At 69.2% G+C, this 113,440-nt stretch carries 110 protein-coding genes and 3 pseudogenes (1 of these 113 cut by a window edge); 54 read left to right on the top strand and 59 right to left on the bottom strand.

The features are described from left to right. The 6 genes from dacB to AC1MEY_RS10705 all read right to left on the bottom strand — a co-directional run. On the bottom strand, positions 1-1,042 hold the 5' portion of the coding sequence (gene dacB, locus AC1MEY_RS10730) for a D-alanyl-D-alanine carboxypeptidase/D-alanyl-D-alanine endopeptidase (RefSeq protein WP_480231412.1). The gene continues 308 nt to the left of window position 1, outside the view; 1,042 of the gene's 1,350 nt are visible here — the first part of the coding sequence; the start codon lies at positions 1,040-1,042; its stop codon lies off the left edge, out of view. A gap of 63 nt (positions 1,043-1,105) precedes the next feature. After that, the gene (gene upp, locus AC1MEY_RS10725) at positions 1,106-1,729 is read right to left on the bottom strand and encodes a uracil phosphoribosyltransferase (RefSeq protein WP_480230616.1); all 624 of its coding nucleotides are present in this window, start codon (positions 1,727-1,729) and stop codon (positions 1,106-1,108) included. 4 nt (positions 1,730-1,733) lie between these two features. Continuing rightward, positions 1,734-2,942, bottom strand: coding sequence for a URC4/urg3 family protein (locus AC1MEY_RS10720; RefSeq protein ID WP_480230615.1), 1,209 nt, complete (start codon positions 2,940-2,942; stop codon positions 1,734-1,736). Then, positions 2,939-4,204, bottom strand: a complete 1,266-nt coding sequence (locus AC1MEY_RS10715; protein ID WP_480230614.1) for a GTP cyclohydrolase II — start codon at positions 4,202-4,204, stop codon at positions 2,939-2,941. Before AC1MEY_RS10715 ends, AC1MEY_RS10720 begins: the two co-directional genes overlap by 4 nt. A gap of 78 nt (positions 4,205-4,282) precedes the next feature. Continuing rightward, positions 4,283-4,528, bottom strand: coding sequence for a hypothetical protein (locus tag AC1MEY_RS10710; protein WP_480230613.1), 246 nt, complete (start codon positions 4,526-4,528; stop codon positions 4,283-4,285). A gap of 85 nt (positions 4,529-4,613) precedes the next feature. Next, on the bottom strand, positions 4,614-6,014 hold the full coding sequence (locus tag AC1MEY_RS10705; protein WP_480231411.1) for an MFS transporter: 1,401 nt from the start codon (positions 6,012-6,014) through the stop codon (positions 4,614-4,616). Positions 6,015-6,310: 296 nt separating this feature from the next. On the opposite strand from AC1MEY_RS10705, the gene AC1MEY_RS10700 reads away from it, so the two are divergent. Continuing rightward, a complete protein-coding gene (locus AC1MEY_RS10700) occupies positions 6,311-7,048 on the top strand; it encodes a YoaK family protein (protein WP_480230612.1) in 738 nt (245 codons plus the stop codon). 138 nt (positions 7,049-7,186) lie between these two features. Here the strand turns inward: AC1MEY_RS10700 and AC1MEY_RS10695 are convergent, their stop codons facing one another. Together AC1MEY_RS10695 and AC1MEY_RS10690 are read right to left on the bottom strand one after the other, a co-directional pair. Continuing rightward, positions 7,187-8,884: an HNH endonuclease signature motif containing protein gene (locus tag AC1MEY_RS10695; RefSeq protein ID WP_480230611.1), complete on the bottom strand. Its 1,698-nt coding sequence runs from the start codon at positions 8,882-8,884 to the stop codon at positions 7,187-7,189. Between the two features lie 158 nt (positions 8,885-9,042). Then, positions 9,043-9,711: a response regulator transcription factor gene (locus tag AC1MEY_RS10690; RefSeq protein WP_480230610.1), complete on the bottom strand. Its 669-nt coding sequence runs from the start codon at positions 9,709-9,711 to the stop codon at positions 9,043-9,045. A 133-nt stretch (positions 9,712-9,844) separates the two neighbouring features. On the opposite strand from AC1MEY_RS10690, the gene AC1MEY_RS10685 reads away from it, so the two are divergent. Then, on the top strand, positions 9,845-10,126 hold the full coding sequence (locus AC1MEY_RS10685; protein ID WP_480230609.1) for a GlsB/YeaQ/YmgE family stress response membrane protein: 282 nt from the start codon (positions 9,845-9,847) through the stop codon (positions 10,124-10,126). Between the two features lie 64 nt (positions 10,127-10,190). On the opposite strand, the gene AC1MEY_RS10680 is transcribed toward AC1MEY_RS10685, so the two are convergent. Continuing rightward, positions 10,191-12,167, bottom strand: a complete 1,977-nt coding sequence (locus AC1MEY_RS10680; protein ID WP_480230608.1) for a heavy metal translocating P-type ATPase — start codon at positions 12,165-12,167, stop codon at positions 10,191-10,193. An 87-nt stretch (positions 12,168-12,254) separates the two neighbouring features. Here AC1MEY_RS10680 and AC1MEY_RS10675 point away from each other — a divergent pair, with 87 nt between their 5' ends. Continuing rightward, positions 12,255-12,593: an ArsR/SmtB family transcription factor gene (locus AC1MEY_RS10675; RefSeq protein WP_480230607.1), complete on the top strand. Its 339-nt coding sequence runs from the start codon at positions 12,255-12,257 to the stop codon at positions 12,591-12,593. Positions 12,594-12,611: 18 nt separating this feature from the next. Here AC1MEY_RS10675 and AC1MEY_RS10670 read toward each other — a convergent pair whose 3' ends face one another. From AC1MEY_RS10670 to allB, 3 genes are all read right to left on the bottom strand, one after another. Further along, entirely contained in the window at positions 12,612-13,967 is a 1,356-nt protein-coding gene (locus AC1MEY_RS10670) for an MFS transporter (protein ID WP_480230606.1), read from the bottom strand. Between the two features lies 1 nt (position 13,968). Beyond that, on the bottom strand, positions 13,969-14,379 hold the full coding sequence (locus AC1MEY_RS10665) for an ArsR/SmtB family transcription factor (protein ID WP_480230605.1): 411 nt from the start codon (positions 14,377-14,379) through the stop codon (positions 13,969-13,971). A gap of 66 nt (positions 14,380-14,445) precedes the next feature. Further along, entirely contained in the window at positions 14,446-15,804 is a 1,359-nt protein-coding gene (gene allB, locus AC1MEY_RS10660) for an allantoinase AllB (protein ID WP_480230604.1), read from the bottom strand. 221 nt (positions 15,805-16,025) lie between these two features. Between allB and AC1MEY_RS10655 the strand changes: the two genes are divergently transcribed. Next, on the top strand, positions 16,026-17,531 hold the full coding sequence (locus AC1MEY_RS10655; protein WP_480230603.1) for an NCS1 family nucleobase:cation symporter-1: 1,506 nt from the start codon (positions 16,026-16,028) through the stop codon (positions 17,529-17,531). A gap of 11 nt (positions 17,532-17,542) precedes the next feature. Next, entirely contained in the window at positions 17,543-18,265 is a 723-nt protein-coding gene (locus AC1MEY_RS10650) for an aspartate/glutamate racemase family protein (RefSeq protein WP_480230602.1), read from the top strand. 9 nt (positions 18,266-18,274) lie between these two features. On the opposite strand, the gene AC1MEY_RS10645 is transcribed toward AC1MEY_RS10650, so the two are convergent. Together AC1MEY_RS10645 and AC1MEY_RS10640 are read right to left on the bottom strand one after the other, a co-directional pair. Next, entirely contained in the window at positions 18,275-19,090 is an 816-nt protein-coding gene (locus tag AC1MEY_RS10645; protein WP_480230601.1) for a bifunctional allantoicase/(S)-ureidoglycine aminohydrolase, read from the bottom strand. Next, positions 19,087-20,364, bottom strand: a complete 1,278-nt coding sequence (locus AC1MEY_RS10640) for a DUF6986 family protein (protein ID WP_480230600.1) — start codon at positions 20,362-20,364, stop codon at positions 19,087-19,089. Before AC1MEY_RS10640 ends, AC1MEY_RS10645 begins: the two co-directional genes overlap by 4 nt. Before the next feature lie 163 nt (positions 20,365-20,527). On the opposite strand from AC1MEY_RS10640, the gene AC1MEY_RS10635 reads away from it, so the two are divergent. Further along, complete coding sequence (locus AC1MEY_RS10635; protein WP_480230599.1) at positions 20,528-21,289, top strand: IclR family transcriptional regulator; 762 nt, start codon at positions 20,528-20,530, stop codon at positions 21,287-21,289. An 18-nt stretch (positions 21,290-21,307) separates the two neighbouring features. Here the strand turns inward: AC1MEY_RS10635 and AC1MEY_RS10630 are convergent, their stop codons facing one another. From AC1MEY_RS10630 to AC1MEY_RS10615, 4 genes and pseudogenes are all read right to left on the bottom strand, one after another. Beyond that, a complete protein-coding gene (locus AC1MEY_RS10630) occupies positions 21,308-23,278 on the bottom strand; it encodes a thiamine pyrophosphate-dependent enzyme (RefSeq protein ID WP_480230598.1) in 1,971 nt (656 codons plus the stop codon). 50 nt (positions 23,279-23,328) lie between these two features. Next, positions 23,329-24,981 carry a glutamate synthase-related protein gene (locus tag AC1MEY_RS10625; protein ID WP_480230597.1) on the bottom strand — a complete coding sequence of 551 codons (1,653 nt, stop codon included), beginning with the start codon at positions 24,979-24,981 and terminating at the stop codon, positions 23,329-23,331. Continuing rightward, positions 24,978-25,922, bottom strand: a complete 945-nt coding sequence (locus tag AC1MEY_RS10620) for a DUF5996 family protein (RefSeq protein WP_480230596.1) — start codon at positions 25,920-25,922, stop codon at positions 24,978-24,980. The genes AC1MEY_RS10625 and AC1MEY_RS10620 overlap by 4 nt, the downstream gene beginning before the upstream one ends. Positions 25,923-26,009: 87 nt before the next feature. Continuing rightward, a pseudogene (locus tag AC1MEY_RS10615) lies at positions 26,010-26,977 on the bottom strand (pirin family protein). A gap of 391 nt (positions 26,978-27,368) precedes the next feature. Between AC1MEY_RS10615 and AC1MEY_RS10610 the strand changes: the two are divergent. Then, entirely contained in the window at positions 27,369-28,205 is an 837-nt protein-coding gene (locus AC1MEY_RS10610; protein WP_480230595.1) for a GlxA family transcriptional regulator, read from the top strand. 97 nt (positions 28,206-28,302) lie between these two features. Here the strand turns inward: AC1MEY_RS10610 and AC1MEY_RS10605 are convergent, their stop codons facing one another. Then, on the bottom strand, positions 28,303-28,569 hold the full coding sequence (locus tag AC1MEY_RS10605; RefSeq protein WP_480230594.1) for a hypothetical protein: 267 nt from the start codon (positions 28,567-28,569) through the stop codon (positions 28,303-28,305). Positions 28,570-29,836: 1,267 nt separating this feature from the next. On the opposite strand from AC1MEY_RS10605, the pseudogene AC1MEY_RS10600 reads away from it, so the two are divergent. The 5 genes and pseudogenes from AC1MEY_RS10600 to AC1MEY_RS10580 all read left to right on the top strand — a co-directional run. Further along, positions 29,837-30,010: pseudogene (locus AC1MEY_RS10600) on the top strand (site-specific integrase); the annotation flags it as partial. Next, positions 30,008-30,088, top strand: a pseudogene (locus AC1MEY_RS10595) (helix-turn-helix domain-containing protein); the annotation flags it as partial. The pseudogenes AC1MEY_RS10600 and AC1MEY_RS10595, both read left to right, overlap by 3 nt. Before the next feature lie 170 nt (positions 30,089-30,258). Further along, positions 30,259-30,834 (top strand): TetR/AcrR family transcriptional regulator, encoded by a 576-nt coding sequence (locus AC1MEY_RS10590; RefSeq protein WP_480230593.1) that lies wholly within the window; start codon positions 30,259-30,261, stop codon positions 30,832-30,834. A gap of 115 nt (positions 30,835-30,949) precedes the next feature. Then, positions 30,950-31,960 (top strand): alcohol dehydrogenase, encoded by a 1,011-nt coding sequence (locus tag AC1MEY_RS10585; RefSeq protein ID WP_480230592.1) that lies wholly within the window; start codon positions 30,950-30,952, stop codon positions 31,958-31,960. 89 nt (positions 31,961-32,049) lie between these two features. Then, a complete protein-coding gene (locus AC1MEY_RS10580; RefSeq protein ID WP_480230591.1) occupies positions 32,050-33,072 on the top strand; it encodes a zinc-dependent alcohol dehydrogenase family protein in 1,023 nt (340 codons plus the stop codon). A 584-nt stretch (positions 33,073-33,656) separates the two neighbouring features. Here AC1MEY_RS10580 and AC1MEY_RS10575 read toward each other — a convergent pair. Next, on the bottom strand, positions 33,657-34,076 hold the full coding sequence (locus tag AC1MEY_RS10575; RefSeq protein WP_480230590.1) for a hypothetical protein: 420 nt from the start codon (positions 34,074-34,076) through the stop codon (positions 33,657-33,659). 89 nt (positions 34,077-34,165) lie between these two features. Between AC1MEY_RS10575 and AC1MEY_RS10570 the strand changes: the two genes are divergently transcribed. After that, the gene (locus tag AC1MEY_RS10570; RefSeq protein ID WP_480230589.1) at positions 34,166-35,017 is read left to right on the top strand and encodes a helix-turn-helix domain-containing protein; all 852 of its coding nucleotides are present in this window, start codon (positions 34,166-34,168) and stop codon (positions 35,015-35,017) included. A 57-nt stretch (positions 35,018-35,074) separates the two neighbouring features. Here AC1MEY_RS10570 and AC1MEY_RS10565 read toward each other — a convergent pair whose 3' ends face one another. The 7 genes from AC1MEY_RS10565 to AC1MEY_RS10535 all read right to left on the bottom strand — a co-directional run bounded on the left by AC1MEY_RS10565 (position 35,075) and on the right by AC1MEY_RS10535 (position 40,614). Then, positions 35,075-35,899 (bottom strand): aldo/keto reductase, encoded by an 825-nt coding sequence (locus tag AC1MEY_RS10565; RefSeq protein WP_480231410.1) that lies wholly within the window; start codon positions 35,897-35,899, stop codon positions 35,075-35,077. Between the two features lie 229 nt (positions 35,900-36,128). Further along, complete coding sequence (locus tag AC1MEY_RS10560) at positions 36,129-37,037, bottom strand: alpha/beta fold hydrolase (protein WP_480230588.1); 909 nt, start codon at positions 37,035-37,037, stop codon at positions 36,129-36,131. Between the two features lie 195 nt (positions 37,038-37,232). Further along, positions 37,233-37,481: a DUF3297 family protein gene (locus AC1MEY_RS10555; protein ID WP_480230587.1), complete on the bottom strand. Its 249-nt coding sequence runs from the start codon at positions 37,479-37,481 to the stop codon at positions 37,233-37,235. Positions 37,482-37,584: 103 nt separating this feature from the next. Further along, complete coding sequence (locus AC1MEY_RS10550; RefSeq protein ID WP_480230586.1) at positions 37,585-38,184, bottom strand: LGFP repeat-containing protein; 600 nt, start codon at positions 38,182-38,184, stop codon at positions 37,585-37,587. Between the two features lie 32 nt (positions 38,185-38,216). Beyond that, the gene (locus AC1MEY_RS10545; protein ID WP_480230585.1) at positions 38,217-39,104 is read right to left on the bottom strand and encodes a helix-turn-helix domain-containing protein; all 888 of its coding nucleotides are present in this window, start codon (positions 39,102-39,104) and stop codon (positions 38,217-38,219) included. A 97-nt stretch (positions 39,105-39,201) separates the two neighbouring features. Further along, complete coding sequence (locus AC1MEY_RS10540) at positions 39,202-39,993, bottom strand: SDR family oxidoreductase (protein WP_480231409.1); 792 nt, start codon at positions 39,991-39,993, stop codon at positions 39,202-39,204. A gap of 198 nt (positions 39,994-40,191) precedes the next feature. Further along, positions 40,192-40,614, bottom strand: coding sequence for a nuclear transport factor 2 family protein (locus tag AC1MEY_RS10535; protein ID WP_480230584.1), 423 nt, complete (start codon positions 40,612-40,614; stop codon positions 40,192-40,194). Between the two features lie 121 nt (positions 40,615-40,735). On the opposite strand from AC1MEY_RS10535, the gene AC1MEY_RS10530 reads away from it, so the two are divergent. Together AC1MEY_RS10530 and AC1MEY_RS10525 are read left to right on the top strand one after the other, a co-directional pair. Continuing rightward, the gene (locus AC1MEY_RS10530; RefSeq protein ID WP_480230583.1) at positions 40,736-42,451 is read left to right on the top strand and encodes a GMC family oxidoreductase; all 1,716 of its coding nucleotides are present in this window, start codon (positions 40,736-40,738) and stop codon (positions 42,449-42,451) included. Between the two features lie 84 nt (positions 42,452-42,535). Next, positions 42,536-43,345, top strand: a complete 810-nt coding sequence (locus AC1MEY_RS10525; RefSeq protein ID WP_480230582.1) for an LLM class F420-dependent oxidoreductase — start codon at positions 42,536-42,538, stop codon at positions 43,343-43,345. A gap of 14 nt (positions 43,346-43,359) precedes the next feature. Here the strand turns inward: AC1MEY_RS10525 and AC1MEY_RS10520 are convergent, their stop codons facing one another. After that, the gene (locus tag AC1MEY_RS10520) at positions 43,360-43,611 is read right to left on the bottom strand and encodes an anti-sigma factor family protein (protein WP_480230581.1); all 252 of its coding nucleotides are present in this window, start codon (positions 43,609-43,611) and stop codon (positions 43,360-43,362) included. After that, entirely contained in the window at positions 43,608-44,234 is a 627-nt protein-coding gene (locus AC1MEY_RS10515; RefSeq protein ID WP_480230580.1) for an RNA polymerase sigma factor, read from the bottom strand. The genes AC1MEY_RS10520 and AC1MEY_RS10515 overlap by 4 nt, the downstream gene beginning before the upstream one ends. 276 nt (positions 44,235-44,510) lie before the next feature. Between AC1MEY_RS10515 and AC1MEY_RS10510 the strand changes: the two genes are divergently transcribed. The 3 genes from AC1MEY_RS10510 (at position 44,511) to AC1MEY_RS10500 (ending at position 47,624) form a co-directional block, all read left to right on the top strand. After that, positions 44,511-45,011 carry a YkgB family protein gene (locus tag AC1MEY_RS10510; RefSeq protein ID WP_480230579.1) on the top strand — a complete coding sequence of 167 codons (501 nt, stop codon included), beginning with the start codon at positions 44,511-44,513 and terminating at the stop codon, positions 45,009-45,011. A gap of 1 nt (position 45,012) precedes the next feature. Continuing rightward, positions 45,013-46,464, top strand: coding sequence for a dihydrolipoyl dehydrogenase family protein (locus AC1MEY_RS10505; RefSeq protein ID WP_480230578.1), 1,452 nt, complete (start codon positions 45,013-45,015; stop codon positions 46,462-46,464). Positions 46,465-46,616: 152 nt separating this feature from the next. Continuing rightward, complete coding sequence (locus AC1MEY_RS10500; RefSeq protein WP_480230577.1) at positions 46,617-47,624, top strand: zinc-dependent alcohol dehydrogenase family protein; 1,008 nt, start codon at positions 46,617-46,619, stop codon at positions 47,622-47,624. A 4-nt stretch (positions 47,625-47,628) separates the two neighbouring features. Here AC1MEY_RS10500 and AC1MEY_RS10495 read toward each other — a convergent pair whose 3' ends face one another. Continuing rightward, positions 47,629-48,576: a GlxA family transcriptional regulator gene (locus AC1MEY_RS10495; protein ID WP_480230576.1), complete on the bottom strand. Its 948-nt coding sequence runs from the start codon at positions 48,574-48,576 to the stop codon at positions 47,629-47,631. Between the two features lie 110 nt (positions 48,577-48,686). Next, a complete protein-coding gene (locus AC1MEY_RS10490; RefSeq protein ID WP_480230575.1) occupies positions 48,687-49,238 on the bottom strand; it encodes a YceI family protein in 552 nt (183 codons plus the stop codon). A 119-nt stretch (positions 49,239-49,357) separates the two neighbouring features. On the opposite strand from AC1MEY_RS10490, the gene AC1MEY_RS10485 reads away from it, so the two are divergent. The 5 genes from AC1MEY_RS10485 (at position 49,358) to AC1MEY_RS10465 (ending at position 52,373) form a co-directional block, all read left to right on the top strand. Continuing rightward, on the top strand, positions 49,358-49,507 hold the full coding sequence (locus tag AC1MEY_RS10485) for a hypothetical protein (protein ID WP_480230574.1): 150 nt from the start codon (positions 49,358-49,360) through the stop codon (positions 49,505-49,507). Between the two features lie 67 nt (positions 49,508-49,574). After that, positions 49,575-49,976, top strand: coding sequence for a type II toxin-antitoxin system VapC family toxin (locus AC1MEY_RS10480; protein ID WP_480230573.1), 402 nt, complete (start codon positions 49,575-49,577; stop codon positions 49,974-49,976). Positions 49,977-50,116: 140 nt separating this feature from the next. Beyond that, a complete protein-coding gene (locus AC1MEY_RS10475) occupies positions 50,117-50,674 on the top strand; it encodes a hypothetical protein (protein ID WP_480230572.1) in 558 nt (185 codons plus the stop codon). Positions 50,675-50,702: 28 nt separating this feature from the next. After that, positions 50,703-51,713, top strand: a complete 1,011-nt coding sequence (locus tag AC1MEY_RS10470; protein ID WP_480230571.1) for an NAD(P)H-quinone oxidoreductase — start codon at positions 50,703-50,705, stop codon at positions 51,711-51,713. Between the two features lie 66 nt (positions 51,714-51,779). Then, positions 51,780-52,373, top strand: a complete 594-nt coding sequence (locus tag AC1MEY_RS10465; RefSeq protein ID WP_480230570.1) for a TetR/AcrR family transcriptional regulator — start codon at positions 51,780-51,782, stop codon at positions 52,371-52,373. 46 nt (positions 52,374-52,419) lie between these two features. Here the strand turns inward: AC1MEY_RS10465 and AC1MEY_RS10460 are convergent, their stop codons facing one another. The 9 genes from AC1MEY_RS10460 to AC1MEY_RS10420 all read right to left on the bottom strand — a co-directional run bounded on the left by AC1MEY_RS10460 (position 52,420) and on the right by AC1MEY_RS10420 (position 61,540). Then, positions 52,420-53,358, bottom strand: a complete 939-nt coding sequence (locus AC1MEY_RS10460) for an NmrA family NAD(P)-binding protein (RefSeq protein WP_480230569.1) — start codon at positions 53,356-53,358, stop codon at positions 52,420-52,422. After that, positions 53,355-54,179 carry an alpha/beta hydrolase gene (locus AC1MEY_RS10455; protein WP_480231408.1) on the bottom strand — a complete coding sequence of 275 codons (825 nt, stop codon included), beginning with the start codon at positions 54,177-54,179 and terminating at the stop codon, positions 53,355-53,357. The genes AC1MEY_RS10460 and AC1MEY_RS10455 overlap by 4 nt, the downstream gene beginning before the upstream one ends. A 134-nt stretch (positions 54,180-54,313) precedes the next feature. After that, positions 54,314-55,000 (bottom strand): class I SAM-dependent methyltransferase, encoded by a 687-nt coding sequence (locus AC1MEY_RS10450; RefSeq protein WP_480230568.1) that lies wholly within the window; start codon positions 54,998-55,000, stop codon positions 54,314-54,316. Between the two features lie 162 nt (positions 55,001-55,162). Then, positions 55,163-55,999, bottom strand: coding sequence for an alpha/beta fold hydrolase (locus AC1MEY_RS10445; protein WP_480230567.1), 837 nt, complete (start codon positions 55,997-55,999; stop codon positions 55,163-55,165). A 64-nt stretch (positions 56,000-56,063) separates the two neighbouring features. Further along, the gene (locus AC1MEY_RS10440; RefSeq protein ID WP_480230566.1) at positions 56,064-56,831 is read right to left on the bottom strand and encodes an SDR family NAD(P)-dependent oxidoreductase; all 768 of its coding nucleotides are present in this window, start codon (positions 56,829-56,831) and stop codon (positions 56,064-56,066) included. 36 nt (positions 56,832-56,867) lie between these two features. Beyond that, positions 56,868-57,950, bottom strand: coding sequence for an ABC transporter permease (locus tag AC1MEY_RS10435; RefSeq protein WP_480230565.1), 1,083 nt, complete (start codon positions 57,948-57,950; stop codon positions 56,868-56,870). Beyond that, entirely contained in the window at positions 57,947-58,957 is a 1,011-nt protein-coding gene (locus tag AC1MEY_RS10430) for an ABC transporter permease (protein ID WP_480230564.1), read from the bottom strand. Before AC1MEY_RS10430 ends, AC1MEY_RS10435 begins: the two co-directional genes overlap by 4 nt. Continuing rightward, positions 58,954-60,462 carry a sugar ABC transporter ATP-binding protein gene (locus tag AC1MEY_RS10425; RefSeq protein WP_480230563.1) on the bottom strand — a complete coding sequence of 503 codons (1,509 nt, stop codon included), beginning with the start codon at positions 60,460-60,462 and terminating at the stop codon, positions 58,954-58,956. Before AC1MEY_RS10425 ends, AC1MEY_RS10430 begins: the two co-directional genes overlap by 4 nt. A gap of 31 nt (positions 60,463-60,493) precedes the next feature. Then, the gene (locus AC1MEY_RS10420) at positions 60,494-61,540 is read right to left on the bottom strand and encodes an autoinducer 2 ABC transporter substrate-binding protein (protein ID WP_480230562.1); all 1,047 of its coding nucleotides are present in this window, start codon (positions 61,538-61,540) and stop codon (positions 60,494-60,496) included. A 305-nt stretch (positions 61,541-61,845) separates the two neighbouring features. Here AC1MEY_RS10420 and AC1MEY_RS10415 point away from each other — a divergent pair, with 305 nt between their 5' ends. Beyond that, positions 61,846-62,970 (top strand): substrate-binding domain-containing protein, encoded by a 1,125-nt coding sequence (locus tag AC1MEY_RS10415; RefSeq protein WP_480230561.1) that lies wholly within the window; start codon positions 61,846-61,848, stop codon positions 62,968-62,970. Positions 62,971-63,005: 35 nt separating this feature from the next. Continuing rightward, positions 63,006-63,653 (top strand): helix-turn-helix domain-containing protein, encoded by a 648-nt coding sequence (locus tag AC1MEY_RS10410; protein WP_480230560.1) that lies wholly within the window; start codon positions 63,006-63,008, stop codon positions 63,651-63,653. Here AC1MEY_RS10410 and AC1MEY_RS10405 read toward each other — a convergent pair. Beyond that, on the bottom strand, positions 63,647-64,822 hold the full coding sequence (locus tag AC1MEY_RS10405) for an AI-2E family transporter (RefSeq protein ID WP_480230559.1): 1,176 nt from the start codon (positions 64,820-64,822) through the stop codon (positions 63,647-63,649). The two genes, AC1MEY_RS10410 and AC1MEY_RS10405, sit on opposite strands and share 7 nt — an antisense overlap. A gap of 62 nt (positions 64,823-64,884) precedes the next feature. Between AC1MEY_RS10405 and AC1MEY_RS10400 the strand changes: the two genes are divergently transcribed. Beyond that, positions 64,885-65,628 carry a hypothetical protein gene (locus AC1MEY_RS10400; RefSeq protein WP_480230558.1) on the top strand — a complete coding sequence of 248 codons (744 nt, stop codon included), beginning with the start codon at positions 64,885-64,887 and terminating at the stop codon, positions 65,626-65,628. A 9-nt stretch (positions 65,629-65,637) separates the two neighbouring features. Here AC1MEY_RS10400 and arr read toward each other — a convergent pair whose 3' ends face one another. Beyond that, on the bottom strand, positions 65,638-66,057 hold the full coding sequence (arr, locus tag AC1MEY_RS10395) for an NAD(+)--rifampin ADP-ribosyltransferase (RefSeq protein WP_480230557.1): 420 nt from the start codon (positions 66,055-66,057) through the stop codon (positions 65,638-65,640). Positions 66,058-66,319: 262 nt separating this feature from the next. Here arr and AC1MEY_RS10390 point away from each other — a divergent pair, with 262 nt between their 5' ends. Further along, a complete protein-coding gene (locus AC1MEY_RS10390) occupies positions 66,320-66,919 on the top strand; it encodes an FKBP-type peptidyl-prolyl cis-trans isomerase (protein ID WP_480231407.1) in 600 nt (199 codons plus the stop codon). On the opposite strand, the gene AC1MEY_RS10385 is transcribed toward AC1MEY_RS10390, so the two are convergent. Both AC1MEY_RS10385 and AC1MEY_RS10380 read right to left on the bottom strand, forming a co-directional pair. After that, positions 66,894-69,200 carry a putative bifunctional diguanylate cyclase/phosphodiesterase gene (locus tag AC1MEY_RS10385; protein WP_480230556.1) on the bottom strand — a complete coding sequence of 769 codons (2,307 nt, stop codon included), beginning with the start codon at positions 69,198-69,200 and terminating at the stop codon, positions 66,894-66,896. The genes AC1MEY_RS10390 and AC1MEY_RS10385 overlap by 26 nt on opposite strands. A 91-nt stretch (positions 69,201-69,291) precedes the next feature. After that, positions 69,292-69,426 (bottom strand): DUF2256 domain-containing protein, encoded by a 135-nt coding sequence (locus AC1MEY_RS10380; RefSeq protein WP_480230555.1) that lies wholly within the window; start codon positions 69,424-69,426, stop codon positions 69,292-69,294. Positions 69,427-69,537: 111 nt separating this feature from the next. Between AC1MEY_RS10380 and AC1MEY_RS10375 the strand changes: the two genes are divergently transcribed. The 4 genes from AC1MEY_RS10375 (at position 69,538) to AC1MEY_RS10360 (ending at position 71,325) form a co-directional block, all read left to right on the top strand. Next, on the top strand, positions 69,538-69,927 hold the full coding sequence (locus AC1MEY_RS10375) for a TA system antitoxin ParD family protein (protein WP_480230554.1): 390 nt from the start codon (positions 69,538-69,540) through the stop codon (positions 69,925-69,927). 31 nt (positions 69,928-69,958) lie between these two features. Continuing rightward, positions 69,959-70,537, top strand: a complete 579-nt coding sequence (locus AC1MEY_RS10370; RefSeq protein WP_480230553.1) for an ATPase — start codon at positions 69,959-69,961, stop codon at positions 70,535-70,537. A gap of 197 nt (positions 70,538-70,734) precedes the next feature. Continuing rightward, complete coding sequence (locus AC1MEY_RS10365) at positions 70,735-71,016, top strand: hypothetical protein (protein WP_480230552.1); 282 nt, start codon at positions 70,735-70,737, stop codon at positions 71,014-71,016. A 36-nt stretch (positions 71,017-71,052) separates the two neighbouring features. Next, the gene (locus AC1MEY_RS10360) at positions 71,053-71,325 is read left to right on the top strand and encodes a YdeI/OmpD-associated family protein (RefSeq protein ID WP_480230551.1); all 273 of its coding nucleotides are present in this window, start codon (positions 71,053-71,055) and stop codon (positions 71,323-71,325) included. A 6-nt stretch (positions 71,326-71,331) separates the two neighbouring features. On the opposite strand, the gene AC1MEY_RS10355 is transcribed toward AC1MEY_RS10360, so the two are convergent. Next, complete coding sequence (locus AC1MEY_RS10355; RefSeq protein ID WP_480231406.1) at positions 71,332-71,622, bottom strand: putative quinol monooxygenase; 291 nt, start codon at positions 71,620-71,622, stop codon at positions 71,332-71,334. A gap of 120 nt (positions 71,623-71,742) precedes the next feature. Between AC1MEY_RS10355 and AC1MEY_RS10350 the strand changes: the two genes are divergently transcribed. From AC1MEY_RS10350 to aceA, 10 genes are all read left to right on the top strand, one after another. Next, positions 71,743-72,561, top strand: coding sequence for a DNA-formamidopyrimidine glycosylase family protein (locus AC1MEY_RS10350; protein ID WP_480230550.1), 819 nt, complete (start codon positions 71,743-71,745; stop codon positions 72,559-72,561). 8 nt (positions 72,562-72,569) lie between these two features. Beyond that, positions 72,570-72,935: an RNA-binding S4 domain-containing protein gene (locus AC1MEY_RS10345; RefSeq protein ID WP_480230549.1), complete on the top strand. Its 366-nt coding sequence runs from the start codon at positions 72,570-72,572 to the stop codon at positions 72,933-72,935. Between the two features lie 133 nt (positions 72,936-73,068). After that, a complete protein-coding gene (locus AC1MEY_RS10340; protein ID WP_480230548.1) occupies positions 73,069-74,544 on the top strand; it encodes a DUF3375 domain-containing protein in 1,476 nt (491 codons plus the stop codon). After that, positions 74,541-75,281: a DUF4194 domain-containing protein gene (locus tag AC1MEY_RS10335; RefSeq protein WP_480230547.1), complete on the top strand. Its 741-nt coding sequence runs from the start codon at positions 74,541-74,543 to the stop codon at positions 75,279-75,281. The genes AC1MEY_RS10340 and AC1MEY_RS10335 overlap by 4 nt, the downstream gene beginning before the upstream one ends. Next, complete coding sequence (locus AC1MEY_RS10330; protein WP_480230546.1) at positions 75,274-78,636, top strand: ATP-binding protein; 3,363 nt, start codon at positions 75,274-75,276, stop codon at positions 78,634-78,636. Before AC1MEY_RS10335 ends, AC1MEY_RS10330 begins: the two co-directional genes overlap by 8 nt. Before the next feature lie 23 nt (positions 78,637-78,659). Further along, complete coding sequence (locus AC1MEY_RS10325; protein ID WP_480230545.1) at positions 78,660-78,968, top strand: hypothetical protein; 309 nt, start codon at positions 78,660-78,662, stop codon at positions 78,966-78,968. After that, the gene (locus tag AC1MEY_RS10320) at positions 78,965-79,750 is read left to right on the top strand and encodes a DUF6498-containing protein (RefSeq protein ID WP_480230544.1); all 786 of its coding nucleotides are present in this window, start codon (positions 78,965-78,967) and stop codon (positions 79,748-79,750) included. Before AC1MEY_RS10325 ends, AC1MEY_RS10320 begins: the two co-directional genes overlap by 4 nt. Positions 79,751-79,817: 67 nt before the next feature. Continuing rightward, positions 79,818-80,045, top strand: a complete 228-nt coding sequence (locus AC1MEY_RS10315) for a hypothetical protein (RefSeq protein WP_480230543.1) — start codon at positions 79,818-79,820, stop codon at positions 80,043-80,045. A gap of 23 nt (positions 80,046-80,068) precedes the next feature. Beyond that, the gene (locus AC1MEY_RS10310; RefSeq protein ID WP_480230542.1) at positions 80,069-80,821 is read left to right on the top strand and encodes an alpha/beta hydrolase family protein; all 753 of its coding nucleotides are present in this window, start codon (positions 80,069-80,071) and stop codon (positions 80,819-80,821) included. Between the two features lie 127 nt (positions 80,822-80,948). Then, a complete protein-coding gene (gene aceA / locus AC1MEY_RS10305) occupies positions 80,949-83,246 on the top strand; it encodes an isocitrate lyase ICL2 (protein WP_480230541.1) in 2,298 nt (765 codons plus the stop codon). Here the strand turns inward: aceA and AC1MEY_RS10300 are convergent, their stop codons facing one another. Further along, positions 83,247-83,378 carry a hypothetical protein gene (locus AC1MEY_RS10300; protein ID WP_480230540.1) on the bottom strand — a complete coding sequence of 44 codons (132 nt, stop codon included), beginning with the start codon at positions 83,376-83,378 and terminating at the stop codon, positions 83,247-83,249. A 117-nt stretch (positions 83,379-83,495) separates the two neighbouring features. On the opposite strand from AC1MEY_RS10300, the gene AC1MEY_RS10295 reads away from it, so the two are divergent. Continuing rightward, complete coding sequence (locus AC1MEY_RS10295) at positions 83,496-84,176, top strand: alpha/beta hydrolase (protein WP_480230539.1); 681 nt, start codon at positions 83,496-83,498, stop codon at positions 84,174-84,176. An 11-nt stretch (positions 84,177-84,187) separates the two neighbouring features. Here AC1MEY_RS10295 and AC1MEY_RS10290 read toward each other — a convergent pair whose 3' ends face one another. Then, on the bottom strand, positions 84,188-85,525 hold the full coding sequence (locus AC1MEY_RS10290; protein WP_480230538.1) for an APC family permease: 1,338 nt from the start codon (positions 85,523-85,525) through the stop codon (positions 84,188-84,190). 113 nt (positions 85,526-85,638) lie between these two features. Between AC1MEY_RS10290 and AC1MEY_RS10285 the strand changes: the two genes are divergently transcribed. The 3 genes from AC1MEY_RS10285 to AC1MEY_RS10275 are packed head-to-tail and all read left to right on the top strand — an operon-like array spanning position 85,639 to position 87,849. Beyond that, a complete protein-coding gene (locus AC1MEY_RS10285) occupies positions 85,639-86,025 on the top strand; it encodes a nuclear transport factor 2 family protein (protein WP_480230537.1) in 387 nt (128 codons plus the stop codon). A 38-nt stretch (positions 86,026-86,063) separates the two neighbouring features. Further along, complete coding sequence (locus tag AC1MEY_RS10280; RefSeq protein ID WP_480230536.1) at positions 86,064-86,489, top strand: PPOX class F420-dependent oxidoreductase; 426 nt, start codon at positions 86,064-86,066, stop codon at positions 86,487-86,489. 1 nt (position 86,490) lies between these two features. Continuing rightward, positions 86,491-87,849, top strand: coding sequence for an NAD(P)/FAD-dependent oxidoreductase (locus AC1MEY_RS10275; protein ID WP_480230535.1), 1,359 nt, complete (start codon positions 86,491-86,493; stop codon positions 87,847-87,849). Positions 87,850-87,905: 56 nt separating this feature from the next. On the opposite strand, the gene AC1MEY_RS10270 is transcribed toward AC1MEY_RS10275, so the two are convergent. Beyond that, the gene (locus AC1MEY_RS10270) at positions 87,906-88,304 is read right to left on the bottom strand and encodes a GlcG/HbpS family heme-binding protein (RefSeq protein WP_480230534.1); all 399 of its coding nucleotides are present in this window, start codon (positions 88,302-88,304) and stop codon (positions 87,906-87,908) included. A 124-nt stretch (positions 88,305-88,428) separates the two neighbouring features. Between AC1MEY_RS10270 and AC1MEY_RS10265 the strand changes: the two genes are divergently transcribed. Together AC1MEY_RS10265 and AC1MEY_RS10260 are read left to right on the top strand one after the other, a co-directional pair. Continuing rightward, positions 88,429-88,716 (top strand): hypothetical protein, encoded by a 288-nt coding sequence (locus AC1MEY_RS10265; RefSeq protein WP_480230533.1) that lies wholly within the window; start codon positions 88,429-88,431, stop codon positions 88,714-88,716. Between the two features lie 232 nt (positions 88,717-88,948). Beyond that, the gene (locus AC1MEY_RS10260; protein ID WP_480230532.1) at positions 88,949-89,239 is read left to right on the top strand and encodes a hypothetical protein; all 291 of its coding nucleotides are present in this window, start codon (positions 88,949-88,951) and stop codon (positions 89,237-89,239) included. A 12-nt stretch (positions 89,240-89,251) separates the two neighbouring features. Here AC1MEY_RS10260 and AC1MEY_RS10255 read toward each other — a convergent pair whose 3' ends face one another. After that, positions 89,252-89,626, bottom strand: coding sequence for an NYN domain-containing protein (locus AC1MEY_RS10255; RefSeq protein ID WP_480230531.1), 375 nt, complete (start codon positions 89,624-89,626; stop codon positions 89,252-89,254). Between the two features lie 55 nt (positions 89,627-89,681). On the opposite strand from AC1MEY_RS10255, the gene AC1MEY_RS10250 reads away from it, so the two are divergent. Next, on the top strand, positions 89,682-92,054 hold the full coding sequence (locus AC1MEY_RS10250) for an ATP-binding cassette domain-containing protein (RefSeq protein WP_480230530.1): 2,373 nt from the start codon (positions 89,682-89,684) through the stop codon (positions 92,052-92,054). Here the strand turns inward: AC1MEY_RS10250 and AC1MEY_RS10245 are convergent. Continuing rightward, entirely contained in the window at positions 92,039-93,145 is a 1,107-nt protein-coding gene (locus tag AC1MEY_RS10245; RefSeq protein ID WP_480231405.1) for an ankyrin repeat domain-containing protein, read from the bottom strand. The two genes, AC1MEY_RS10250 and AC1MEY_RS10245, sit on opposite strands and share 16 nt — an antisense overlap. Before the next feature lie 44 nt (positions 93,146-93,189). Next, positions 93,190-94,212, bottom strand: a complete 1,023-nt coding sequence (locus AC1MEY_RS10240) for an NADP-dependent oxidoreductase (RefSeq protein ID WP_480230529.1) — start codon at positions 94,210-94,212, stop codon at positions 93,190-93,192. A 48-nt stretch (positions 94,213-94,260) separates the two neighbouring features. Here AC1MEY_RS10240 and AC1MEY_RS10235 point away from each other — a divergent pair, with 48 nt between their 5' ends. Both AC1MEY_RS10235 and AC1MEY_RS10230 read left to right on the top strand, forming a co-directional pair. Continuing rightward, a complete protein-coding gene (locus AC1MEY_RS10235; RefSeq protein ID WP_480230528.1) occupies positions 94,261-95,805 on the top strand; it encodes a class I adenylate-forming enzyme family protein in 1,545 nt (514 codons plus the stop codon). Next, positions 95,802-96,338: a class I SAM-dependent methyltransferase gene (locus AC1MEY_RS10230; RefSeq protein WP_480230527.1), complete on the top strand. Its 537-nt coding sequence runs from the start codon at positions 95,802-95,804 to the stop codon at positions 96,336-96,338. Before AC1MEY_RS10235 ends, AC1MEY_RS10230 begins: the two co-directional genes overlap by 4 nt. A gap of 6 nt (positions 96,339-96,344) precedes the next feature. Here AC1MEY_RS10230 and AC1MEY_RS10225 read toward each other — a convergent pair whose 3' ends face one another. Next, positions 96,345-96,659, bottom strand: coding sequence for an STAS domain-containing protein (locus AC1MEY_RS10225; protein ID WP_480230526.1), 315 nt, complete (start codon positions 96,657-96,659; stop codon positions 96,345-96,347). Further along, positions 96,656-100,825, bottom strand: a complete 4,170-nt coding sequence (locus AC1MEY_RS10220) for a SpoIIE family protein phosphatase (protein WP_480230525.1) — start codon at positions 100,823-100,825, stop codon at positions 96,656-96,658. Before AC1MEY_RS10220 ends, AC1MEY_RS10225 begins: the two co-directional genes overlap by 4 nt. A gap of 196 nt (positions 100,826-101,021) precedes the next feature. On the opposite strand from AC1MEY_RS10220, the gene AC1MEY_RS10215 reads away from it, so the two are divergent. The 3 genes from AC1MEY_RS10215 to AC1MEY_RS10205 are packed head-to-tail and all read left to right on the top strand — an operon-like array spanning position 101,022 to position 104,863. Then, positions 101,022-102,473 (top strand): LLM class flavin-dependent oxidoreductase, encoded by a 1,452-nt coding sequence (locus AC1MEY_RS10215; RefSeq protein ID WP_480230524.1) that lies wholly within the window; start codon positions 101,022-101,024, stop codon positions 102,471-102,473. A gap of 9 nt (positions 102,474-102,482) precedes the next feature. Beyond that, entirely contained in the window at positions 102,483-103,652 is a 1,170-nt protein-coding gene (locus tag AC1MEY_RS10210) for an LLM class flavin-dependent oxidoreductase (protein WP_480230523.1), read from the top strand. A 14-nt stretch (positions 103,653-103,666) separates the two neighbouring features. Next, on the top strand, positions 103,667-104,863 hold the full coding sequence (locus AC1MEY_RS10205) for an SfnB family sulfur acquisition oxidoreductase (protein ID WP_480230522.1): 1,197 nt from the start codon (positions 103,667-103,669) through the stop codon (positions 104,861-104,863). Here AC1MEY_RS10205 and AC1MEY_RS10200 read toward each other — a convergent pair. Next, the gene (locus AC1MEY_RS10200; protein WP_480230521.1) at positions 104,854-106,050 is read right to left on the bottom strand and encodes an acyl-CoA dehydrogenase family protein; all 1,197 of its coding nucleotides are present in this window, start codon (positions 106,048-106,050) and stop codon (positions 104,854-104,856) included. The genes AC1MEY_RS10205 and AC1MEY_RS10200 overlap by 10 nt on opposite strands. 151 nt (positions 106,051-106,201) lie before the next feature. Here AC1MEY_RS10200 and AC1MEY_RS10195 point away from each other — a divergent pair, with 151 nt between their 5' ends. Continuing rightward, positions 106,202-107,434: an acyl-CoA dehydrogenase family protein gene (locus AC1MEY_RS10195; RefSeq protein WP_480230520.1), complete on the top strand. Its 1,233-nt coding sequence runs from the start codon at positions 106,202-106,204 to the stop codon at positions 107,432-107,434. A 4-nt stretch (positions 107,435-107,438) separates the two neighbouring features. On the opposite strand, the gene AC1MEY_RS10190 is transcribed toward AC1MEY_RS10195, so the two are convergent. Genes AC1MEY_RS10190 through AC1MEY_RS10170 form a run of 5 tightly spaced genes read right to left on the bottom strand, consistent with a single transcriptional unit; the run spans position 107,439 to position 113,419 of the window. After that, the gene (locus AC1MEY_RS10190) at positions 107,439-108,503 is read right to left on the bottom strand and encodes an ABC transporter ATP-binding protein (RefSeq protein WP_480230519.1); all 1,065 of its coding nucleotides are present in this window, start codon (positions 108,501-108,503) and stop codon (positions 107,439-107,441) included. Beyond that, entirely contained in the window at positions 108,500-109,312 is an 813-nt protein-coding gene (locus AC1MEY_RS10185) for a carbohydrate ABC transporter permease (RefSeq protein ID WP_480230518.1), read from the bottom strand. The genes AC1MEY_RS10190 and AC1MEY_RS10185 overlap by 4 nt, the downstream gene beginning before the upstream one ends. Further along, the gene (locus AC1MEY_RS10180; protein WP_480230517.1) at positions 109,309-110,181 is read right to left on the bottom strand and encodes a carbohydrate ABC transporter permease; all 873 of its coding nucleotides are present in this window, start codon (positions 110,179-110,181) and stop codon (positions 109,309-109,311) included. The genes AC1MEY_RS10185 and AC1MEY_RS10180 overlap by 4 nt, the downstream gene beginning before the upstream one ends. Then, positions 110,178-111,530 (bottom strand): ABC transporter substrate-binding protein, encoded by a 1,353-nt coding sequence (locus AC1MEY_RS10175; RefSeq protein WP_480230516.1) that lies wholly within the window; start codon positions 111,528-111,530, stop codon positions 110,178-110,180. The genes AC1MEY_RS10180 and AC1MEY_RS10175 overlap by 4 nt, the downstream gene beginning before the upstream one ends. Positions 111,531-111,577: 47 nt before the next feature. Then, on the bottom strand, positions 111,578-113,419 hold the full coding sequence (locus tag AC1MEY_RS10170) for a fatty acyl-AMP ligase (RefSeq protein WP_480230515.1): 1,842 nt from the start codon (positions 113,417-113,419) through the stop codon (positions 111,578-111,580). Between the last annotated feature and the right edge of the window lie 21 nt (positions 113,420-113,440).

Raw genomic sequence — 113,440 nt, 5'->3', positions numbered from 1 at the left:
CGTCGAGCAGCCGGGCGGGGACGCGGTCCTCGGTCGACAGTCCGTTGAGATCCTGGACGGACAGGCCCGTCAGGTCGAAGCCGGCTTCGGTGAGCACCTCGGACACCGCGGCCACCGAGCCGTCGAAGGTGGCCGGCTCGCCGCGGGCGAGCGCCACCTCGAATCCGATGGTCTCGGCGGTCACGTCGTCGGAGGCGACCATCATCTGGTGCAGCCGCATGCTCAGCGGAGCCGACCACACCGTGGCAACGGGCTCCGCGGTCGGAGGCGCGGCGCCCGTCGTGACGGCGGCGGGATCGACCCCGAGTCGCTGGGCCAGTGCGCGCCCGGTGTCGAGTGCGGGGGTGGCCGACCGCGGCGAGTAGTCCATCAGCGGCGGCAGGCGACCGCCGTCGAGCATGACCGGTTCGATCGGGGCGATGCTGCCGCCGGCGATGTCGATCGGGTTCCACCCGACGGCCATGGTGGGTCCGGGGTAGAGGGACCCGTCGACGACGACGCTCGCGACGGGGACGCCCGATGCGCGGACCTGGTCGGCGAGATCGTCGAGCCGGGGCGCGTCGGTGTAGTACCCGGGTGTGCCGTCGGGTTGGGCGGTGAGGGTCGCGTCACCGCCGCCGACGAGCACGACCTCGCCGGGGACGGCGCCGGGCACCACGGTGGTCCGGACCCGGTGCTCCGGTGACAGGCTGAGCAGCGCGGCCGCGGCGGTGAGCACCTTGGTGACGGAGCCCGGCGTCTGGGGGAGGTCGGCGCCCTGGGACCACAGCTCGGCGCCGGTGATCGCGTCGGTGACCTTGCCGGTGAGCAGTCCGAGATCGGGGTTCGCGAGTGCGGGGCCGAGTGCGGCCGCGACGCCCCCGGCGGTGGGCACCGGTGCGTCGGGGGAGAGCGGGGCGAACGGCGCCGCGGTGAGCGCGACGGGTCGGGGACCCGCCTGAAGCTGGGCCTCGGACGGACGGGCGGTGACGCGGAGGTAGGTGTAGACCCCTGCGGCGCCGACGAGGAGCGCGACGACCACGACTGCCGCGACGATTCCCATCCGGCGTGACGTCACGCCCGATTGTCGGTTACGGCCCGTGCATCCGGCAAACCCGGGTCGCGACTACTTGGTCCCGAAGATCCGATCGCCGGCGTCGCCGAGCCCCGGCACGATGTAGCCGTGCTCGTCGAGTTGGCGATCGATCGCTGCGGTGTAGATGGGCACGTCGGGGTGGGCGTGCTCCATCGCGGCGATCCCCTCGGGGCACGTGAGCAGGCAGACGAACTTGATCGACTTGGGTCGCGCCTCCTTGAGCCGCTCGACGGCGGCCACTGCCGAATTACCGGTGGCGAGCATCGGGTCGACCACGACCACGTCCCGTTCGTGGAGGTCGCCGGGCAGCTTGAAGTAGTACTCGACGGCCACCAGTGTCTTCGGGTCGCGGTAGAGCCCGATGTGTCCCACCCGAGCGCCGGGCACCACGGCGAGCATCCCGTCGAGGATTCCGGTGCCGGCCCTCAAGACGGAGACGAATACCAGCTTCTTGCCGTCGATGACCGTGCCCGTGGTGTGCTCGAGAGGGGTTTCGATCTCGATCTCCTGGGTGGGGATGTCGCGCAGCACCTCGTACGCCATCAGCATCGACACCTCGTGCAGCAGCTGACGAAAGGTCCTCGTGGAGGCGTCCTTTCGTCGCATCAGGGTCAGCTTGTGCTGCACCAGCGGATGTTCGATCAGATGAACCATGGCGTCAGAACACCGTCCCGTCACTGTCGATCGTCAGGGGTGGGAGCCCACCCCGGAGTCGTTGCGCGGCCGCGCGACCCGCGGCCCACGTCCCGCCTTCGAGGACGCAGGCCAACGGCACGTCGACGCCCAGGTCGCCGCGTACGAGTTCGGCCAGCTCGTCGAGCAGTGCGACGGTCAGCGCCCGCCACTCCACGACGAGTTCGTCGGCGGGTGACCAGGTCCGCGCCGCCCACGCGTCGTCGCGCAGCGCCAGGACGCCGCCGTCGAGCAGGAGCCCGCCGTTGCGGTACTCGGGCAGTCCGGTGAGCGCGTCGATCCCGTCGACCGTCACCCCGGACCACTCGAGGGGTTCGAGCAGTGAGTAGGAGAGCCACTGCGACAGCTTGTGGAACGGCATCCAGCCGTCGGTCCCGTCTGGCCCTCGCACGGCGGCGTGGCGCCAGCAGTCACCCAGGGGGACGCCGTCGATGGCGTTGTCCGACGGCCAGATCGGCGACAGCGAGTCCAGCAGCAGGCCGAGGATCGCGTGCGCGGTGACGCGGCGCTCGGGGCCGACCAGGGCGTCGACGAGGCCGCCGGGGCGCGCGGGGGAGCCGAACACGTCGGGCCGGGAGTCGAGTGTGTCGCCGAGTCGGCGGAGCACCTCGACCCGGCCGGACAGCCCGACCAGCGGGTTCGACGGGCTCACCTGGAACGCCCGGCCCAGGGCGTCGACGTCGAGGCCGCGCAGTCCGGCGGCGTCGGCGCGCAGGGGCCGGGCGGGGTCGCTCGAGAAGAGTCCGGCGGTGAAGGCGTGGAAGCTGGCCACCCCAAGGCCTTCCGAGCGGCTGACGTCCGCACCGCCGTCCGCCTCGCGGTAGCGCCACCGCGGCCCGGCGCCGGCGTCGAGCAGCACGCTGACGACGGTGAGGTCGATCAGTGCCCGCGCTCGGTCACCGTCGTCGGCGTCGTCGAGCAGGCGTTCGAGGTGACCTCGACGGTCGACGCCGCCGACCTCGAAGTGCCGCCACCGACTGTGATACGGCACGGCCAGGTCGGGATGACGGGTGCGCGTGAGGTCGGCGACCTCCATTGCGACGGTGGGCAATCGGTGGTCGTGGACGGTGAACCAGGGGGAGTCGCCCGCGCGCGCCCGCTCGAGGAGCAGGCCCGCGCGTTCGCGGATGGTGGTCGTGGACCTTAGCGCCGCCACCGCCTCCGCGGCCTTCACGCGTCCAGTCCGCGGCCCTTGGCCTTCTTGAGTTCCTCGGCGTCCGGGATCGGGCCGGGCGTGAAGTAGCCGGCCGCGGTCTTCGCGTCGATTTCGACGCGCGCATCCGCCGGGATGAGGTCGTCGGGCAGGTTGACCCGCGTGCCGACCTCGATGCCGGACCCGGTGATCGCGTCGTACTTCATGTTGCTCATCGAGACGAGCCGGTGGATCTTGCGGATGCCCAGCCAGTGCAGGACGTCGGGCATGAGTTCCTGGAAGCGCATGTCCTGCACCCCCGCAACGCATTCCGTGCGGGCGAAGTACCGGTCGGCGGTGTCGCCGCCCACCTGCCGCTTGCGGGCGTTGTAGACCAGGAACTTGGTCACCTCGCCGAGCGCGCGTCCCTCCTTGCGCGAGTAGGACACCAGGCCGACGCCGCCGCGCTGGGCGCCGAGGATGCACTCCTCAATCGCGTGGGTGAGATACGGCCGGCAGGTGCAGATGTCGGATCCGAAGACGTCGGACCCGTTGCACTCGTCGTGCACCCGGGCGGTGAGTTCCACGCCGGGATCGGCCAGATCGTTGGGATCGCCGAAGACGTAGAGCGTCTGGCCGCCGATCGGCGGAAGGAACACCTCGAGGTCCGAGCGCGTGACGAGTTCGGGGTACATGCCGCCCGTCTCCTCGAACAGCGCACGGCGCAGGTCGGTTTCGGAACAGCCGAATCGCCGGGCCACGCCCGGTAGGTACCACACGGGCTCGATCGCGACCTTGGTCACCAGCGCGGCGCCACCGTCGAGCAGGAAGCGGCCGTCGGGAGTCAGACGGCCGCGGGCGATCGCGTCGGCGATCTCGGGGAGGATGACGTGGGCCCTGGTGACCGCGATGGAGGGGCGGATGTCGTAGCCCGCGGCGATCTCGCCTGCGAAGACGTCGGCCACCGCGGCGCCCCACGGGTCGAGGCTGACGATGGCGTCCGGGTCGCTCCACTGCGGGTGCGGTCCGATGAGGTTGGTCGGGGCGGTGTTCGTCAGGTCGGCGCGGTGCTCGCGGGACAGCGAGCCGGCGGCGACGGCGAGCGCGCGGTACACGCCGTAGGAGCCGCTGTGCGTGCCGATGACGTTGCGGTGCAGGCGCGTCGTCGTGGTGCCGACGATCGGTCCCCGGCCTGCGGGGGTGTCCGCGCCCCAGGTGATCGGCAGCGCACCGAACCCGCCGCCGTGCGACGTCAGCCGGATGTGGCCGACCGACCGCGGCGCAGGTGTCACGTCAGACGACATCGTGCCTCCCGGTGAGAAGGCGTCAGCTTAGCGACCCGACGGCGTCGCTGCCGAGTGTCGCGGATGTGCGGCGGCCGCCTAGCCGGGTTCGACGGTGGTGGCGGTGACGGGTGGCGTCGCGACCGTGGGTGAGTCGGGGCCCTCGGTGGCGCCGCCGTCGACCGACGGTTCGGCGATGGTCATCTCCGGGGTCGTGACGGGTCCGGGCGGGGCCGGTTCGGGTTCTGCCTGGCTCGCGCCACTCAACGTGACGGCGACGGTCGCCGCGACGACGGCGGTGGCTCCAGTGAGCGCCATCAGCGTCCTGGTCCGGGTGGGTTCCATGACGGTCCTCCTCGTGTCCTGGCGACCACGGTGTCGCCGCCCGGGGACCTACCCGTATGACGGTCGACTATTCGGCGACGGAGGGTCAGCCCCACTCGTGGTTCATCGCGCGGGAGTCGACGTCGGCCTCGGCGGAGCGGGTGCCCGTCTGGCCGGCGCGGGACACCGCGATGAGGATCAGGGCCAGCGCGGCGGTGACGGCGCCGCCGGCGAAGATCAGCACGAAGGCGTGCTCCTCGGGGAGGCCCGTGCCACTGGTGATCGCGGACCGGCCGAGCAGGACGGCGACCGCCGCGGCGGCGATGGAGCTGCCGACCGTGCGAGCGATCGCGTTGACCCCGGTCGCGACGCCGGTCTCGCCGCTGCGGACCTCGCTGACGACGAGCGCGGGCAGCGCGCCGTAGCCCAGGCTGATGTAGGCGTTGACCCAGACGCCGGCGACGATCACCTGCCACGACTGGTCGTGCGAGATCGCCAGCCAGAGGAACCCGACGACACCGGTGACGGCGCCGCTCACCAGGACCAATCGTGCGCCGAACCGTTCGATGAACCGGCCGCTCAGCGTCGCGGTCACGAACCCCGCGATGGCGCCGGGGAGCAGGAACACCAGGCTGGCCTGCAGGACGGTGGCGCTGAAACCGTAACCGGCGGTATCGCGGTCGATCTGGACGAATTGGGTGAGGCCCAGGAAGCCGAAGTAGAGGCCCATGCCGACGAAGATGGTCGCCAGGTTGGTCAGCAGGACCGCGCGGCGCGACAGCATCGTGATCGACACCAGGGGATGCTGCTGCCTGCGTTCCCACGCCCACCAGGCCACCAGGACGGCAATGCCGAGTGCGGTGACGCCGAGGGTGGCGGGTGAGCCCCAGCCCCAGGAGTTGCCCTGGGTGATCGCGAGCAGCAGGGCCGACAATCCGACGGCGAGACCGGCGGCGCCCAGCCAGTCGACGGTGCCCTCACCGCGTGTCGACACTGCGGGGACGACGGCGATCGCGATTATGATGACGGCGACGGTGAAGCCCGTGGTGAGCCAGAAGACCCGGTGGTAGCCGGCGTCGCCGTTCATCAGCAGGCCGGTGACGACCAGTCCCACGCCGCCGCCGAAGCCGAGTGTTCCGGACAGCACGGCGAGTGCGCTCACGACGGCGCCCTCGGGCAGCGCGTCGCGCAGCAGGGCGACGCAGATCGGATACAACGAGAACGAGACGCCCTGCAGCACCCGCGCGACGATCAGCAGCGCCAGCGACGTCGTCATCGCCGCGAGGAGCGAGCCGGCCAGGACGGCGGCGAGCACGCAGAGCAGGACGTACTTCTTGTTGTAGAGGTCGGCGAGGCGGCCGATCAGGGGAGTCGACGCGGCGGCCGCCAGCAGGTTGGCCGTCACGGCCCAGCTGACCGCCACCGTCGAGGCGTTCAGCTGCTCGGCGATGATGCCCAGGACCGGGACGACGGCGGTCTGCAGCACCGCGACCGTCAGCGCGACCATGCTGAGTGCGGCGATCAGCAGGCGCGGCCGAGGGTGGATGGTGCTGTCCACGTGCCAACTCCTTCGCCTAGGTAATCAATCAGCCTAGGCAGGTGCCGGGTGACCAGGCGCGTCGAGGGTGGCTGATGACCACTTCGTGACACGGCGGAGGCGTCGGTTTCCTCGTTGGATCGGCCTGGGAACACAGCGCCGTCGAACCTGATGTGCCGCGTGCACCTCGATGACGACCTGACCTCTCGGGTCGGACCGCAACGAGGCGGAGTGCCCACTCACCACGGATCACATGAAGGATCACGATGCCCGACAAGGGTTTCCCCGCTGACGCCAAGGTAAGGAACCGATTCGCCGTCGCGTTGGCGATGGTCGCCGGGATCGCCGACGCCATCGGGTTCATCCAGTACTCGCAGTTGTTCATGTCGTTCATGAGCGGCAATACGACCCGATTCGGTGAGGCCGCCAGCACGGCCGACTGGATTCAGGTGACCCGCTTCGGCGGCGTCATCGTGCTGTTCTGCTTCGGCGCCTTTGCGGGCACGTTGATCGCGGCGTGGGCGAAGCGGTGGCGGCTGTCCACGCTGCTCATAATCCAGGCCTGCCTGCTGGCGCTGGGCAACGTCATGCCGCAGGGGTCGGAAGCCGTTCCGTTGCATGCCTATCCGGTGGTGCTGGCGCTGGGGTTGCAGAATGCGACGCTGCAGGACGAGGCGGGACGCAGCCTGGCGCTCACCTACGTCACCGGGTCTGTCGTCCGCTTCGGCGCGGGTCTGGCCAACATGGTGCTGCACAAGCCGGCGCCGTCGTTCTGGATTCAGGGGCCGCTGTGGGCGGGGCTGACGGCTGGTGCGGTGTTCGGTGGTCTGCTGGCGAATCGCTACGGTGAGGCGGCGTTCCTGGCGCCGGCGGCGCTGTCGGCGGTCCTTGCCATCATCGCGCTGGTGATGACCATCCGGGATCCCGAGAGTGACGCCGTCGCCAGCGATTACGCGCCGCAACCCGATGCGCACCCTTCTGCGAAGCCCACCGTGGCGCTGTGAGTGGGGTTTGACGGAGGTCGGGCCGGTGTGGCACGCCATGGGGCCGTGGCGGGCCGGCGCGGTGGTGCGCGGTGGGGCCGCCGCTCCGGTGCGGCGGTGATCCGGCGGTTGGCGCGGCGCCGGTGGTGGGGTGCGGCGTCAGGCCGCGGCGGTGTCGGGTGGTCCGCGTTCGCCGGTGTCGGCGGCGATGCCGGAGCGGGTCTGTTCCGCATCGGTGAGGCCGGCGTCGGGGAGGGTGCCGGTGGTATCGGTGTTGCTGTCCGGGGTGGGCGGTGGTGGGGTCGCTGCGAGTCGGCGGGCCGCGGCGGACGCATGCTCGTTGACGGTGAATCCCGTTGCAGGCGGCGTGGTCTCAAGGTCGGCAACGGTTTCGGGCTCGGCGACTTCCTGCTCGGCGCCCGCGTCCGCCTCGACGTCTGGTGGTGCCGGTCGCAGGTCGGCGGTCGAGGGCTGTGGTGGTGGGTCGTCGGGTGGGCGTAGGAGGAGGTCGGGGCGGTGGTGGAAGTTGAGGCGGGTCTGGCCGTGGTCGAGGTCGGGTGGGGGCTGCCATTCCACGTCGCCGCGGGCGGTGATGGTGGTGGTGTAGCCGCCGTCGCCGACCAAACGGTTGTCGGCTCCGCACGCCAACGCCATCTCGTCGACGTTGGTGTTCCCCCCGCGGGCCCAGTCGGTCACGGCGTGGTGGACTTGGCAGCCGTACGCCCCGACGGTGCAGCCCGGTTTGGTGCAGCCCCCGTCGCGGGCGATCAGCATGATCCGCTGCGCCGGCGACGCCGTCCGTCGGGCCCTGAACAGTTCCAACGCCGACCCGGTGGCCTTGTCGAACACCGCCAGGTAGTGATGCGCGTGCGCCCCCAACCGGATCACGTCCTTGATGGGCAGCTTGGTGCCGCCGCCGGTGACCCCGACCCCGGCGCCGGACTCCAACTCTTGGAGGGTGGTGCGCACGATGATCGACACCGGCAGCCCGTTGAGCTGGCCGGCGTCGCCGCTCATCAACGCCAACCGCCCGATCACCACCAACGCGTCGTGGCGGCGTTGGGACGCGGTGCGGTGATCGTTGTCGATCTGGGCTTGAGTGGGGGTGCCCGAGATACAGGGTTCGGGGTCGGCGGGGTTGCACATCCCCGGCGCGGCGTACTTGCCGAACAACGGTTCGAGCACCGCGACCAACTCGGGGGTGAACCGGCCGTCGAAATCGGTGATCCCGTCACGGCCCTGCGGGCTCAGGTCGGCGCCGCGGGACCGGTCAGGTTCGGTGTCGTCGGGTTCGGGGCCGTCCTGGTCAATGAGGACCAGCCGGAACTCCGCGGCGTCCTTGAGGTCCTTGGGGCCCACGGTGGCCGCGATGCGAACCAGGTCGACCTCCACCTGCCCGCGGGTCACCACGTCCACCCACGCGGGGAGCTTGGCCATCGCGTCCCGCAAGACCTTCACGTGCTCGGCGCTGATCACTCCGGCGGCCTGGGCGGCGGCAACCGCCGGCAACACCGGTTCCAGGGGTTCGCCGGTCAGCCCCCGGCGGGGCCCGAGGTCCCCGGCCTCGGCCAGGCGGCGGCTCGCCTCACTCGAGGACATCCGCCAGCGGATCCGCAGGACTTCATTCCAGGACTTCGCGCCCATCTCCCGTGGAGTGGTCTCGCCCTGTAGGCGGGCCAGCAGCCGGTGGCGCTGAGTGGGCAGCAGATTGGTCAGCAGTTCCATCGCGTCCAAAACGGCGACGACCTGGCGGTGGGTCAGCAGATCCACCGGCAGCGCGGCGAGCGCCTCGTAGTCCGCGAGCAGCCGTTCGGCTGCCTCCTGGACCTCATCCGCCTGCATGATTCGAACATACATTCGACCACCGACAAGTGTCGTGGGGCCAGTGGACTCCGGCTCGCGAAGAGCTTGGGTCCTCGATCAGCGGCCACTCGGGTGGGGTGGCGCCGCACCAGAACTGTCACCGATGTCCTGACGCAGAACTGTCACCCATGTCCTGAGACATCACAGCCGGTCTACGGACCGCCCTTCCAGTGCTCGATGCGATTGTGGTCCGGCGTGAAGCCGTGCTTGACGCCCCACAGCACCGCCTGCGTGCGGCTCAGGACGTCGATCTTGCGGTAGATGGTGCGGATGTAGGACTTGATGGTGTTGGGGCTGAGGTAGGTCAGTGCGGCGACCTCGGCGTTGCTCTTGCCCTGCGTGATGAGGGCGAGGATCTCCGATTCCCGGTCGCTGAGCCCTTCGCCCCGGCCCGGCCAGTCGAGTCCCACGGCGCTACGGGCACGCGGTGGGACGTCGCTGACTATCGTCTCGCCGGCGTGCACGGCTTCCAGCGCGGCCACCAGTTCGCGCGCGGGCAGCGTCTTCGACAGGTAGCCGTGGGCGCCCTTCTCCTGGGCGTTGGCAATCAGGTCGGGATGAAAGTTCCACGTGTACACCACCACTCGTCGCGCACGGGGGTTGGCGACCAGTGCGGCGATCTCGTCGTGGTCGGCTTCGGGCTGGGCGAACGAGTCGTACAGCACGATGTCGACCGAGTCGTCGAGGCTCATGTTGGAATCGATCTCGGCGACCACCACCCGATCTCGGTACCGGTCGAACATGTTGGCCACGCCCATCAGCACGACGTCGTAGTCGTCGACGAGGGCAACGGTGATGGGTTCGTTCGACGGCGGGGCCATGAAGCCAGATTACCTACTTAGGGGTGTACCGACACCCCCCTTAGGGGTGTTGAACTGATCCCAGTGTCGAGCACCCGCCCGACCCACTCGATCACAGCGCGAGGTCTGCGCTGCTTTAGAAAGGCTCACAGCCATGATCGGACTCATCGTCACCATCATCGTCGTCGGACTCATCGCCGGTGCCGTTGCGCGCCTGCTGGTTCCGGGCAAGCAGAACCTGTCGATCGCCATGACGATCGTCCTGGGCATCGTCGGCTCGTTCGTCGGCGGGTTCCTCGGGTACCTGCTCTTCGGCAAGGACAGCGCACAGGGCCTCCTGCAGCCGTCGGGGATCATCGGCTCCATCATCGGCGCCGTCTTGGTCCTGGTGATCTGGCTGGCCGTCAACCGACGTAGCTCGGTGCGCACCCGCTAGTCGAGGCGCCAACACGACGGAGATCCACCCCGCGGTGGGTCTCCGTCGTCGTGTCGTCCGACGCCTAGCCGACGCGAGAGCCGTTGCCGGGCCAGGCCTTGTCGCGCAGCAGTCGGAGACCGTTGAGCACGACGAGGATCGTGGACCCCTCGTGGAAGGCCACGCCCAGCGGGAGTGGCAGGTGGCCGACCAGGTCCCACGTGACCAGGACCGCGATGAACGTCGCCGAGATCACCAGGTTCGCGGCGACGACGCGGCGGGCGCGGCGGGCCAGCGCCAGGACTGACGGCAGGGCGGCCAGATCGTCGCGGGTGATCACGGCGTCGGATGTCTCCAGCGCGAGATCGGACCCGGATCGTCCCATCGCGACGGCCACGTGAGCGGCGGCCATCGCCGGCGCGTCGTTCACCCCGTCGCCGACCAGCAGGACCCGCGCCCCGCCGGCCTCCATCTCGCGTACGGCGTCGACCTTGCCCTCGGGCAGCAGTTCCGCGTGGACCTCCGAGATCCCGACGTCGGCCGCGAGCCGGGCGGCGGCTCGAGGACTGTCACCGGTGAGCAACACCGGCGTGGTGCCGACGATGTGGGTCGCCCTGCCAACGCATTCGGCGGCCTCGACCCGGGCGCCGTCGACGAGTTCCAGGACGCCAATCGGCACGGCATCGACGACGACGACCACTGCCGTCTGGCCCGCGCCCTCCACCTCTGCGACGACGGTCCGTGTGTCACCGTCGTCCTCGGTCAGCAGCGCCGGGCTGCCGACCTCGACGATCATCCCGTCGACGCGTGCGCGAGCGCCACGGCCCGGGGTAGATGCGAACTCGGTGGCGGGTCGCAGTGCCAGGCCGGCCTCGCGGGCCGCGACGACGATGGCGCGGGCCACCGGGTGCTCGGACTGCCGTTCGGCCGCCGCGGCAAGGGCGAGGATCGATGCCTCCGTGTGTGGACCGCTGCCGACGCAACGGATCTGGGCCACCCGCGGCCGTCCGGCCGTGAGCGTGCCGGTCTTGTCGAATGCGACGTGGGTTGCCGTGGCGAGCTTCTCGAGCACGACGGCCGACTTGACCAGTACGCCGTGGCGACCCGCGGTGGCGATGGCGGCCAATAGCGGTGGCATCGTGGACAGCACCAGGGCGCACGGCGAGGCGACGATCATGAACGTCATCGCCCGCAGCAGTGCGGATCGCAGATCCGACCCCATCAGCAGCGGGACGCAGAACAACGCGAGCGTGGCACCGACCATCACGACCGAGTACCGCTGCTCCACCTTCTCGATGAACAGCTGCGTTCGGGCCTTGCTCGCACTCGCCTCGGTGACCATCGCGACGATGCGCGCGATGACGGTCTCCGCTGCCGGCCGGCTGACGCGCACGACCAGGGAACCGGTGCCGTTCACCGTTCCCGCGAACACCTCGTCACCGCAGCGCTTCTCGACGGGCAGCGGCTCACCGGTGATCGTGGCCTGGTCGACCTCGCTGACCCCGTCGGTGACGACGCCGTCGCCGCCGATCCGTTCACCCGGCCGAACCATCAACACGTCGCCGGTAGTCAGACGCTCGGTCTCGACGGTCTCCTCGACGCCGCCGTCGCGCAGGCGGGTGGCGGTATCCGGTGCGGTGTCCAGCAATCCGCGCACCGAGTCCTCGGTCCGCTTCGTCGCGACGGCCTCCAACGCGCCCGACGTGGCGAAGATGACGATGAGCAGGGCGCCGTCGAGTACCTGGCCGATGGCGACTGCGCCCGCCGCTGCGACGACCATCAGGAGATCGACGTCGAGGGATCGCCGGCGTAGTGCCTGCAGTCCGGCAAGACCGGGTTGCCACCCCCCGGCGGCGATGCACGTCAGGTACAGCGTCCAGAACGACCACGCCGGCGCACCGGCGACCTGTGCGACGAGCGCCGCCACGAACAGGCCCGTCGCCAGGGCGGCCCAGCGCACCTCGACGAGCGTCCAGGCGCTGACGATCAGGCGCGACCGTCGGGCCGTGCTCCGGTGGTCGGACGTCACATCCCGGGCGGCGAGATCGGTGTCGGAGGACATGGCCCGAGGCTACCTGCATGATCGCGCATATTCGCAATCAGCCGTACAGGTGCATTCGCATGCGGCACCCGGCGGTATGCTCACGGGGTGCACAGCTCGATTTCGGGGTTCACCATGCCCACCGCTGAGCAGGTGGCCCGTGCGTCCGAGACGTTCCGGATGGTGAGCGATCCCACCAGGATCAAGGTGCTGTGGGCGCTCCTGCAGGGCGAGACCTCGGTGGCATGCCTGGCCGACCTGGCCGACGCATCGCCGACGGTGGTCAGCCAGCACCTCGCCAAGCTGCGGCTGGCGGGCCTGGTGAAGAGCCGGCGCGAAGGCACATTCGTCTACTACTCGCCGGCCGACGCCGACGTCCTCCGGGTGCTCAGCCAGGCGCTGTTCGGCCAGGACACCATCAGCGACGACGCGGACGCGCACGCCTAGAACGATCGACCTCGACGATCAGTGTCGCCGGGCCCGTACCCGCTGACGCCTGTTGCGGTGCCGCCGCGACGTCCGGCTCCATGCGGGACCGCGCGCGGACCGTCGCGATCGGCGGATGCCACGGGAAATCGGTGGGGCAGTGGTGCACGTAGAGCTTCCGAGGGACGACGTCGTGGGCCAGGTGCGCGCGGCGACGACCAACCCAGTCAGCGCCACGACTGCGAGAACCATGGCAGCCGCGCCGTGTCCCAGGTCGGCGCCGAGCCATCCGGCCACCGGATAGGTGAGGAAGAAACACGCGTGCGAGAGCGAGAACTGAGCCGCGAACACCGAGGTGCGCGCGGCGGGATCCGAATGCGCGCGCACGAGCCGGGCCGACGGCGTGTTGATCAGTGAGGTTCCGGCGCCGAGCACCGTCCACAGCCCGGCCAGCAGGATCCACGCCGTCGGCGCAGGGGGAGCGGCGAAGAACGTTGCAGCGCTGCACGACAGGCCGGCGACGACGATGGATGCGCCGGCGAGCATCACTCGGCGATCGGTGACGACGACGAGTAGCCGCGGCACGCCCAGGGCGACGACCATGGACCCGGCCCCGTAGCAGGCGGGCAGGACTGCCACGGCTGCATCCGTGTCGGAGCCCAGGACGTCGCGGACCAGCACGACGGTGTCGACCACGACCAGCGCGGTCGCAGCGGCCACCGTCACGTTGAGCGCCAGCAGCGACCGCAGTACCGGTTGCCCGAGCATGATCCGCGAGCCGAACGTGGTGCGCTGCCACAGGGTTTCACCCGAAGAGTCTGCGGCGATCACGGGCAGGCGGCTGCTGAGCACGAGGATCGCGGATCCGACGAAGCCGACCGCGGTGCCGACGAAGAGGTGGTCGTACGTCATCACCGTCAGCAGCGCTGCCGCGACGACGGGACTCACCAGGGACTCGAGGTCGTAGGCCATGCGGGACAACGACAGCCCGCGGGTGTACTCCTCCTCGTCGACCAGCACCGAGGGGATGACGGATTGGAACACGGGCGTGAAGGTCGCCGAGGCCGCCTGCAGCACGAAGATCAACACGTAGACGTGCCACACCTGATCGACGAACGGCAGGAGCAGGGCAATGCTCGCGCGGAACGCGTCCGATCCGATCATCAACGCACGTCGCGGGATCCGATGGGTCAGCGCGGCGACGACCGGAGCGACGCCCACGTAGGCCGCCATCTTGATCGCCAGCGCAGTACCGAGGACGACGCCGGCCCTGCTGCCGGCCATGTCGTATGCCAGCAGGCCCAGGGCCACCGTCAACAGTCCGGTTCCGATCAGGGCGACGACCTGAGCGGCGAAGAGCCGGGCGAAGACTCGGTTGGCCAGGGGGCGCAGCACGTCAGCCGCCTCGGCGCGTCGGCGACTTCTGCCGCCCACCGTCGGCAACCGCTCGGAGTCGGCCGTCGTCCTGATGGTGGGCGGGCAACCCGGGGCCGGTGTGTTCGGCGTTGTGCACGGCGTCGGTGACGAGTTGGCGGACGTGTTCGTTCTCGAGGCTGTAGAAGATGGTGGTCCCGGCGCGCCGGGTGCGGACCAGCCGCGCCATCCGGAGCTTCGCGAGATGTTGTGACACCGACGGGGCCGGCTTGCCTATCCGCGCCGCCAGTTCGTTGACCGAGAGTTCGGCGCCGACCAGTGCCCACAGCACCTGGATGCGGGTGGCGTCGGCCAGCATCCGGAACACCTCGACGATGAGGGCCGCCTGCTCGTCGCCGAGACGCTCCGACGATATGCCGCTATCTACGTTCATGCGTAGATAGTAGACCACTCGGCCCCGTGCGAGCAGCTCGCCGCCGAGCGGCAGGGGAGTGGCGGCTTACACGCCGCCGCGACGCAGCATCCGGCCCTGCGGGGTCGTGAAGTCGATCCTCTTGCCCCGCAACCACGTACTCGTCACGACACCGGCGAGTGCGCGCCCGTCGTACGGGCTGACCGGGTTCTTGTGGTGCAGCTTGTGCACGTCGACGACGTGCGCGGACTCGGGCTCGAAGATCGCGAAGTCGGCGTCGTAACCGAGGGCGATCTTGCCCTTGGTGTTCAGCCCGGCGAGTGCGGCGGGCCTGGCCGCCATCCAGTCGACCACCTGGGTGAGGTCGATGCCACGACGCTTGGCCTCGGTCCAGATCAACGACAGGCCGAGCTGCAGCGACGCAACGCCGCCCCACGCCACGCCGAAGTCGCCGTTTTCGACGTCCTTGAGGTCGACCGTCGACGGTGAGTGGTCGGAGACGATGCAGTCGATCGTGCCGTCGAGCAGGCCCTGCCACAGCAGTTCTCGGTTCGACGCCTCACGGATCGGCGGACAGCACTTGAATGCCGTCGCGCCGTTGGGGATCTCCTCGGCCAGCAGGGTCAGGTAGTGCGGGCAGGTCTCGACGGTGATCTTGACGCCGTCGCGCTTGGCGGTGGCGAGCATGGGCAGCGCGTCCGACGACGACAGATGCAGGATGTGCGCCCGGACACCGGTCCACCGAGCGCGTTCGATCACCTCGGCGATCGCCACGTTCTCGGCGCCGCGCGGCCGCGACGCGAGGAAGCGCTCGTACTTGTTGCCCTCGGCCGAAGGGGCACGGTCGATGGCGCGGGAGTCCTCGGCATGCACGATCATCATGGAGTCGAAGCCGGCGAGGACGGCCATGTCCTTCTCCATCTCGTCGGCGTCGAGATGAGGGAACTCGTCGACGCCGGAGTGCAGCAGGAAGCACTTGAAGCCGAAGACGCCGTCGTCGTGCAGGCCGCGCAGGTCGCCGGTGTTGCCGGGGATGGCGCCGCCCCAGAAGCCGACGTCGATGTGCGTCTTGCCCGATGCCGCCGCGCGCTTGGCGTTCAGTGCGTCGACGTTGACCGTCGGCGGAATCGAGTTGAGCGGCATGTCGATCAGCGTGGTGACCCCGCCCGCGGCCGCCGCACGGGTGGCGGAGTCGAACCCCTCCCACTCGGTGCGTCCCGGCTCGTTGACGTGCACGTGCGTGTCGACCAGGCCGGGGATCATCACCTGCTGGTCGGTGAGTTCGACGATCTCCGTGCCGGTGAGGCCGCTTCCGAGCGGTTCGATCGCGACGACGCGGCCGTCGCGGATGCCGATCTCCCGGGCGACGATTCCCGCCGTCGTCAGCGTGCGTTCGCCGCGGACCACCAGGTCGAAACCGGAGTGGTCGGGATTGTCGGCGGTCATCGGCAGCTCTCCGTTGCTACGAGAAGATTCCTCATGGTGGAATTCGAACTCCATTCTCGACTGACTCTAGGTGTGAGCCGTGGCACAGTCAATCGCGGTGGACCCTTGACAGGCGAGGTTCCAATGGGACTTACTGATCGAACCCACGGAATGCTAGTTCCGCACAGTGGAATCTTTGCGACGACGCGAGCGTCGGCGCTCCGACCATGACAGGCGTATCCATGAGCACAGAGTCCACCAGGCTCATCGGCGACTCCAGTCGTGACGATGAACGCCCGATCGCCGACGTGAGCCCGTCCCTGTACAACGCCGAACTGGCGCCGACGAAGCGCGACGGTCGACGGTGGAGCGCATACAACATCTTCACCCTGTGGGCGAACGACGTGCACAGCCTGGGCAACTACTCGTTCGCCATCGGACTGTTCGCGCTCGGCCTCGGTGGGTGGCAGATCCTGTTGGCGCTCGGACTCGGCGGCGTCTTCCTGTTCCTGCTGCTCAACCTGTCCGGGTTCATGGGGGAGAAGACCGGCGTCCCGTTCCCGGTGATGAGCCGCATCGCGTTCGGCACCCTCGGTGCGCAGATCCCCGCCCTCATCCGCGGCGCCGTCGCGATCGCCTGGTTCGGCATCCAGACCTACCTGGCGTCCGTCGTCCTGCGCATCATGATCATCGCGCTCGTGCCGTCCGTCGAGACCCTCGACTCGAACAGCTTCCTCGGACTGTCGACGCTCGGTTGGATCGCGTTCGTCGTGCTGTGGGTGATCCAGGTGATCATCGTCAGCTACGGCATGGAGATGATCCGCAGGTACGAGGCATTCGCCGGCCCGGTCATCCTGTTCACCATGATCGCGCTCGCGATCTGGATGCTCAGCAACGCCGACTGGACCATCGCGTGGACGACTCCCGACTCGCTGACCGGGGTCGACATGTGGCTGCAGATCATCGGCGGCGCCAGCCTGTGGGTCGCGATCTACGGCACGTTCGTCCTCAACTTCTGCGACTTCACCCGCAACGCGACGTCGAAGCGGGCGATCGTGAAGGGCAACTTCTGGGGAATCCCGCTCAACATGCTGGTGTTCGGCGCCATCGTCATCACCCTGGCCGGCGCCCAGTTCCGCATCGACGGGCGCATCATCGAAGCGCCCGCCGACATCGTCCAGGAGGTGCCGAACACCCTGCTGCTGGTGCTCGCCGCACTCGCGCTGCTGATCCTGACCGTCGCCGTGAACCTGATGGCGAACTTCGTCGCCCCGATCTACGCACTCAACAACCTGTTCCCGAAGCAGCTGAACTTCCGTCGCGCAGCATTCATCTCGGCGGTCATCGGCCTGGTGATCCTGCCGTGGAACCTGTACAACTCGCCCGCCGTCATCAACTACTTCCTCGGCGGACTCGGCGCCATCCTCGGACCCTTGTTCGGCATCATCATGGCCGACTACTGGTTGGTGCGTCGGTCCAAGATCAACGTTCTGGCCCTCTTCACGGCCGACGAACGCGGCGAGTACCACTACACGAAGGGCGTCAACGTGCGTGCGGTCGTGGCCCTCGTCATCACCGCGGTGGCGGCACTGCTGATGGCGTTCGTCCCGGCGTTCAAGATCGTCTCGGAGTTCTCCTGGTTCATCGGTGCGGGACTCGGTGCGATCGTGTACCTGGTGGTCGCGGACCGCCGGGGACCGTTCAACGACGTGTCCGGCGAGCCCATCGCCGTGGCCAGCACACACTAGTGGGGACAACCATGAGAATCCTCGTCGCCAACGTCAACACGACGGCCTCGATGACCGATGCGATCGCCGAGTCGGCGCGCGGTGTCGCGTCGCCGGGCACCGAAATCATCGGCATCACGCCGCGTTTCGGTGCGGACTCCTGCGAGGGAAACTTCGAGAGCTATCTCGCGGCCATCGCCGTGATGGATGCGGTCACGTCGTATTCCGAACCGTTCGACGCCGTCATCCAGGCGGGCTACGGCGAGCACGGTCGAGAAGGCCTGCAGGAGCTGCTCGACGTCCCGGTGGTCGACATCACCGAGGCGGCGGCGTCGACGGCGATGTACCTGGGACACAAGTACTCGGTCGTCACCACGCTCGACCGCACCGTGCCGCTGATCGAGGACCGTCTCAAGCTAGCGGGACTCGACGCGCGCTGCGCATCGGTACGGGCGTCGGGTCTCGGTGTGCTCGAACTGGAGTCGGATCCCGATCGGGCGGTCGAGGCGATCGTCCGTCAGGCGCGAGAGGCCGTCGAGAACGATCACGCCGAGGTGATCTGCCTCGGCTGTGGCGGTATGGCCGAACTCGAGGAGAAGGTGACGGCCGCGACCGGCGTGCCGATCGTCGACGGCGTGCGCGCGGCGGTCACCATCGCCGAGGGACTGGTCCGGATGGGTCTGTCCACGTCGAAGGTCCGTACCTACGCGACCCCGCGGAGGAAGACCGTCACCGGCTGGCCGATCCGGTTGTAGGACAACGGGTCAGAGCATGATCTGACGGTTGACGTCCTTGTACAGCAGGTAGCGGAAGTTCGATGGCCCACCCGCGTAGCAGGCCTGCGGGCAGAAGGCGCGCAGCGAGAGGAAGTCGCCTTCCTGGACCTCCACCCAGTCTCCGTTGAGGTGGTAGACGGCCTTGCCCTCGAGCATGAGCAGGCCGTGTTCCATCACGTGGGTCTCGGCGAACGGAATGGTCGCGCCGGGCTCGAACGTCACGACGTTGACGTGCATGTCGTACCCGAGATCCTGCGGGTCGAGCATGCGCGTGGTGCGCCACTTGCCCTCGGTTCCGGGCATCGCCGACGGTTCGATGTGCTGCTCGTTGCCGAACTTCACCGACACCGGATGGCCCTCGACCGCCTCGTAGCGCTTCCGGATCCAGACGAATGTCGCATCGGCGTCGCCGTGGTTGTGGGCCGACCAGTCGGTGCCCGCCGGCAGGTAGGCGAAGCCACCCTCGGTGAGGGTCTGGGACTTGCCGGCCGCGTCGACGGTGAGCGCGCCGGACGTGACGAACAGGAAGCTCTGCACCTCGGGCTGCGGCTCCGGGCGCTGCGCCCCGCCACCGGGCTTGACCTCGACGATCGCCTGGAAGTACGTCGTCGCGCCACCGGCGACGGGCCGGTTGATGATCCATGCGCGCGTGTCGGTCCACTCCGGGAACACGGAGGTGACGATGTCCGACAGGACGCCGCGCGGGATGACCGTGTAGGCCTCGGTGACGATGGCGCGGTCGGTCAGCAGGGCGGTCTGCGGGGGCAGGCCGCCGCGGGGCGTGTAGTACGACGCAGTGGTCACGAAGTGCTCCTGGTTGGGCGGCCGAGCGCGATGTCGCGCGCGGTGGACATGGGCAGATCGGTGGCTGCTTCGATCTCGTCGACGGTGAGGGCGCCACACACGCTGCCACGGTGGATCACGCCGGCGAGTGCGCGGGCGGTGGCCGGCTCGTCCATGACGGTCGAGTCGAGCTGGTGGACGTAATTGCGCAGGCGGCTGGCGGCGGGCGCGAAGGCGCCACGGTAGAACGCGTACGTCGCCAGGTAGCGGGTGACCAGTTGGGCGGGGTGCATGTCCCATCCCTGGTAGATGCCGCGTTCGAGGTGGCGCCGGACCAGGCGCGCGTGCAACGTCCACGCCATCGCGACGTTGTCGGGGTCGCCGACGGGAAGGATGTTGGTCGAGCCGTCGGACATGTGCACGCCCGTGCCTGCGACGGCGAGTTGCATGACGTTCTTGGCGTGGTCGGCGGCCGGATGCTCCATCGACTGGTAGGCGGCGGCGATGCCGAGGGACGCCGAGTAGTCGTAGGTCCCATAGTGCAGCGAGCTGACGCGGCCCTGGCCGGCGTGGATGAACTGGGCGACGGGTGCGCTGCCATCGGCGCCGAGAATCGCCTGCGGTGTCTCCACCTGCACCTCGAAGCCAATCCGGTTGGCCGGCAGCCCGTTCGCGGCCTCGAGGGCGCTCGCGACGGCGACCATCGCCTCGACCTGGTCGACGGACGTCACCTTCGGCAGGGTGAGGGTGAGGCCGTCGGGAAGGCCGCCGGAGTCGACGAGTCCGCTGACGAACATGTCGAGCGTGCGCAGTCCGCGGGCTCGGGTACCTGCCTCGAAACACTTGAAGCGGGTGCCCACGAACGGTGTCGAGGCGCCCGACTCCAGCGCGGTCCGGAGTTCGGCGATCGCCCGTGCGACGTCGGCGTCCTCGGTCGCGTCGTCGACGGTGCCGTAGCCGTCCTCGAAGTCGATGCGCAGGTCCTCGATCGGCTCGGTGGTCAGCTTGTTCTCGACGAGGCTCGCGAGAGTCTCCGGCTCGCAGTCGGATCCACCGGTCGCGCCGACGAGTGCGGCCACGGCATCCAGGCCGCCCGCGTCCGCTGCGGCCGCCAGGGCGGCGGACCCCCAGTCGGCGGGCAACGTCGCCGAATACCGGTTGCCGGGGACGTAGACGGTGTGGACGGGCTGCCGCCGGCCGTCGTCACCGGGGTACCGGGTCACCAGTCGGTCGTCGGCGGCCGAGAGGTGGCGGTCGACGTCGGCCAGCACCGCATCGTCGAGGCGTCGTGTCATCGGCGTCCCTTCTTCGGCCGAGTGAATTCCACAATGTGGAGTTTAGCGTGGGCGCCGATGCACGCGTGGTGGGTATCGTCCGATTGCCGTCGAAATTCCGTATTGCGGAATGAAACGTGGGCATGTTGGATGGAATGACAATCGTCGGCTGAAAGTGGATCGCATGGCGGAGAAGTCGGGCGGCGTGCAGTCGGTGGAGCGGGCGTTCGAATTGATGGAGTTGATCGGACGCGCGGGAGGGGAGTGCTCGCTGACGGAGTTGTCGTCGGAGTCTCCGTTGCCCCCGCCGACGATCCACCGTCTGCTGCGGACGCTCGTCGGCGTCGGCTACGTGCGACAGCTCCCGAACCGCCGTTATGCGTTGGGGCCAAGGCTGATTCGTCTCGGTGAGGTTGCGAATCGTCAGTTGGGCGCGGTCGCCGGACCGGTGCTGCAGTCGCTGGTCGACGAGCTGTCGGAGACGGCGAGTCTCGCTGTACTCGACGGCGACATGGTCATCTACACCGGGCAGGTCCCGTCTCCGAACCACGGTCGGACGAACCACGAGGTCGGCAAGCGCGTCGGGCTGCACACGTCCGGTGTGGGCAAGGCCGTCCTGGCCGAGTTGGACGACGCCCGCATCCTGAAACTGGTGACGCAGTCGGGACTTCCGGCACCGACCGGCAACAGTGCGTCGACCCTGTCGGCCGTGTTCGCGAACGTCGAGCGCGTGCGCGCCGACGGCTATGCGATCGACGACGAGGAGTTCGAGAGCGGTGTCCGCTCGGTGGCGATGGCGGTGCCGGGTGCTCCGACTCCCATGGCGATCGGCATTTCCGGCCCGTCGGCTCGTCTCCGCAAGGACTTCATCGCTCGCGCGCTTCCCGCACTCGAGAATGCAACCAGCGTGATCTCCGAGGCTCTGATCGGTGCCAAGGAGCAGTGAGGATTGCGTCGCTTGGTGCTAGTGCGATCCGGGGTCGGTCATGATCTCGACCATGGCGGGTCCGGGGTAGTCGAGTGCTTCTCTGATGACGGATGCGACGTCGGACCGATCTGTGACGCGCTTGCCGTAGGCGCCGCAGTCCCGGGCCAATGCTGAGAAGTCGGGGTTGAGCAGGGATGTCTGCCAGACCGCGTACTGGGCGCTGCGCTGTTCCTCGCTGATCTTCGCGAGTTCGCCGTTGTTGAGCAGGATGTGGGTGATGTTCATGTCGTACTTCACGGCCGTGGTGAATTCGGCGAGGTACTGACCGAACCCACCGTCACCGGTGACGGCGACGATGGGACGGTCCGGCGCCGCCGCCCAAGCTCCCAGGGCGGCGGGAAAGCCGAAGCCGATCGAACCGAGATATCCCGACATGAGCACCGTTTGCGACGTGGGTTCGAAGTATCGCCCGAACGAGTAGGCGTGATTGCCCACGTCCACTGTGATGACGGCGTTCTCAGGTGCCAGCCCGTTCAGCTCGTAGAAGACCGCCGCGGCAGACACCCGCCCGTTGTGCGGTGCCACGTTCGCACGTCGTGCCTTTTCCGCGCGCCATACTGCCCAGCGTTCGGCGATCTCCGGTCGTTGGTCGACGATCGCCGGGTGGACGCGCAGACCCTCGGTCAACGCGTGGGCGGCGACACCCACGTCCCCGAGTACCGGCACCGTGACGGGCTGGAACCGGCCGAGCATCAGAGGATCGGTGTCCACCTGAACCGTCGGTTTGAAGGGCGAGATCCCGCTGTGGTTCGAGAACGATGCCCCGAGGACCAGCAGCAGGTCGGCCTTGTTCATCATCCATGACGCGACGGGCGTTCCGGAACGTCCCAGTACGCCGCAGGCCAGTGGGTGTTCGTCGGAGATCTGCCCCTTGGCCTTGAACGTCGTGAGGACAGGGGCGTTCAGCTGTTCGGCGAGCGAAATGACCTGATTCATATGCGCTTTGGCGCCGGCACCCACCACCACGACCGGACGGCTGGCGGCCGCGATGCGGTCGAGAGCGTCCCTGAGCGCAGATTCGGGCGGGCCCACGCGAAGGTCGGGCATCCGCCCAGTGGGGCCCGAGGCGGGTTGTTGCGGCGCTGCTTGCACCTGCACCTCGTCGGGCAGCACGAGGTGTCCGACCCCGCGGCCGAGAACCGCGTGCTTGAGCGCCATCGTCATCAGTTCGGCGTGGTCGGATCCCGAGCGCACCATGGCCGAATACGTGGAGACGTCGGCGAACGCGGCGAGTAGGTCGATGTCCTGGAAGGCGCCCTTACCGGCGACAGACGAATCCACGTTGCCCGACAGGGCTAGTACCGGTGCGCGGTCTGCCTTCGCGTCGTACAGACCGGTCAGCAGGTTCGTAGAACCCGGTCCCGCGATGCCGAAGCACGCGGCAGGCCTTCCGGTAAGCTTTCCGTAGGCCGATGCCGCGAAGGCCGCCGCCCCCTCGTGGCGAATGCCGAAATAGCGGAGCTTGCCTTCGGTCTCGGCGCGGTGCATCGCCTCCGCCATGCCGAGGTTCGAGTGCCCGACCATCCCGAATACGGTGTCGATTCCCCAGTTGGTCATCGTCTCGACCAGCACGTCGCTCACTGTGCGGACGTGTGGTGTGGGTGCCGGTGTGCCGACGTAGATCCCGTCCGCGCGGACCTGGACGGGGTAGGTCGGGACGTTGAACTCTGGTCCGCCGGCGGCTTCACCGGTGAACGGGTCGAAATCGAAGCCATGCCAGGGGCACCGGATCTTGCCGTTTTCCACGGTGCCCTGGCCCAGCGGCCCGCCTTGGTGCGGGCAGCGGTTGTCGATGGCGCCGTAGCCGCCGTGCAGTTTGGTCAGCGCCACGGACTTCAGGCCTACCGCGCACACCGTCACCTCGCCCTCGTCCAGCGATTCGGAGTCGATCGCCCTATGCCACTCCGTGTCTCGATCGGAGCGCAGTCGGTCGAAGCTCTGGCGCAACAGTCCCCCCGCGGTCGTGGCAGGTGATGCTGCTTGGGGGTCATCGGAACTCACAGCGGCACCACTCCTGCGTAGGGGACTCCACTGAGATGAGCGAAGTCGCGGTCGAATGTGACGAGATCGTCGAGTTCGAAGTCGGCGAGGCGTCGGTGACCACATGCCCGGGCCAGAACCGTCATCAACTCGACGGTGGATCTCAGAAAGCGGTCCAGCCGCTGCGCCGCCAGTTGAACGGGTAGCCGGTCGCGGAGGTGGGGCTGCTGCGTGGCGATCCCCACGGGGCAGGCGTTGCTGTTGCAGGCGCGCATGCCGACGCACCCGATGGCCTGCAGGGTTGAATTGGACAATCCGATGGCGTCGGCGCCCAACGCGAGTGCCTTGACTATGTCCGCCGCGGTGCGTATCCCGCCGGTGACGGCCAGGGTGACGTGGTCGGCCGCGGACGCGGTCAGGTGTCGCCGCGCCCTGGCGAGTGCGGGGATGGTAGGTACGGAGATGTTGTCGCGGAACAACGTCGGGGCTGCACCGGTGCCGCCGCCACGCCCATCGAGGATGATGTAGTCGACACCGATCGCCAGGGCGGCGTCGATGTCGCGTTCGATCTGCTGCGCGCTCATCTTGTAGCCGACGGGAATTCCCCCGGACACCTCTCGGACTTCCGCGGCGAACTCGCGGAACTGATCGAGCGAGGTCCAGTCGGGAAACCGGGCGGGGGAGATCGCAGCAGTGCCCTCCGGCAGGCCACGCACCTCGGCGATCTTGCCGGTCACCTTGCTCCCGGGCAGATGTCCGCCGGTCCCGGTCTTGGCGCCCTGGCCACCCTTGAAGTGGAACGCCTGCACCTTCTTCAGGTGCTCGGAACTCCACCCGAAACGGGCCGAGGCGAGTTCGTAGAGGTATCGCGAGTTGTGCTGCTGCTCTTCGGGAAGCATGCCGCCTTCACCGGAACAGATTCCGGTGCCAGCCATCTGGGCCCCGGTGGACAAGGCGACCTTGGCCTCTTCCGAGAGCGCTCCGAAGCTCATGTCGCTGACGAACAGCGGAATGTCGAGGATCAGGGGTCGCTTGGCCGCAGGACCGATCACGGTTTCGGTTGCGACCGGCTCGTTCTCCAGCAGTGGCATTCGAGCAAGTTGGGCGGTCACCAGTTGGATCGAGTCCCACTTCGGCAGCTGATCCCTGGGCACGCCCATGGCGGCCATGGGTCCGTGGTGGCCGACCCTGTCCAGACCGTGCGCGGCGAGTTCGTGGATGTGCGTGACGAACGGCTCGTCGGCGGAGTCGGCTGGCGTGATCCAGCGGCTCTGGTAGCCGTCATCCTCGTAGGTCGCCGGATGGGCGCGTGTGAACTCCGCCACCGACCGCGCGTCCAGGTATACGCCGCCGTCCGACACCCAGGCGGGAAACTTGGTGAGCGCCACTGCCGGGTTCACGGGTGACACGCCAGTCTCGGAGTCGAAGCGCCAGCCGTGCACCCCGCACACGACCAGGTCGCCCTCGACGCGTCCGTCACCCAGGAGTGCACCCCGGTGGGGGCACCGTCCGTGCAGCGCGGACACGCTCGGGCCTCGACGGATGAGGACGACGTCCACACCGTCAACCGTGACGGGACGCGGGTGGTCGGACGTCAGGTCGTCGAATGACGCCACTCGCACTGCGTTCGCCGTACCGGTCTTCACGACACTCGCGATCCGGTTGGTCATCGCGACGAGTCCTCGTGCGTCCAGCGGTTGGGGTTGCTCTCCAGAGCGCTGCGGTCCCATCCCATCGCGTCGGCGGCCGCGCCGTAGGTGACCTCGAGGAAGTCCAGCACCGCCTGGTCCGGGTCCTTCGCCTCGCGGGCGACCTCGTAGGGCAACAGGTACTGCCGCAGCCCGTTGTCGTAGAAGGCGCCGTCGGGAAGGCCGGTGGCGTCGGCGAATCCGGCAGGCTCGGGATAGGCGTAGGAGTAGAACGCGCCTTCGGCCCCACCGCCGGGCCAGAACCCACAACTACTCAACTCGTGGGAGTACCCCTCCTCCATCACCCAGTGGCCACAGTTCGGCGCGCCTCCGGGATGTCGCGGGGCGAGGCCACCGGAGAACCGGGTGCATGCCAGGTCGAAGGAACCCCAGAAGAAGTGCACGGGGCTGACCTTGCCGACGAAGTGCGCACGGAACTGGTTGATCACCCGGTCGGCCTGCACCAGTTGGCGCCAGAACGCGTTGGCCGCGTCGGGGTCGTAGCCGACGTGGGTGTCTTCGGCGAACGGGATGGCGGGGTCCACTTCGTTGGGACCATTGGAGATGCGCGCCTCGACGCCCAGACTGGCGAGCGTGTCGAGCACTGCTCGATGAAAGCCCGCCACGGAGTTGTCCCGCAGATCGATGGTGGCGGCACCGCCGTCGCTCACCCGCACCTTGAGTACGTGTTCGACGAGGTCGAACTCCATGTCGAAGGATTCGGTGCCCATGGGGATTGCCGACGTCGTCAACCCTCGCGGCGACACGTAGAGCGCCACCTGCCACCAGTGGTTGAGCAACGGCGCGTGGGCAAGTCGGACCTTGCCCACGATCTGAGTCCACATGTGCAGGGACCGTCGCGTCGGCTCCCAGTCATCGACCCGTAGCGCCGGCCAGCCCTGGCCCGCTAGGACATTGGTCATTCGATCCTCCTTTTCGTCTAGAACCGAGTCGCCGCCGCTTACGGTGGCGTCGGTTGAACTGTCCTTCATGTCTTCACGAGACGGCGACTACTCGGGGTGGGGTGCGCGTTCGGTGGGGATGACGCCGAATCGGCCCGCCTGATAGTCCTCGAAGGCTTGGACGATCTCCTGTCGGGTGTTCATCACGAAGGGGCCCGACTGAACCACGGGTTCTCGGATCGGCCTGCCGCCGAGCAGCATGACCTCCAAGTTCGGCTCCGCAGCGGGTTGGCTCTGCGTGGCAGCCATGGTCAGTGCGTCTCCGGCACCGAAGACGGCCAATTGGCCCTTGCGGAAGGGTCGAGCTTCGGTACCGACGGTGCCGTTGCCGGCGAGCACGTAGGCCAGCGAGTTGAAGTCGGCCTGCCACGGCAGTTCGAGGCGCGCGCCGGGGCTGATGGTCGCGTGCACGACGGTGATCGGTGTGTAGGTCGTCCCGGCCCGGAGTAACCGGCGACGTCTCCGTCGATGACGCGCAAGAGCGCGCCGCCGTCGGCCGAGGACAGCAGTCGGGCTTTCTTGGCGCGGATGTCCTGGTAGCGCGGTGTCACGAACTTGCTCTCGCGCGGCAGATTCACCCACAGCTGCACGCCGTGGAACATCCCGCCGGAGACCACCAGGTGCTCCGGCGGCTTCTCGATGTGCAGGATTCCGCTGCCTGCGGTCATCCATTGGGTATCGCCATTGGTGATCGTGCCGCCGCCGCCGTGGGAGTCAGTGTGCTCGAACGTGCCGTCGATGATGTAGGTGACGGTTTCGAACCCCCGATGGGGATGCCACGGTGTCCCCATGGGTTCGCCTGGCGCCCAATCGACCTCGCCCATCTGATCCATGTGGATGAACGGGTCCAGGTCGGTGTGCGACACCCCGGCGAATCCGCGTCGGACGGGGAAGCCGTCACCCTCGAATCCGACCGGCGCGGTGGTGACCGATCGCACGGGCCGTTGCCTGCCGGTGGCGTGGTTCGGGACCGGGACACGCGGCAGAGTGAGCGTGTCTGCAGTGATGGCTGGCACGAGTGTTCCTCTCGAGAGTGGGTGTTGGACCGAAACGCAATTACGTCGACGGCGCTGCGGTGAGGCGGAGAGTCGGGACGGTATTCGTCACCCGATGTGATTCATCAGCGCGTTCGTGTCGACCAGATCCCATCCCTCGGGCGTCCGACCCTCGGTGCTGCCATGACGACCTCCGATGCAGCACGACCAGATGTGTTATCAAGTCTGGAAGCCGCGCGATCCGATTGCCAGATCGGGTTGTGCCGATTTCGGCAAGGATCGTGCCAGGAGGTGGTCGGGGTGCCCCGGGTCATACGCAAGGTGGCGCTGGTGGTCTTACCGCGCGTGATCGCCTTGGATTTCAGCATCGCCGCCAACGTGCTGGGCGGTCATCCGGGCTTCGAGCTGCTGGGTGACCGGGCATGCGGGGCATGCGGGTCCGGAGGACGGCGTCACGATCGTGCCGTCGCATCCGCTTGCCGTGGTCGACGATGCCGACGTGGTGGTGGTCCCGGGCTTCGGCGATCCGCACCTGCCGCCGCCGGATGTCTACCTGGACGCGATTGCCCGCGCCGCGCGGCGGGGCGCCACCATGGTCGGTATCTGCACCGGGTCCTTCGCGCTGGCGGCCAGCGGTGTGACGGACGGCCGCAAGGTGACGACGCATTGGCGGTACACCGAGCAGCTGAGGAAGCTGTATCCGGATACGACGGTGGTCGACGATGTGCTGTACATCGAGGACGGCAACCTGCTGACGTCAGCGGGGGCTGGTGCGGGGATCGATGTGGGCCTGCACCTGATCCGTAACACGTTTGGGGTCGGGTCCGAACTCGCGATGGGCAGGGAGCTGATCGCGCAGCCGACTCGTCCCGGGCAGCAGCCGCAGTACGTCGACGTGCTCTGTCCGCCCAGCGCCGACCTGGCCGAGACGCGGAACTGGGCGCTGCAGCGCCTGGAGCAGTCGCTCACCGTGGATCAGCTGGCCCGCCACGCGTCGATGTCGCGGCGCACGTTCATCCGCAGGTTCGGCGAGGAGACCGGCATGCCGCCCGTGCGGTGGCTCACGCTGCAGCGGGTGCTGGTCGCCCGGCGGCTCCTGGAGACCTCGGACTGGTCCGTCGAACGGATCGCGGCGGCCTCCGGCCTTGGCACTGCCGCCAACCTCCGCATCAGCTTTCGCCGGGAAACCGGCTTGCTGCCCAGCGAATACCGCCGGCGGTACCGCCGGGAGGCCGACGCCACGGGCTGAACGAATGGGTTCGCTTCTGGCCCGACGTCGCCATGCCGTCGATGGCGGACATTGCGGAATCGGACTCGGAGGTGCCGACGTCGCTGGGCGAGAAAGCTCACCGGCGACGACTCGTCCGCCAGCCGGACCACACGGCGAGGACGGTCAGCGCCGCGAGCACCGCGTAGATGACGAGCAGGTCGATGCGAATGTTGGCGTCCGCCCGGTCCTCGGACACCGTGATCTCCCACCCGGCATAGGCGATCCACAGGACCGCGGCGACCAGGGCGATGCGCGAACCGGTCGATTTCCAGACGAGTGCGAGGACGGTTGCACCGAGCAGCGCAAGCCACGGGTAATCGATGAAGAGCGTGGTCCACCGCATGGTGTCAGCAGCGTACCGATGGGGGAGCGAGGGGGCCGCGGTCCGTCACGCGGTGCGCAGCTGACGCCACGGTTCGCTCACAGTGGCGATTACGAAAAGGGTTGTGTCGCACAATCGAAGGCGCGCTCCGCGATGAGTGTGCCCAGTGCGCGCCAACTGCGCGCGTTCTACAAGGGGCGAGTGTGTGCGTTCACGCTGCCCAGGAGCTGGTGCGGCCAAATCCTGAAAAGCAATGCGCTGGAGACACTTTCATAGCAGAAGCGTCACAGTGACGAATCTGGACCTTATCAGCCTCGGCCTATCGGCTCGTTCAGTTGTCAAGTGACACCGCTCAGCTATCGTGAACAAGACCATGTTCAGCGCAAACGAAGGGGTGGCTAATGCCTATGTTGACGAGGGGTCAGCGCAGACGGATTGGAGTGGCGGCTGCCGTCGCTGGATCGTTCGGGATCGTGGCGCTGGCCGGAACCGTACCCGCGAGCGCCGACACGGACGACCCGGGATGCGACGCATTCGGTTGGCGGCATCCCATGTGTGCCGGCGGGGCCTGGGCCAACGACGAGACGGCGTCCGAGGAGTGGGGCCCTGCGAACATTCCGAACCCCGTGACGCCGGGCGGCGACATGTCCATGACATTCCCGGGTTCGCCCAATACGCCCTAGGTTCGACGGTAGTGGTGCCCACGGTAAACGTGTATGTGACTGCAGGGCAGCGCCTTCGAAGCATCCGCCATGAGGCGTCAAAACGTCACTGTGACGTATTGATGGACGAGGCTCTAGTCGACTGTGGGGCGTCGCGGAGCGAACGGTGGGCGTGGGAGGCATCGGTCGTCGGTCGCGTTCGGCGTCTCTGAGCACCCGTCGAGGATGCCTCTGCAGCGCCGGCCGGCCGGCGACCGATGGATGGCGTTCGGTGCGGAATGTAGACGGGTGACGCCGGCGTCGGCCGACGACGGCACGCTTGACGCAGCGCCTACGTCCAGCGACGGGGATGCTGACTGCCCATCGCGTGCAGCGAGGCGCACTTCGCGACCTCCGAGCCTTTCGACCACATCGCGCACGTCAGGTTTGTGCCGATAAGCCACATTATGTCAACTAATGTCGCCGTCTTCATCAAATGAACCACGGACGTTCCCAGTGACCCTCGCCTGGGCCCACCGGGTGGATTCGGCCAAAGCGCCTTGACGCCCACCTCGTCGAAGACGGCTGGTTCCCAGTGACCCTCGCCTGGGCCCACCGGGTGGATTCGGCCAAAGCGCCTTGACGCCCACCTCGTCGAAGACGGCTGGGACGCCAAGTTCGTCCAAGGCCAGGCCGGCCATGAATACGCCAGCGCCACAGCGCTCTACACCGGCGTCTCGAGCGACTTCCGAACCCGCACTCTGCGCCGAATCCTGGACCGGACCATCAAGGATGCCTTCTCCTTTGGCGAGGAGACGAACAGCACCGATCTCATCCCCCGCCTCGCTGAACGTGGAATACAGCTGTCGCGGCCACAGGTCTACCGCATCGTGCACCAAGGCTCTGGTCGTTTCGTGTAAACACCGCATCATTGCAGGAGTTTCAGCACCCCGAGTTGCCATCTAAGACGACTAGTCATATTGTGAGCATAGCCGTCCAGCGAAGTGTTGGCCGGCGTCCACTGAGTGGAGCAAGGTTTGATCCCTTTGAGGCGTTAGGAGCAGTGGCCATGCCCAAGCCGAACGTGCGCGAGAAGATCATCGGCGGAGCTTCGGATGTGTTCCACCGAAAAGGGTTCAATGCCAGCACCGTCGACAATATTGTGGACACCGCGGGTGTTCCGAAGGGCTCGTTCTACAACCACTTCAAGAGCAAAGAGGACCTGGCGCTGGAGGTGATCGACCGCTATCGCGCCGCGTTCGAGCATGGATCCCTGATCGACTATGAGCGTTCGCCCGTCGAACGGCTCGCGGTGTACTTCGAGTACCTCGCCGACCGTTTCGAGCGTGATGGTTTCGACAAGGGTTGCCTGCTGGGCAATTTCGCCAATGAGATGGCTGACCACAGCCCTGCTATTCGGGCACGGTTGACAGCCGTGTTCGACGAATGGACCGACGCCCTCGCGGCGGTGATCCGGGAAGGCCAGCAACGGGGGGAGATCGGCTCGCCCCAACCGGCGGCGCGCTTGGCAGGCTTCCTGCTGAACGCCAGTGAAGGTGCCATCGTGCGGACCCGGTGCAGCAAGGACCGGGCTGCGATGGAGGATTTTCGCGCGCTGGCCTTCTCGGTTCTCGACATCCGCTGAATGCCGATCGTCGATGCGACGACGCATCCCTGCATGCCCACGGCAAGATGACTAGTCATATTACATACCCGAACGGCTGCGACCCGCGGCTCACCGGCGCAGAAAGGCGGCGAACATGTCCGACACATACAGAGTTCTGCAAGTGACCGCGCCCGGGGTTCTCGATCTCGTCCACCGCCCTTTGATCGCGCCCGTCGCCGGCCAGGTCCGCATCCGCGTCGCGGCCTGTGGAGTATGTCATTCCGATTCGTTGGCGGTGGAAGGAATCCTTGCCGTCGACTACCCCCGGGTGCCCGGCCACGAAGTCGTGGGCACGATCGATGCGATCGGTGAGGGCGTGCAGGGTTGGACGGTCGGCCAGCGGGTGGGCGTCGGCTATCAAGGGGGCACCTGTGGCTGTTGCGATAGCTGCAGGCGAGGTCAGTTCATGACCTGCGAGAACCAGCTCAGTACCGGTCTTGACTATGACGGCGGTTATGCCGAAGTGATGATCGCCCAGGCGAACGGCCTTGCCGCGATACCCGACGGTCTATCAGCCGCCGAGGCTGCTCCGATACTGTGCGCGGGCGTCACCGTCTTTAACGGACTGCGCAACTCGGTGGCCCGGGCCGGCGATCTGGTGGCCATCCAGGGAGTGGGCGGCCTCGGTCATCTCGGTATCCAGTATGCGCGAAAGATGGGTTTCCGCGTTGCCGCCATCGCGCGCGGCCGGGAAAAGGAAACGCTTGCAAAAGGTTTCGGTGCCCACCACTACATCGACAGCGAAGGCGGCGATCCGGTGGCTGCCCTACGGGATCTCGGTGGCGCGAAGGTGATCCTGGCCACTGCTGCCGACAGCAAGTCGGCGGGGTTGTTGGTTGGAGCGCTCGCACCGCAAGGCCAACTGGTGGTCGCGGGCGCTTCGTTCGAACCGATGGAGGTCGACGCGGTCAAAATGCTGTTCAGCGAGCAGTCGATCATCGGCACACTCACAGGGTCGCCAATCGAGCGGGAGGACACGCTGAGTTTCACTGCGTTACAGAATATTCGAGCAATGACCGAAGCGGTGCCGCTCGCGCAGGCGGCTGAAGCCTACGGCCGCATGATGCGCAACGAGGCGCGCTTCCGCATGGTGCTCACCCCGTGAGCTGAGCCGCCACCGTCACCTAGCGCCATCGCCCGTCGAACCGGCAGCCGTCGGTACTCGACACCTCACACCCACACTGAAGGACTCCCGTGAAATCAATCCAGTTCAGCAAATACAACTCTCCACGCTCAATCAGCCTCGTACACGTCGAATCTGCGCCGGTAGGTGCCGGCCAGGTGCGCGTCGCACTCGAGGTCGCGCCGCTGAATCCATCGGACTTCATGCTGCTGGATGGGCAATATCCGTTCCAGCCGGCGCTGCCGTCACCCGCAGGTTCCGAGGGCGTCGGCTACGTCACCGAGATCGGTTCAGGTGTCGTCTCCGTCGCGACCGGGGATCGAGTCCTGGTCCTGCCGTCACCTCAGCCAGGCACCTGGCAGGAGGAGAAAGTCATCGACGAGCGCTACGTCGTCCGAGTGGCCCGTGCTGCCGATCCCGTCCAGCTGGCAACGGCCGGGATCAACGCGGCAACGGCATATCTGGTGCTGCAGTACGGGAGCTACCTCGAACCCGGGTCCTGGGTGGCGCAGACCTCCGCCAACTCCGGTGTCGGCGCCTTCGTCATGGCCCTGGCCCGGCGTGCCGGCCTGCGCACGCTGAACGTGGTCCGTCGCGCGAACGCAGTTCAACCGCTGCTGGCAGCGGGCGCCGACGCGGTAGTGGTAAGTGACGAGACCATGCCCGCGGCACTCGCCGACATCCTGCAAGGTGACGAGATCGGACTGTTGATCGACGGAGTCGGCGGCCCCGTCATTGACGGGCTCGTTCCACACCTTGCCCGTGGCGCGAACATCGTGAGTTACGCCGTGCCCACCGGGCTGCCCATCGTCGTGAATCCAATGCAACTCAACTTCCACGGACTCCACGTGCACGGTTTCTGGGTGCACAATTGGCTGGATTCGGCCCCGCGCGAAGAGATCGAGCAGGTGTACTCCCACCTCATAGAGTTGATAGCCGACGGCACACTGCGCACACCTGTGGAGGCCGTCTACCACTTAGATGACTACCCCAAAGCAATCGCGCACGCCCGATCCAACAGACGGGGCGGGAAGATAATGTTCGGCGCGGAAACCGTGAGGGCATTCAGCCCCATCCTCGATGGCTTGGCGTAGTCGCCGCAGAGCACAATCGGTGGCCAACTGAAGAGTTCTCAAACGCGAGATAGTGATCGGCAGTGCAGATTCCAGCGTTGAGTGGGCGGCGCGAGAAACAGCCGCCGAGTCGCCTCAAGTGGTTGGAACTCAGTCCTACGAACGTGTACTCATCGAAGCCGTTGACTAACAACGGAATAACCACATTCGCTAGTTGCACGTGGCGTTCGTTCCCATGCACCGCAGTCGTGCCGAAGTCGGACTAGTCGTTCGGCCGTCCTCGCCGCAGCCAAGCCGAACACAGAACATCGATCGAACGGACTCTTTCGATGTCAGAACAATCGAAGGCATACGACTTCATCATCGTGGGTGCGGCGGCTACATCGGTGGCAACGGCGGCAGCAGCACCGGTGGCAACGCCCATGCGGGCGGCCAAGGCGGCTCGGGAACCGGCGGCGCCGGCGGCGCGGGCACCGCCCAGCCCGGTGCAGGAGGCATCGGAACGGGCGGCTCACCCAACGGAACCGGAACCAATGGCGCACCTGGCGCGTGATCCGAACCGATAGCGGCCGCCCGCTACGACACTGGAGTGTCCGCCGAGTCGCTCACGCGGGAACGAAGGTGAACCGGGTCTCGCCCACCGGGCCATCGTTACCGCAGGGATTGGGGCCGCTGAGCGTATACAGCCCGTTGGTGCCGTCGAGGTCGAACGTGGAGCGGGCCACCACGTCGACCGCACGCCCGTCGGGACAGAACGCGCCACCGGGAACGAACTGGTCGAGCACGTACTGGTTGCCTTGGACGTGCGCCTGACCCTGGTCGGTGTTCGACGTGAGGTTGACGAGCGAGACGCAGCCGGGGCCGCAGTTCGTCACTCGCATCAGGCTGTCGGTGACGATCCCGTTGGCCATGACGCTGCGGTAGTGGTAGTCGCCTGGCCCGAGATCCGCGTGGGCGGATGCCGCCAGGCCGAGGCTGGCGAGGGCGCAACCCGTCGCAATGGAGCCGATGGTCATCTTCTTCATGGCGTCGAGTCAATACCGTCGACGCGCCTACCGATCCCAAGTTCGCACACCCCAACTCTCGACCAGGGTCTGGCCTTGCAGCCCCAGCGATGTGCGTCGATCATTGGGCCATGGCACATCGATCGGCGGAGCTGAGTTCGTTCTTGCGAGCGAGGCGTGAAGCGGTCACGCCCCAGGACGTCGGCCTCGTACCAGGCGCCGGTCGACGGGTTCAGGGACTACGTCGAGAAGAACTGGCACTCCTCGCCGGATTGAGCACCGACTACTACCGACGGCTCGAACAGGGTCGCGAGCAACGGCCGTCGCTGCAAGTGCTTCGTGCGCTCGCAGGCGCGCTGCGACTCGATGCGCACGCGACTGCCTACCTGATCTCGCTCGTCCATCCCCTCCCCCTGGCGATGCCGGCTCGCGCGACCACGGTCTCGGCGGGAGTCCGACTTCTCCTCGACTCCGGCCTGCGCGTACCGGCATTCGTCGTCGACCTCGGCCTCAACATCCTCGGGATCAACGCGGCCGGTCGTGCGATGTACAGCGGCTTCGGCGACACCGACAACCTTGCCCGCATGGTGTTCCTCGAGCCTGCCGCGAAGGATTTCTACCCCGACTGGCAGCACGTGGCCACCCAGGTCGTCGGCAACCTTCGATCAGGGCTGACCCGATTCCCGAATGACGACCGCGTCGCCGAGGTGGTCGACGAGATCTCCTCTCGCAGTGTAATTTTCGCCGGACTCTGGGCGACCCACGACGTACGTCCGCGCGCCAGCGAGGACAAGGTGTTCCATCATCCGCAAGTCGGCGAGCTACACCTCCACTTCGAGGCGCTCGAGGTGGCGGATGCGCCCGACCAGCGGCTCTTCGTCTACTGTGCGCTCGAGAACGGGTCCTCCCCCGATGCCGTCGCTCTACTGGAATCGCTGGCGCCGGTGACCGTGTCGGCGTAGTCGCACGCCGGATGGCGGCACACGGCGTTCACCGCCACCGCGTGCCGCCGTGGTCGATCAACCGGCAGCCGAGCTGAGTTCATCGATCTGTTCCGGTGTCAACCGAACGTCGGCGGCCGCCATGTTCTCTTCGAGATGCGTGCGTTGCGACGTGCCCGGGATCGGAAGCATCACCGGGGAGAGGTGCAACAGCCAGGCGATCGCCACCTGGCCCACGGTGCACTGGTGCGCCCGGGCGACGTCGACGAGCGCCTGGTGCGCCGCGTCGAGACCACCCTGCGCCACCGGCGCCCACGGAATGAACGCGAGCCCGTCGCGCTCGCACACCTCCAACACGTCGACGGCGCTCCGGTCGATGACGTTGAACCGGCTTTGGACACTCACGATGTCGGCGATCTGCCGTGCCTCGTCGAGCTGAGCCACCGTGCATTGCGACATGCCGATCTCGCGGATCTTGCCCTCGTCCTGAAGGGCCTTGAGTTCACCGATCTGTTCTGCCAACGGCACTTTGGGATCCACCCGGTGCAACTGCAGGAGGTCGATCTGATCGACCCCCAAGCGGCGCATGCTCATCAGTACCTGCTGCCGCAGGTATTCGGGTCTACCGACCGGTGGCCACGCCGCCGGTCCCAGGCGTGTCGGTCCGGAGTCGGTGTCGATGACGTCGGGCCCGTTACGGGTCAAGCCCGCCTTCGTCGCGATGACGACGTCATCGGGGTACGGATGCAGCGCCTCGCGCAGAATCTCTTCGGCGACATGCGGGCCGTAGGAGTCGGCGGTGTCGATGAACTGCACGCCGAGATCGACCGCCCGACGTGCGACGGCGATGCATTCGTCCCGGTCCTGGGGCTCCCCCCAGATCCCGCGGCCGGTGAATCTCATCGAGCCGAAACCCAGACGCGACACCGTCTTTCCAGCGATGGTGATCGTCTGCGGATTCACGTTTCCCATTGCCATTACCTCCACTTCAGTCCGTTCTCAATGTGTGTGGCGGCGTCGTGCTGCCGGGCCGACCAGCGCCACCGCGACCACGTTAGGTGCCATCCGGCGACCCTTCGGGGGCGCGATACACCCCCCCCAGTGAGCCGGCGGCGTCACCTGGTCGGCAGCGCTATCCCGTCAGGCCCCGAGCGGCAGCGTCGAACTCACGGAACATCCTGGTGAAGTACGCAGGCTGCTCCTCGGCCACCCAGTGGCCGCAGTCCGGGACGAGCTGCTCGGTCACCGACTCGGCGACCTCTTCGCACATCGCCCGGAAGTGCTTCGCGAGTGGCCCGGAGGCACCTCCGGACGCCAACACCGGGACGGTGAGCTTGCCGTCTCGTTGCAGGGCGGCACGATTGTCGACGGCGTCGCGGTCGAGTTCCCGATAGACCTCACACATCGCGCGCATGGCTCCTGGGGCTTCGAACGCGCGGGCGTACACGTCGAGGTCGTCATGGGAGATCGCATCCGGCTGGTAGGTCAGGTCGTCGAAGAACCGGTTGACGTACCACCGTTCGCGTCCGTGCACGAGGTACACCGCGATGTCCGGGTTGGCATGAAAGGAGAACTGCCACGCCGACTTCTGAGCAACGCGCCACTCGTAGTAGGCAGTGCCCGGCAGCGGTGCCTCCATGAAGGCAACGCTCGCGACGTCATCGCGGTACCGCAGCGCGTAACTCAGGGCGAGTGTCGATCCGAGGTCGTGGCCGACGAGCGAGACGGGGTCCGTCACGTTCAGGGTGTTGCGCACCAAGGTGTGGATGTCACCGGCCATGGTCCACTTGTCGTACCCGTCACGGGGTTTGTCCGACGCGCCAGCGCCCCGATAGTCGGGCATGACCACCCGGTAGCCGGCGGCGGCAAGCGGCATCATGACCTTGCGCCACTCGTATCGCGTTTGCGGGGCGCCGTGGAGGAGCACGACCGTCCTGCTGGGCTCGGGTGGAGTGACGACCGTGTAGCCGATTCGAACCGTCTCATCCGGGTCGACCCAGGCACGACCGTGCTGGACGTCGACATTGCGCGCTGTGGTCATGTGCTGTCGCCTTTCCGTGGGCAAGCCCATCGGCGACCAGTGTCGTCCCGACGTCCCGGCCGAAGGGGGGCACGTGTCGGCCCCCCCGCACGCCCGAATGACGGCTAGGGCCAACCACCGATCCGACGGCGCCACCGTGACATGACGCGGAGCGACCCGGTTTCGGTCAGAGCTGCCGGACGTCCGTCGTCGCGCTCAGCGGAAGAACGGCTCGACCTCGCCATTGAGCTTGACGACCATCGGATTCCCCCGGCGATCCTTCGCGGTGGGGACTTCGACACGCACCCAACCCTCGGTCACGTCGTACTCGTGAACATTGGTCTTCTCGACACCGTTGAAGAGGATGCCCACACCGCGTACGAGCGCCTCTTCGCTGTAGAAGGCACTGCGCGGATCGATGGAGAGGTGATTCGGTGGGACGTCTGTCGTCTGCTCGTCGGACATGTCGGCCTTTGGTGAGTGCTGCGTTGAATGCTCGGATCGTTGACCAAGAATCTACGCGACCCTGCCTGGGCCGATCCGAACGAGTGAAGCCGCGCGGTGAACGTCAGAGTCCGGAGGGAACGATCTTGCCGTTGACCGTCACCTCGACCTGGTCCGTCTTCGGGTCGTACTCGACCTTGCCGTGATCGAAGGTGGTGACGAGGAGATCCCCTACGGGGTTCTCGTCGCTGGTCGGCGCGCCCAGCGGGCCCACCGAGCCGTTCTCGCCAGTGACCGCAGGCAAGCCCTCCGGGTCGCGCTGGACGTTCCAGGCCTCCCGGATCCTGCCCCAGGTGATGTACCCCGGAGTGCTCGCGTCGGCGTTCTTCGCCGTGATCACGCCGCCTTGGAACTGCTGGAAAACCACGCCACTCTCCCGCGCTCCCGCATTGCGGTCGCCGGTCAACGGCTTCCCGAGAGCCTGCCGCTGACTCTCGGTCGCCGAGGCGTACTTGGCCGCGATCGCACCGGTCAGCGTCACCTCGACGTCCCGCTCCCCGATGAGCTTCACTTCGGTGGGCGGAGCTTGCGTCTCGGAGGTGCCGATCAGTCCGACGTGCGGCGACGCCGAGGGGTCGACGTTCTCACCGTTGCTGCAGCCCACGGTGATCAACGTGACGGCCAGGCCGACGGCTGCGGTCGTGCGGTATGCGCTCGTCCTCATGGACTCACTCTCGCGCCCTCCGTCGGTGCGGGTCAAATTGTGGCTGCACCACTCGCCGCCGTGTCCTGCGTGGCCCACGACGCCAGGAGGGCCAGCGCGTGCGCGGTCGGCCCGCCCGGGCTCGCGGTGTAGAGGTTCAGCTGCAGGCCGGGCTCGGTGGGCAGATCCAGGGACTCGAAGTTCAGGTCGAGCGGGCCCACCACTGGATGGTTCACGCGTTTGCTCCCGTGTCCGTGCACGCAAACGTCTCGCGATGCCCACTGCTGCCGGAATGACGGACTCCGCGTGGACAACTCGCGCACCAGGGCGACGAGTTCCGCGTCCTGCGGATTGCGACCCGCCTCCATGCGCAACATCGCCGCCACGTTGCGTGCCGCATGCTCGTAGTCGACGAAGAAGTCCTGTGCTTCCGCGGGATGCAGGTACACGAACCGCGCCGTGTTGGCGGGCCGTCGTGCCTCGGCCAGCACCGGTGAATACAGCGCGCGACCGAGGTGGTTCATGGCGAGCAGGTCGTGGCGACCGTTGCGGATCACCGCCGGCGCACCGGTGATGGCGTCGAGCATGTCCTGTAGGCCGGCACGCACCGTCGTGGAGGGTGTGTCGTGCCGTCGGCCGAGGGGCGCGCCGGACTGGCGTGCGAGATGTAGGAGGTGATCGCGCTCCGCGTCGTCGAGCTGCAGGGCTGTGGCGAGCGCGTCGAGTATGCCGTCTGACGTACCGGCGAGGTTGCCGCGCTCGATGCGCACGTAGTACTCGACCGATACGCCCGCGAGCAGCGCCACCTCTTCTCGGCGGAGGCCCTGAACGCGGCGTCGGCCACCGTAGTTGGGCAGGCCGGCCCGTTCGGGCGTGATGCGGGCGCGACGCGACCTCAAGAACTCGCGGATTTCGGTGCGCAGATCGAGCGTGGCGTCCATCCACTCCACCGTAGGCCCGCTCCGTTGGTGGAGGGAGGTACCGCCAATACCCCGAACGCGACGTCCGGCGGACCGGTCACCGACACGTCGGGACGAGTCACGCGGTCGTGGCGATCCCTCCGTCGACGGGGATGACGGTGCCGGTCAGGTAGGCGCCGGCGCGGCTGGCGAGGAAGACCGCGACGCCCGCCATGTCGTCGTCGCGGCCGATCCGTCGCAGGGGGGCCGACGCCGCGATGACGTCGCCGAACTGGTCGAGGGTGTCTGCCATCATCGCCGACGGGAATGGCCCCGGCGCCACTGCGTTCACCGTGATGCGCTGCGGACCCAGCTCTTTGGCGAGCACCCTGGTGAGCTGATGTAGTGCCGCCTTGCTGCTCGAGTACGAGTAGTTGGGCCGCTGCGGGATGTGTATGGCGGCGATGCTGCCGATGTTGATGATCCGCGCGGGGGCGTCGGCGGTCCCGGCGGTGCGAAGTGCCGGCAGCAGCGCCTGTACCAGCCAGAACGGCGACTTCAGATTGAGGTCGAGCACCGTGTCCCACGCTTCGTCCGGGAACGTCTCCAACGGCTCGTCCCACATCGCGCCCGCGTTGTTCACGAGGATGTCGAGGCTCGCGGAATCGGCCGTGACGAGATGCGCGAGGCGCTCACATTCGTCGTGCCGGGACAGGTCGGCCGGGATGGCCCAGACGTCGCCATACGCGGACAGCCGTTCCCGTGCTCGCGCGCACGCTTCGGCATCGCGCGAGCTGATGACGACACGGGCGCCCGCCTGGAGGAGTCCGCGCGCGATCATCATCCCGATGCCCCTGGTGCCGCCGGTGACGAGCGCATTCCTGCCGGTCAAATCGAAAAGCTCTGCCTGCGTTGCACATTGGTCGTTCATCACGTGCTGCCTTCCTCGATGGGCGGACGGAACGCAGCGAGCTCCGCTGCCATCCCCCGTTCGGTCCTCTTCCTCGAACACGAAGTTAGGCGGCACTTCGGGAGCCATGGAGAGTCCCGCAGTAGGGGTACTGCCAGACTCCCCCTCGTCCGGCAGGCGTCGTGACGAGGCCCCGGGCGCCGTCGTGGACAGTCGGCGTCAGGAGAGCTTGGGATTCAGGTACACGTAGATGGCCGAGATTCGCCCGTCCTCGGTGATGATGACGTCGAGTCCGGTGTAATCGGGCGCCTCGCCCCTCGGTCCAGAACCCCAGGCCAAGATCCCTCCGTTGTGGAGGACCTGCGGATCTCCGTGCGGCGTATAGACGAAATCGGGATGGGTCAGGCGCAGGTCTCCGGCGAATCGGTCGATGGCGCCTCGACCCTCGAACACGCCGTCGGGCACGTACAGGACGCAATCCTCCGTGTACATCTCGTCCAGTGCTGCTTTCCGACGTCGACCGTCGTTCTCGCCGAACACTTCCTGAAGGTTTCGGCTCAGCAACTCGGCAATCGGACCGGACGTCGAAGTTCCCGTCGACGAAGTGGTGTCTGCCGGCTCGGTCAATAGGTGACGTGTCACGTATCAATCGTGCGGCCGTGGCCGAACTCTGTCAACCGATACGTCCGCGCCACGACGTTCGACGACGAAGTCAGCGCTTCGTGTGCGATCGTCGGATGCCGCACCGACGCCATGGAGGAAGATGCACCCCGCCGCCGAGTTCGACGCCGCCGAGTTCGACGCCGCCGAGTTCGATTACGTCATCGTGGGAGCAGGCAGTGCGGGCTGCCTGCTCGCCAACCGGCTCAGCGCCAACCCCGATCACCGGGTGCTCCTGGTCGAGGCCGGCGGCAAGGACGACTGGTTCTGGATCAAGGTGCCGGTGGGCTACCTTTACACGATCGCGAACCCGCGCACCGATTGGTGCTTCGCCACCGAGGCCGATCCGGGACTGGCGGGCCGCAGCATCCACTACGCGCGCGGCCGGGTCATCGGCGGCAGCTCGTCGATCAACGCGATGATCCACATGCGCGGGCAGGCGTCGGACTACGAACTGTGGGCCCGGGCCACAGGTGACGATCGCTGGCTGTGGGGTGGAACGGACCAGCCCGGCGAGACCCTGACGATCTACAAGGAACTCGAGGACTACTTCGGCGGCGCCGACGACTGGCACGGTGCGGGCGGTGAGATCGCCGTCGACCGGCCGCGCGTGCGGTGGAAGATCTTGGATGCCTGGCAGGCCGCCGCTGCCGAGGCGGGTATCGATCCGATCGACGAGTTCAACCGCGGAAGCAACGACGGCAGTGCGTACTTCCACGTCAACCAGCGGCGTGGGCGTCGCTGGTCGATGGCCGATTCCTTCCTGCACCCCGTCGCGCGACGACCCAATCTCACCGTCTACACGCACGCCCAGGCTCTGCACCTGCTGATGGACGATCAGGTGCGCGACGGTCAGCGGCGTGGCGCCTGGACCACGGCTCGGCACCGCGCCACCGGTGTGCGGCTGCGCAAGGACGGCCAGATCGTCGACGTCCTGGCCCGCCGGGAGGTGATCCTGAGCGCCGGGGCGATCGGGTCTCCCCAGCTGATGCAGGCCTCTGGTCTGGGACCGGCGGGGCTGCTCACCCAGCATCAGGTGCCGGTGGCCGTCGACCTGCCAGGGGTGGGTGAGAACCTCCAGGACCACTTGCAGTTGCGAACGGTCTACCGGGTGACCGGCGCCCGGACCGTCAACACGCTGTACCGGAACCTGATCACGCGTGCCGGCATGGGATTGCAGTACCTCCTGTTCCGCTCGGGACCCCTCACGATGCCGCCGTCCACGCTGGGGGCGTTCGCCAGGAGCGATGCCGCCTTGCCCAGTCCCGACCTGGAGTGGCACGTGCAGCCGTTGTCGTTGGCCAAGTTCGGCGAACCCCTGCATTCCTTCGGCGCGATAACGCCGTCGGTGTGCAATCTGCGCCCCACCTCGCGTGGTCACGTGCGGATCGCGAGTGCGGATCCGCTGACCTCGCCGAAGATCTCCTGCAACTATCTGTCGACCGACGCCGACCGTCGAATTGCGGTGCGGGGGCTGAGGATGACCCGGCAGATCATGGCAGCGCAACCCCTGGCCCGCTACTCTCCGGAAGAGGTGCTTCCCGGCCCACGACTGACGAGCGACGAGGACCTGGAGCAGGCGGCCAGCGAGTTGGGGACGACCATCTTCCATCCGGTGGGTACCTGCGCGATGGGAGCGTTCGACACCGGCGGACGGCCGCGGTCGGCAGCCACGGTGCTCGACACCGATTGCCGCGTGTACCGCGTCGCGGGCCTGCGCGTGGTCGATGCGTCGGCGATGCCCACCATCACGTCGGGTAACACCAATGCGCCCGTCATGCTGATCGCGGAACGCGCAGCGCGGGCAATCCTGGAATGAGTGCCCGCGTCGCCGATCCGGAATAAACCCGTACCCGGTTGAACTTGGCTCAAGGGTCGTCACTCCCCCGACTCAGGAGCATCCATGACCCGTCCCGTCCGCGTCGCCGTGCAGATCCAGCCGGGCGGCACGCCCGACTACCGCACCTGGCGCGATGCCGTGGTGGCCGCCGACGACCTCGGCGCCGACGTGATCTTCGGCTACGACCACTTCCACTACCCGGCGATGAAGGGCATCGTCGACGGAAAGCCGGTCATGTTCGACGAGCAACCCGACGTCGCCAACTTCGAGGGGTGGACCGCGCTCGCGTCGTGGGGCGAGATCACCTCGCACGCCGAGATCGGCCTCCTCGTCACCGGCGTCGGCTATCGCAACGCCGACCTGCTCGCCGACATGGCGCGCACCGTCGACCACATCAGCGGCGGACGGCTCATTCTCGGCCTCGGCGCGGGATGGTACGAAAAGGACTACACCACCTACGGTTACGACTTCGGCACCTTCGGCTCGCGCTTCGACCTGTTCGACGAGAGTCTGGTCCGCATCGAGAACCGGCTCGCCGCTCTGATCCCGCCGCCCGTGCGCAAGCTCCCGATTCTCATCGGCGGCACCGGTCCCAAGCGCTCGCTGCCCGCCGTTGCCCGGCACGCCGACATCTGGCACGCGTTCACCGACCTCGACGCCTTCCGCAGGTCCAGTGCCCGCGTTGACGAGTTGGCAGCGACTTTCGGCCGCAACGGATCTGACATCGAGCGGTCGACGCTGTGGGAGAACGCCGACAGCGCCGACGCCTTCCGAGGGGCAGGAGTGACGTTGTTCCAGACCGAACTCACCGCCGCCAACGGTTACGACCTCTCAAGCCTCAAGGACGTCATCGCCTGGCGGGACAACGGGTAGCGACCCGCCAGGCGCTACTCCTCGTTCGTCGTCCATCCACGGAACGTGTCGACGAGGCGCGCCCGGAACCGCTCGTCGAGCTGATCGGATTGGACCCGCCCCAGGGTGCCGATCGTCGACCGGAACTGTTCGACGTAGCTCACGCAGCCGTCGCACTCCAGCAGATGCTCGTTGAACCTGGCGGCCACGTCGGGGTCTAGCGCGCCGTCGAGGTAGTCGGTCACCAATTCGACGAGTTGCTCGCAGGCGATGTCGTCCTCGTTCACGAGGTGGTCCCCAGGTAGTCTTCGAGTTCCTGACGAACCACGGCTCTGCCGCGATGCAGCAGCACGCGCTGATTGGCCGCGCTGATGTCCAACATTCGACATACCTCCTCGGAACTGAACCCCTGTACATCACGCAAGGTGACCACCACTCGCTGGCGCTCCGGCAACCGCTGCAGCCCCGCCGCGGCAACCCGTCTGAGTTCACCGCTGAGCAGTGACCCCTCGGGTGTGTCCGGGAACGGGGCGGGCGGTTGCCTCCAGTGACCGGGATAGGACTCCCCCGCGTCGCGAAAACGATCGGGATCAACGGTGCCGCCCGTCGCGACGCGTAGGGCCGTGTCGCCGTGGCGCCGTTCGGCCATGCCGTGCTTCTTGGCGACGTTGATCAAGATGGTGAAGATCCACGTTCGCAGCGACGCTCGGCCCTCGAACCGGTCGATTCCCTTGAAGATCGCGATCCATGTTTCCTGAACGACGTCTTCGGCCTGTTCGCGGCTGGACACGTATCCGTGCGCCACTCGGAGCATCGACGACCCGTACAGGTCGAGTAGCTTGCTGAAGGCCTCGGGGTCGCCGTTGCGCAGTTGGTCGGCCAGCAGTGCGGTGTCCGCCGGTTCCAACATGTCGGGTCTCTCCCCTCGGTGGTGCGCGACAACGCTGCCCGGCCGCCGGCCGGTGACGCCGCAGTGCCGCTGGACGGCACAGTAGTCGGACGGTCGTACCCGAGCACGAGAACTCAGACGTAGGTGAGTGTCGAGATGGGCAGCATCCGTTACATCGGAGGCTCAACACGCCCCCAGTGAACCGGAGGTCGACCGGTCGACTCCGTCGTGTAACGCCACGCCTCTTCGGCGACACTCCCGTCTCGATACGGTTCATCCATCGATTGAGGAACGGCAATGTCATTGCAAAGTAGTGCAACTCGTCTGTACGGCTCACCCATCGTCGCCCGGGTCGCCCCTGCAGGGGACCTCGCGGTGCGGTATTCCCTGGTGCTCGTCGTCGCCTGGATCGGCGCTCTGAAGTTCACCTCGTACGAAGCCAATGCCATCCAGCCGCTCGTCGCGAGCAGCCCGCTCATGGGTTGGGTGTATGACGTCTTCTCGGTCACGGCCTTCTCGGCCCTGCTCGGTGTCGTCGAACTGGCGGTCGCCGGGTTGATCGCCGCGAAGCCCTGGGCGCCGAGAGTGTCCATCGTGGGCAGTGTGATGGGCATCGGGATGTTCGTCACGACGCTCAGCTTCATGGCCACCACTCCCGGTGTGATGGCACCCGAGGCCGGTGGCTTCCCGGTGTTGTCTCTGGTCGGCAGCTTCTTGGTCAAGGACGTCGTCCTTCTTGCCGTGGCGCTGTGGACGCTGGGCGATGCCGTGCGGACGCTGCGGTCGGACAGAGGCTGACATGACACGAGTTTCCGAGTTCGACGTAGTCGTCATCGGCGGTGGCCCCGGCGGAGCATCGGCGGCGGAATACCTGATCGCCGAGGGGCTCGAGGTGGCGCTGGTGGAGGAACGCCTCATCGGCGGCGAATGCCACTACTGGGCGTGCAATCCGACGAAGGCGCTACTGCGCCCGGTCGAGGTGCTGGCCTTGGCGAAGGCCGTTCCCGGTGTCCGGGAGGCGGTCGGGCGGGGTCGACTCGACGTCGCCGCGGTGTTCGCCAAACGGGATGCCATCGTCGACCATCTCCGCGACGAGGGCGTCACCGCCGAGCTGCAACGGAGTGGTCTGACGGTGATCCACGCCCATGGCCGGCTCGTCGGCGCCCGCGAGGTCACCGTCACCCACCCCGACGGTCGCGAGGAAACCGTCCGAGCGCGGCAGGCGGTCGTGCTGGCCACCGGCACCCGACCCTCGATTCCCGACGTACCAGGACTTGCCGAGGCGCGTCCCTGGACCAACCGCGACCTCGCGACGATGACGCGGGTGCCACCACGAACCTTGATCGTCGGCGGCGGCGTCGTCGGCGTCGAATTCGCCACCATTCTGGCCGGCCTGGGATCGAGGGTCACGCTGCTCGCGCGCGGCGGTTCCCTACTGCGCAACTCCGAGACCGTCGCGGGCGAGATGGTCGCGGAGTCGCTGCGGCGCAACGGGGTTGACCTTCGATTCCACGCTCGGCTGGCTGAGGCGACCCGCGCGAGCGCGGGCGGTGCAGTCAGCGCCACCATCGACGACGAGATCGTCGAGTTCGACGAAGTCGTCGTGGCCGCGGGACGCATCGTCAACACCGACTCGCTCGGCTTGGAGACCGTGGGGCTGAAGGGTGGCGAGTTCGTGGCCGTCGACGACCACTTGCACGCACTCGGGGTCGACGGCACGTGGCTGTACGCGATCGGCGACACCACCGGACGCGCGCTTCTGTCCCACCTGTCGCAGTATCACGCCGTCGTGGTCTCCGACGTGATCGCCGCCCGCGCACGGGGCCGCCGGCTGGGCGCCGCGGAACTCATCGCCCGCGATCCGCACAACCTGCCTCAGGTCGTGTACACCGACCCCCAGGTCGTCGAAGTGGGACGAACCGAAGGTCGAGCTCGCGCCGACGGGTTCTCGGTCGAGACGACGACCGCGCGTTACCCGGACGCCGTACCCGACCTCGCCATCTTCCGCGACGGCTTCGACGCCTGGGCGAAACTCGTCATCGACGCCTACACTGACACGCTGCTGGGTGCCACCTTCGTCGGACCCGAGTTCGCCGAAATCGCCCAGGCGGCAACGCTCGCCGTCGTCGCCAAGGTGCCGATCGAGACACTCCGTCACGTGGTCGCGCCGCACCCGTCGATCAACCAGATATGGAACCCGCTCCTTGCCCGACGCAGGGGATCCTCGGGTGGTCCGACGAGCGGGGAATGAGCCGATGTCGGGCCTGACGCCGCGTGAAACACGTGGCATCATCCTTGCGGATATTGGCATTCGCGCCACTGGAGTCCGAGGTTTGCGCGGGAGAGACTGGAGAGGTCCCGCCCGGCGCGTCGCGCACTCAGAGCACGATGAGGATCACCGACATGACTGACTCCATGAAAGCCGTTGTACTCACCCGATTCGGAGGCCCAGATGCCTTCGAGGTGCGCGACGTCCCCGTACCGCAGGTCGATCCCCGCCAGGTGCGGGTGCGCGTCCATGCCACCGCCATCAACCCGCTCGACTACCAGATCCGTCGCGGCGACTACGCGGATCTCGTGCCGCTGCCGGCGATCATCGGACACGACATCTCCGGCGTGATCGAGGAGGTGGGATCCAACGTGACCGAGTTCCGCGTCGGCGACGAGGTGTACTACACGCCCCAGATCTTCGGCGGCCCCGGCTCCTACGCCGAGCAACACGTCGCCGACGTAGAACTCGTCGGAAGGAAGCCGGAGAACATCAGCCACCTCGAGGCGGCGAGCCTGACCCTCGTCGGCGGCACGGTCTGGGAGTCCCTGGTGACGCGAGCCCAGCTCAGCGTGGAGGAGTCGATCCTCATTCATGGCGGCGCAGGCGGTGTCGGCACGATCGCGATTCAGATCGCAAAGGCCATCGGCGCTCGCGTGATCACCACCGCCAAAGCTGCCGATCACGACTTCGTGCGTTCCCTCGGAGCGGACGAAGCGATCGACTTCACCTCGGCGGACTACGTCGACGGCGTGACCGAGATGACGCACGGCAAGGGCGTCGACGTCGTCTTCGACACGATCGGTGGCGACGCGCTCACGCGAAGTCCGCTGACGCTGGCCGACTTCGGACGCGTCGTCAGCATCGTCGACATCGCGCAACCGCAGAACCTGATCGAGGCGTGGGGCAAGAACGCCGCCTACCACTTCGTCTTCACGCGGCAGAACCGGGGAAAGCTCGACGCGCTCACCACGCTGGTCGAGCGCGGTCTGGTGAAGCCCGTCATCGGCGCGACCCTTCCCCTCGCCAGGACGGGTGAGGCCCACGAGATCCTGGAGGACAGGCGGTCGTACGTGCTTCACGGCAAGGTCGCGATCGACGTGGCCGGCGACACCGTGGCGCTCCCGCGTCGCGTCGCGTAGTCGATCAACCCCGCCCGGAGAAGGTGGCGCGGTACTCCGTGGGCGAGACGTCCAGGAGACGGCGGAAGTGCAGGCGGAGGTTCGATCCGGTCCCCAGGCCGACCTGCTCGGCGATGCGGTCGACCGACAGTCTCGTGCTCTCCAGGAGTTCGCGGGCAGTATCGACCCGTGCCCGCAGGATCCACTGCAGCGGAGTGCTCCCGGTCTCTTCGCCGAAGCGGCGCAGGAACGTTCGGGGCGACATCCGCGCGTGTGCGGCGAGTTCGGCGATCGTGAGCTGGTGATCGAGCCGCGTCATGGCCCATTCGCGTGTGGCGCTGAGGCTGTCGCCATGGGCTGCCGAACTGGTCTTCGGCAGGTACTGCGCCTGACCCCCGGTTCGATAGGGCGCGGTGACGAGTCCGCGTGCGATCTCACCGGCCGCGCTGATGCCGAGGTCGCACCGGACGATGTGCAGGCACAGGTCGAGACCGGCGGCGGCGCCCGCCGAGGTGAGGACCGACCCCTCGTCGACGAAGAGCACGTTGGGTTCGACCGTGACCTTCGGATACCGCGCCGCGAATCTCTCCGCCGCATCCCAGTGGGTCGTCGCGCGCAGGCCGTCGAGCAGACCGGCCTCTGCGAGCGCGAACGCGCCGTAGCAGATCGACGCGATGCGTACCCCGCGCGACGCGGCGCTCCGGAGCGCTTCGCCCACCTGGTCCGGGATGGGTCGACCTGCCGGGGCGTACCCCGGGACGACGATCGTGTCTGCGTCGGCCAGTGCGTCCAGGCCTCGCGGCACCGCGTAGCCGAAGTTCCCGTGGGACGGCACCGTTCCGGCGGTGACGCCGCAGGCCGACACCTCGTAACCGAATCCCGTCTCCGGATGGAACACCTCAGAGGGGATTCCCACGTCCAGCGGGAGCGCTCCGTCGAGGACGAGGACCACCACCCGATGCGATCGCTGCACCGCCGCACTCCGATCCGGTCGACGCGTATCGACCGCGTCACCATCCTCGCACGTGCATGCATTCCCACCAGTCGCGATGATTCCCTGCCGTGCGGGTCACGCCGAGTGCGTCAGTCCTTCGGCCGGCTCGCGGTGAACGACACCGTCACGTCGTCGGCGACCTTCAGCGCCCCCAGCATCAACGAGTACGGCGTGACGCCGAACGTGGACTGACGGACGACGGATTCACACGTGATGCGCCAGCTGTCGCCGAGATCGGTCACCTGGACCTCGATCGTGCGTGGGTGGGTGGTGCCGTGGATGGTGAGCGATCCCTCGAGGCGGTATCCGCCGTCCCCGGTCGCCGCGATGTCGTCGCTGCGGTAGTCGATCGTGGGATGCCGCTTCGCGTCCAGCGACTTCAGGGCATTCGATCGCACGATGGCCTTCTCCGGACCCGACAGCGACTTAACGCCCCCGTCGCCGCGCAGGACGGACAGCGAGGCGGTCTGGATCGTCACCTGCACCGCCGTGGGACGTCCGTCGACCCAGGACAGTTCGGCCATCCAGTCCGTCATCTCGATCGTCAAGTCGTGGCCCAGTCGCGCCGCCGGGCCCGCGGACTCGGTGCCTACCAGCATCTCGCCCATCGACGGATCGAGCGTCCACGCCGAGGGGTCCATGCCCCGACTGTACGGATACGACCGATTTCTCCGGTTCGGCCCGGCTCGGACGGGGCACTCCCTCACCGACCCACACGTCGACGGGACCAGCCCGCCGGGAACATCAGGGAGCACTGCACATGACGATGCCGAGTGACGCCGCGGACGCGGTCGAGTCCAAGGGAACCAACGAAGGCCCCCGCGACCACGACGGTGTGGACACCGAGCATGCGGCGTACGTCGACGACGACAACGTGCCTCATCCCGGTGACGCCAACGAGGCCGGCTGACTCTCGCTCCATCAGCACACCCGGGTAATCGGGTGACGAGCGTCGGCGCTCATGCCAAGGTGGCCCCATGACCACCTTCGTCGTCGACGCGCCTCTGGCGGTGGACCTCGCGACACGCGGCGTCGCCATCCCGCCGACGCATGACTTGGCGGCGCCCACGCTGTTGCGGTCGCAGGTACTGTCGCTCGTCTACGCGTCGGTGCGCCGTGGTGACATTGACGAGCCGACCGGGCGCCGGACACTCGACGACGTCCGCGGTTTGCGGATCCGTCTGCTCGGTGACCGGTCTCTGCAGGCCCGGGCGTGGCGGATCGCCGCCGAGCTGGACTGGCCGGACACCTATCGGGCCGAGTACATCGCGCTCGTGCAACTGCAGGCGGACGCACTGGCCACCGCGGATGACGAGTTGGCCGCCGCCGCGCGCAGTTTCGTCGACGTCGTCGATCCCGCTGCGGTCCTGCGGCCCTAGCGCTTACCGCTAGCACTACCCGCCCAAGTGCCGCCAGCGTCATTGTCGCCACTCCCCCGTCCCGAGATGCTGGATCGGTCGGACCACCCGGGAGCGCACCGCTCCGGCCCGACTCCGCATCTCTCGAACAGGAGTCATCAATGAGCACCGTTGTCCGCGACGACCTTGTCCTCTCGCACGCCGCCGTCACCGCCGACGTCGAGACCTCGTTCCACGACGTCGACATCGCGCAGTGGCTGAAGACGCTGCCCACGCACGAATACCAGCGCTGTGCGCCGGGTGACCACAAGGCCGCGGGGTACACGGTCGACGACGACGGCACGCCGATGTCCATCAACGTCGAGATGATCGGTTCGGGACTGGTGATCCAGCAGTACCGCTTCGACATCGCGGAGGCGCATTACTGCCGAATGGTGTCCATCTCCGACGTGATGACGCCCCGGGGATGGACGACGACGCAGGTCATCTGGGAACTCTGCATGGAGCAGCTCGACGGGGACTGGTGCCGCTACACCAACACGGTGACCTCCCATCCCACCGAGGACTTCCTGACGTTCATCGCCGAGCAGGGGCAGACCTTCGCCGAGGCGGCAGCAGCCCGGCAGGAGGCGTCCGGACGGCACTGCGAGGTCGAGACGCCGCTCTACGCGCAGAGCATCGCGCGATGGGCCGCCGTCCACTCCACGATCAACGCGTAACTCCCGAAGACCTCCGAGGAGAAGTCCCGTGACATCCGCAATCGTCTTCGACCATCCTGGAGCGCCCGACGTACTCCACTGGAAGGCAGTGGAACCCGTGCACCCGCGTCCGCACGAGGTGGTCATCGCGGTGGCAGCCGCGGGTGTGAACAACGCCGATCTACTCCAACGTCGCGGCCACTACCCCGTACCGGAGTGGGCGCCGGCCATCCTGGGACTGGAGTGCTCCGGGACCGTCACCTCGGTCGGAGCCGACGTCACCGCGTGGGCTCCCGGTGATCAGGTGTGCGCACTGCTCGACGGCGGCGGGTACGCCGATCAGGTGGCGGTTCCCGAGACCCAGGTCATGCGGATACCCGCCGGCCTCTCGATGATCGAGGCGGCGGCCATCCCCGAAGTCGCGGCCACCGTCTACTCGAACCTCGCCATGATCGGGGGGCTGACCAAGGGTCACACGGTGCTGATCCACGGCGCCGGAGGCGGTATCGGGACCTTCGCCATCCAGTGGGCATCGGCCATCGGGGCGCACGTGATCACCACCGCGGGCAGCGATGAGAAGACCCGCGCGGGAATGGATCTGGGCGCTCAGACGGCGATCAACTACCGCACCGAGGACTTCGTCGCCGAGACGCTGCGGGCGACCGACGGTCGCGGTGTTGATGCCATCCTGGACGTCGTCGGCTCCGACTATCTCGCACGCAACGTGGAGTGCCTCGCGGCGGACGGCGTGCTCATCGTCATCGGCGGCAGCACCGACCCGGTGCTGCTCGATCTCGGGCTGTTGATGTCCAAGCGCGCGAGCGTCACGGCGACGATGCTCCGGGCACGTCCGATCGAGCAGAAGGCCGACATCATCGCGGGCGTCGTGCGCGACGTCCTGCCCCTGTTCGACGATGGCTCGCTTCGCGTCGTGGTCGACACGGTGGTCCCCATGGCGGAGGCGGGACGCGCGCACGAACTGGTGGAGTCCAAGCGCACCGTGGGCAAGGTCATCCTGGACAACGAAGGGTCGCGCTCGCTGCAGTCGAAGCCGGCCTGACGCAGGCCGCGGGCTCGTGAACAGTAATTGACCGAACGGTCCATATCGGTTGGTATCCTCGATGTCATGGCCCGGCCACGCACGTTCGACGAAGCTGCCGTCGTCTCCGCTGCCCAGACGACGTTCTGGTCCCGTGGGTATGCCGCAACGTCGGTGGACGAACTCAGCGCGGCGACCGGGCTCGGAAAGGGTTCTCTCTACGGGGCATTCGGTGACAAACACGGTCTGTATCTGGTAGCCCTGGCCGGTTACTGCACCGACATGGTCACCACGTTCCGCGCGGAATTGGCCGACACCGACGCGACAGGTTATGAACGCTTGGTCCGCCACATCCGTTCGCAGGCAGAACTCTTCGCCGACGATCTCGGGCGAAGGGGATGCATGATGGCCAAGGGTGCCGCGGAGTTGGCCGGGACCGACGAGCAGGTGGCCGGGATCGTCGGACGATCGATGGATGACTGGCGAGGCGCGCTCGTCGACTGCATCGCCGCGGCGCGCGACGACGGGACGGTCGACTCGGCCACCGATCCGGAAGCGCTGGCAACGGCCGTGCTCGCGTTCGTGCGCGGGCTGGAGGCGCTGGACAAGGGTGGGGTCGCTCCTGCTCGGATCAGGGCCGCCGCAGAGTCGTTCGTCGGCATGCTGCCGCGCGCCCGGTGACGACGGATGCGCCGACCCGCGGTCGCGGGTCGGCGCACCCCTGTGGTCACCGAGTTCGGCGGTCGCGCAGCTGCTTCCAGGACGGCTCCTGACCGGGACCGTCGAACGCCGCGCGGTTCGCGGTGACGAATCCTTCGACCGTCGTCGCCGGGGTGCCGGTGATGACCTCGACGAGATTGTCGGCGCCCGAGAAGACGCCCTCCCGGTAATCGCGAGCCACGTTGCTCAAGTGCTGAATGAGGAACGGGGTGTGACCCTGGATCGCCAGGACGTCGGCGAATGCGTCGATCTCCACCGGTTCGTAGCGGACTGGGAAGCCCACTGCCGCAGCCATCTTCGCAGCGATCTGGTGATGGTCGAGTTCAACGGGTCCGGACAGCGGATAGACCTGCCGATCGTGTGGTTCGGGATTGGTGAGGATCGCCGCAATGACGCGCGCCTGGTCGGCGCCGGCTATGGGCGCGTGCCGGCCCTCGGCGAACGGCAGGCGCAGGACACCCTGGTCCTGCTCTCGGGACCACTGCCAGATCAGCCATTCGGCGAAGAACGTCGGCCGCAAGTGCGTGGTGATGAAGGCAGAACGGTCCAACAGCCTCTCCCCCAACCAATGATTCTGAGCGGCATGGCTCTTCGCATCTCGCCGAGCCGAGATCTGCGACATGTTGACCACCGCCCGGACACCCGCTTCGGTGGCCGACTGAGCGAAGATGGTCGTGGCGTCCAACAGCCCACCGGGGTCGATGGGATAGCAGAAGTACGCGGCGGTCACACCCGCCATCGCCGAGCTGACCGCAGCGAGATCGAGGAGGTCGCCGGTGACGACCTCGGCGCCGAGGTCGGCCAGGCGGGCCGAACGGTCGTCCACGGAGTGCACCAGTGCCCGTACCCGAGCCCCCCGTTGACGGAGCAGTTCGACGGTAGCCGCCCCGGTCTTTCCGGTGGCACCCGTGATGAGGTAGAGCCCGTCGTGGTCGTTCGTGGTCATGACCGTGCCTCCGGGAGGGACGTGAGGTTTGGTGACTGGTGGGCGTTCACCCAGCCGATGGTGAGATCGGCGACCTCGTGCCATCGGGAGTCGATGACGAGGGAATGCCCGCGATCAGGAAACACGTGGTAATCGGTGGTGGCGCGAGATGCCGCATGGAGTTCGGCGGCCTGACGGCTGACCGATTCGGCGACGATGTGATCTCTGCCCCCGCCGATGATGAGCAGCGGACCGCGCGCGTGGTTGGCGAGGTCGACCGCGGTCGGCGAATCGGCATCCTTCTTCGCGCCCACCACCTCGAAGAGCGGCTTGCCAGGAGCGGGAATCGAGAAGCGCTCATACAGCTCATCTGCCTCCTCGCGGGGTATCGCGTTGGCCATGGCGTAGCGAAACTGCCGCTTGGACAGGCTGACCGCGCCGTCCCGGTTCTTCCTGCTGCGCAACACCGGAAGCGTCGAGCGGATCTGCGACAGCGGCAACTTGGTGACGCCCTTGATCGGAGCGGGGTCGATGGCGACCGCTGCCGTGGCGATGCCTGCGTCGAGAAGTCGCTGAGCGATGAGACCACCGAAGGAGTGCCCGATCACCACCGGGCGCGCTGCCATGCCGTCGATGAGATCTGCGTAGTGGGCGACGACGTCCGCCACCCCGTAACCCCCTACCCGGCCGTCTCGTCGGGTCGCCTCGGCGGTGGGACCGTCGCCGGGCCAGCCGGCCACGACGGGTTCATACCCCTCCCTGCGATAGAGGTCGGCCCATGGTTCCCAAGACGATGAGTGAAGCCACAGGCCGTGGATGAACAGGATTGGCTGTGCTGACATGTCGTGATCCGTTCTGCGAGAGTTGGAAGGTGGTCGACCTCCGCGTCGCACAGCACGTGTTATGGACTGCATATTCCATAATTGCCTAGGTGTGACCGGTGCCACACAGCCATCCGCTTCCGTCCGGCGACCGACTACGCGTACCCCACCCACCCCCGGAACGAGAACGACGAGAAGAATTCGGTGACGGCGGTGAAGCCGGACTCCTCGAGAATCGCGCGGTCCTGCTCGGGCGTCAGGACGGGCACCTCGAGTTCGATTGCGGCGCGGGCCTTCTCCAGGTCGGTGGCATCGATGCCCGAGGCGGCGAGGTAGGCCATGTGCCGGTCCATCCAGACCCGCCGCTCGGCGTCGTCGCCGGGGATGCTCAGGTGCATGGCGACGAACGGGGCTCCCGGCGCCAGGCGGCGACGCACCTCGGACACCGTCCGCACCCGTTCGTCACGCGGTACGAAGTGCAGCGTCAGCAGACTGGTCGCGGCGTCGAAGGGGCCGGGCGGCGCGACGTCGACGTAGCCGCAATGCATCCGGACCCGTGCCGCATCGGGTCCGAGGGTCTCGACCGCGAGATCGAGCATGGCCTTCGACGGATCGACCGCGTCGAACGTCCAGCGCGGATGGGTGGTCGCGAGTGCCCTCGTTTCCAGGCCTCCCCCGGCGCCCAACACCAGCACCCTCGCCTCCGGCGGCACCCGCTCGGCGATGAGGACGCCCACCATCCGGTGGATGTCGCCGAGGGCGGGCACCATCTGCGCGGCGCGCTCGGCGTACATCGCCACGTGCCCGGGATCGTCGAACGGGTTCTTCGGAGAAGTGGTCACCACCTCATGGTGGCGACGGTGAATCGAATACGGCAACGATCGTTGCCGATCTGGCAAGAGTGGTCCGCCGCGTCGGGAACCCCTGGGGGGCTGGCACCGGCTTCGTGACGATCCTGACCACCCGAAGTCGGACCGGCCGGTGCCGGACGGTGGCGCGGGACGTCAGAACAACTCCGGTGCCGGTGGTGGCGCGTCGTCGAGGAAGGCGGTCACCATCGGCACCAGGACGTCCGACGCGCCCGAGATGCCGATGTGGGAGGTTGCGGGGAGGACGACCAGCCGTGCGGCCGGCACCGCGGACAGCACCCCGGACGCGGCGGCATCGACGTCGACTCCCCCGCGCAGCGCGAACATCTGCAGCGCGTGTTCGAGTCGCACGCCGTCGGCGTCGCCGACGATCACCATGGTCGGCGACGTGATCGACCGCATCTCCTCGTCGGTGATGTCCTGGTCGTCGGCGTTCAGGATTCTCATCTTCCGAACCCAGGCGTCGAACGCCGAAGATTCCGGCGTGTGTGCCAGGAACGCCGTCTCCACGGGCGTTCCGGCGAACATCTCGGCGGTGAGGCCGCCGATGGCCTCGATCACCGATCGATGCCAGCCGTCCCTGTGGAAGGTGGCGGACATCGACACCAGGTGGTCGACCAGGTCGGGATGACGGATCGCCAGTTGCAGTGCGACGCCGCCACCTTGGGAGTACCCCATCACGTCGGCACGGTCGACGCCCAGGGTGCGCAGCAGGGCCGCCGCATCGTCGGCGAACTGCTCGTAGCTGAGCGGTCGAGCCGTGTCCGGCGTGCGGCCGTGCCCCTGCTGGTCGAAGACGATGACCGCGCAGTCCCGGGCGAACGCGCCCGTCCACGCCGCCATCGCGTCGCTGCCCATGAAGGCACCCGGGATGAGCAGCAGTGGCGACCTGGCCGCATCGAGGTCACCGTGCACCTCGTAGTACAGCTCCAGTCCGTTGACGGGCAGGTGCCCGGCGCGGTCCACGGTCACGGCGTCTCCTCGGTGGTCGTTCCGTCGAAGAGACTCCCGGGAGCGACGGAACTCATCGCCCCGGTCAGTAGACGGTGTATCCCCCGTCGATGACGACCACCGATCCGGTCATGAACGCCGACGCGTCCGAGGCCATGTAGACGACGGTCGGTGCGATCTCCGCGGGCAGCGCGTACCGCTGCATGGGCGCGTCCTCGATCCAGTGCCGGCGGAACCGCGGCTCGTCGACGGGCGCCATCTCGGTCTTGACGTAACCGGGGGCGATGGCGTTGACGCGGATGCCGTACGGCGCCCACTCCGCGGCGAGGGACTTGGTCAGCTGGTGCACCGCCGCCTTCGACGCGTTGTAGGACGGCTGCCACTGCGGGCGGTTGACGATCAGCGAGCTGATCGAGCCGACGTTGAGGATGTTGCCGCCGCCGTGTTCCTTCATGTGGGCACCGGCCCGCTGGCTGAGCCGCCAGAGTGACCGGGTGTTCACGTCGAACACCAGATCCCACTCCTGGTCGGTGATCTCGAGTGCGGGCTTGTGGATGGCCAGGCCGGCGTTGTTGAGCAGCAGGTCGAGGCCGCCGAGTCGCTCGACGGCACCCGTGATCGCCAGGTCCGGACCGTCGGGCGCGGTGACGTCGACCTCGAAGGCCTGGACCCGCAGCCCGTCCTGGGCCAGCGAATCGACGGCGGCCGCGTTGCGTTCGGCGTCGCGCGAGACGAAGACGACGTCGGCACCGGCTTCGGCCAGTCCCCGCACGAAGGCGAGCCCGAGGCCGCGGTTGCCACCGGTCACCAGGGCACGCTTACCGGTCAGCGAGAAGGCGTCGAGCACTGTCATGGGATGTCCTTCGTTACGGGGGTGCAGAGCGCCGAATCAGTCGCTGCCGCTGAATCTTCGGGTGGTGACGCCGTTGAGCAGCGCCGAGAGGACGAGCACGACGCCCAGGGCGAGCAACTGGAACTGCGTGCCGGTGTTGCCCTCGAAGTACAGGATGATGCCGGCGTTCAACCACACGATCAGCAAGGTGGCGAGCAGGACGCCGGCCAGCCGACCGACACCGCCGGTGATGGCGACCCCGCCGAGCACGGCGATCGTGATGGCGGGCAGGGCCAGACCGTTGCCCGCGGTGCCGGCATCGGGCCGGGCAGAGGCGAACTCCGCGGTGACGTACACCGCCACCAGCCCCGACAGCACCCCGGAGATGACGTAGGCCCGCATCCGCGTGCCGGGGACGTCGACGCCGGCCCACCGCGCGGCGACGTCGTTGGTGCCGACGGCGTACAGCCTGCGACCGAACGTGCCGCGGTCCAAGGCCAGCCACAGGATCAGCAGCACCGGCACGAAGAACGTGAACACACCCAGCGGGACGTCGGGGATGTAGTCGCCGATGATGGGGACGCGTACCGACCCCGTCAGCGAGTACAGGTCCTGGATCTCGGGGCTGTTGATCGGCTTCTGGTCGTTGATCACCAGCGCGATCGACCGGTACGCGTAGTAGGTGGCCAGCGTCGCGATGAGCGCCGGAAAGCCGATGCGCGCCACCAGGAACCCGTTGACGGCCCCCAGCAGACCGCCGACGACGACGGCCAGCACGACGGCGGCCGGCAGCGGCCACCCCCACGACCCGTAGGCGAAGCCGAAGATCATGCCCACCAGCGACACCATGGCCCCGACGGACAGGTCGATGCCCCCGCGGCCGGACACGATGACGACGAGTTGGGCGAAGGCCAGCAGCGCCAGCGGCACCGCGTCGATCAGCGTGGCCGACATGTAGTCGAAGTCGTAGTCGCCGTTGAGGTAGCCGTTCGCGCTGAGGAACATCAGCCAGCCGACGACGACGACGATCAACACGGCGAGCAGCACGATCCGCTGCGTCAGCACCGCCTCGACGACGCGGTCCACGCGGCGGCGGGCGGCCGTCCGCTCGACGGCGGGCGCGGGACTCTCGACGCTCACGGTGTCCTCCTGGCTCGACGTCGCAGGAGGTCGGTGCCCACGGCCACGACGATGAAGATCCCGACGAACAGGTCGGACAGCTGCGACGGCCACCCCAGTTGCGTGACACCGGACTTCACTGTCTGGACGAGCAGCGCCCCGAGCACCGTGCCGAGCACCGATCCGCGGCCACCCATGATCGACGTCCCGCCGATGACCACCGCGGCGATGACCGCCAGTTCCTGGCCGGACCCCACGGACTGGTCGAGGCTGGACGTGCCCTTGGCGAGGGTGAACACCGACGCCAGCCCCACCAGCAGGCCGGTGATCACGTAGGCGATCAGGATGCGTCGCTGCACCCGGATCCCCGCGAGCCGCGCCGCGACCGGATCACCGCCCACGGCGAAGAAGTGGCGGCCGCCCGCCGTGTGCCGCAGATACCACCATGCGACGGCGGCGAGGATCACCATGATCGCGAAGCTGTGCGGTATCGACAGCGTGCGGCCGTCGACGCCACGGCCGAACCACGCCAACGTGTTCGGCATCCCGCTGATCGGTTGGGAGTCGAAGATCTGCAGGCCCACGAAGAGGAAGACGTTCCACGTGCCGAACGTGATGATGATCGCGTGCACCCGCCCGTAGGCGATCAGGGTGCCGTTGACGAGCCCGAGCACCGCGCCGGTGCCGAGCGCCACGGCGAGACAGGCCCAGGCGGGGAGCGCCTGGTCGCGCATCAGCTTAGCGGTGATCACCGAGCACACCATGATGGCGCCGCCGACCGAGACGTCGATCCCACCCGTCACGATGACGAACGTCATGCCGATGCCGATCAGCGCCACCGGCGCGACCTCAACCAGCAGCGGGATGATCGAGCCCGCGCTGAGGAACGCCGGTGTGGCCGCCGCGAGTCCGATCCAGAGCACGACGAGCACCGCGACGAGCACGATCTCGGCGGGGGTGACCGGCGATGGCAGGACCCGTTGCCGCGTGCGCACCGGCGTCGCGCCGGTGTCGGTGGACACGCTCACGATGCGGCCGACCCCTCGTGGTCGCCCGCCGCGGCGGCCAGGATGTCGGCCTGTCGGGCGTCGGGGCCGAATTCCGCGGTGATCGTGCCCGCGCGGACGACGAGCAGCCGGTCGGTGATGCGCTGCGCCTCCTGCAGGTCGGACGTGGCGACCAGCACGGCGGTGCCGTTGTCGGCGAGGTCGGTGATGATGCGGTGGATCTCCTCCTTGGCGCCGATGTCCACGCCCTGGGTGGGTTCGGCCAGCAGCAGCAGCGTGGGCCGTTCGACGAGTTGCCGTGCGAGCATGACCTTCTGCGCGTTGCCGCCCGAGAGGTTGCCGACGTGTTGGTTCTCGTCGGTGGCGCGGACGGCCAGCCGCTTCATCAGGTCCCTGACGACGGTGCGCTCCCGGCGGCGGTCGACGAACGCCCGGCCACGGGACAGCCGGGCCAGGTGGCCGATCGAGACGTTGAACGCGATGGACTGGAAGGAGAACATGCCCTCGGTCTTGCGGTTGGCCGGCAGCAGGGCGATGCCCGCGTCGGCGGCCTCGCGCGGTGTACGCGGCGCGACCGCACGGCCCTCGACGACGATCTCACCGCCGCTGGTCTTGGCCAATCCGTGGATGCACTCGGCGATCTCGGCCACGCCCGACCCGACGAGGCCGTAGAGCCCGAGGATCTCGCCCGACCGCAACCGGAGGCTGACGTCGTGGAACGACCCCGTCCGCGCCAGCGACTTCAATTCCAGCACCACGTCCCCCGGCGGCGTCGAGCGTGGCCCGGAGTGCTCCGACAGCGCCTCCCCCACCATGAGTTCGGCCATGCGCCGGACCGTCATGTCCTCCATCGGATAGGTGCCGATGGTGCTGCCGTCGCGCATCACGGTCACCTCGTCGGCGATCTTCACCACCTCGTCGAGCCGGTGGGAGATATAGACGATCGCGACGCCGTCCTCGGCGAGCCGGCGGATGATCCCGAACAGCACGTCGATCTCCGCGTCGGTCAGGATGGCCGAGGGCTCGTCGAGGATCAGCACGCCGGCATTGCCCGCCAACGCCTTTGCGATCGACACCTGCTGCTGGGTGGCAACCGAGAGATCGCCGACCGTCGCGGTCGTGAGCTTGGCGGGCAGGTCCAGCGCGGCCAGCAGGTCGGTGACCCGGGCGTTCTGCGTCGCCCAGTCCACCCGTCCGCCCTTGACCACCTCGCGGCCCATGAACACGTTCTCGGCGACGGTGAGTTCGGCGAACAGTTGCGGCTCCTGGTACACCGTCGCGATGCCGAGTCCGATCGCGTCGACGGTGGACGAGATCGTCACGGGCGCACCGTCGTAGGTGACGGACCCGGCATCGGGCATCGTGGCGCCGGAGATGATCTTGATCAGCGTGGACTTCCCCGCGCCGTTCTCGCCCACCAGCGCGTGGACGCGGCCGGCCTGGATCTCGAAGTCGGCGTGCCGGATGGCCTTGACCGCGCCATAGCTCTTGACCACTCCGCGCAGCGTCAGCCTGGGCTGCGACATGGCGCCTTCACCGGTGACGGGACTCTCCCGATCAGTAGTTGAACTGGTCGACGTTCTCGGTGGTGATCAGGAGCGGATCACCGAGCACGAGGGTCTTGCTGGCCTCGTCCCACTTCACGTCGGGCATCTCGTCGCTGACCTCGTTGGTGGCCTCGAACGGCTTGCCCTGCGCCACTTGCTGTCCGGCCCACGCCGTCAGGTAACCGAGGTTCTGCACGTTCCACAGGATCGAGCCCGACGAGGAGCCGTCCTCGAGGTAGGGCTTCATCGACTTCGGCGTGCCGATGCCGACGGAGAACACCTGGCCGATCTTGCCTGCGTCCTTGACGGCCTGGGCGACGCCCACCGCGGAGGTGGTGCACTGTCCGAGCAGCCCGGTCAGGTCGGGGTGCGCGCTCATCAGGTCGGTCGCCATCTGCGTACCCCTGGCCTGGTCCTCGCCGGAGTACACGACGTCGACCAGCTCGGCCTCCGGGTACTTGGCCGACACGTAGGCCTTCTCGGCGGCGATCCAGGAGTTCAGGTTCTCGGCCGTCTCGCCGCAGGACACGATGGCCCACTTGCCCTTTCCGCCCATCGCCGTCATCAGCGTCTCGGCGGTGGTGTTGCCGATGCCCTCGGCGGTGGCCTGGTTGATGAAGGCCTCGCGGACGGAGTTCGGCGCGTCGGTGTCGGCCGTCATCACCTTGATGCCCGCGTCCTGCGCCTGCTTCATCAGCGGCGCCATCGAGTCGGGATCGTTGGGCGCGACGACGAGGACGTCGACCTTCTGCTGGATGAAGGAGCGCACGATCTGCGCCTGCGCGGCGGCGTCGGCCGACGTGGGGCCCTGGTAGAGCCACTCGACGTCGCCGAGGTCGCCCGCCGCCTGCTTGGCGCCGGTGTCCATGGCCTCGAAGTAGGGCGAGCCCTGCAGCTTCGGCACGAAGGCGACCTTGACGGGACCGTCGGAGCCCTGCGCGGCGCTGCTGTCACCGGACGACGCCGGTGCGGCCGAGTCCTTCTTGGTGCATCCGCCGGTGACCATGGCGAGGGCCAGGACAACGCTGATCGCACCGACGACACGCTGGGAAGTCACCACGGTTACTCCTTCGACGACATGGGCTGGGCACCGCGCATCAGCACCATGTCGACGCCGACCACGCACACCGGCCCGAGACTCCCGGGCAAGTGGACATCCGGCTGGTCCGTTTCATATGTCGAACCAGCCGTCGAGTGATGAAACACACACTAAGCAGCCCGCTGTGACTCTGTCAACAACCCGTGCCGTGCCGTGCCGTGCCGTGTCGTCCAACCGCCGGTGCTCAAAGTGTCAGCCGCCGAACCGGATTCGGCAGCCCGATCCGCGCAGCCGACGTTTGCCCGTCGATTAGGGTGGCTCGCATGACCGACCCGGCGGTGGCGGCCGACACCTCCCCCGCGCCCGTACCTCGCGGCCGTGTTCCCGCGGTGTCGCGTGCCGCGACCGTGCTGCAGAGCGTCTGCGATGCCGGCCGACCGATGGCGCTCGCCGAACTCGCGGAGGTCACCGCGATCCCCAAGAGCAGCGTGATGGGGATTTGCCACGCCCTGACCCACGAGGGCCTCCTGTCCCGCGGCGTCGACGGCACGTATGCGGTGGGTCCGCGGGTGTACGAGGTGGCATCCACCGCCAGGGCGCAGTACCGGCCGGTGCACGACATCGGGTTCACCTACCCGCTCGACGAGACCTTCTTTCTCGCCGAGATCGCCGCCCTGCGTGACGAGGCCGCCCGTCTCGGTGCGCGACTGCACGCCCACACCGCCGGCGAGGACACCCGTGAGCAGTCCCGCCGCATCGACGAGTTCGTCGACCGCGCAATGGATCTGATCATCGTCGAGCCCGTCGCCACCGATGGACTCCAAGCGGCATGTGCCCGCGCCCGTGCCGCCCGCATCCCGGTGGTCGCGCTCGGTTCGGCCGTCAGCGGTGCCGACGCCGTGGTGGCGACGGACAACACGAAGGCGGGGTCGCTCGCGGGAGGCGCGCTGATGCGGGCACTCGGCGGTCGCGGTCGGGTGGCCGTCGTCGGCGGCATCCCCATCACGGCCAACGCGGACCGCATCGCCGGTTGCCTGGCCGCGGTCTCCCGACATCCCGGGGTCGAGGTGGTCGCCACCAGCCACGGCGAACTGGACGCGCCGTCCGGTCAGCGTGCGGCCGAGGAGGTCCTGGATGGACATCCCGAGGTCGACGGCTTCTTCGCGAGCAACGACCAGATCGCGATCGGCATCTCGCGCGTGCTGCGCGGTCGCGGACTCTCGGTGCCCATCGTGGGGGTCGACGGGGCACGGGGCGCGGTCGAGGAGATCCGCGACGGCGGACCGATCGTGGCCACGGCCACGCAGGACCCACGTGCCCTGGCCCTCGAGGCCCTCGACGTCGGTACCGCCCTGCACCGCGGTACCCGCATCACGCGGTCGTCGGTCTACCTGTCGCCACGTCTGATCGATGCCCGCAACGCCACGGAGTACGTGCCATGGGGATAGACGCACCACGCAGCCCCGCCGTACACCGGGGTGCCATGGTCCTCGACGCGATCACCTCCGGCGCCGCGACCACCCCGGCCGAACTGAGCGCGCGGGTGGGACTATCGAAGAGTTCGGTCGCCGACCTGCTCGACACCCTCGAGGACGTCGGGTTCGTCGACCGGGGGGCGAGCGGCCTTCGCGCCGGGACGCGATGGTTCGCCCTGTCGGATCCCGACGCGGTGGTGCACCGGGTGTTCCGTGCCTGCGCCACACCGGAACTCGACGGGCACACCGTGTCGGTGGTCCGGCTGTTCGGCGATCAGGTGGTGTTCGTGGACGTGCATCCCGGTAGGCAGCCGCTGCCGCTCACCCCGCGCCCCGGTCAGCGGGCGAGCGCGGTGGATAGTGCCGGTGCCGCCGCCATCCTGTCGTCGATGTCGCTGACCGAGGCGTCGGCCGCCGTGCGATCCGCCGCCGCGCACCTCGGTCTCGACGACGACCGGGTGCTGGCGACCCTGGCGCTCCGGCGGTCCAGGCGGCGCAAGGTGTACGAGTCGCAGTCGCCCGCCGTGGGGCGGCAGTTCGCGTGCGCGATCGCGGGCACCGGGCTCGCGCTGACCCTGCACGTGCCCGAGCAGCTCGACGAGTCCGCCGCCCGCAAGGCCGCCGCCGCGCTGCACGCCGCCGCCGTGGACTACTGACCTGCGGGCCGCTCGGCGCGCTGATCGTCCGTCGGGGCGTCCGCGTCGTCTCCCGAGTCGTCCTTCGCGTCGTCGTCGTCCTCGTCGGGCGGTGGTTCCTCGCCCGCCCGGCGTCCCACCTGCTCGCCGTAGTACCGGATGATCACCGCCGCGGCGGCGGCGACCGGGACGGCCAGGAACGCCCCGATCACGCCGAACGTCGAGGCCCCAAGTGTGACTGCGAGCAGGACGATCACCGCATGCAGCTTCATCGACTTGGACTGCAGCCAGGGCTGCAGCACGTTGCCCTCCAGCTGCTGCACCGCGAGGATGATGCCCAGGACGATCAATGCGTTCACCGGCCCGTTCGCGACGAGTGCGACGAGGACGGCGAGGCCACCAGCGACGAACGCGCCGACGATCGGCACGAAGCCACCGATGAAGGTCAGGATCGCGAGCGCGTACGCCAGCGGCACGCCGAGCACCACCAGACCGATCCCGATCAGCACCGCGTCGACGAGGCTGACGAGCGCCTGCGTGCGGATGAACCCGCCGAGCGTCGACCAGACGCGCTGCAGGATCTCGGCCAGGTGCGGCGCGGCGGGCATGCCGACCGTGCGGCGCAGCCACGGGACGAACCGGGGCCCGTCCTTGAGGAGGAAGAACGTCACGACCACCGAGGTGAAGAGGGTGATCAGTGCGGACGTCGCGGCGCCCACGCCGGTGAACAGGCCCGACGCGATCTGGGCGCCGCTCGAGTTCAGCTGGTCGTTGATGGCCGTCACCGCTGAGTTCAGTTGCGCGTCATTGATGTTCAGCGGCGGGCCGCCGAGCCAGTCCTTGACCTGCACGACGCCGGCGGTCGCCTGCTCCGCGAGTTCGGTCGACTGCTCGACGATGGCCGGCGCGACCGCCACGAACAGGCCGGCGACCACCGCCAGGGCGAAGACGAGGACCAGCAGGACGGCCGCCGCGGGCGGCACTCCCTTGCGCAGCAGCCAACCGACCGGCGGCCACAGCACCGTGCAGATGATGATCGCCAGCACCACCGGCAGGACGATCACCCACGCCTTGCCCACCACCCACGCGAGGACCCAGAGCCCTGCCGCCACGGCGACGAGTTGTAGTGCGACGGTCGAACTCGATCGCAGGTGTGCCTGATAGATCGAGCCGCGAGTGGGGACGGTCATGACCCAATACTCCACGACGAGGTCCGTCGTCTGCGTGGCCGTCGGTGCTAGCGTCAGCGCGCATGGACCCGTGGCAGCAGCAGCCGGACGCGAACGGCGGTCATCCGCATCCCGGCGGACCACCACGGCCCCACCCCCAGCAACCACCTGCTGCGCAGCCCTACTTGCCGCAGCAGCAGCCGTACCCCTACCCCGAGCAGCCCTACCCCCAACAGCAGTACCCCGCACCGCCTTTCGGGCCGCCGCAGCAGTACCAGCCCCCGCAGTACCAGCCCCCGCAGTACCAGCCCCAGCAGTACCCTCCGCAGCAATACCCCGGGCAGCCCTACCCAGGCCAGCCGTATCCGGGATACCCGCCGTATCCGCCGCAGCCCGTCTCGTCGGGTGCGGCGATCACCTCGATCGCACTGAGCCTGCTCATCGCGCTGCTGCAGGCCTTCGCCTTCATCGGGTATCTCGCCGTCGCCTCGGATCTGTCGTCCGAGGGCAACGCGATCCGCGGGTGGGTGCCGACGTTCCTCGTCGTCATGGGCATCGCGCGGCTGCTGGTCGCCCTCGGTCTCGTCGTGGGCGCGGTGCTCCTGATCCGCCGGTCGCCGCTGGGCCGGACGGTCACCGCCGGCACGGCCGTGGCGGTGGTGATTCTCCAGTTCGTCGAGTACGGCGTGCGCTCGAGTGCCCTGCCGACGTCCGGTGCGAATCCCTTCAGCACCCTCATCAGCGTCGTCCTGCCGATCGCGTTGACCATCTTCGTGCTGACCAGCGCCACCCGACGGTGGGTCGACGCCGGACCGCAGCGTCGATGACGCGGCCGATCAGTCGTAGATGACGGCGAGCCCGCGGCGCCGCAGGTCAGCCAGCAGGGCGTGCATGGTCGACACCTCCTCGGGTGAGTGGCCCTCCCAGTCCTCGATCTCGCCGACGATCCGTACCGGCTGCCTGCTGCGGTACGAGCGCGTCGGATTCCCGGGCATCTTCTTGTCGGTGACGTTCGGATCGTCCTCGAGGTCACCGAGCGGTTCCACGACGTAGATCCGGCCCCGGCCGTCGCCCGCGGCCAGCTCGGCGCCCCACGCCGCCGCGTCGAGGGTCTGGGTCACGTAGACGTGATTCATGACGCGCCCCTCCTCGAAGTTCGACGGTCGTCCCGCCACCAGAAGATCGCCCACCGACAGATCGGCCCTGGTCCCGTGGAAGTAGGCGCCGGACTCGTGCACCTCGAACGGTGTCGGCATGTCGAGATCCCTCCCCTGGTCGTCGATCGGACGATTGTGCAGGGCGACAAGGGCCTTGCCGCAAGCCCCCATTGCCGTCGTAAAGTGGGAATGGGACCACGGATCGAGAGCGTTCGACGGCGCGTCCCGGCCCGACCATCGATCCGATTAAATTGCGCCGCAACGCCATTCGCGCGACCCGTCAGGGCTGTGTCCGTGAACCAGGCACTCCGGCTGTAGCGTGGCGACCGTGATCTCAACCCGTGTGTCCTCCCCCGTTGCCATGATCGCGTGCGCCGCGTCGCTCGTCCTGACGGTCGCCGCGTGCGGCTCCGACGAGCAGCCGGCGGCGTCGAGCAGTTCCTCGCCCGTCTCCGACGTGTTCACGCCGCCCAACCTCACGGAGACCGCGACCGAGGCCGCCGGATGCCCCACGGCAGCACCCGCGGCCGGCGGCACGCCCGAGTGGACGGTGTCCGGCGACACCGGCTCCGTCGCGGTCACCGGGTCCACCGAGGAGGCAGCCCCGTCGATCGAGGTCCAGGGCCCGTTCAGCGTGGCGGAGACCCAGGTGCACACGCTCAAGGCCGGCGACGGCCCGGTCGTCTCCGACACGGCCACCGTGCAGGTCTGCTACATGGGCGTCAACGGACGCGACGGCTCGGTGTTCGACAGCAGCTACGAGCGCGGCGCACCGGCCGAGTTCCCGCTGACCGGCGTCGTCCCCGGCTTCCAGAAGGCCATCGCCGGACAGAAGATCGGGTCCACCGTCGCGGTCGCGATGACCGCCGCCGACGGCTACCCCGAGGGTCAGCCCGCCGCGGGCATCCAGAAGGGCGACAGCCTGGTGTTCGCGATCAAGGTCTTGAACGCCACGAGCTGACCACCGCGGGCTCCACCGGACGGGGTGGCAGCGAGCGGGCCACCTCCTCCAGCGACGTCGCGCGGCCGAACAGATAGCCCTGCGCGTACCGGCACCCCGCGGCGAACACGGTGTCGGCCTGTCCGCGGTGCTCGATGCCCTCGGCGATGACGTCGAAGCCCAGCGTGCCGCACAGTCCGATCACCGACCGGTACAGCGCCAGGTCGCGCTCGGGATCTGCGCCGACCGCCAGGCTGCGGTCCAGCTTGACGATCTGCACCGGCAGCGTGTGCAGGTACGTGAGCGAGTTGAACCCGGCGCCGAAGTCGTCGAGTGCGACCTTGACGCCCATGGCGCTGAGGCGTCGTACGGCGGCAGCACCCGCGGGCAGGTCGACGATGGGCACGGTCTCGGTGACTTCGAGCACCACACGGCCCGGCTCGATGTCGTGCCGGGCCAGCGTGCGCTCCACCTGCTCCTCGAAGGGCTCGTTGCCCAGCCGGGCGGCGCCGATGTTGACGTGCAGGTCCACGTCCAGCCCGGACGCCTTGATCTCCCGGCAGGCCAGATCGAGGACCACCAGGTCGAGCGCGGCGCCGTGACCTGCGCCCTCGGCGACGGCCACGAAGGTCTCCGGTGGGATCTGCATGCCGTTGGGGGCGGTCCAGCGCGCCAGCGCCTCGACTGCGACCGGGACGCCGTCGGGCAGACTCACGACCGGTTGGTACGCGAGCCGGAAGCCGTCCGGCACGCCGCCGTTGGCGTGCCGGAGTGCGCTCGGGAAGTCCACCGACACACCCGACGACGGCCGGTACACGACGGCGGTGTCCTTGCCGAGGCGCTTGCCCGCGTACATCGAGCTGTCCGCCTGCCGGAGCAGGTCGTCCGACGTGGGTGCGGGTTCGCCGCGGGAGGGCCGCACCAGGCCCATGCTCGCCCGGACCCGCACCGAGGACCCGTGGATGGCGAACGGATCGCGCAGCGCGACGCGGAGCCGGTCCGCGACGATCTCGGGGACGTCGTACTCACCCATGATCAGCACGGCGAACTCGTCGCCGCCGATGCGTGCGAGCGTGTCGGACGCGCCGACGCAGGACTGCAGCCGGGCACCCACGGCGCACAGCAGGTCGTCGCCGGCGGCGTGTCCGAACTGGTCGTTGACCTCCTTGAAGTCGTCGATGTCGACGAAGATCAGCACGAACTCGCGGCGCCCGAGGGCCTCGTCGAGGCGGCGCGCGAACAGCAGTCGGTTGGGCAGCCCGGTGAGCGGGTCGTGGTGCACCTGGTGGGCGAGGCTGCGCTGGGCGTCGTACAACCGGCGCGTCAGCACGTTCTGCGCGCGCATTGCCACCACGTGCCGGGTGGTCACCAGGACGATCAGCGCGACCGCCATGTAGATGACCGTGGAGGTCAGACGCAGCCCGCTGAGGAGGTGGAAGGCCAGCAGTCCGATGATCGCCAGGAATCCCAGGTACGGCACCGCCGACTGCACCCAGTCCAGCGGATCGGAGGCGCCGTCGCCGGCCGGCTCCGGGCGGCGCTCGAAGAGAGCGAACAGGATCATCAGCGGCCCGACGATCAGGCCGATGCCGCCCCACAGGTCGGCACCTTCGACGCCCGCCGTCCGGAGGTATGCCATCAGCCGGTCGGAGCCCGCGATCAGGACGATGCCGCCCGACAGCAGCAGGTAGTTCGTCCGGTAGGGCCGACCACGCCGGTACGCCACGGCCATCAGCACCGCCAGCACGACGACCACCAACTCGAGTGCCGAGTAGGCGACGACGACGGTCGTGTTCTCCGATCTCGGCAGCGCCGCACCCGTCGTCGCCCCCAGCCCCGCGATGAGCACCAGGATCGAGAACGCCAGGGCGGCGACGGCCCCGTCGAGCCCGGCGACGAACCGGACGTACGGCAGCTGGGACGCGCTGCGCCCGTTCACGCCGCCGGATCGCGCCAGGATCACCATCGCGATCAGGGACAGCACCGGAGGCAGGAAGTAGGCGGCGACCGCGAGGGGCGGTGCCGCGCCGGCTCCCCTCCCGGCGGTCCACCAGAGCACCTCGCCGACCAGCCAACTGCTCATGGCCCCGACCACGAGCAGCCGCCACCAGCGGGCGGGACCCGTCACGCACCGCGCGATGACCACCGCGCACAGCAGCGCCGAGAGGCCGATGACGGCCTGCAGCACGTACGCGGTGGATTCGGCGGTGTGCACCCCGAACGGCGCGAACGCGTTGATCAGAACGAGGACGACGACCGCGAGGAAGAGGCCGGCCCCCGATCTGCTGCCGTTGACGGTCACGGGCCCCCGTCCGTCGTCGCCGATGTCTTGATCAACGACAGCATCGTCGCACGGCTGACCCGGGCTCACGGCGTGATGGACGCCCCGCCCACTACTTCGCGGTGTTGCGGCAGCGGGTCGAGCAGTAGATGACTTGGTCCCACTGGCCTCGCGAGCGCCACTTCTTCCGGTTGGCGAACGGACGCCCACACGTGACGCACGTCTTGACCTCGGCGTCCTTGGCCATCGTCCCTCCGCGTCCCGGTGCGGGTGTGCTGCACCGTCCCCGCCATCATGCCGCAGGAGGGGCGTAGCGTTGTGCTACGAGGTGTAGCAGAATGCTACGAGGAGGTGGAGCATGCCGAACACGACAGACCGCGTGACCCGGGTCGCGGCCGACCTGGTGGAGAGCGCCACCGTCGAAGGCGCCCGACAGAGCAGATCGGCCAAGCAGCAGCTCGACCACTGGGCGCGGGTGGGACGCGCGGTGTCCAGCCATCAGACGGCGTCGCGCCGCCGGATCGAGGCCGCGCTGGCGGGAAACCTCGACGTGACGGCCCTGACCGACGACGAGGGCGTCGTGTTCGACGCCGAGATCACCGCCGCGATCGAGGAGCGGCTCGCCGCCACCGACTACGGCGACGTGCTCGCCGCCCGCGGCATCACGATGGTCGCCCTCGACGACGACGGCCAGATCGTCGAGTACTGGCCGGACGGCAGCTCGTCGGTGGTCACCGCCGGCAGGTGACGTCCGAGACCGCACCGGGCGGGGTTCCGCGGTGAAGCGGCTCGACCTGGTGGTCGGCCCGAACGGCGCCGGCAAGTCGACATTCGTCGCGCTGACGCTCGCGCCGCTCCTGCCGCGCAGCGTGTTCGTCAACGCCGACGAGATCGCAAAGCAGCGCTGGCCCGACGATCCGATGGCCCACGCCTACGACGCCGCGCGCGTCGCCGCGGCCACCCGGGCGAAGCTCATCGAGCTGGGCACGCCGTTCATCGCCGAGACGGTCTTCTCGCACCCGTCGAAACTCGACCTGATCCGGTCCGCCCGGGACGCGGGCTTTAGCGTGGCACTCCACGTCGTCCTGATCCCCGAGGACCTCGCCGTCGAACGCGTGCGCCGCCGCGTCCTGCACGGCGGGCACGACGTCCCGGAGGACAAGGTCCGGGAGCGGCACCGCAGGCTCTCCACCCTGGTGGCCACCGCGATGGCCATGACCGACACCGCGACCGCCTACGACAACTCCCGACGGAAGGGCCCGCGCATCGTCGCGCGACTCACCGCGGGCACGGTCATCGGCTCGCCGGAGTGGCCGGACTGGACGCCGGCACCGCTGCGCGAGCGCTGGCCCGCCTGACGGGTCCTGGATCTTCGTCTACGTCCGCATGCCGGACCTGACGGGGCGCAGCCTCGAGGAGATCGAGGGCAAGCTCGCGGACGGGAAGTTCAAGCCGGCCGACTTCGCCCGCTGGCCGGCACCCCCGGCGACCCGTCACGTAAGGTGTTTATGCCTGCTAAGTATCCCCCATTCACTCCCCACGCTGGAGTTCGTTCATGACGTCGATCAAGACCACCCTCGTGTCCGCCGCCGCCGCGGGCATGTTCGCCGCAGCGGCGCTCGGCCTCGGCGCCGCGCCGGCCATCGCCGAACCGCCCCCACCCCCGCCCGCTCCGATGCAGGGCGAGGTGCCGCCGGACTGGGCACCACCGAAGCCCAACGAATTCTTCGACGGCTACCCCGTCGTCTGGTACTCCGGCTGGGGCGGTCGCTGGGGCGTGTGGATCAACGGCAGCTTCCTGACCCTGTCGTCCAACCCCGTCACCAACGGCGGATAACCCGCCTCGCGGGCCGGCCGGCGTTATCCTCGCGCGGTGAGCACCCAGCGCGTAGCCGGCGGCGTTGTCCACGACCTACCCGACGACCTGCGAAGGGCATTGCAGGGCAACGACGTTGCGCTCGCGGCATGGCAGGACATCACTCCCCTGGCCCGCAACGAGTTCATCTGCTGGGTGGAGGACGCCAAGCAGGAGAAGACCCGTGCGCGCCGCATCCGGCGCACCCAGGAGGAACTCGAGGAGGGCAAGCGCAGGCCGTGCTGCTGGCCCGGGTGCAAACACCGTGCGCGGACCGGCGCCCCGCGCTGATCACACCTACCCGAACAGTTGCCGCTCGTCGGTGACGTCGTACTCGGCCACCGAGCCCGACACCACAGCCGCACCCTGCTCGTCGCTGGGCCCGCCGCCGCGAAAGGCCGCCACCGCCTCCTGGGACTCCCACCGTTCGAAGACGTTCACCCGACCGGGGTCGAGCAGGTCGCCGCCGATCGCGAAGTCCAGACACCCCGCGGCGCTGCGCGCCGCCGCGATCACGTCGGCGCACCCCGCGAGGTAGGCGGCGCGTTCGGTCGGTTCGACCATCAGATGCCCCGCGACGATGACCATGCAGTACTCCCGACGTTGAGCGACGACGTTCTCCCCCATGCCGACTCCGGTGCCTGCCGGAACTCATCGGTGCGGCCATCTCGGTACGGCCATGTCCGACGAGCATGGACCATGGAGGGCGTGCCCGAGGGTGACACCGTGTTCGCGTTGGCCCGCCGCCTGGAGGGCGCGCTCGACGGGCGCGTCCTGACCCGCGGCGAACTCCGCGTGCCCGCCCACGCGACGGCCGACCTCGCCGGACGCACGGTGCTGGCCCACGTGACCCACGGCAAGCACCTGCTCACCCGGCTCTCGGGCGACCTGACCCTGCACACGCACCTCAAGATGTCGGGCTCGTGGACCGTCTCCGCCACCGGGCGGTGGCTGCCACCGGCGGTCATGCCCGACGTGCGGGTGGTCCTGCGCACCGACGGGCCTGCGGCCTACGGCGTGAACCTGCCGCTCGTCGAACTCCTCGAGACGCGTGACGAGGCCGACGCCGTGGGCCACCTGGGCCCGGACCCGCTGCGCGACGACTGGGACGCCGACGACGGGGCCCGACGCATCGTCGCCGATCCCGGCCGTCCGCTGGTCGCCACCCTGCTCGACCAGCGGTGCGTGGCGGGCTTCGGCAATCTCTGGGCCAACGAACTGTGTTACCTACGCGGCCACAGCCCGTGGACGCCGGTGCGCGAGGTCGACGTGCCCGCCCTGCTGACCCTCGGCGCCCGGGCGCTGCGCCACTCCGCCACCGTTCCCGGCGCGATGCAGGTGACGACGGGCGTGCGGCGCAAGGGCGAACAGCACTGGGTGGCCGGCCGCGCCGGTCGGCCGTGCCTGCGGTGCGGGACGACCGTCCGCGTCGTCGCCGAGATCCCGGGCGACCCGGAGCGGCGACGCACCTGGTGGTGTCCGCACTGCCAACCGGGTCCCCAGGAGCCACCGCCCCGGGGACCATGATGGACGCCATGGAGTCGACCCGCGTCGATAGATGGTTGTGGGCCGTGCGGCTGGCGAAGACCCGTCCCGATGCCGCGGCGGCGTGTCGTGGTGGCCACGTCCGGATCAACGACCGCCCGGCCAAGCCGGCGGCCACGGTGGTGCCGGGCGACGAGGTGCGCGCCGTCATCGGCGACCGGCTCCGCATCGTGGAGGTCACGCGGGTCATCCAGAAGCGGGTGGGCGCCGCCGACGCGGTCACGTGCTACCTCGACCGCACCCCCGCGCTGCCCCCCACCGTCGCCGTCCCGGTGGCCGTGCGGGACCGCGGGGCGGGCAGGCCCACCAAGCGCGACCGGCGCGTCCTCGACCGGTGGCGTGCAGGTCAGGGCTGATTTCCGGCGTCGTCGCGGTACTGCACTCCCGTCACATTCGACACAGTGGTACCGGCCCAGGGTGTCGGCACGGGCGATGTCGGCGCCCTGATTAGGGTGGGCGGTCCGACGTTCTACGAATGGCAGGAGGCACGTGGCTGACGACGACGCGACGATGTCGGCCGCCCGGTTGCTCGAGGCGAACCGGGAGCTGCAGGCCTCGCCGGCGGTCCGGCTGCTGTCGACGCTGAACCTGGGGCTGTTCGCCACTCTGATGGACCGCCACCTCAGCGAGGGCGTCGCCGCCGAGACCGACCTCGTGGTGAAGCTCGAACGCGACCTCGCCGACCTCGGGCACCCCGACGGCCAGACCGGTCTCGCGCTGATCAAGTCGTGGGCCAGCCAGGGCTGGCTGCACCGCGTGGCCGACTCCCGCACCGGCGTCGAACGCAACCTCTGCTACCTGACGCAGGACGCCCGCCGCGCGCTGGACTTCCTGCGCGGGATGCGCAGGCAGGACACGATCGCCACCGGCGGTTCCATCACCGGGATCGCGGCGCGGCTCAAGCAGATCGCCCTCCGCGTCGGCGACGACCCCGTCCGGATCAGGGCCGGCATCGAGGCCGAGATCGAGGCGCTGCGCGCCGAACTGGACGCCCTCGACGCGGGATCGCGCCGGCCCGAGACCGACGTCACCGACGTCTACGACGAGGCGCGGGCGATCGCGCTGCAGATGGAACGGTTGATCACCGACATCGGGCAGTACGGCACGATGATCGAGCAGGCCACCGCGGCGCTCGACGAGCCCATCGACACCAACGTCGAGTACCGCGACCGGCAGCGCCGGATGTACGCCGACTACGAGGCGGCGTGGGACTCGCAGGGCCGCGACTCGCACCGGGCCTTCCTGCGGATGATCAACGACCCCGACCAGCGGGCCGAGTTCGAGGCCGACGTCGCCGCGGTCGCCGAGGCGCTGCCCGCGCTCGATCCCGCGCTGCGCAAGGTGATGGCGGGGTTCTTCGAGCTGGTGGGTCACCAGATCGACGAGGTCGAGCGGATCCAGCAGCGCTGCGCCCAGCGCGTCAAGCGGTTCACCGCGTTCGGCACGCTCGAGCAGAGCCGCGGCGTCGCCCGCCAGCTCAACGATGCGATCGGCGCGGCCCGGGCGCTGCTCAAGACGTCCTTCGTGGACTCGCGCCTCGACATCGAACTGCCGCTCGCCCGGCACGCCATCAGCTCCGTCGGCGCGCTCGGCTTCCGGATCGGCGACCTGTCGAACCCGCGGCCCGCCACCGCCGTACACGACGAGGTGGACCTGACCAGCTTCGCGGCGCTGGCCACGCAGGTGGATGCGCCGGCGATGTCGGACATGATCAACGCCGCGATCGTGGACGGTCCGCTGTCGCTGCCCGACGCGGTGACGCTGCTCGCCGCCGACGGACGGGGGGCCTACCTCGGGCACGTCATCGTGCTGTGGTCCTGGGCGCTCAAGCAACCGCACGCGGAGCGGGTGTCCGGATCGGCCACCGTCCGCTTCCAGTCACTCGACGGCCGCGACCGCGCCATGGAGGTCCCCCGACTCGTGTTCACCGAACCCATCTCCACGCTGCTGGGAGCCGCACCATGACACCGCCACTCGACGCGACGGGCTCCGACGCCGCCGTCTCCGCCGACGACATCTCGGCCTTCTCGGCACTGCCGCAGGTCGATCAGACCGCCCGGGCACCGCAGCAGCGGCGGCCCCGCTTCGACGGCGACGTCAGCGAGCTGCCCGACCGCGCGTGCTGGGCGCTGCAGCACCTGCTCACCCGCCGCTACGTCAGCGCCGAGGCCGACCGGGACCTGTTCAGCTGGGTGCGGGAGTACCGCGTGCCGCTCAGCGTCCGGCTGTCCGAACTCGACCTGCAGCTGCGCATCGTCGAAGGCGTGGACGTCGCGTTCGTCGAGCAGGCGCGGTACGAATCCGCCCGCGGCGTGAAGCTGCTGCGTCGGGAGCCGCTGGGAACCTATGACTCGATCCTGGCGCTGCACCTGGCGCAGATGATGCGGGCGTCGGGCGACCAGACGGTACTGATCAGCCGGGACGAGGTCCACGGGCTGTTCTCCGGCGTGCTCAACGACGTCGACAGGGACGCCGTCACGTTCACCGCCCGCATCGACGGCGCGATCGCCCGCCTCGCCGGGTTGGACATCCTGAAGCGCAGCAGCGACGACGAGGACAGCTACACCGTCAGCCCCGTCATCACCGCCGTGATGACGGCATCGGTGATCGCCGAACTCCAACAGCAGTTCGAGGCGCTGATGGGTGGCGCGGGGGCCGCGCCCGCCGCGTCCGCCGAGCAGGACGGGGACCTCGATGCCTGAGCAGTTCCACCTGTCGCGGCTCCAGGTCGTCAACTGGGGCGTGTTCGACGGCTACCACTCGATCCCCTTCGACCGGGGCGGCGCCCTGATCGCCGGCGCCTCCGGCAGCGGCAAGTCGTCTCTGCTGGACGCCATCTCGCTGGGCTTCCTGCCGTTCAACCGGCGCAACTTCAACGCCTCCGGCGACAACACCGCCGCCGGATCCAGTGCGGGCCGACGGACCGTCGACAAGTACGTCCGCGGCGCATGGGGACAGCGCAGCGACGGCGGCACCAGCCGGGTGATGTACCTGCGCGGCGACGGGACGGCGTGGTCCGCGGTGGCGGTCACCTACACCAGCACCGCCGGACGCACCGTCACCGGCCTCGTGCTCAAGTGGCTGACCGGTGAGTCCCGCGCGGACTCCTCGAGCCGGTTCGTGCTCGCCGACGGCGATCGCGACATCGAGGACGTCTGCAACCGCTGGGCCGCAGGACGTTTCGACGCCGGGGTCTTCAAGGACGACTGGCGCTTCTCGACGCGGGTGGAGTCGCAGTACCTCGCGCAGCTCTACGCGACCATCGGCATCCGCGCGTCGGACGCCGCCCAGCAGCTGCTCGGCAAGGCGAAGTCGCTCAAGAGCGTCGGCGGTCTCGAGCAGTTCGTCCGGGAGTTCATGCTCGACGAACCCAGCAGCCTGGCCCGTCTCCCCGAGGCGCTCAAGCAGATCGACCCGCTGGTCGACGCCCGGGAACTGCTCGCCGTCGCCCAGCGCAAGCGCAAGATCCTCGGCGACATCGAGGCCATCCAGCAGCGGTACGCCCTCGAATCGTCGGACCTGGGCATCATCGACCTCGTCGACCAGCCGATGGTGCGGGCCTACACCGATCACGTCCGGCTGGCGCAGTGCCCGGCCCAGATCGTCGGCCTCGACGCCACCATCGACCAGCTCGGCAACGAGTACGAGGACGTCACCCGGCAGCTCAATCTGGCCAAGGCGGAGGGTGATTCGCTCAACGCTCAGATCAGCGGGTCCAGCGCCAGCATCGGTCCGCTGCAGTCGCAGGTGGCGGCTGCGGAGGCACAGGCCGAGGAGGTCTCGCGCCGGCACGCCGCCTACGAGGCGATGCTGGTCGCGCAGGATCTCGACGTGCCGGAGACCGCCGACGAGTTCTGGAACCTGCGCGAGGACCTCGGCGGCCAGGTCACCGAACTGATGGCCAAGCTCGACCGCGGGCGGGAGGCCTCCACCGACGCCGAGTACACCCAGAAGGTGGCGCGCATCGCGCGCGACGACGCCGCCAAGGAACTGCGTCGCGTCGAACACGTCGGATCGGCGCTGCCCGAGTCCGCGATCGCGATGCGCGACGTCATCTGCGGCGCACTGGGTCTCGACGCCCGGGAACTGCCCTACATCGCCGAACTGATGGATCTGCGACCCGAGCAGAGCCGCTGGCGGATGGCGGTGGAGAAGGTGCTGCGCGGGGTGGGACTGCGGCTGCTGGTCCCCGACCGGCACTACGCGGCGGTGCTGCGCTTCGTCAACGAGACCGACATGCGCGGCCGCCTGCAGGTGCATCACGTGCGGGAACGGCTGCTCGGCGCCGAGCCCGCCGACGCCGACCCGAACACGTTGGCGGGCAAGCTGTTCCTCGTCGACGTCACCCACGTCTGCGCGGCCGAGGCCGCCGACGTCGTGGCCGCGGCCGGTGACCACGTCTGCGTCGACAGCCCCGACCTGTTCCCCCGCTTCCGTCGCGCGGTGACCGACACCGGCCTGTACAAGGACTCCGACCGGCTCGCCATCAAGGACGACCGGCGGGCGCTGCGGCAGGCCGAGTACATCTACCAGGGCGACGTGGCCGCCAAGATCGACGCGCTGACCGTCGACCTCGCCGTCGCGGAGGAGGCGTACCAGGCCGCCCATCGCGCCGCGGACGACATCGCCGCCCAGCGTCAGCTCGTGCGCGACCGTGCGTCGGCGTGCAAGGCGATCTGCGAGCAGTTCCCGCAGTGGAACCACGTCGACACCGAGACCGCCGACGGCCACGCCGACCGGTTGCGCGAGCAGTACGAGCTGCTGCTCGCCGAGCACCCCGACATCGAGGCGCTCAACGCCCGCGCCGACGCGTGCTGGGACGAGATCCAGAACCTGATGACCCGCCGCGGCGCGATCCAGACCCGCCGTGACGACCTCGACGGCCGCCGGACCCGGCTGCTGGAGCTGCAGGAACGGCTGTCGCCGGCGTTCGTGTCCGAGCCGCTGACCGATCTGCTCGACCGGTACGCCGACGACGTGCCCGTGACGCTGGAGCTGCTCAACCCGGAGCCGCACCGCGAGGCGGTGTTCACCGCGATCCGGCGCGAACGCGATCAGCTCCGCGAGAGCCGCAGGCGCTCCTACGACGAACTCGCGCGCATCCTCAACACGTTCGACACCGCGTTCCCCGACGCCGTGCCCAACGACAGCGACGTCTTCGACGAGCGCGTGCACGACTACGTCGCGGTGTGCCGGCACATCGACGAGCGGGAACTGCCCGAGGCCTACGAGCGCATGATGCGACTGGTCACCGAGCAGGCGCCCGACGCGATCCTGACGCTGCACCGGATCGCCGAGCAGGAGGCCCGGCGCATCAGCGATCAGATCGACCGGGTGAACACCGGTCTGGGGTCGGTGGAGTTCAACCGCGGGACGCGTCTGACGCTGCGCGCGACGCAGCGCAGCCTGACGGCCGTCGCCGAGCTGACCGACGTCGTGCGGGCCATCTCGCGACGGATCGCCGAGGTGGGGCTCGGCGACAAGCAGGCCATCCTCGACCAGTACGCCGACATCCTGCGGCTGCGGAACCGGCTCGCGTCCACCGCCCCGGAGGACCGGGCGTGGACCCGCGACGCCCTCGACGTGCGCAACCGCTTCACGTTCGACTGCGCCGAGTGGGACGTGGCGAGCGGAGAGCTGATCCGTACGCACAGCAACGCCGGTGACAACTCCGGCGGCGAGCAGGAGAAGCTCATGGCGTTCTGCCTGGCCGGGGCGCTGAGCTTCAACCTCGCCAGTCCCGGTAGTTCGGACAACCGGCCGGTGTTCGCCCAGCTGATGCTCGACGAGGCGTTCTCGAAGTCGGACCCCCAGTTCGCGCAGCAGGCGCTGCAGGCGTTCCGCAAGTTCGGCTTCCAGCTCGTCATCGTCGCGACCGTGCAGAACGCCACCACCATTCAGCCCTACATCGACGGCGTGGTCATGGTGTCCAAGCGCGAGGCGACCGGCCGCGACGCCCGTCCGGTCGCCACCGTCGCGACCAAGACGATCTCCGACTTCACCGCGCTGCGCCAGGAGTTGAGCGCATCGGTCGACCGGGTTCCCGCCGGAGTCTGACCGCCCGACCTACACTCCCGGATGTGAGCACTCCCCCGACCACCGAGGACGGGCACTACGTCGTGATCGACGGGCGCCGGTGGCGGGCGACCGACCCATCGATCCCCGAGGAACGGCGGGCGGAACTCACCCGCATCCTGATGGCCTGGCGCCGGGACGTGCGCCGCACCAGGGGAACCGACGGCGAGCGGACGTCACGGGCGGGAGTGCAGGCCGCCAAGGTCGCACTCGGCGAGCGTGGCACGCCGCCGTGGTGGGAGCAGTCCGACGCCGAACGCCGGGCACGGTGGCAGGCCGACGTCCCGGTGCCGGACGACACCCCGTCGTCATGACACGCGTCGGTGCGCTGCTGACCCTGCTCGCGCTCAACGTGATCCCGGCGCTCGGGTGGTTCGCCGGGAACTGGTCGGACGGCACGACGCTCGCGGTGTACTGGTTCGAGAACGTGGCCGTGTGCATGTCGGTGTGGGCGCGCATCGTGGTGCACCGGCGGCGCAGTCCGCGCCGCGGCCACTTCCGCTACGAGGCGGCGGGCGAGGCCAAGCGCAGCACGACGGGGTCGTTCATTCAGGGCTACCTCGTCACCACCCTGGCGTTCTGCGCCGCACACGGCGTCTTCCTCGGCGTGATCCTGCTGCTGCTCACCGTCAACGGCCGAGGCGACGTCGCGGTCGTCGACTGGCGGACGGTCGCGATTGGATGCACGTGCGTGGTCGTCGTGCTGCTCGTCGACGTGGCGGTCGACCTCCGGAGCCTGCCCGACTGGTCGTTCCTGTCGATCGAGCAGATGGCCTACCGGGGGCTGGGACGCGTCGTCGTCGTCCACCTCACCCTGATCTTCGGCTTCGTCGCGGTCGCCGTCACGGATGCACCCAGCTCGCTGTTCGGCGTCTTCATCGTGCTCAAGACCCTGTATGCGCTGAGTTCGGCTCTGCCGCAATGGGAACCGGCGACCGCACCGGCGTGGCTGAGCCGACTGATGAACCGCATGCCCAACGTCCGCCCCGGCGAGCGGTTCGAGGACGTCTGGGTCGAGGACCGCGCCGACGAACTCGAGCGACGGGCCCGCAACGAGGAGCCGTGGACCCCGCCCGGCGCACGCCGCGCCCGCTGACGCATCACCCGCGGCGACGTGGGTATCCGCCTCGCGTGGTGACGACGAGTGGCGAGGAGGCGACGGGATGACGGCTCGTGGGTGGCAGGTGGTCGTGGCGACGGCCTACAACGAGGGCAACCCCGCCGACGGTGCGCAGGAGACCGTCGTCGCCGATGCCGGCGAGGACGAGGCCCGGCGTGTCTACGCGGACACGGTCGCTGCGGCCGCCGACGAGGGATGGGCGTACGTGCGGCTGCGTTCGGCGGGGCGAGACGTCGATCACTGGCCGCCCGCGTCCGGTTGGACCAGCTGACCTCCGGTGACAGGATGGTCGGCGTGGCTGAGCGCGTCGAATTCCCGAGCACGACCGGACCCACCCTGGCCGGCGTCCTCGACGTCCCGCCCGGCGAGATCCGCGGGTGGGGCGTGTTCGCGCACGGCTTCACCCTCGGCAAGGACTGCCCCGCCGCCAGCCGCATGTGCAAGCAGCTGGCCGGCGAGGGCATCGGCATGCTGCGCTTCGACAACCTCGGTCTCGGGCACTCCGAGGGCGACTGGGGCGACGGGTCGTTCTCGCACAAGGTCGCCGACACCGTCCGCGCCGTCGAGTACATGAACGACGCCGGCCGCGAGGTGAGCCTCCTGGTCGGCCACTCCTTCGGAGGTGCGGCGGCCATCGCCGCCGCGCACGACTGTCCGTCGGTCGCCGCCGTCGCGAGCGTCGGTTCGCCGTTCCAGCCGGCCCACGTCGAACACAACTACGACGCACTGGTGGCGCGCATCGAGTCCGACGGCGAGGCCCCGTTCCTGATCGGCGGCAAGGCGCTCACCCTCAAGCGGCACTTCATCGACGACGTGCGCGCCGCCGATCTCCGCGAGCGCATCAAGACGCTGCGGCGGGCGCTGCTGGTGATGCACTCCCCGACCGACAACACGGTGGGCATCGCGAACGCCAGCGACATCTTCCGCGCCGCGCGCCACCCCCGCAGCTTCGTCTCCCTCGAGGGCGCCGACCACCTGCTGACCGGCAAGAACCAGGCGGCCCGCGCGGCCCGGATCATCAGCGCCTGGGCCGACCCGTACCTGTGACCGCACGCCCGACGACGGCTGCACCGGACGGCACATCCGTCGTGCGAATGCGCCCAGACGGCGGGTGACCCGAAGCTAGGCTCGGACCCGACACCCGGGAACCGAGCTCAGCGAGGAGCACACGCCCATGGCCAGCCCAGCACACCCCGAAGCCGACCCCACCGCCGAGACACCGTTCGAGCGCGCGGTCGCCGCCACCCAGGCGTACTTCGACTCGCCGCGGTTCGAGGGCATCATCCGGCTGTACAGCGCCCGTCAGGTGGTCGAGCAGCGCGGCACCATCCCGTCGGACCACATCGTGGCGCGCGAGGCCGCCGAGGCGTTCTACCCGCACCTGCGAAAGCTGTTCGCGGAGAAGCGAAGCATCACGACCTTCGGCCCGTACTCGCCCGGCCAGGCCGTGGTGATGAAGCGGATGGGCATCGAGGGCATCTACCTCGGCGGCTGGGCGACGTCGGCCAAGGGGTCGATCAGCGAGGATCCGGGGCCCGACCTCGCCAGCTACCCGTTGAGTCAGGTGCCCGAGGAGGCCGCCGGTCTGGTCCGGGCGCTGCTGACCGCCGACCGCAACCAGCAGTACCTGCGCCTGCAGATGAACGACGAGCAGCGCGCGGCCACCCCCGTGTACGACTACCGGCCGTTCATCATCGCCGACGCCGACACGGGCCACGGCGGCGATCCGCACGTCAGGAACCTGATCCGGCGGTTCGTCGAGGCCGGTGTCCCGGGCTACCACATCGAGGATCAGCGGCCGGGCACCAAGAAGTGCGGCCACCAGGGCGGCAAGGTCCTGGTCCCGTCGGACGAGCAGCTCAAGCGGCTCAACACCGCGCGGTTCCAGCTGGACGTGATGGGCGTCCCCGGCATCATCGTGGCGCGCACGGACGCCGAGGCCGCCAACCTCATCGACAGCCGTGCCGACGAGCGTGACCAGCCGTTCCTGCTCGGTGCCACCAACCTCAAGATCCCCACCTACAAGTCGTGCTTCCTGGCGGTCATGCGGCGCTTCCACCAGCGCGGCGTCACGGAACTCAACGGGCACCTGCTGTACGCGCTACCCGACGGCGAATACGCCACGGCCGAGGCGTGGCTCGAGCGGCAGGGGCTGCTGAGCGTCATCGACGAGGCGGCCGCGGTCTGGCTCGACGGCCGGGAGTCGTCGGTGGACAAGGTGTACGACGAGGTCGAGTCCGGGTTCATCGATGCGTGGCAGCTCGACTCGGGTCTGCAGACCTACGGCGAGGCCGTGGCGGAACTGCTCGACTTCCGTGCCCGCGAGGGTGAGACCCCCGGGATGAGCGCCGACGAGTTCCGCGCGTTCGCCGAGCGGGCGCCGCTCTACACCGCGCGCGAGAAGGCGCGGGAACTCGGTGTCGACGTCGCCTGGGACTGCGAACGGGCCAAGACGCCGGAGGGCTACTTCCAGGTTCGCGGCGGCATCCCGTACGCGATCGTGAAGTCGCTCGCCGCTGCGCCGTTCGCCGACATCCTGTGGATGGAGACCAAGACCGCGGACCTCGCGGACGCGCGTCAGTTCGCCGAGGCCATCCACGCCGTCCACCCCGACCAGATGCTGGCGTACAACCTGTCCCCCTCGTTCAACTGGGACACCACGGGCATGACGGACGACGAGATGCGGGCGTTCCCCGAGGAACTGGGCAAGATGGGCTTCGTCTTCAACTTCATCACCTACGGCGGGCACCAGGTCGACGGCGTCGCCTCCGAGGAGTTCGCCACCGCGCTGCGGCAGGAGGGCATGCTCGCGCTCGCCCGGCTGCAACGCAAGATGCGGCTCGTCGAATCTCCTTATCGCACACCGCAAACCCTCGTCGGCGGACCTCGCAGCGACGCGGCGCTGGCCGCGTCGTCCGGCCGGACCGCCACCACCAAGTCGATGGGCAAGGGCTCCACCCAGCATCAGCACCTGGTGCAGACCGAGGTGCCGAAGAAGCTGCTCGAGGAGTGGCTCGCGATGTGGAGCGAGTACTACGAGTTCGGCGAGAAGCTGCACGTTCAGCTTCGGCCCCGGCGGGCCGGCTCGGACGTCCTGGACCTGGGCATCTACGGCGACGGCGAGGACCCGCTGGCCAACGTGGTGGTCGACCCGATCAAGGACCGGCACGGCCGGAGCATCCTCACCGTGCGCGACCAGAACACCTTCGCCGAGAAGCTGCGACAGAAGCGGCTGATGGACGTCATCCACCTGTGGCTGATCCACCGGTTCAAGGCCGAGATCGTCTACTACGTGACGCCGACCGAGGACAACATCTATCAGACCGAGAAGATGAAGAGCCACGGCATCTTCAGCGACGTCTACCAGGAGGTCGGCGAGATCATCGTCGCCGACGTCAACCAGTCGCGCATCGACGAACTGCTCGCCCCGGACCGCGACGCGCTGTCGCGGTTGATCCGCAAGGAGGACTAGCTAGTCGGTGTGCGGCGTCGCCGGAGGTTCTGGCGCGGCGCCACCGTCCTCGGGCAGCAGTTCGGCCGAGCCGTCGTCCTCCTCGGCGGCGAGGTGCTCTTCTTCGATCCGTCGGCCCGAGGGTTCGGTCATCGTCGTCCGTCCTTGTCGTGTGCAGTCGTGACGCGGCTACCCCGGCGGCACCGTCGCCAATCAGCGCCGCCCGGGATCGGCCGGAGTGAGGTCGCCCGATCCGGGAACTCCCCGACCATGACCACACTCGAATACGCGCCGGGCCGCCACGCCGACGTCTACGCCGACGTCTACGCCGACGACCGGCGTCCGATCGTCCTGCTGTGGCACGGCATGCAGACCGACTCCCGGGCGGCCGTCGCTCCCCTCGCCGAATCGATCGCCGGGCACGGCCTGTGCGTCGTCGCCGCGGACTGGGACTCGCACGCCGACGACGGCGGCCGCGCGGACCTGCTCGCGTCGGTGGAGTTCGCCCGCGACCGGTCGCCGGAGGGACTGATCCTGGTGGGGTGGTCGATGGGCGGCCTCGCCGCCGCCGGGGTCACCCTCGAGGCGTCGCGGCTCGGCGTACACCTGCTGCACACGGTCTGCCTGGCGGGCGCCTTCACCGCGCGTGACCCGATCTCGGGCGGCCCGCTGACCCAGAGCCCGCTCGGAGCGGGCGAGGGGACGCCGTTCACGCTCCTGCACGGCACCGCGGACGACGTCGTCCCCGTCGAGGTGAGCCGGGTTTTCGCGGCCCGCCTGCACGACATCGACTGGCCGGTGGAGGTGGTCGAACTCGCCACCGATCACGGGGCCATCGCCGGTGCCGTGTACGACCCGGTGGCGGACCGCTACGACCCGGCCACCGACGACGAGACACTGCGCGTGGCAACCGACGTCGCGGCGCGGATCGCCGCGGTCGCGGGCCGCTGATCCCGCGCGGGTCAGTGCGACGCGGTGCGCCGCGCCGCCGCCCGGGCGCCCAGGTACAGCACCGCTCCCACGGCCAGCAGGATCGCCGCGAACAGCCACACCGTCGCCGTCTGCTGGGTCAGCAGCAGCACGCAGGACGCGACGCCGAGCACCGGCACCACCGACCACACCCGGAAGTGGTCGTGGTCCACGCGGTCACGCCGCAGCACCAGCACCGCGACGTTGGTGGAGATGAACACGAACAGCAGCAGCAGGACCACCGTCTCGGCGAGCGTCGACAGGTCGCCGACGAGAGTCAGCACCATCGCGACCGCCGTGGTCGCCACGATGGCCACCCACGGCGTCCGGCGCTGGGGCAGAACGCGATTCAGGGCGCTCGGCAGCAGGCCGTGCTCGGCCATCCCGTAGGCCAGCCGACTCGACATGATCATGGTGAGCAACGCTCCGTTAGCGACGGCGACCAGCGCGATGGCGCTGAACAGCCAGCTCGGCACGTCGACCCCGGACGCGCCGACGACGGCCAGCAGCGGGCCCGACGAGGCCGAGAGTTCCTCCGGCGGCAGGGCGATGGCGCTGGCGATGCCGACGAGCGCGTAGACGACGCCCGCGGTGATCAACGCGCCGAACAGCGCGGCGGGGTAGACCTTGCTCGGATTGCGGATCTCCTCGGCGACGTTGGCCGACGTCTCGAAGCCGACGAACGAGTAGTACGCGACGATGGCGCCGGCCAGGATCGCCATGGCGGGCACCGAGCCCTCGGGGAACTGCGTGACGCGGCCGACGTCACCGCGGCCGCCGCCGACCATCACCGCCACCACGACGATGACGATGAGCAGACCGGACAGCTCGATCACCGTCATGACCATGTTGCTCTTCATCGACTCGCTGATGCCACGCGCGTTGAGGCATGCGACGAGCACCAGGAACACCATGGCCGCGGGCACCGCGGGCACGTCGACGAACGTCGTCAGATAGTCGCCGGCGAAGGCGATCGCCAGACCCGCCGCGCTGGTGACGCCCGCGGCCAGCATGCAGAAGCCGATGAGGAACGACACCACCGGCCGACCGAACGCCCGCTCGGCGAACACGGCGGCGCCGCCGGCCTTCGGGTACTTCGTGACGAGTTCGGCGTACGACCCGGCGGTCAGCAGCGCCAGCACCAGCGCCGCGACCAGCGGCGCCCAGAGCGCCCCGCCGACGTCCTCGGCGAGGACGCCCATCAGCGCGTAGATCCCGGCCCCGAGCACGTCGCCGAGGATGAACAGGAACAGCAGCGGTCCCGTGATGCCCCGCTTGAGCTTGGTCTCCGCGGGTGCATCGGTGGAGTGGGCCTCGGCCTCCGACGTCATGTGATCCTCCTGGGTGAGTGATCGTGATACCCCCTGGATTGCGGCCCAAGCATCAGCGGTGACGTCGGCGTGACGCCCCGTGTGATCCCGGCCCGACCGGGTACTGCCCCGACATGACCGACATGGCAGAACGCTTCACGTCCGCACTTGGCGAACTTCACACCAGCAAGAACGTCGATCCCCTCGTCGAGTTGTTCGGCGACGACGCCACGTTGAGCAAGGCCGGCCTCCCCCACACGGAGAAGGGCAAGGACGGCGCACGCACCTTCTGGGAGCAGTACCGCGACGTGTTCGGCGACATCGAGTCCGACTTCAGCCACCAGGTGGTCGACGACGACCTCGTCGTCCTGGAGTGGACGTCGAAGGGAACCCTGCGCGACGGCAGCGACTTCACCTACGACGGCGTCAGCATCTTCGAGGCCGACGGCGACTCGATCAGCGCGTTCCGCACCTATTACGACACGGCGGCGTTCCTGAGCGCCGAGGCGAAGAAGCGATAGCGGCGGCACACGGGCGTGGCGGTGGCACAGTGAACGTCGTGAACACCGACTCGCCGACCGCCGCGCTGACCACCCGCCTGGGAGGCGAGCGGTTCGTGTCCCTGACGACGTACAAGCGCAGCGGCGACGCCGTCGCGACGCCGATGTGGATCGTGCGGGACGGCGACGGCCTCTCGGCGTGGACGCCGGCGGACTCGTGGAAGGTCAAGCGCGCGCGTCGCGACGCGCGGGTGACGCTGCGCGCGTGCGGCCGCACCGGACGGGTGGACCCCGGCGAGCCGATCCTGGTCGGTGAGGCCACGGTCGTCACCGATCGCGGCGAGGTCGCGCGGGTCGAGCACCTGGTCAAGCAGAAGTACGGCATCGAGTTCCGAATCATGACGCTGATCGAGGCCATCGTGTCGCGTGGGCGCAAAGACCGTGTCCTGCTTCGCATCTCACCGACGTCGACCGAGGAGAACTGACATGAGTGGCGCACGTCCGAAGGTGCTCGTCATCGGTGGCGGCTTCGGCGGGCTGTTCTGTGCCCGCCGTCTCGGCAAGGTCGACGTCGACGTCACGCTGCTCGACCGCGCGGCGTGCCACGTGTTCCAGCCGCTGCTCTACCAGTGCGCGACGGGCACGTTGAGCATCGGCCAGATCAGCCGCTCGCTGCGCGAGGAATTGGCCGACCGCCCCAACGTCCAGACCCTCCTCGGCGAGGCGATCCGGCTCGACCCCGACGCGCGGACGGTCACCGCACGCCGTCCCGACGAGACCGAGTACGTGCTCGAGTACGACTACCTGGTAGTCGCGGCAGGCATGCGCCAGTCCTACTTCGGGCGCGACGACTTCGCCGCCTGGGCGCCCGGCATGAAGACCCTCGACGACGCGCTGAGCATCCGCCGCCGGGTCTTCGCGGCGTTCGAGATCGCCGAGACCCTCCCGCCCGGTCCGGAACGCGATGGCTGGCTCACCTTCGTGGTCTCGGGGGCGGGGCCCACGGGAGTCGAACTGGCCGGACAGATCAGGGAATTGGCGACCCGTGCCCTCGCCAACGAGTTCCACGCCATCGAGCCCGAGGAGGCACGGGTGCTGCTGTTCGACGGCGGCGACCGCGTCCTCAAGTCGTTCGCACCGAAGATGGCGCAGCAGGCCGGCCGCACCCTGGAGGCGCTCGGCGTCGAGCTGCACTTCGGCGTGCACGTGACCGACGTCCGGCGCGACGGCGTGACCGTCAGCCCCAAGGGTGGCGGCCCCAGCGAGGACTACGCGGCCCGCACGGTGCTCTGGACGGCGGGCGTGGAGGCCGTGCCGTTCGCCCGGCACGCCGCGGAGGTCCTCGGAGCGCAGACCGATCGGTCCGGCCGGATCTCGGTCAGCGCCGACCTGTCGGTTCCCGGTCACCCCGACGTGTTCGTGATCGGCGACCTGGCGGGCCGCGACGGCCTACCCGGGGTCGCCGAGAACGCGATGCAGGGCGGGCTGCACGTCGCCGCGTGCATCCGGCGCGACCTCGCGACCCGTGGCCGCAAGAACTTCCGCTACCGCGATCTCGGGTCCGCCGCGTACATCAGCCGCGGTCACGCGCTGCTGCAGGCGGGTCCGATCAAGCTCACCGGCAAGCTCGGCTGGCTCGGCTGGGGGTTCATCCACATCGCGTTCCTCACCGGCGTGCAGAACCGCGTGAGCACCGTCGCGACCTGGATGGCGACGATCGCGCGCGCCAACCGCACCGACCGCACGTTCATCCTCGGCGGGTCGGGTCACCCCGAGGAGCCCTACACCTGGGAGTCGCCGGTGCATCAGGGCCACCACTCGACCGACGGCGATCAGAAGGCGTAGCGGACCCGGCAGGTGGGCAGCGTCCCTTCCTCGTATCCGTCGGTGTGATCCATCCGTCAGATGGCGGCGAGTCCGGCCAGCGCGCACGCCTCGTCGTCGGCCGTGCTCGCGCCGCTGACACCGATGCCGCCGATGACCCGGCCGTCGACCGCGACGGGGACGCCCCCGCCGAAGATGACGAACCGGCCGCCCGCGGTGGCGTGCAGCCCGAACAGTTCACCGCCCGGTGCGGCGAGGGTGGCCAGTTCCGACGTCGCGATCCGGTTGGCCACCGAGGTGTAGGCCTTGTCGACGGCGAGCACGGGTCCGGCGATCTCGGCGCCGTCCATCCGGCCGAACGCGATCAGGTGTCCACCGGCGTCGACGACCGCCGCCGACACCAGGACCGAGCGTCGCGCGGCCTCGGCGTGGGCGGCGGCGATGATGCGCAGTGCGGTCGGGAAGTCGAGGGTCACGCCACGAAACTACGACGTCGGGAGGCATTCGATCGTGCGTTCGGACACTCCGGAATGCTCCCGGCCGCCGGGGCGTTAGGCTGGGCGTCGGTTGGGCTCATTATTCGGAAGCGATGTGGTTGACGTGAAGCGCGGAATTCTCCTGTTCGGATGTGCCGTGATGTTCGCGTCGGTCCCCCTGGTCGCTGCGTCGCCCGCATCCGCGACCTGCCCGTACGGCACCGCGCAGACCCGCTTCGACGGCGTCTGCACGAAGAGCGGCTCGAGCGGCCCGGCGTACCTGCCGCCTGCGGTGTCGCCGCCCGGCGCCAACGTCGTCCTCAACCCCAACGGGTTCTCGACGGTCAACGGCATCCCTTGCACGCCCGAGAACATCGGCAAGTGCTACGCACTGCAGCAGAGCCAGGGTTAGCAGCGCGCTCCCTGCCACGAGTTCTGCACGACGGTCGTTGGTGAGGCTTTCTGGCGACGCTCGTGCAGAATTCGCGCGCCTCGTCGCGGTTCCTTGCACGACCCACTGCTAGTCGATGCTGATCTCACGCACAGCTGGTACTTACCTTCGCTAACGATGATGGACCTCGAGCGGTTCGGCACGGCCATTACTGATGACCTACCGTCCGCCGCGTCGAGAGGAGTCGATCACGATGAAGGGCACGAAGATCATCGCCGGGATGGCGATCGCGGGCGGTCTCGCAGCAGGTGCGCTCGGTGTGGGCGCAGGCGTCGCGAGCGCAGACCCGGGCGCGGCGCCGATCCCGACGCGGTGGGGTCCTCCCCCGCCACCCCGACCGTGGAACGGCGGCGGCCCCGGACCGGTCGGCTGGGGTGCTCCGCCGCCCCCGCCGAACTACTACGGCGGCGGCCCCATCCCCGGCGGCTGGAACGGCGGCTGGGAACCTCAGGGCGGCCTGTGCGTCTGGGTCGTCTGCGTCTAGGCCGGACGGGCGTCACCGCGGATCGACGAGGTCGCGAAACGCGGCAGCGGGATGCGCGGTGGCGCCCACCGAACGGACTCGTTGCGCGAGAGCCGAATCCGACGTCACCACGCAAACGTCACTCGGATCCGCGGCGGCCGCCAACAGCCGGACGATCTCGTCGTCGGCGGAGTTCGGCCGCGGCACCGGCGCATGCCGGACGTCGATCACCGTGGACGTGATCGGCGGCTCGGGCGGCCGCTCGAACACGACCGTCACGCTCTCCTGACCCGCGAGCGCCCAACGGTCCACGTCGCCGACGAGCGCGACCATGGCGCCGTGCCGGTCACGCCACCATCCATCGGGCCGCGACCCGATCACGTTCATCCCGTCGACGATCCACCGCACGCCCCGACCGTACGGGGGTCTGGTCGACGTCGGGCCCACGTGGCACGATCCCCTCGTGCCGAGCCGAGCCGCCACACCCCACGCCGCAGACGGACACGACCGCATCCGCGTCACCGGGGCACGCGAGAACAACCTGCGGGACATCGACGTCGAGCTGCCCAAGCGCAGGCTCACCGTCGTCACCGGCGTCTCGGGGTCGGGCAAGAGTTCCCTGGTGTTCGGCACCATCGCCGCCGAGTCGCAGCGGCTCATCAACGAGACCTACAGCGCGTTCGTGCAGGGTTTCATGCCGACCCGGGCCCGGCCCGACGTCGACGTTCTCGACGGGTTGACCACCGCGATCATCGTCGACCAGGAACGGATGGGAGCCGACCCGCGCTCGACCGTCGGCACCGCGACCGACACCGGCGCACTGCTCCGCATCCTGTTCAGCCGGCTCGGAACGCCACACATCGGCTCCCCGCAGGCGTTCTCGTTCAACGTCGCGTCGATCAGCGGCGCGGGCGCGGTCACCGTCGAACGCGGTGGCCGGACGGTGAAGGAGCGGCGCGAGTTCAGCGTCACCGGCGGCATGTGCCCGCGCTGCGAGGGCCGCGGCGCCGTCGACGACATCGACCGCACCGCGCTGTACGACGACGCGAAGTCGCTCAACGAGGGTGCGCTCACCATCCCCGGGTTCAGCATGGAGGGCTGGTACGGCCGGATCTTCAACGGCTGCGGCTTCTTCGACCCCGACAAGCCGATCCGCGAGTTCACGACGAAGGAACTCGACGCGCTGCTGTTCAAGGACGCGACCAAGCTCAAGATCGACGGCGTCAACCTGACCTACCTCGGGCTGATCCCCCAGATCAAGAAGTCGTTCCTCGCCAAGGACGTCGACGCGATGCAGCCCCACGTCCGTGCGTTCGTGGAGCGTGCGGTCACCTTCACCACCTGTCCCGACTGCGACGGCACCCGGCTCTCCGAGCTGGCCCGATCCGCCCGGATCGACGGGGTGAACATCGCCGAGGCGTCGGCGATGCAGATCAGCGACCTCGCCCGGTGGGTCGCCACCCTCACCGACGCCTCCGTCGCCCCGCTGCTCGACGCGCTGCGGCACACGCTCGACTCGTTCGTCGAGATCGGACTGGGCTATCTCTCCCTGAGCCGGCCCGCGGGCACGCTGTCGGGTGGAGAGACGCAGCGGGTCAAGATGATCCGCCACCTCGGATCCGCACTCACCGACGTCACCTACGTCTTCGACGAACCCACGACGGGCCTGCACCCGCACGACGTCGCGCGGATGAACGACCTGCTGATCCAACTGCGCGACAAGGGCAACACCGTGCTCGTCGTCGAACACGAGCCGGAGGTCATCGCGATCGCCGACCACGTCGTCGACCTCGGCCCGGGCGCCGGCGCCGACGGGGGCGAAGTGGTGTTCGAGGGCTCGGTGGCCGAACTCCGCGTCAGTGGCACGCTCACCGGACGCCACCTCGACGACCGCACCCCGCTCAAGGACGAGGTGCGCCGGAGCGAGCGGTCGATTCAGGTGCGCGGCGCCGACCGCCACAATCTGCGCGACGTGGACGTCGACATCCCGCTCGGCGTCCTCGTCGTGGTGACCGGGGTCGCCGGGTCCGGCAAGAGTTCGCTCGTCCATGGCTCGGTGGCCGGACGCGACGGCGTGGTTGCGGTCGACCAGGCGCCCATCCGCGGCTCCCGCCGCAGCAATCCCGCCACCTACACCGGGCTGCTCGAGCCCGTCCGAAAGGCCTTCGCCAAGGCCAACGGCGTCAAACCCGCTCTCTTCAGCGCCAATTCGGAGGGGGCGTGTCCGCACTGCAAGGGTGCCGGGGTCGTCTACACCGACCTGGCGATCATGGCGGGCGTGGCCACCCCGTGCGACGTCTGCGAGGGCAGGCGGTTCGACGCGTCGGTGCTCGAATACACCTTCGGCGGCCGCGACATCAGCGAGATCCTCGCGATGCCCGTCGGCGAGGCCCGCGCGTTCTTCGACGGCGCCGACACGGCGATCCCCAAGGCCCGGGAGATCCTGGAGCGTCTCACCGACGTGGGGCTCGGCTACCTCGTGCTCGGCCAGCCGCTGACCACGCTGTCCGGCGGCGAGCGGCAGCGGCTGAAGCTCGCGACGCACATGACCGAGAAGGCCGGCGTCTACGTCCTCGACGAGCCGACGACCGGCCTGCACCTCGCCGACGTGGAACAGCTCCTCGAGTTACTCGACCGACTCGTCGACGCGGGCCGGTCGGTCATCGTCATCGAGCACCACCAGGCCGTGATGGCCCACGCCGACTGGATCATCGACCTCGGTCCCGGTGCGGGACACGACGGCGGCCGCGTGGTCTTCGAGGGCACGCCGGCCGACCTGGTCGCCGACCCCGCCACGCTGACCGGACGGCACCTCGCCGCCTACGTGGGGAGCTGACCGCGCAACAGGTCGGCGGCCTCGGTCTGCCGCGCGTGCTCGGCCCAGCCGAGCGGCGTGGCGCCGAACCGGGTGTCGGCGATCGACGGGTCCGCGCCCGCGTCGAGCAGGTCGCGGATGCGATCGAGATCGCCGTCCCACGCCGCGTGGTGCAGCGGGGTGGCGCCGTCCTCGTCGCGGGCGTCGGGGTCATCCGGCCGTGGCGTCACGAGGTCGACGCCCGAGACGTCGATGCCGTGCCGGGCGAGCAGCGCGAGCCGATCGGCGAAGCCGTGCTCGGCTGCCCACCGGACCTGGCGCCGCCACATCTGCGCGCGGGTCTCCATCGCCTCGCCCAGGCGGCGCTCCCACGGGCTCGGACCGGCATCGGCCAGGCCGTGCGCGAACAGCAGCTCGAGATGCGAGTCGTCGGGCCGGAACATCCGGTCGTACAGCGCCTGCTGATCCGCCGGATGCGCGCCGCGGCGCAGCAGCAGGTCGGCCAGCGCCGTGGCATGGCGGTGCCGGGGTTGGCGCCGCGCGCCCTGCTCGCCCTCGCCGAAGACGCCCGTCAGCACGGTGAACGGCGTCGACATGCCGCGCCACAGATATCCGGCGTCGGGGTCGGCGCCCGCGTCGAGGAGCAGCGTCGCACACGCCAGTGTCTCGTCCTCGCCGAACTCGACGGGAACCCGCGAGTACGCGAGATACATCAGCGGCGTCCACCCGAACGGGCCGCCGCGCGCGTCCGCCAGGGACGGGGCCGCCGACAGGTGGCGGCCGAGTGCGGCCGGATCGGTGGCGGTCGCGGCCGCCCAGACGTGCCGATCGACGATCGTCGGGTCCTCGCCGAGCAGATCCGCCGCGGCACGCCACCGGGGCGGCGCATCGCGGTCGTCGTACCGCAGCGCAGCCCGGGCGCAGAAGAGGTCCGGCGGCTCGAGGGCGTCCTCGTCGACCCCGCTCGGATCCACGCCGAGGTCGCGGACCGCGTCCAGATACTGCTCGAGCGCGGGCCATCCGGTGAAGCCGTACGTGCGTGCGACGCTCGACTGCGCGTCGCCCAGGGAGACTCCCGTACCGCGCAGCAGCCGCCCGACCTCGGCGCGCAGACCGTCGAGGGACGGATTGTCGGGCAGCGAGCACGCCACGGCGCTCACGTCCCGATCGTCGGCGTGCCGACCTCGACGAGCATCTTGCCGATGTTGGCGCCGGTGAACATCCCGTTGAGCGCCTCCACGCACGAGTCGACGCCGCGGTAGATCGTCTGCCGGTGCCGGAGCAGACCGGCCTGCTCCCAGCCGTGCAGCGACGCGAACGCCTCGTCGAAGCGGCCCCACTGGTCGAGCGCATTGAACCCCTGCATGGTCGCCGTCTTCGCCAGCAGGTTCACGTAGTTGGACGGGCCGGGATGCTCACCGCTGAGGTAACTCGAGATCACCCCGCACAGCACCACCCGGGCGTTGCGTGCGAGCCGGCCGAGCACCGCGTCGAGGATCGGGCCGCCGACGTTGTCGAAGTACACGTCGACGCCGCGCGGGCAGTGCGCCTTCAGCGCCGCCGCCAGATCGCCCGCGCGGTAGTCGATGCACGCGTCGAATCCGAACGACTCGACCACCGCCTCGCACTTCTGCGGGCCGCCCGCGATGCCGACCACCCGCGCACCGTGCACCTTGGCGATCTGGCCGGCGATGGAGCCGGTCGCGCCGGCCGCCGCCGAGACGACGACGGTCTCCCCCTCGCGCGGCTTGCCGATGTCGGTCATCCCGAAGTAGGCCGTCGCACCCGTCGGGCCGTACACCGACATGATCGCCAACTGGTCGGTGAGGCCCGGCATCGGCGTGCTGAACAGATCGTCGCGAATCAGGCAGTACTCCTGGAAGCCCGACAGCGTGGTCACCAGGTCGCCGACCGCGTACGCCTCGCAGCGCGACGCGACGACCTCGCCGATGCCCGCCGCACGGATCACCTCGCCGAGCCCGACCGGTGGCAGGTAGCCGGGCTGGTCGTCGAGCCACGTCCGCACCGCGGCGTCGATCCCGACGTAGGTGTTGCGCAACAACGCCTCGCCCTCGGCGGGCTCCGGCATCGGCGACTCGACGGTCTCCGTGTCGTCCGGCGCGACGAGGCCCGTCGGCCTGCGGCGCAACAACACCTGGCGGTTCACGGAATCGGGCACGCCGTGAACCTACCCAAACCGGACCCCGCGTCGGCGAGAATCCTCGGCGTGACCGACATACGACCGACAGTGCCCGCCCTGCTGCGGCACGCCGCGGCCGAGTTCGCCGACCACGACTACGTGGTGACCGCGACGGATCGGCTCACCTACGCCGACGCCGAGCGGCGTTCGGCCGACGTCGCGTGCCGGCTCCTGGCCCGGGGCGTCGGCAAGGGCGCGCGGATCGGCCTGTTCTTCCCCAACGGGGTCGACTGGGTGGTGTGGTGGCTCGCGGCGTCGCGCATCGGCGCACTCGTCATCCCGCTGAGCACGCTGTACACGCCCGCCGAGATCGCGAAGGTGCTGCGCCTCGGTGACGTGGGCCTGCTGGTCGCCCCGACCCGCGTGCTCGACGTCGACGTCGCCCGGCGCCTCGAGGCCGCCGTGCCGGGACTCGCCGCCCAGACCGCGGACCGCATCGCGCTCACCGGCGTCCCCTACCTCCGGTCGATCGTGCTGGTCGGTACGTCCGCACCGAGCTGGGCGTCGACCTGGGACGGCGACGCCGGCGTGCCGGACGAGGTGCTGGCCGCCGCGGAGGCCGAGACGAGTCCCGCGGACCTCGCCGTGCTGATCCACACCTCCGGATCCACCGCCGACCCGAAGGGCGTCCTGCACACCCACGGCACCCTGGTGCGTCAGACGTCAACGTGGCCCGCCGCGATCCGCGCCGTCACCGGCTCCAACGGGCCGGCGCGCATCCTGTGCGCGATGCCGTTCTTCTGGGTCGGCGGCCTGCTGGCCGCCACCGGCGCACTCCACGAACCCGTCACCGTGATCGTGCAGGCCCGCCTCGACGCGGGATCCGCACTCGACCTGATCGAGCGCGAACGCGCCACCGGCGTGGTGGGCTGGCCCGCCTTCACCCAGCGCCTCCGCGAGCACCCCAGCTTCGCCGCACGCGATCTCGCCAGCGCTCCCCTGCTGCGCGACGGGCCGCTCGACATCGCGATGACCGACGTGCCCGACGGATTCCCGGTGCACCGCACCATGAGTGAGACCGCAGGCGGATTCGCCCACACCGAGATGGCCATCGTCGACGACGACGGCGACCCCGTCCCCGAGGGCACCACCGGCGAACTGCTGATCCGCGGCGTCGGTGTGATGAGCGGTTACAACAAGCGCGAGCGTGCGGACACCTTCGACGCGGACGGTTGGTACCACACCGGTGACCGGGTGTACCGGCGTGCGGGCGATCCGCGCCTGTTCTACGTCGGCCGCACCGGCGACCTGATCAAGTCCGGCGGCGCCAACGTCTCCCCGCTCGAGGTCGAGGCCGTCGTCGGCGGGTTCGACGACGTCAGCCAGTGCGTGGTGGTGGGCGTCGACCATCCGCGGCGCGGCGAAGAGGTGTGTGCGGTCGTCGTCGGTCGGCCGGATCCCTCGTCGCTCGTCGCCCGGACGCGCGACCAGCTGTCCGCCTACAAGGTGCCCACCCGCTGGCTGACCGCGACGAGCGACCAGATCCCCACGCTGCCGAGCGGCAAGCTCGACCGGAAGGCGCTGCGCGCGATGGTGATCGACGGCGTGCTACCCGAGCTGACGGCTCGATGAGTTCGGCGGACCGCACGCGCTGGGACGCGCGGCACACACTCCGCGAACCGGAGCCGCCGGGCCCACCGCGCCCGTTCGCGGAGTTCGTCGACCACTTCCCGACGTCGGGCCGCGCACTCGAACTCGCCTGCGGAGGCGGATCCGTCGCCGTCTGGCTGGCGCAGCGGGGCCTCGACGTGCTGGCGGTCGACGTGTCGCCGGTGGCGGTGGCCGACGCCGCACGGCTCGCCGAGTCGGCGGGCGTGACCGATCGGTGCCGGTTCGCGGTGGCCGACCTCGACGACGGCCTGCCCGCCGGTCCGCCCGTGGACGTGCTGCTGTGCCTGCGATTTCGCGATCCGCGGCTCGACGCGGCGATCCGCACCCGCGTGGTGCCCGGCGGGCTACTCGCCGTCACCGCACTGAGCGAGGTGGGTGCCGCACCGGGCCGGTTCCGTGCCGCGGCAGGCGAGTTGACCGGCGCCTACCCGGGATTCGACGTGATCACCGACGGCGAGCGGGACGGGCTGGCGTGGCTGCTCGCCCGCCGGTGACGGCGGTCAGCGGCGTGCGGGTTCCACCGGGACGAGTTCGGCGAGACCGCTGATGGTCAGCACCGGCACCAGGATCGGATTGGCCACCACCCGGATGCGATCCGCGTGGGTGAACAGGACGTTGATGCCGCCGCTGTCAAGGTAGTCCACGGCGCTCAGGTCCACCTCGACCCTTTCGGACCCGTCGTCGGCCTGCCCGACGGCGGCATCGAGTGCCTTCAGGAAGGTGGCGACGTTGCTCAGGTCGATCTCACCCGTCGCGACCACGACGCGGGTCCCGTCGTCGCGGCCCACCGTGTCGAGCGTCAACGGAGTGGTCATCCGGGGATCCTCGAGAGCAACCGAACCGTGGTCCCGGAATCCTCCCGGTCGATGGCGACGTCGTCGAGCAGCCCGCGCATCAGCGCGAGACCCCGGCCGCGGGTGATGTCGGGTGACGTCCGCTCGGGCTTCCAGGACCCGGAGTCCACGATCAGCAGCCGCACCTCGTTCACCAGCATGGTGGCGTCGAGGGTGATGAGTCCTTCGGGCCGGTCGCGGTGTCCGTGCTCGATCGCATTGGCGACGGCCTCGCCGACGGCCACCAGGATGCTCTGCACCTGGTCGTTCGCGAGTTCGGCCCGAGCCATCCAGTCCCGCAGCGCGGTCCGTGTCTCGGCGAGATAGCTGGCGTGTGCGGGGAACGTCATGCGCAGCGGCGCCGGCTGGCGGTAGAGCAGCACCGCGACGTCGTCCTCGTACCCGTCGCCGGCGTCCAGATCCGACATCACCCGACCCGCGAGTTCCTCGAGTCCAGTGGCGTTCCCGTCGCGCATCACGGCCGTGGCACGGGCGATGCCGTGGTCGATCGAATCGTGGCGCCGCTCCACCAGGCCGTCGGTGTAGAGCAGCAGCGTGCCGCGGGCCGGGATCACCACGCGCGCCTCCGGTCGCTCGCGATTGGTCCGGATGCCGATCGGGATGGTGTGGCCGTCGGTGAGTTCGCGCGACGAGCCGTCGGCGGACACCAGGATCGGCGGCGGGTGCCCGGCGCTGGAGTACGTCAGCTCACCGGAGGTGGTGTCGAGCACGGCGCAGAACGCCGTCGTGCATGCGGCGCCGGGCAGCCGCACCGCGAAGCGGTCGAGTGCCGTCAATGCCGCACTTGGACTGAGCTTCTCGAGCAGCAGCGCGCGGCACGCGCTGCGCAGCTGACCCATCACGGTGGCGGCGATCAGCCCGTGGCCGACGCAGTCGCCCACGATCAGACCGAAGCGGCCGTCGTCGAGTTCGACGACGTCGTACCAGTCGCCGCCGACCTGCAGCGGCCGGGTGGCCGGCTGGTACCGCACGGCGAACCCGTTCGGCAGGCTCACCGGGCCAAGGATCGAATGCTGCAGGGCCAGAGCCGTTTCGCGCTGCTGGTCGACCTGGAGCACCCGCAGCAGGCCCTGGCCGACGCGGCCGGCCAGCACGATCAGCAGGGTCTGGTCCTCCGCGGTGAACGGTCTGCGCTCCGACAGGTCGATCCAGAACACCAGCACGCCGCGTGGATGCTGCAGCGCGATGCCGGCCGATCCCGTCCGATGGGTGTCGGTGACCAGCAGGTCACCGTCGGCGAGCGACCGGATGGTGTCGCGCAGGGCAGGATCCAGGTCTTCCCAGCGGGCGGACTCACCCACCGCGGTGAACTCGAGGTCGAGCCCGGTAGGGAAGGTGACCGCGAGGACGCGGCGCGCATTCCACAGCCGGCGCAACTCCTCGGCCGTCGACGCCAGCGCCTGATCCACGGTGTCGGCCTCGGCGAGGATGTTGTTCACCTCGGCCAGCGAGGTCTCGCGCTGCACCGTGTAGTGCTCGGCGGTCGCGTCGCGCAGCGTGCCCACCGTGGCCTTGCGCCCCGAGTTGGGGTCGGTGGCCTGGCTGAAGCTGAACGTGACCCACACCCGGTGACCGGCGCGGTGGATCACCGGCACCGTGTAGCTGCCGCGGTCGCGGCCGACGAGACCGTCGAACGACCGGGCCACCAGGCGGAACGCCTCGGGGTCGCTCTCCTCGTCGGGCCACCACGGGTGCACGGCCTCGTAGGGCAGTCCCTCGGGCCCGTAGCCGAGGACGTCGGTGAACGCGGCGTTGATCTCGACGACGGTGCCGTCCTCGTCGCAGACGAAGAACGCCTCCTGCAGGGACTCGACGAGCGCGGTTCGCCAGCGCGAGTGGTTGTTCCGCAGTCGCGCCATCTCGACGTTGGCGCGGACCCTGGCGAGCAGTTCGGCCGCCGCGAAGGGCTTGACCAGGTAGTCGTCGGCACCCGCCCGAAGACCCTCGATCGACTCGTCCTGACCGGCGCGCGCCGAGAGCAGCAGCACGGGTACGGCGGCCGTGCGGGAGTCCGTGCGCAGCGCCGCGACCAGTTCGAGCCCGTCCAGCCGCGGCATCATCACGTCGCTGACCACGAGGTCGGGCATCTCGGCGCGGACGCGGTCGAGGGCCTGTCGGCCGTCGACGACCGCCGTGACCTCGTAACCCGCGGCCTGCATCAGCCGGGTCAGGTACTCCCGCATGTCGGCGTTGTCGTCGGCGACGAGGACCCGGGTGGGCGCGTCCGCGTTCGGCGTCGCGGGCACCGTCGGATCCAGGGCCGGCTGGTCGTCGATCACGTCCGACGGGCGCACGTCGGCGGGCAGCCACCGCAGCGCCTCCTGCAGGAACGGATCGGCGGTGGCGGCCGTGGACCGGGCGCCCGGCGCGGTGGCGATCGCCTCGGGGGCCAGGTGCGCCGACCCGAACGGCAGCAGGATGGTGAAGGTGGTGCCCGCGCCCTCGCGGCTGTCGGCGGAGATCGTGCCGCCGTGCAGCGCGACCAGTTCCTTGACCAGTGCCAGACCGATGCCGCTGCCCTCGTTGGAGCGGGCCCGCGCGTTCTCGATGCGGTGGAAGCGTTCGAAGAGGCGCGGGACTTCGTCGGCCGCCACCCCGATGCCGGTGTCGGCCACGGTCACGACGGCCTGCGCGCCCACCTGCTCGACCCGCACGGTGATCGACCCGTCGAAGGTGAACTTCACGGCGTTCGACAGCAGGTTGAGGATCACCTTCTCCCACATGTCCCGGTCGACGTAGACGTCCTCGGCGAGCGGCGGGCAGTCGACGATCAGCTCGAGGCCCGCACGGTCGACAGCGGAGCGGAAGACGCTGGCGAGGTCCGCGGTGACGGCCCCGAGATCGACCGGCTGGTACCGGGCCTGCATGCGGCCGGCCTCGATACGGGAGAAGTCGAGCAGCGTGTTGACGAGCTTGGACAGCCGTAATCCGTTGCGGTGTACGACGTCCAACTCGCGCCGCGCGTCCTCGTCGATGCCGTCGGCGCGGTCGCGGAGTTCGGCGACCGGCGCGAGGATCAGCGTCAGCGGCGTCCGGAACTCGTGGCTGATGTTGGAGAAGAACGCGGTCTTGGCGCGGTCGAGCTCGGCGAGTTCCTCGGCGCGCCGGCGTTCTGCGAGGAAGTTGCGCGCCGCGGCGATCTCGGCGGCGACGTGCGCGGCCACCAACTCGACGAAGCCCTGGTAGCCGTCGTCGAACGGCCGGTACCGGTTGAGCGCGGCGACCAGGAAGCCGCACGGTGAGGTGCCCTGCTGCAGCAACGGGACGATCAGCGCCTGCTGCGGCGGGTCCGGCCAGGCGCCGCGCGGCAGGTCGGCGTACCGATCCCCCGCCAGGTCGACGACGGTGGACCGGCCGTGGACAGCGTCGCCGAACGGCCACGGCGTGGAGCCGTCGTCGGACAGCACGGTGGGTGCCACCGGATGGCCGGGTGCGATGCCGCTGGCGGCGCCGAGGCGGGCGCTGCCGTCCTCGTCGAAGAGATAGGTCAGCGTGAACGGCAGATCCCGCTGATTGCGTCCGAGCTGAGTCGCGGATGCGGCCAGCATGTCTTCCTCGGCGAGCATCACGCTCGGGTCGGAGCCGAGGTCGCGTAGCGTCGCGAGGCGCCGCTCGCTGATCACGCGCTCGGTGTCCTCGCTGACGACGCACAGCATGCCCACGACGTCACCGGCGTCGTCGCGCAACGGGCTGTAGGAGAAGGTGTGGTAGCTCTCCTCCGGGTACCCGGACCTCTCGACGAACAGCAGCAGCGACTGGTCCCACGTGGCGAGGCCCGTCGACAGGACCCGCTCGATCCGCGGACCGATGTCGGGCCAGATCTCCGCCCATACCTCGCTCGCCGGCCGGCCCAGCGCCCACGGGTACTTGCCCGCCAGCGTGTCCCGCCGGTAGGCGGCGTTGCAGAAGAAGGTGAGGTCCGGCCCCCAGGCCATCCACATCGAGAACCTCGACGACAGCAGGATGCTGACGGCGGTCTGGAGGCTCTGCGGCCACTGTGGCGGCGGCCCGAGCGGCGTCGCCGACCAGTCGACCCGGACCAGGTCGGCGCCCACCTCGGGGTCGGCGTCGAAGACGGCCGCGTCGGTGACCGCGGGCAGACGGCGCTCGGGGCCCCTCTCGCTCACCTCGTGTCCTCTCGCCGACGCTTCTAGTGTCTCTCGCCAGGTCCGTTTCCGCTGCGATGGGTGCCGGGGCCGTGCCCGTGTCTCTACCCCGGGGACCGTCGGACGCAAACGTCCGCCCACGTCGCGGGCGACGCCGTTCGAATCGCGGTGAGGTGAAACCGTGACGGATGCCGACGCGATCGCGAGTATCTGGTCAGTGACACGCATCATTCGCTTCAACGCCTTCGACATGAACTGCGTCGCCCACCAGTCCCCCGGGCTGTGGCGACATCCCGAGGACCAGTCCGCGCGCTACAAGGATCTCGAGTACTGGGCCGACCTGGCCCGGCTGCTCGAGCGGGGCCGGTTCGACGGCCTGTTCATCGCCGACGTCCTCGGCACCTACGACATCTACGGCGCCAGTGACGAGGCCGCCATCCGGCAGGCCGCGCAGGTACCCGTCAACGATCCGCTGCTGCTGGTGTCGGCGATGGCGCTGGTGACCGAGCACCTCGGGTTCGGGATCACCACGGGCACCGGCTTCGAGCACCCCTACCCCTTCGCGCGGCGCGTCTCCACGCTCGACCACCTCACCGGGGGCCGGGTCGGTTGGAACGTCGTCACCGGCTACCTGCCCGCGGCGGCTCGCAACATGGGCCAGACCGACCAGCCCGCCCACGACGCGCGCTACGACCACGCCGACGAGTACCTCGAGGTGCTCTACAAGCTGTGGGAGGGCTCCTGGGAGGACGGCGCCGTCGTGCGCGACCGCGAGCGCGGCGTGTTCACCGACCCGGCGAAGGTCCACCACATCGGGCACCGGGGCGCGCACTTCACCGTGCCGGGCATCCACCTGTCCGAACCGTCGCCGCAGCGGACGCCGGTGCTCTTCCAGGCCGGTGCCTCCCCGCGCGGCGTGCGGTTCGCCGCGGAGAACGCCGAGGCCATCTTCACCGCGGCGCCCACCAAGGCGATCCTGCGCGAGACGGTCGACACGATCCGGCGCGAACTCGAACTCGCCGGCCGCGACCCGTACTCGGCCAAGATCTTCAACCTCTCCACCGTGATCACCGCCGCCACCGAGGAGGAGGCACGCGCCAAGCACGCCGAGTACTTGTCGTTCGGCGACCCGGAGGGCGCGCTGGTCTTCATGTCCGGGTGGATGGGCGTCGACCTGTCGCGCTACGGCCGCGACGAACCGATCGGCAACGTCGACTCCAACGCGATCCTGTCCGCCGTCAAGGCCTTCCAGTCCGCCGATCCCGACGGGGGCGAGTGGTCGGTCGACGACATCGCGACCTGGGGGAAGATCGGCGGCATCGGACCGCTGATCGTCGGCTCCGGCGCCCACGTCGCCGACGTCCTGCAGGAGTGGGTCGACGAGACCGACGTCGACGGCTTCAACCTGGCCTACGCGATCACGCCGGGCAGCTTCGCCGACTTCGTCGACCACGTCGTGCCCGTGCTCACCGAGCGCGGCGCCTACCAGGCCGAGTACACGCCGGGTACGTTGCGCCACAAGCTCTTCGGTCGCGGCGACAAACTGCCCGAGGAGCATCGCGGCGCGAGCTACCGCGTCGGCGGCGCACGCTCCACCATCATCGAGCGGCCGTCGACCGTTCCCTCGTCGGCGGTCTCGTCGGCATCGCAACCCACCTCCGGTCGATAGGATTTCCCCGTGTCCGTGAAACTGCATTGGTTCCTGCCCACCTACGGCGACAGCCGGCTGATCGTCGGCGGCGGCCACGGCACCCCCGCGGGCGTCGCGCACAGCGACCGCGACGCGTCCGCCGACTACCTGGCGTCGATCGTGCGCGCCGCCGAGACGTTCGGCTTCACCGGTGCGCTGATCCCGACCGGCGCGTGGTGTGAGGACGCCTTCGTCACCGCCGCGCTGCTCGCGCGCGAGACGACGTCACTGGCCTTCCTGGTGGCCTTCCGGCCGGGACTGGTCAGCCCGACGCTGTCGGCGCAGATGGCCGCCACGTTCGCCCGGCACGCGCCCGGCCGGATCCTGCTCAACGTGGTCGTCGGCGGCGAGGCGCACGAGCAGCGGTCCTTCGGCGACTACCTCGACAAGGACGCCCGCTACGAGCGGTGCGACGAGTTCCTCGACGTGGTGCGCCGGCTGTGGGCTGGTGAGACCGTCACGCTCGACGGCAATCACATCAAGGTCGACGAAGCTGCTCTCGCGCTACCGCCGAACCCGGTGCCGCCGTTGTACTTCGGCGGCAGCTCGAAGGCAGCCGGCCCGGTCGCGGGCCGCCACGCCGACGTCTACCTCACGTGGGGCGAGCCGCCCGAGGCCGTCCGGGAGAAGGTCGAGTGGATCCGCAAGGAGGCCGCCGACCAGGGTCGCACGGTGCGCTTCGGCATTCGGCTGCACACGATCTCGCGGGACACCGCCGACGAGGCCTGGGTGCAGGCGGGCCGCCTGATCGACGCCCTGGACGAGGAGACCGTGCGCAACGCGCAGGCGGGTCTGAGCCGCAGTCAGTCCGAGGGGCAGAAGCGGATGCTCGCCCTGCACGAGGCCAACCGCGCCGACGGTAGCTGGAACGACGCCCGCAGCCTCGAGATCGCACCGAACCTGTGGTCCGGCGTGGGACTGGTGCGTGGCGGCGCCGGTACGGCGCTGGTGGGCAGCCATACCGACGTCGCCGACCGGATCGCCGAGTACGCCGAGATCGGCATCGACGAGTTCATCTTCTCCGGCTACCCGCACCTCGAGGAACTCTTCTGGTTCGGCGAGGGCGTCGTGCCGATCCTGCGCGAGCGCGGCCTGTTCGACGGTGGCCGCTCGAACGCCGCGCCCGCCTCGATCCCGTTCGTCGGCGCACCGCGGTGACGTCGGCCGCCGCCGTGACCGAGACACCAGCGGCGGACGACGTCCTCTCCGCGGCCCGGCGAATCGCGGCCGAGTTCGCCGCGGGCGCCTCGGTGCGCGACGCCGAACGCCGGCTGCCGCACGACGAGGTCGGGGCGCTGCAGCGGTCCGGTCTGCTGGCCCTGTCGGTTCCGGCCGAGTTCGGCGGGGTGGACGCACCGGCCACGGTGGTCGCCGAGGTGTTCCGCACGATCGCCGAGGCGGACCCGTCGCTGGCCCAGATCCCGCAGTCGCACTACACGTTCCTCGAGGCGCTGCGCTTGCAGGGCACAGCCGCGCAGCAGGAGTTCTTCTACTCGCTGGTGGCGGATGGGGCGCTGTTCGCCAACGCCCAGACCGAACGCGGCCCGCACGCGGTCGACGTCGACACCACCACCCTCACCCCGGACGGCACCGACTTCGTCCTGTCGGGGCGCAAGTTCTACTCGACGGGCGCGCTGTTCGCCGACTGGCTCATCGTGCGGGCCTCGCTCGTCGCGGGCGGCGAGGCGCCGGATGCGTCCACGCCGAAGTCGTTGGCGTTCATCCCCCGTGACACTGCCGGCGTGGACGTGGTCGACGACTGGGACGGGATGGGTCAGCGCACCACCGCCTCGGGCACCGTGACGCTCGACGGGGTGCGGGTGCCCGCCGAGCACGTCGTGCCGTTCTCGCCCATCTTCGGCGGCCCGACGGTGTACGGAGCGCATGCCCAGTTGATCCACGCGGCCATCGACGTCGGCATCGCCACGGGCGCGCTCGCCGAGGGCGTCCGCCAGGCGGCCCGTGCCCGCCCGCACTTCGAGGCCGGTGTGGCCGTGGCCGCCGACGATCCCACGCTGATCCAGGTGGCGGGTGAACTCGTGGTCACCGTGCGTGGGGCCCGGGCACTGCTCGCCGACGCGGCGCGTGAAGTCGACGCCGCCCGTGCGGATCTCACCGACGAGTCGGCTGCCACGGCGTCGATCGCCGTCGCCGTGGCGAAGGTGGCCGCCGTCCGCGCGTCACTCGAGGCGTCGAGCGTGCTGTTCGACCTCGGCGGCACGCGGAGTGCGTCGGCGTCGGCGAACCTGTCTCGCTACTGGCGGGACGCGCGGACGCACACGCTGCACGACGCCACCCGGTGGAAGCTGCAGCACATCGGCCGGCACGCGCTGTCCGGCACCAGGCCGCCGCGCCACGGTCAGGTGTAGAGCGTGATCGGCGCCACGTCGCCCGTCAGATAGTTGGCCCCGACTTCGAGCTTCTTGTAGTCGATGGGGTCGTGCAGTGAATGCGTGCGGACGTTGCGCCAGAACAGGTCCAGGCCGACGTCCGCCCGCGCGGCACTCGACCCCGTCACCTCGAAGACGCGGTGCGCGACCTCGAGTCCCGTCTCCGTCGCGACGACCTTGCACGTCGCGATTCCGATCTCCGCTTCGGTGCGGTCGGCGGCGGTGACGTCGGACCCGCGCGCGATGATGCGGTCGAAGTTCACGTTCCATCGGTCGGCGAGCGCCTCCGTCGCCGCGATCCGCGACAGGAGTTCGCCGAACACGCGCTGCACGAACGGGTCCCGCGAGTAGTGCGTGGCCTCGCTGAGCAGCCAGGAGCCGCGGCGGCCGAGCACCAGTTGGCGAGCGCGGGAGATGGCTCCCTCGGCGATGCCCAGATACAGGTTGGCGAACCCCAGCTGCACGCCAGGGGTGACTAGCGTGGAGTACGGCTCATCGCCGACCGGCCCGAGCACGTCACCGTCCGGAACGAACACGTCGGTGAATACGGCGCTGCCGCTCGCCGACAGCCGCTGTCCCAGGCTGTCCCAGTCGTCGGGGAAGGCGACGCCGTCGCGGTCGTGGTCGACGACGGACGCCAGGACGTCACCGGTGCCCTCGGGCACCGCCATCACCAACGTCACGTCGCCCGTCGAGGCGCCCGTCGAGAATCGCTTGCGACCGTTCAGAAGAAAGCCGCCGTCCGTCGGGCTGAGCACGAGGTCTGGATCCACCGGGTTGACCGAATCGCCCCACAACCAGCGGCCGTCGGCGGACGCGGTGAACCAGTGCTCCCAGCGGTCCGGCGAGCCGAAGAAGACGATGCCGGCGTGGTTGCAGTAGTGATAACTCAGCAGCTGGGCGATCGATGCGTCGGTGCGGGCGAGGATGCGCACGGCCCGGAACGCCGTCGACCAATGCCCACCGTGCCCGCCGTAAGCGGTCGGGATCAGCAGGGTGGCCAGCCCGGATTCCTTGAGGAGCTTCAACTCCGCATCGGGCTGCTCGTTGGCGCGGTCGCGGGCGAGCGCGTCGACCTCCAGGACGCGAGCCACCTCCGACGCCACGGCATCCCAGTGTGCGGTCTCGTCCGCATCGAGCGGGGTGGTCCAGGGCGTACGCGCCATCGACGGTCCTTCCTTCGGGGCAGGAGCACGAGCAGCGTAGAGCGCATCTCGCCGCAGGCCACGGGTTCTATTCGTGGCGAACGAAATTCGATCGGTGGCGGGCGGTTCGGCGGTGCACTGCTTGAATCGATCAGACGAAGGAGGTGGCCGGGTGACGACATCATCGGCCGACGACGTACGGCGATCGGATGGCGTCCGCGCCGAACTCAACGAGGTGATCCAGCGCGCCGTCTCCGGCGTCGTGGAGCGCGACCGGGATCGCGGTCTGCCTACCGCGGCGCTCGAGGACCTGGCCGCGGCCGGGTTCGGGGCACTGCGGGTACCCACGAAGTTCGGCGGCAGGGGCCTGAGCTGGGCTCGGATCGCGGAGGTGTGGATCGACCTCGCCGCCGCGGATGCGAATTTGGCGCAGGCGCTGCGCGGGCACTTCACGTTCGTCGAGGACGTGCTCTACCGGCACGTGCGCGGCGCCGACCAGCGGCCGTGGTTCGAGCGGTTCACGGCCGGTGAGATCGTCGGCAACGCGTGGACCGAGACCGGGTCGACGGTGATCGGCGACGTGCAGACCGTGGTGGTACCCGACGGCGATCGCTACGTGCTCAACGGCCGCAAGTTCTATACCACCGGAACGATATTCGCGCAGTGGGCGGACGTGTACGCGCGGCTCGAGGAGAACGGTGAGTCGACCCACGTGATCGCCGTCGTCGACACCCGTCAGCCCGGCGTCGTGGTGCACGACGACTGGGACGGCTTCGGTCAGCGCGGGACGGGAAGCGGCACGGCGGAGTTCGTCGATGCCCGGGTCGAGCGTGCCGACCTCCTGCCGTTCGCCGAGCGGCATCCGCACCAGACGGCGCTCTATCAGGTGAACCTGGTCGCCACGCTCGCCGGCATCGCCCGGGCGATCCACCGCGACGTCGTCGAGGAGGTCCGGGCACGGTCGCGCAACTACTCGCACGCCAACGCCGCCCGTGTGCGCGACGATCCACAGGTACTCGCGCTGATCGGCGAGATCTCCGCGGCCGCATATGCCGCCGAGGCCATCGCGGTCCGGGCGGCCGGCGCATTGGACGCCGCATTCGAGGCCGCCACCGGGTCGGACGACGAGCGCCGGGCCACCGCCGAGCGGGCCGAACTCGAGGCGACGGCCGCCCAGATCACCGTGTCCCGGCTCGTCCTCGATGCGGCCACCGGGTTGTTCGACGCGCTCGGTGCGTCGGCAACGTCGACGGGACGCGGCCTGGACCGGCACTGGCGCAACGCCCGCACCGTCGCGTCTCACAATCCCCGGCTGTTCAAGGCGCGCGTGCTGGGCGCCTTCGACGTCAACGACACCCCGCCGCCCTACGCGTGGTCGATCGGGACCACGCCGACGCGTAACTGAGGCGTCACGCGACGATGCGCTCCCCCGTCGCCGCGTCGAACAGGTGGGCACGTCCCGGCCGGACCGATACCGACACGGCGTCGCCGGGTGCCGGCGGTGTGGGCCAGCCCGCGACCACCGATGCCTCGACCACCGCGGTGAGCCGGCGGGGCCCCACCGTCACGATGACGACGTACCGGGGGCCGAGCAGCTCGACGAGTTCGATCGTGCCGTTCCCGTGTGCGTCCGGCTCGACCAGCAGGTCCTCGGGCCGGACCCCGAAGGTGGCCGCCCCCGCCACGTCGCCCGGTGCCGCCCAGGTGATGCCGTCGGCGGAGAACACCCGGTCCGCCACCACGCCGCGGACCAGATTGGTGCTCGGCGAACCGATGAAGGCCGCGACGAACTCGTTGGTCGGCGTGCCGTACAACTCCGCGGGCGTACCCCGCTGAGCAACCCGCCCGCCGTCGAGCACCACCAGCTGATCGGCGATGGTCATCGCCTCCTCCTGATCGTGGGTGACGTAGAGCGCAGTGATCCCCAGCTCCTGCTGCAGACGCCTGATCTCAGAACGCAACTCGACGCGCAACTTGGCGTCCAGGTTGCTCAGCGGTTCGTCGAAGAGGAACACCGACGGCGTGCGCACCAAGGCCCGGGCGATGGCGACGCGCTGCTGCTGACCGCCCGAGAGCTGACGCGGTTTGCGATCGAGCAGCGCGGTGATGCCGACCTGTTCGGCTGCCGTGCGGGATCGGCTCGCGGCCTCCTGTTTGCCCACCCCAGCGTTGCGGAGCGGGAAGGAGATGTTGCCCAGGACGGTCAGGTGCGGATAGAGCGCATAGTTCTGAAAGACCATGGCCACATCGCGGGCACGCGGCGAGGCTGCCGTGACGTCCCGGTCGCCGATGCGCACGGACCCGTCGTCCGCAGACTCCAAGCCCGCCAGGATCCGCAGCGTCGTCGACTTACCGCAACCGGACGGCCCGACCAGTACCGTGAGCGTGCCGTCGTCGAGCACGAGGCTCAGATCGTCGACCACGGCGTCACCGCCGAATCGCTTGGTGATGCCGCGCAGTTCGACGGTGCTCACTTGGTCGCCCCCGCCGCGAGCCCGCCGACCAGGTAGCGCTGGGCGAGCAGCGCCAGCACGTACACGGGCGCGATTCCCATCAGTCCGGCGGCGGCCTGCTGACCGAATTGAACGGTGCGGTCGCCCTGAAACAGCGATAGTCCCACGGTCAAGGTCTGGCTCTCCTTCGTCACTCCGAGGTATACGGCGAACAGAAAGTCGTTGTAGCTGAGGAAGAACACGACGAGGAACGCTGCGACGATGCCCGGCCACAGCAGCGGGAGGATGGCCTTGCGGAACGCACCGGCGACGGACAGGCCGTCGATGACCGCCGCCTCGTCGATCTCGATCGGGATCCGCCGGACGAAGCCGTCGAGCAACCATGCTGCGACCGGAACGCCGGCGATCCCGTTGACGAGGACCAGACCGGCGGCGTGGTTGACGAGGCCGAGATCGCGCAGCAGGAAGAACAGCGGGATGATCGCCACGATCGGTGGTGCGCAGTAACTGGCCAGCAGCGCCGTGAGCAGGCGCTCACCGCGGACGCTGCGTGCGGTGAAGTACGCAGCGGGCGCGGCGATCACGATGGCGAGGACGGCGGCGCCGACCGCGCTCGTCCACGAGTTCTCGAGCATGGTGCCCAGGGCGATGGTGTCGAAGACGGAGGTGAAGTTCGACGTCGTCCACTCGCCGGGCAGCAGACTTGAGTTGAGCACGTCACCGGGCGGGCGTACCGACAGTGATACGAGGTAACCGACCGGCAGCAGCGCCACGGCCACCGCGACGGCCAGCGCCGTCCGCACCGCCCAGCGGCGCGACCCGCCCGTCATGACCGCTCCGACCGCACGACGCGTGCCCGGGCGGCGGTGAACGCGGTGGCGACCGCGCCGACGACGGCGGCGAAGATCAACGTCTGCACCGCGGCGGTGCCCATGTCGAAGCTGCCGCGCAGACCGGTCTGGTAGATGACGTAGGGGGCCAGCGTCGTCGCGAAACCTGGTCCACCCGAGGTGATCGTGACGATCAGGTCAAAGACCTTGTAGCCGATCACCAGCTCCAGGACCAGCACGGCCCACGCGGTCGGGGCGATCGCCGGCCACGTCACCGTCGTGAAGGTGCGCCACGGATCGGCACCGTCGATGCGCGCGGATTCGACGAGTTCCTGCCGTACGACGCCGAGTGCCGCGAACAGGATGAGCGCGGCGAACGGCGTCCACTGCCAGACGTGGATGACGAGCAGGACGAGGAACGCTCCGGTTCCCGACCCCAGTGGGTTGAAGCCGGCCAGCCCGATGACCGAGAACAATCCGGCGAGACCGCCGCCCACGGGGGCGAGCAGCAGTTTCCACGCCACCCCGATGAGGACCGGCGCCGTCACCAACGGCAGCAGCAGCAGTGCGCCGACCGCGCCGAAGCGCGTCCCGCGGGCCCGCAGCAGCAGCGCCAGGGCGAGCCCGAGGGCGGTGGTGACGACCGTCGCCAGGACGGCGAAGGCCGTGGACTTCCACAGCGATGGTACGAACGCCGGCACGGCAAGAGCCGTTTCGACGTTGTCGCCGCCGCTGAAGATCCGCAGCGGATGGGCCAGCGACGAGTCGGTCAAGGCCAGGGCGAGCAGGTAGCCCGTCGGATAGACCAGGAACAGCACCAATCCTGCGATGGCGGGCAGCGCGAGCCAGAGCGGGACGCGTCGCGTCATGTCGCGGCGTTCTCCCAGCTGCCCTGCGCGTTCTCGAGGGACTGCTCGACCGTCTGCGTTCCGGCGATGGCGAGAGCCAGCTGATCGACGAGGTCCTGCAAGAGTTTTGGGGCACCCTTCTGCTTCGGCCAGACCAGCGGCTTGCCGCCGAGTCCCTGCCGGATGGGCTCGATGGCCCTGGTGACCACCGTGGCGTAGCTCGGCGCGCCGAGCACCTCATCCCGCACGGGGTCGATGCCGGCGCCCGGGGTGGAGGACACTGCGAGGTTCTGTGGCCCCGCAGTGGCCCAGCTCAGGAATGCCGCGGCGGCGTCCCGATTCTTCGACGCCGTCGAGATGCCCAGTCCGAAGCCGGAATCGAGCGCTGTGCGTGGTGTCGTGTTGGCACCGCCGACCGGTAGCGACACCGCACCCCAGCGGCCGGCGATCTTCGACGCCGTCGGATCTTCGGCGCGCAACGCCATGTCGGTCCAGGTGTCCAGCAGGGCACCCTGTCCGGACAGGAAGGCCTGATTGGCCTGATCGAATCCGACCTGCAGTGGTGTCGGCAGGGCGACGGGCGCGACGTCGACGAGGTGCTGCAACGCGGCGATCGAGGCGTCAGACGTCAAGGTGGGTCTGCCGTCGGAATCCACCAGTTCTCCGCCGTAGCCGGTGAGCCGGTTGATGAACGAGCAGCCGAGGATCATCGGCACCTGTTGACCGGAGACGATCGCGCCGTAGGCCGCGCCACGGGCGTCCCGGGTGATCTTCGCGGCGACCTCGTCGTACTCGTCCCACGTGGTGGGCGGTGCGACCCGGTACCGATCGAGCAGTTCGGCGTTGTAGAACAGAATGTGGACGTCGCCGTCGTAGGGCAATCCGTAACGCTTGCCGTCGAGCAGTGTGTACGGGTCGTAGATCGAGGGCAGATAGCCGTCCACGCCGATCGGCTGCGCGTTCGCCGCGATCCATTCGGTGAGGTCGACGAGCGCGCCGGCGTCGACGAGGTCACCCAGACCGAAGTAGAAGTAGTCGAAGACGTCGAATTCGCCCGTGCCGCTCTGCACGTCGAGGATCTGCTTGCTGGTGAGCTGGTCGTAGGGCGCCGGCGTGACGTCGAGGGTGCCGCCGGTCTCCCTGTTCCAGGCCGGGGCCAGCACGTCGCGGAACGACGTGACGTGTGGCTGGTTGACCAGGAGCTTGAGCGTCACCCCCTCGAACCGGCCCGATACGGGGGCGTTGGTGGCGAGCGCGTCGCCCCCGCCGGATGAGCCGCAGGCGGCAAGAGCTGGGCCGAGGAGTGCGGCGCCGCCGGCGAGGCCGAACAGCTGCAGCGCACGTCGACGTGAGAGGGCGTTGATCGTCACGTGGCGTGACGGTACGAACCCGGGGCCGACTCGGTCGATGGATAAACTCAGCGCGATCTTGGGTTCGGACCCTCGAATTCCCCGGCGAGGTAGGCGCTGCGGCAGGCGCGGCGGGCGAGCTTGCCGCTCGTGGTACGCGGAATCGACCCCGCCGGAACGAATCTCACGTCGGCGATGTCGACGCCGTGCCGGTCGCGCACCGCGGCGCGGATCGCCTCGACGGCGGGCGCCGGATCGGTACGGCTGGTCCGCGCCGCCCGCTCGGCGACGATCACCACCCGGCCGTCGGGCACGGTGAACGCCGCCGCGTATCCGCGTCGCACCAGTGCGGAGGCGTCGGCGGCGGTGGCTTCGAGGTGCTGCGGGTAGTGCCGGAGCCCGTCGACGGCCACGACGTCGGCGAGCCGTCCCGTGACGTACAGCTCGCCGTCGAGGTAGCAGCCCAGGTCGCCGGTGCGGAGCCAGGCGGCGCCGTCGGGAACGTCACCCGCGTGCCCGTCGGTTCGTCGCGAGGCCAACGTGGCTCCGAAGGCGCGCCGCGTCTCCTCGGGTCTGCCCCAGTACCCGCGGCCGACGTTGGCGCCGTGCAGCCAGGGTTCGCCCACCGTGCCGTCGGGGACCTCGTCGGCCGTCTCCGGGTCGACGATCACGCACCACTGGCTGCGGGCCACCTGCCCGCACGACACCAGCGCGACCGCGTCGGGTGCGTCCGGCGACACCGGCACGACGTGGTCGGCCACCAGGCGTTCGCGGTCGACGTGAATGACCGTCGGTCGTGCGTCGGGCGCGATCGTCGAGACGAACAGCGTGGCCTCGGCGATGCCGTACGACGGCTTGAACGCCGTGGGCGACACACCGTACGGCTCGAAGGCCTCGGTGAACGTGCGGATCGCGTCGGCGCTGACCGGTTCGGATCCGATGATCATCGCGACGTCGTGCAGGTCGACGTCGTCACCCGGCTCGGGGACGCCGCGCTGCGCGGTCCACTCGTAGGCGAAGTTCGGGGCGGCGGTGACCACGCGGCCCACCCGGGCGGCGTCGGACAGCGCCCGGATCCAGCGCTGCGGACGGCGGATGAACGCCGTGGGTGACAGCAGCGTCGTGTGGCCGCCGTAGACGGCGGGGAAGCCGATCATCGACAGGCCCATGTCGTGGTAGAGCGGTAACCAGCTGACGCCGTGGGTGTTTCGATCGAGGAGGTCGATCGACAGGATCATCTGGATGAGGTTGGTCCCCACCGCGCGGTGGGTCACCTCGACGCCCACCGGCGCGCGCGTCGAGCCGGACGTGAACTGCAGGTGCGACACGTCCTCGACGTCCAGGTCGACCTCGGTGACGTCGTCGCCGGCGGCGTCGTCGATCTCGTCGACGGCCACGACGTGCGGGCGGCGGGACGCGGGAAGGGTGGGCAGGAACGCGTCGACGGCCCCGCGGGCGCCGCCGGTCGTCAGGATCAGCGTGGGGCCGGCGTCGGCCATGGCGGTGCCGAGACGTTCGGCGTGGCCGCGCAATTCGGGCGCGAAGAGTGGCACCGCGATGGTTCCCGCCTTGATCGCGCCGAAGAACCCGACCACGTAGTCGAGGCCCTGCGGGGCCAGGATCGCGACCCGGTCCCCCGGCGAGGTGAACCGTTGCACCGTGGCCGCGACGGCGGCGATGCGTACGCCGAGCCGCCGCCACGTCATCTCGACGGCCACGCCGGCGTCGGACCGGGTGTGGTCGAGGTAGCGGTAGGCGACGCGGTCGCCGACGTTCGCGACGTTGCGGTCGATCAGCGAGATGAGGTTGACGCCCGGCGGCAGGACCACGCGCCCGCGCGCATCCAGGCAGTCCTCGATGCGCAAAAGACCGGTGCGGCTTGACGACTCCCGTCGGACGCTCGAGGCCATGACGTCAGTCTAGGCCGCGCT

It is taken from the genome of Mycobacterium sp. PTI7, from assembly GCF_056679845.1.
This window is presented reverse-complemented; position numbering and strand designations above follow the sequence as displayed.

Bases quoted from the DNA above. Each gene is read 5' to 3' on its own strand.
- upp (WP_480230616.1), bottom strand. From the start codon at position 1,729: ATGGTTCATCTGATCGAACATCCGCTGGTGCAGCACAAGCTGACCCTG.
- AC1MEY_RS10715 (WP_480230614.1), bottom strand. From the start codon at position 4,204: ATGTCGTCTGACGTGACACCTGCGCCGCGGTCGGTCGGCCACATCCGG.
- AC1MEY_RS10710 (WP_480230613.1), bottom strand. From the start codon at position 4,528: ATGGAACCCACCCGGACCAGGACGCTGATGGCGCTCACTGGAGCCACC.
- AC1MEY_RS10705 (WP_480231411.1), bottom strand. From the start codon at position 6,014: ATGGTCGCGCTGACGGTCGCGGTGCTGCAGACCGCCGTCGTCCCGGTC.
- AC1MEY_RS10700 (WP_480230612.1), top strand. From the start codon at position 6,311: ATGCCCGACAAGGGTTTCCCCGCTGACGCCAAGGTAAGGAACCGATTC.
- AC1MEY_RS10695 (WP_480230611.1), bottom strand. From the start codon at position 8,884: ATGTATGTTCGAATCATGCAGGCGGATGAGGTCCAGGAGGCAGCCGAA.
- AC1MEY_RS10690 (WP_480230610.1), bottom strand. From the start codon at position 9,711: ATGGCCCCGCCGTCGAACGAACCCATCACCGTTGCCCTCGTCGACGAC.
- AC1MEY_RS10685 (WP_480230609.1), top strand. From the start codon at position 9,845: ATGATCGGACTCATCGTCACCATCATCGTCGTCGGACTCATCGCCGGT.
- AC1MEY_RS10680 (WP_480230608.1), bottom strand. From the start codon at position 12,167: ATGTCCTCCGACACCGATCTCGCCGCCCGGGATGTGACGTCCGACCAC.
- AC1MEY_RS10665 (WP_480230605.1), bottom strand. From the start codon at position 14,379: ATGAACGTAGATAGCGGCATATCGTCGGAGCGTCTCGGCGACGAGCAG.
- allB (WP_480230604.1), bottom strand. From the start codon at position 15,804: ATGACCGCCGACAATCCCGACCACTCCGGTTTCGACCTGGTGGTCCGC.
- AC1MEY_RS10655 (WP_480230603.1), top strand. From the start codon at position 16,026: ATGAGCACAGAGTCCACCAGGCTCATCGGCGACTCCAGTCGTGACGAT.
- AC1MEY_RS10650 (WP_480230602.1), top strand. From the start codon at position 17,543: ATGAGAATCCTCGTCGCCAACGTCAACACGACGGCCTCGATGACCGAT.
- AC1MEY_RS10640 (WP_480230600.1), bottom strand. From the start codon at position 20,364: ATGACACGACGCCTCGACGATGCGGTGCTGGCCGACGTCGACCGCCAC.
- AC1MEY_RS10635 (WP_480230599.1), top strand. From the start codon at position 20,528: ATGGCGGAGAAGTCGGGCGGCGTGCAGTCGGTGGAGCGGGCGTTCGAA.
- AC1MEY_RS10625 (WP_480230597.1), bottom strand. From the start codon at position 24,981: ATGACCAACCGGATCGCGAGTGTCGTGAAGACCGGTACGGCGAACGCA.
- AC1MEY_RS10620 (WP_480230596.1), bottom strand. From the start codon at position 25,922: ATGACCAATGTCCTAGCGGGCCAGGGCTGGCCGGCGCTACGGGTCGAT.
- AC1MEY_RS10605 (WP_480230594.1), bottom strand. From the start codon at position 28,569: ATGCGGTGGACCACGCTCTTCATCGATTACCCGTGGCTTGCGCTGCTC.
- AC1MEY_RS10590 (WP_480230593.1), top strand. From the start codon at position 30,259: ATGCCCAAGCCGAACGTGCGCGAGAAGATCATCGGCGGAGCTTCGGAT.
- AC1MEY_RS10585 (WP_480230592.1), top strand. From the start codon at position 30,950: ATGTCCGACACATACAGAGTTCTGCAAGTGACCGCGCCCGGGGTTCTC.
- AC1MEY_RS10575 (WP_480230590.1), bottom strand. From the start codon at position 34,076: ATGAAGAAGATGACCATCGGCTCCATTGCGACGGGTTGCGCCCTCGCC.
- AC1MEY_RS10570 (WP_480230589.1), top strand. From the start codon at position 34,166: ATGTGCGTCGATCATTGGGCCATGGCACATCGATCGGCGGAGCTGAGT.
- AC1MEY_RS10565 (WP_480231410.1), bottom strand. From the start codon at position 35,899: ATGAGATTCACCGGCCGCGGGATCTGGGGGGAGCCCCAGGACCGGGAC.
- AC1MEY_RS10560 (WP_480230588.1), bottom strand. From the start codon at position 37,037: ATGACCACAGCGCGCAATGTCGACGTCCAGCACGGTCGTGCCTGGGTC.
- AC1MEY_RS10555 (WP_480230587.1), bottom strand. From the start codon at position 37,481: ATGTCCGACGAGCAGACGACAGACGTCCCACCGAATCACCTCTCCATC.
- AC1MEY_RS10550 (WP_480230586.1), bottom strand. From the start codon at position 38,184: ATGAGGACGAGCGCATACCGCACGACCGCAGCCGTCGGCCTGGCCGTC.
- AC1MEY_RS10545 (WP_480230585.1), bottom strand. From the start codon at position 39,104: ATGGACGCCACGCTCGATCTGCGCACCGAAATCCGCGAGTTCTTGAGG.
- AC1MEY_RS10540 (WP_480231409.1), bottom strand. From the start codon at position 39,993: ATGAACGACCAATGTGCAACGCAGGCAGAGCTTTTCGATTTGACCGGC.
- AC1MEY_RS10530 (WP_480230583.1), top strand. From the start codon at position 40,736: ATGCACCCCGCCGCCGAGTTCGACGCCGCCGAGTTCGACGCCGCCGAG.
- AC1MEY_RS10525 (WP_480230582.1), top strand. From the start codon at position 42,536: ATGACCCGTCCCGTCCGCGTCGCCGTGCAGATCCAGCCGGGCGGCACG.
- AC1MEY_RS10515 (WP_480230580.1), bottom strand. From the start codon at position 44,234: ATGTTGGAACCGGCGGACACCGCACTGCTGGCCGACCAACTGCGCAAC.
- AC1MEY_RS10510 (WP_480230579.1), top strand. From the start codon at position 44,511: ATGTCATTGCAAAGTAGTGCAACTCGTCTGTACGGCTCACCCATCGTC.
- AC1MEY_RS10505 (WP_480230578.1), top strand. From the start codon at position 45,013: ATGACACGAGTTTCCGAGTTCGACGTAGTCGTCATCGGCGGTGGCCCC.
- AC1MEY_RS10500 (WP_480230577.1), top strand. From the start codon at position 46,617: ATGACTGACTCCATGAAAGCCGTTGTACTCACCCGATTCGGAGGCCCA.
- AC1MEY_RS10490 (WP_480230575.1), bottom strand. From the start codon at position 49,238: ATGGACCCCTCGGCGTGGACGCTCGATCCGTCGATGGGCGAGATGCTG.
- AC1MEY_RS10485 (WP_480230574.1), top strand. From the start codon at position 49,358: ATGACGATGCCGAGTGACGCCGCGGACGCGGTCGAGTCCAAGGGAACC.
- AC1MEY_RS10480 (WP_480230573.1), top strand. From the start codon at position 49,575: ATGACCACCTTCGTCGTCGACGCGCCTCTGGCGGTGGACCTCGCGACA.
- AC1MEY_RS10475 (WP_480230572.1), top strand. From the start codon at position 50,117: ATGAGCACCGTTGTCCGCGACGACCTTGTCCTCTCGCACGCCGCCGTC.
- AC1MEY_RS10465 (WP_480230570.1), top strand. From the start codon at position 51,780: ATGGCCCGGCCACGCACGTTCGACGAAGCTGCCGTCGTCTCCGCTGCC.
- AC1MEY_RS10460 (WP_480230569.1), bottom strand. From the start codon at position 53,358: ATGACCACGAACGACCACGACGGGCTCTACCTCATCACGGGTGCCACC.
- AC1MEY_RS10455 (WP_480231408.1), bottom strand. From the start codon at position 54,179: ATGTCAGCACAGCCAATCCTGTTCATCCACGGCCTGTGGCTTCACTCA.
- AC1MEY_RS10440 (WP_480230566.1), bottom strand. From the start codon at position 56,831: ATGACAGTGCTCGACGCCTTCTCGCTGACCGGTAAGCGTGCCCTGGTG.
- AC1MEY_RS10425 (WP_480230563.1), bottom strand. From the start codon at position 60,462: ATGTCGCAGCCCAGGCTGACGCTGCGCGGAGTGGTCAAGAGCTATGGC.
- AC1MEY_RS10415 (WP_480230561.1), top strand. From the start codon at position 61,846: ATGACCGACCCGGCGGTGGCGGCCGACACCTCCCCCGCGCCCGTACCT.
- AC1MEY_RS10410 (WP_480230560.1), top strand. From the start codon at position 63,006: ATGGTCCTCGACGCGATCACCTCCGGCGCCGCGACCACCCCGGCCGAA.
- AC1MEY_RS10405 (WP_480230559.1), bottom strand. From the start codon at position 64,822: ATGACCGTCCCCACTCGCGGCTCGATCTATCAGGCACACCTGCGATCG.
- AC1MEY_RS10400 (WP_480230558.1), top strand. From the start codon at position 64,885: ATGGACCCGTGGCAGCAGCAGCCGGACGCGAACGGCGGTCATCCGCAT.
- arr (WP_480230557.1), bottom strand. From the start codon at position 66,057: ATGCCGACACCGTTCGAGGTGCACGAGTCCGGCGCCTACTTCCACGGG.
- AC1MEY_RS10390 (WP_480231407.1), top strand. From the start codon at position 66,320: ATGATCGCGTGCGCCGCGTCGCTCGTCCTGACGGTCGCCGCGTGCGGC.
- AC1MEY_RS10380 (WP_480230555.1), bottom strand. From the start codon at position 69,426: ATGGCCAAGGACGCCGAGGTCAAGACGTGCGTCACGTGTGGGCGTCCG.
- AC1MEY_RS10375 (WP_480230554.1), top strand. From the start codon at position 69,538: ATGCCGAACACGACAGACCGCGTGACCCGGGTCGCGGCCGACCTGGTG.
- AC1MEY_RS10365 (WP_480230552.1), top strand. From the start codon at position 70,735: ATGACGTCGATCAAGACCACCCTCGTGTCCGCCGCCGCCGCGGGCATG.
- AC1MEY_RS10355 (WP_480231406.1), bottom strand. From the start codon at position 71,622: ATGGTCATCGTCGCGGGGCATCTGATGGTCGAACCGACCGAACGCGCC.
- AC1MEY_RS10345 (WP_480230549.1), top strand. From the start codon at position 72,570: ATGGAGTCGACCCGCGTCGATAGATGGTTGTGGGCCGTGCGGCTGGCG.
- AC1MEY_RS10335 (WP_480230547.1), top strand. From the start codon at position 74,541: ATGACACCGCCACTCGACGCGACGGGCTCCGACGCCGCCGTCTCCGCC.
- AC1MEY_RS10330 (WP_480230546.1), top strand. From the start codon at position 75,274: ATGCCTGAGCAGTTCCACCTGTCGCGGCTCCAGGTCGTCAACTGGGGC.
- AC1MEY_RS10320 (WP_480230544.1), top strand. From the start codon at position 78,965: ATGACACGCGTCGGTGCGCTGCTGACCCTGCTCGCGCTCAACGTGATC.
- AC1MEY_RS10315 (WP_480230543.1), top strand. From the start codon at position 79,818: ATGACGGCTCGTGGGTGGCAGGTGGTCGTGGCGACGGCCTACAACGAG.
- aceA (WP_480230541.1), top strand. From the start codon at position 80,949: ATGGCCAGCCCAGCACACCCCGAAGCCGACCCCACCGCCGAGACACCG.
- AC1MEY_RS10300 (WP_480230540.1), bottom strand. From the start codon at position 83,378: ATGACCGAACCCTCGGGCCGACGGATCGAAGAAGAGCACCTCGCCGCC.
- AC1MEY_RS10295 (WP_480230539.1), top strand. From the start codon at position 83,496: ATGACCACACTCGAATACGCGCCGGGCCGCCACGCCGACGTCTACGCC.
- AC1MEY_RS10290 (WP_480230538.1), bottom strand. From the start codon at position 85,525: ATGACGTCGGAGGCCGAGGCCCACTCCACCGATGCACCCGCGGAGACC.
- AC1MEY_RS10285 (WP_480230537.1), top strand. From the start codon at position 85,639: ATGACCGACATGGCAGAACGCTTCACGTCCGCACTTGGCGAACTTCAC.
- AC1MEY_RS10275 (WP_480230535.1), top strand. From the start codon at position 86,491: ATGAGTGGCGCACGTCCGAAGGTGCTCGTCATCGGTGGCGGCTTCGGC.
- AC1MEY_RS10260 (WP_480230532.1), top strand. From the start codon at position 88,949: ATGAAGGGCACGAAGATCATCGCCGGGATGGCGATCGCGGGCGGTCTC.
- AC1MEY_RS10230 (WP_480230527.1), top strand. From the start codon at position 95,802: ATGAGTTCGGCGGACCGCACGCGCTGGGACGCGCGGCACACACTCCGC.
- AC1MEY_RS10225 (WP_480230526.1), bottom strand. From the start codon at position 96,659: ATGACCACTCCGTTGACGCTCGACACGGTGGGCCGCGACGACGGGACC.
- AC1MEY_RS10200 (WP_480230521.1), bottom strand. From the start codon at position 106,050: ATGGCGCGTACGCCCTGGACCACCCCGCTCGATGCGGACGAGACCGCA.
- AC1MEY_RS10185 (WP_480230518.1), bottom strand. From the start codon at position 109,312: ATGACGGGCGGGTCGCGCCGCTGGGCGGTGCGGACGGCGCTGGCCGTC.
- AC1MEY_RS10180 (WP_480230517.1), bottom strand. From the start codon at position 110,181: ATGACGCGACGCGTCCCGCTCTGGCTCGCGCTGCCCGCCATCGCAGGA.
- AC1MEY_RS10170 (WP_480230515.1), bottom strand. From the start codon at position 113,419: ATGGCCTCGAGCGTCCGACGGGAGTCGTCAAGCCGCACCGGTCTTTTG.